Source organism: Paenibacillus sp. FSL H7-0350, from assembly GCF_038593195.1.
GTDB lineage: Bacteria > Bacillota > Bacilli > Paenibacillales > Paenibacillaceae > Paenibacillus_AQ.
This window is the reverse complement of record NZ_CP151972.1, coordinates 1,787,818-1,903,160: the sequence shown is the minus strand read 5'-3', so window position 1 is coordinate 1,903,160 and position 115,343 is coordinate 1,787,818. Positions and strand designations below refer to the sequence as shown.

Annotated in this window: 107 protein-coding genes, 1 pseudogene, 3 riboswitches and 1 other annotated feature (2 of these 112 only partly in view); of the genes and pseudogenes, 89 read left to right on the top strand and 19 right to left on the bottom strand. The window is 53.4% G+C overall.

Annotation, left to right across the window (positions count from 1 at the left end):
- The 4 genes in view from deoB to NYE24_RS08915 are tightly spaced (at most 57 nt apart) and all read left to right on the top strand, a layout consistent with a single transcriptional unit that may run on beyond the window.
- A protein-coding gene (gene deoB, locus NYE24_RS08930; protein ID WP_036698293.1) for a phosphopentomutase crosses the window boundary here: on the top strand, positions 1 to 778 show its 3' portion. 401 nt of this gene lie to the left of the window's left edge; only the last 778 of its 1,179 coding nucleotides appear in the window; its start codon lies off the left edge, out of view; it ends in the stop codon at positions 776 to 778.
- Positions 779 to 797: 19 nt separating this feature from the next.
- Positions 798 to 1,622 carry a purine-nucleoside phosphorylase gene (locus NYE24_RS08925; protein ID WP_342478498.1) on the top strand — a complete coding sequence of 275 codons (825 nt, stop codon included), beginning with the start codon at positions 798 to 800 and terminating at the stop codon, positions 1,620 to 1,622.
- A gap of 57 nt (positions 1,623 to 1,679) precedes the next feature.
- Positions 1,680 to 2,543, top strand: a complete 864-nt coding sequence (locus NYE24_RS08920; RefSeq protein WP_051493867.1) for a purine-nucleoside phosphorylase — start codon at positions 1,680 to 1,682, stop codon at positions 2,541 to 2,543.
- Entirely contained in the window at positions 2,543 to 3,874 is a 1,332-nt protein-coding gene (locus tag NYE24_RS08915) for a pyrimidine-nucleoside phosphorylase (RefSeq protein WP_341025947.1), read from the top strand. Before NYE24_RS08920 ends, NYE24_RS08915 begins: the two co-directional genes overlap by 1 nt.
- A 121-nt stretch (positions 3,875 to 3,995) precedes the next feature.
- Here the strand turns inward: NYE24_RS08915 and NYE24_RS08910 are convergent, their stop codons facing one another.
- Positions 3,996 to 5,045 carry a serine hydrolase domain-containing protein gene (locus NYE24_RS08910; RefSeq protein ID WP_036698288.1) on the bottom strand — a complete coding sequence of 350 codons (1,050 nt, stop codon included), beginning with the start codon at positions 5,043 to 5,045 and terminating at the stop codon, positions 3,996 to 3,998.
- Between the two features lie 244 nt (positions 5,046 to 5,289).
- Between NYE24_RS08910 and NYE24_RS08905 the strand changes: the two genes are divergently transcribed.
- From NYE24_RS08905 to NYE24_RS08820, 18 genes are all read left to right on the top strand, one after another.
- A complete protein-coding gene (locus NYE24_RS08905) occupies positions 5,290 to 6,240 on the top strand; it encodes a DUF1177 domain-containing protein (RefSeq protein ID WP_036698286.1) in 951 nt (316 codons plus the stop codon).
- 112 nt (positions 6,241 to 6,352) lie between these two features.
- On the top strand, positions 6,353 to 7,021 hold the full coding sequence (locus NYE24_RS08900; protein WP_036698285.1) for an AroM family protein: 669 nt from the start codon (positions 6,353 to 6,355) through the stop codon (positions 7,019 to 7,021).
- Between the two features lie 17 nt (positions 7,022 to 7,038).
- The gene (locus NYE24_RS08895) at positions 7,039 to 7,983 is read left to right on the top strand and encodes an aminopeptidase (RefSeq protein ID WP_076154393.1); all 945 of its coding nucleotides are present in this window, start codon (positions 7,039 to 7,041) and stop codon (positions 7,981 to 7,983) included.
- Positions 7,984 to 8,040: 57 nt separating this feature from the next.
- On the top strand, positions 8,041 to 8,712 hold the full coding sequence (locus NYE24_RS08890; RefSeq protein WP_076154392.1) for an aspartate/glutamate racemase family protein: 672 nt from the start codon (positions 8,041 to 8,043) through the stop codon (positions 8,710 to 8,712).
- 1,169 nt (positions 8,713 to 9,881) lie between these two features.
- Positions 9,882 to 11,408 (top strand): PucR family transcriptional regulator ligand-binding domain-containing protein, encoded by a 1,527-nt coding sequence (locus NYE24_RS08885; protein WP_342478497.1) that lies wholly within the window; start codon positions 9,882 to 9,884, stop codon positions 11,406 to 11,408.
- A 253-nt stretch (positions 11,409 to 11,661) separates the two neighbouring features.
- Positions 11,662 to 12,672, top strand: a complete 1,011-nt coding sequence (locus NYE24_RS08880; protein ID WP_342478496.1) for an ABC transporter permease — start codon at positions 11,662 to 11,664, stop codon at positions 12,670 to 12,672.
- 105 nt (positions 12,673 to 12,777) lie between these two features.
- Positions 12,778 to 13,599, top strand: a complete 822-nt coding sequence (locus NYE24_RS08875; protein ID WP_341185258.1) for an ABC transporter permease — start codon at positions 12,778 to 12,780, stop codon at positions 13,597 to 13,599.
- A 146-nt stretch (positions 13,600 to 13,745) separates the two neighbouring features.
- Entirely contained in the window at positions 13,746 to 15,347 is a 1,602-nt protein-coding gene (locus tag NYE24_RS08870; protein ID WP_341184894.1) for an ABC transporter substrate-binding protein, read from the top strand.
- A gap of 107 nt (positions 15,348 to 15,454) precedes the next feature.
- Positions 15,455 to 16,735 (top strand): ArgE/DapE family deacylase, encoded by a 1,281-nt coding sequence (locus NYE24_RS08865; RefSeq protein ID WP_341025936.1) that lies wholly within the window; start codon positions 15,455 to 15,457, stop codon positions 16,733 to 16,735.
- A 39-nt stretch (positions 16,736 to 16,774) separates the two neighbouring features.
- Entirely contained in the window at positions 16,775 to 17,752 is a 978-nt protein-coding gene (locus NYE24_RS08860) for an ABC transporter ATP-binding protein (protein WP_036698274.1), read from the top strand.
- Complete coding sequence (locus tag NYE24_RS08855; protein WP_342478495.1) at positions 17,749 to 18,711, top strand: dipeptide ABC transporter ATP-binding protein; 963 nt, start codon at positions 17,749 to 17,751, stop codon at positions 18,709 to 18,711. Before NYE24_RS08860 ends, NYE24_RS08855 begins: the two co-directional genes overlap by 4 nt.
- Before the next feature lie 585 nt (positions 18,712 to 19,296).
- Positions 19,297 to 20,313 (top strand): acyltransferase family protein, encoded by a 1,017-nt coding sequence (locus NYE24_RS08850; protein WP_342478494.1) that lies wholly within the window; start codon positions 19,297 to 19,299, stop codon positions 20,311 to 20,313.
- Between the two features lie 75 nt (positions 20,314 to 20,388).
- Positions 20,389 to 20,814 carry a hypothetical protein gene (locus tag NYE24_RS08845; protein ID WP_051493866.1) on the top strand — a complete coding sequence of 142 codons (426 nt, stop codon included), beginning with the start codon at positions 20,389 to 20,391 and terminating at the stop codon, positions 20,812 to 20,814.
- A gap of 429 nt (positions 20,815 to 21,243) precedes the next feature.
- On the top strand, positions 21,244 to 22,452 hold the full coding sequence (locus NYE24_RS08840; RefSeq protein ID WP_235218506.1) for a D-alanyl-D-alanine carboxypeptidase family protein: 1,209 nt from the start codon (positions 21,244 to 21,246) through the stop codon (positions 22,450 to 22,452).
- 235 nt (positions 22,453 to 22,687) lie between these two features.
- The gene (gene spoIIAA, locus NYE24_RS08835) at positions 22,688 to 23,041 is read left to right on the top strand and encodes an anti-sigma F factor antagonist (RefSeq protein WP_036698267.1); all 354 of its coding nucleotides are present in this window, start codon (positions 22,688 to 22,690) and stop codon (positions 23,039 to 23,041) included.
- Positions 23,038 to 23,493 carry an anti-sigma F factor gene (gene spoIIAB / locus NYE24_RS08830; RefSeq protein ID WP_036698265.1) on the top strand — a complete coding sequence of 152 codons (456 nt, stop codon included), beginning with the start codon at positions 23,038 to 23,040 and terminating at the stop codon, positions 23,491 to 23,493. The genes spoIIAA and spoIIAB overlap by 4 nt, the downstream gene beginning before the upstream one ends.
- A gap of 11 nt (positions 23,494 to 23,504) precedes the next feature.
- Positions 23,505 to 24,260, top strand: coding sequence for an RNA polymerase sporulation sigma factor SigF (gene sigF / locus NYE24_RS08825; protein WP_036698262.1), 756 nt, complete (start codon positions 23,505 to 23,507; stop codon positions 24,258 to 24,260).
- Positions 24,261 to 24,761: 501 nt separating this feature from the next.
- Positions 24,762 to 25,301 carry an RNA 2'-phosphotransferase gene (locus NYE24_RS08820; protein WP_342478493.1) on the top strand — a complete coding sequence of 180 codons (540 nt, stop codon included), beginning with the start codon at positions 24,762 to 24,764 and terminating at the stop codon, positions 25,299 to 25,301.
- A 102-nt stretch (positions 25,302 to 25,403) separates the two neighbouring features.
- Here NYE24_RS08820 and NYE24_RS08815 read toward each other — a convergent pair whose 3' ends face one another.
- A complete protein-coding gene (locus NYE24_RS08815; RefSeq protein WP_342478492.1) occupies positions 25,404 to 27,743 on the bottom strand; it encodes a YDG domain-containing protein in 2,340 nt (779 codons plus the stop codon).
- A gap of 323 nt (positions 27,744 to 28,066) precedes the next feature.
- On the opposite strand from NYE24_RS08815, the gene NYE24_RS08810 reads away from it, so the two are divergent.
- From NYE24_RS08810 to NYE24_RS08755, 12 genes are all read left to right on the top strand, one after another.
- Positions 28,067 to 29,668 (top strand): sigma-70 family RNA polymerase sigma factor, encoded by a 1,602-nt coding sequence (locus tag NYE24_RS08810; RefSeq protein WP_342478491.1) that lies wholly within the window; start codon positions 28,067 to 28,069, stop codon positions 29,666 to 29,668.
- Positions 29,669 to 29,903: 235 nt separating this feature from the next.
- Complete coding sequence (locus tag NYE24_RS08805) at positions 29,904 to 30,665, top strand: metallophosphoesterase family protein (RefSeq protein WP_342479217.1); 762 nt, start codon at positions 29,904 to 29,906, stop codon at positions 30,663 to 30,665.
- Between the two features lie 85 nt (positions 30,666 to 30,750).
- Complete coding sequence (locus NYE24_RS08800) at positions 30,751 to 31,356, top strand: TetR/AcrR family transcriptional regulator C-terminal domain-containing protein (RefSeq protein ID WP_036698255.1); 606 nt, start codon at positions 30,751 to 30,753, stop codon at positions 31,354 to 31,356.
- A 133-nt stretch (positions 31,357 to 31,489) separates the two neighbouring features.
- Positions 31,490 to 33,184, top strand: a complete 1,695-nt coding sequence (locus NYE24_RS08795; RefSeq protein WP_076154384.1) for an oleate hydratase — start codon at positions 31,490 to 31,492, stop codon at positions 33,182 to 33,184.
- A 73-nt stretch (positions 33,185 to 33,257) separates the two neighbouring features.
- Complete coding sequence (locus NYE24_RS08790) at positions 33,258 to 33,479, top strand: hypothetical protein (RefSeq protein WP_036698252.1); 222 nt, start codon at positions 33,258 to 33,260, stop codon at positions 33,477 to 33,479.
- 95 nt (positions 33,480 to 33,574) lie between these two features.
- Entirely contained in the window at positions 33,575 to 33,886 is a 312-nt protein-coding gene (locus NYE24_RS08785; RefSeq protein WP_342478490.1) for a hypothetical protein, read from the top strand.
- 275 nt (positions 33,887 to 34,161) lie between these two features.
- Positions 34,162 to 35,220 (top strand): iron ABC transporter permease, encoded by a 1,059-nt coding sequence (locus tag NYE24_RS08780; RefSeq protein WP_036698249.1) that lies wholly within the window; start codon positions 34,162 to 34,164, stop codon positions 35,218 to 35,220.
- Positions 35,221 to 35,222: 2 nt separating this feature from the next.
- A complete protein-coding gene (locus NYE24_RS08775) occupies positions 35,223 to 36,257 on the top strand; it encodes an iron ABC transporter permease (RefSeq protein WP_036698247.1) in 1,035 nt (344 codons plus the stop codon).
- A 27-nt stretch (positions 36,258 to 36,284) separates the two neighbouring features.
- Entirely contained in the window at positions 36,285 to 37,325 is a 1,041-nt protein-coding gene (locus tag NYE24_RS08770) for an NAD(P)/FAD-dependent oxidoreductase (protein ID WP_076154382.1), read from the top strand.
- A 179-nt stretch (positions 37,326 to 37,504) separates the two neighbouring features.
- Entirely contained in the window at positions 37,505 to 39,037 is a 1,533-nt protein-coding gene (locus NYE24_RS08765; RefSeq protein WP_051493864.1) for a spore germination protein, read from the top strand.
- The gene (locus NYE24_RS08760; RefSeq protein WP_342478489.1) at positions 39,027 to 40,232 is read left to right on the top strand and encodes a Ger(x)C family spore germination protein; all 1,206 of its coding nucleotides are present in this window, start codon (positions 39,027 to 39,029) and stop codon (positions 40,230 to 40,232) included. The genes NYE24_RS08765 and NYE24_RS08760 overlap by 11 nt, the downstream gene beginning before the upstream one ends.
- A 34-nt stretch (positions 40,233 to 40,266) precedes the next feature.
- A complete protein-coding gene (locus NYE24_RS08755) occupies positions 40,267 to 41,373 on the top strand; it encodes a GerAB/ArcD/ProY family transporter (protein ID WP_342478488.1) in 1,107 nt (368 codons plus the stop codon).
- On the opposite strand, the gene NYE24_RS08750 is transcribed toward NYE24_RS08755, so the two are convergent.
- The 3 genes from NYE24_RS08750 to NYE24_RS08740 form a co-directional block, all read right to left on the bottom strand.
- A complete protein-coding gene (locus NYE24_RS08750; RefSeq protein ID WP_342478487.1) occupies positions 41,370 to 41,603 on the bottom strand; it encodes a hypothetical protein in 234 nt (77 codons plus the stop codon). The two genes, NYE24_RS08755 and NYE24_RS08750, sit on opposite strands and share 4 nt — an antisense overlap.
- Positions 41,604 to 41,746: 143 nt before the next feature.
- Positions 41,747 to 42,766, bottom strand: a complete 1,020-nt coding sequence (locus NYE24_RS08745) for an ABC transporter substrate-binding protein (RefSeq protein ID WP_051493892.1) — start codon at positions 42,764 to 42,766, stop codon at positions 41,747 to 41,749.
- Positions 42,767 to 42,874: 108 nt separating this feature from the next.
- Positions 42,875 to 44,485 carry an AraC family transcriptional regulator gene (locus tag NYE24_RS08740; RefSeq protein ID WP_342478486.1) on the bottom strand — a complete coding sequence of 537 codons (1,611 nt, stop codon included), beginning with the start codon at positions 44,483 to 44,485 and terminating at the stop codon, positions 42,875 to 42,877.
- Positions 44,486 to 44,613: 128 nt separating this feature from the next.
- Between NYE24_RS08740 and NYE24_RS08735 the strand changes: the two genes are divergently transcribed.
- The 4 genes from NYE24_RS08735 to NYE24_RS08720 all read left to right on the top strand — a co-directional run bounded on the left by NYE24_RS08735 (position 44,614) and on the right by NYE24_RS08720 (position 48,679).
- Positions 44,614 to 44,973, top strand: a complete 360-nt coding sequence (locus NYE24_RS08735) for a (2Fe-2S) ferredoxin domain-containing protein (RefSeq protein WP_036727434.1) — start codon at positions 44,614 to 44,616, stop codon at positions 44,971 to 44,973.
- Between the two features lie 109 nt (positions 44,974 to 45,082).
- Complete coding sequence (locus NYE24_RS08730; protein WP_342478485.1) at positions 45,083 to 45,892, top strand: GNAT family N-acetyltransferase; 810 nt, start codon at positions 45,083 to 45,085, stop codon at positions 45,890 to 45,892.
- Positions 45,893 to 46,019: 127 nt separating this feature from the next.
- A complete protein-coding gene (locus NYE24_RS08725; RefSeq protein ID WP_342478484.1) occupies positions 46,020 to 47,177 on the top strand; it encodes an AI-2E family transporter in 1,158 nt (385 codons plus the stop codon).
- Between the two features lie 20 nt (positions 47,178 to 47,197).
- Positions 47,198 to 48,679: a carboxylesterase/lipase family protein gene (locus NYE24_RS08720; protein WP_342479216.1), complete on the top strand. Its 1,482-nt coding sequence runs from the start codon at positions 47,198 to 47,200 to the stop codon at positions 48,677 to 48,679.
- Between the two features lie 649 nt (positions 48,680 to 49,328).
- On the opposite strand, the gene NYE24_RS08715 is transcribed toward NYE24_RS08720, so the two are convergent.
- On the bottom strand, positions 49,329 to 50,507 hold the full coding sequence (locus NYE24_RS08715; protein ID WP_342478483.1) for a substrate-binding domain-containing protein: 1,179 nt from the start codon (positions 50,505 to 50,507) through the stop codon (positions 49,329 to 49,331).
- Positions 50,508 to 50,739: 232 nt separating this feature from the next.
- Positions 50,740 to 50,887, top strand: a riboswitch (FMN riboswitch).
- Between the two features lie 127 nt (positions 50,888 to 51,014).
- Here NYE24_RS08715 and NYE24_RS08710 point away from each other — a divergent pair.
- A complete protein-coding gene (locus NYE24_RS08710) occupies positions 51,015 to 51,977 on the top strand; it encodes a DMT family transporter (RefSeq protein WP_342478482.1) in 963 nt (320 codons plus the stop codon).
- Between the two features lie 147 nt (positions 51,978 to 52,124).
- Here NYE24_RS08710 and NYE24_RS08705 read toward each other — a convergent pair whose 3' ends face one another.
- On the bottom strand, positions 52,125 to 53,282 hold the full coding sequence (locus NYE24_RS08705) for a hypothetical protein (protein ID WP_342478481.1): 1,158 nt from the start codon (positions 53,280 to 53,282) through the stop codon (positions 52,125 to 52,127).
- Positions 53,283 to 53,471: 189 nt separating this feature from the next.
- On the opposite strand from NYE24_RS08705, the gene NYE24_RS08700 reads away from it, so the two are divergent.
- The 5 genes and pseudogenes from NYE24_RS08700 (at position 53,472) to NYE24_RS08680 (ending at position 59,283) form a co-directional block, all read left to right on the top strand.
- On the top strand, positions 53,472 to 54,137 hold the full coding sequence (locus NYE24_RS08700; RefSeq protein WP_036698227.1) for a stage V sporulation protein AA: 666 nt from the start codon (positions 53,472 to 53,474) through the stop codon (positions 54,135 to 54,137).
- Positions 54,134 to 54,559, top strand: a complete 426-nt coding sequence (locus NYE24_RS08695) for a stage V sporulation protein AB (RefSeq protein ID WP_036698225.1) — start codon at positions 54,134 to 54,136, stop codon at positions 54,557 to 54,559. Before NYE24_RS08700 ends, NYE24_RS08695 begins: the two co-directional genes overlap by 4 nt.
- 1,096 nt (positions 54,560 to 55,655) lie before the next feature.
- Positions 55,656 to 57,200: pseudogene (locus tag NYE24_RS08690) on the top strand (spore germination protein); the annotation flags it as partial.
- 192 nt (positions 57,201 to 57,392) lie between these two features.
- Positions 57,393 to 58,727: a diaminopimelate decarboxylase gene (gene lysA, locus NYE24_RS08685; protein WP_036698223.1), complete on the top strand. Its 1,335-nt coding sequence runs from the start codon at positions 57,393 to 57,395 to the stop codon at positions 58,725 to 58,727.
- A 124-nt stretch (positions 58,728 to 58,851) separates the two neighbouring features.
- On the top strand, positions 58,852 to 59,283 hold the full coding sequence (locus NYE24_RS08680) for a peptidylprolyl isomerase (protein ID WP_341025911.1): 432 nt from the start codon (positions 58,852 to 58,854) through the stop codon (positions 59,281 to 59,283).
- Between the two features lie 210 nt (positions 59,284 to 59,493).
- Here NYE24_RS08680 and NYE24_RS08675 read toward each other — a convergent pair whose 3' ends face one another.
- Complete coding sequence (locus NYE24_RS08675; protein WP_036698219.1) at positions 59,494 to 60,255, bottom strand: TIGR02206 family membrane protein; 762 nt, start codon at positions 60,253 to 60,255, stop codon at positions 59,494 to 59,496.
- A 281-nt stretch (positions 60,256 to 60,536) separates the two neighbouring features.
- On the opposite strand from NYE24_RS08675, the gene NYE24_RS08670 reads away from it, so the two are divergent.
- Positions 60,537 to 64,028 carry a collagen binding domain-containing protein gene (locus NYE24_RS08670; RefSeq protein WP_342478480.1) on the top strand — a complete coding sequence of 1,164 codons (3,492 nt, stop codon included), beginning with the start codon at positions 60,537 to 60,539 and terminating at the stop codon, positions 64,026 to 64,028.
- A gap of 294 nt (positions 64,029 to 64,322) precedes the next feature.
- Here NYE24_RS08670 and NYE24_RS08665 read toward each other — a convergent pair whose 3' ends face one another.
- Complete coding sequence (locus NYE24_RS08665) at positions 64,323 to 65,522, bottom strand: IS256 family transposase (protein ID WP_342478479.1); 1,200 nt, start codon at positions 65,520 to 65,522, stop codon at positions 64,323 to 64,325.
- A 733-nt stretch (positions 65,523 to 66,255) separates the two neighbouring features.
- Here NYE24_RS08665 and mscL point away from each other — a divergent pair.
- From mscL to glpK, 21 genes are all read left to right on the top strand, one after another.
- Positions 66,256 to 66,657, top strand: coding sequence for a large conductance mechanosensitive channel protein MscL (gene mscL / locus NYE24_RS08660; protein WP_036698217.1), 402 nt, complete (start codon positions 66,256 to 66,258; stop codon positions 66,655 to 66,657).
- Positions 66,658 to 66,763: 106 nt separating this feature from the next.
- Positions 66,764 to 66,937: riboswitch (FMN riboswitch) on the top strand.
- Between the two features lie 223 nt (positions 66,938 to 67,160).
- Complete coding sequence (ribD, locus tag NYE24_RS08655) at positions 67,161 to 68,267, top strand: bifunctional diaminohydroxyphosphoribosylaminopyrimidine deaminase/5-amino-6-(5-phosphoribosylamino)uracil reductase RibD (RefSeq protein ID WP_076162264.1); 1,107 nt, start codon at positions 67,161 to 67,163, stop codon at positions 68,265 to 68,267.
- A gap of 26 nt (positions 68,268 to 68,293) precedes the next feature.
- Positions 68,294 to 68,962: a riboflavin synthase gene (gene ribE, locus NYE24_RS08650; protein WP_036698214.1), complete on the top strand. Its 669-nt coding sequence runs from the start codon at positions 68,294 to 68,296 to the stop codon at positions 68,960 to 68,962.
- A gap of 63 nt (positions 68,963 to 69,025) precedes the next feature.
- Entirely contained in the window at positions 69,026 to 70,279 is a 1,254-nt protein-coding gene (locus NYE24_RS08645; protein WP_076162262.1) for a bifunctional 3,4-dihydroxy-2-butanone-4-phosphate synthase/GTP cyclohydrolase II, read from the top strand.
- Between the two features lie 42 nt (positions 70,280 to 70,321).
- Positions 70,322 to 70,789, top strand: coding sequence for a 6,7-dimethyl-8-ribityllumazine synthase (ribE, locus tag NYE24_RS08640; protein WP_036698212.1), 468 nt, complete (start codon positions 70,322 to 70,324; stop codon positions 70,787 to 70,789).
- 133 nt (positions 70,790 to 70,922) lie between these two features.
- Positions 70,923 to 71,714, top strand: coding sequence for a segregation/condensation protein A (locus NYE24_RS08635; RefSeq protein WP_036698209.1), 792 nt, complete (start codon positions 70,923 to 70,925; stop codon positions 71,712 to 71,714).
- On the top strand, positions 71,683 to 72,279 hold the full coding sequence (gene scpB / locus NYE24_RS08630) for an SMC-Scp complex subunit ScpB (protein WP_036698207.1): 597 nt from the start codon (positions 71,683 to 71,685) through the stop codon (positions 72,277 to 72,279). Before NYE24_RS08635 ends, scpB begins: the two co-directional genes overlap by 32 nt.
- A gap of 174 nt (positions 72,280 to 72,453) precedes the next feature.
- Positions 72,454 to 73,152 (top strand): DUF2953 domain-containing protein, encoded by a 699-nt coding sequence (locus NYE24_RS08625; RefSeq protein ID WP_342478478.1) that lies wholly within the window; start codon positions 72,454 to 72,456, stop codon positions 73,150 to 73,152.
- A gap of 80 nt (positions 73,153 to 73,232) precedes the next feature.
- Positions 73,233 to 73,727, top strand: coding sequence for a GerW family sporulation protein (ytfJ, locus tag NYE24_RS08620; RefSeq protein ID WP_036698205.1), 495 nt, complete (start codon positions 73,233 to 73,235; stop codon positions 73,725 to 73,727).
- A gap of 204 nt (positions 73,728 to 73,931) precedes the next feature.
- Positions 73,932 to 75,215: a D-alanyl-D-alanine carboxypeptidase family protein gene (locus NYE24_RS08615; RefSeq protein ID WP_342478477.1), complete on the top strand. Its 1,284-nt coding sequence runs from the start codon at positions 73,932 to 73,934 to the stop codon at positions 75,213 to 75,215.
- 54 nt (positions 75,216 to 75,269) lie between these two features.
- Positions 75,270 to 75,941: a nucleoside recognition domain-containing protein gene (locus tag NYE24_RS08610; RefSeq protein WP_342478476.1), complete on the top strand. Its 672-nt coding sequence runs from the start codon at positions 75,270 to 75,272 to the stop codon at positions 75,939 to 75,941.
- A gap of 6 nt (positions 75,942 to 75,947) precedes the next feature.
- Complete coding sequence (locus NYE24_RS08605; RefSeq protein ID WP_036698201.1) at positions 75,948 to 76,481, top strand: spore maturation protein; 534 nt, start codon at positions 75,948 to 75,950, stop codon at positions 76,479 to 76,481.
- 216 nt (positions 76,482 to 76,697) lie between these two features.
- Complete coding sequence (locus tag NYE24_RS08600; protein ID WP_342478475.1) at positions 76,698 to 76,871, top strand: hypothetical protein; 174 nt, start codon at positions 76,698 to 76,700, stop codon at positions 76,869 to 76,871.
- Positions 76,872 to 77,279: 408 nt separating this feature from the next.
- Positions 77,280 to 77,624: an N-acetylmuramoyl-L-alanine amidase gene (locus NYE24_RS08595; RefSeq protein ID WP_341025898.1), complete on the top strand. Its 345-nt coding sequence runs from the start codon at positions 77,280 to 77,282 to the stop codon at positions 77,622 to 77,624.
- A 20-nt stretch (positions 77,625 to 77,644) separates the two neighbouring features.
- On the top strand, positions 77,645 to 78,403 hold the full coding sequence (locus NYE24_RS08590; RefSeq protein WP_076156589.1) for a pseudouridine synthase: 759 nt from the start codon (positions 77,645 to 77,647) through the stop codon (positions 78,401 to 78,403).
- 112 nt (positions 78,404 to 78,515) lie between these two features.
- Positions 78,516 to 79,040, top strand: a complete 525-nt coding sequence (resA, locus tag NYE24_RS08585; protein WP_036698196.1) for a thiol-disulfide oxidoreductase ResA — start codon at positions 78,516 to 78,518, stop codon at positions 79,038 to 79,040.
- On the top strand, positions 79,037 to 80,725 hold the full coding sequence (locus NYE24_RS08580) for a cytochrome c biogenesis protein ResB (protein WP_036698194.1): 1,689 nt from the start codon (positions 79,037 to 79,039) through the stop codon (positions 80,723 to 80,725). The genes resA and NYE24_RS08580 overlap by 4 nt, the downstream gene beginning before the upstream one ends.
- Positions 80,722 to 81,984: a cytochrome c biogenesis protein CcsA gene (ccsA, locus tag NYE24_RS08575; protein ID WP_036698192.1), complete on the top strand. Its 1,263-nt coding sequence runs from the start codon at positions 80,722 to 80,724 to the stop codon at positions 81,982 to 81,984. The genes NYE24_RS08580 and ccsA overlap by 4 nt, the downstream gene beginning before the upstream one ends.
- Before the next feature lie 75 nt (positions 81,985 to 82,059).
- Positions 82,060 to 82,776 (top strand): response regulator transcription factor, encoded by a 717-nt coding sequence (locus tag NYE24_RS08570; protein WP_036698191.1) that lies wholly within the window; start codon positions 82,060 to 82,062, stop codon positions 82,774 to 82,776.
- Positions 82,777 to 84,216, top strand: coding sequence for an ATP-binding protein (locus tag NYE24_RS08565; protein ID WP_036698189.1), 1,440 nt, complete (start codon positions 82,777 to 82,779; stop codon positions 84,214 to 84,216).
- Positions 84,217 to 84,337: 121 nt separating this feature from the next.
- On the top strand, positions 84,338 to 85,843 hold the full coding sequence (gene glpK, locus NYE24_RS08560) for a glycerol kinase GlpK (RefSeq protein ID WP_342478474.1): 1,506 nt from the start codon (positions 84,338 to 84,340) through the stop codon (positions 85,841 to 85,843).
- Positions 85,844 to 85,935: 92 nt separating this feature from the next.
- Here the strand turns inward: glpK and NYE24_RS08555 are convergent, their stop codons facing one another.
- The 7 genes from NYE24_RS08555 to NYE24_RS08525 all read right to left on the bottom strand — a co-directional run bounded on the left by NYE24_RS08555 (position 85,936) and on the right by NYE24_RS08525 (position 92,500).
- On the bottom strand, positions 85,936 to 86,928 hold the full coding sequence (locus tag NYE24_RS08555) for a 3-oxoacyl-[acyl-carrier-protein] synthase III C-terminal domain-containing protein (protein WP_036698183.1): 993 nt from the start codon (positions 86,926 to 86,928) through the stop codon (positions 85,936 to 85,938).
- Positions 86,929 to 86,993: 65 nt separating this feature from the next.
- Entirely contained in the window at positions 86,994 to 87,344 is a 351-nt protein-coding gene (locus tag NYE24_RS08550) for a hypothetical protein (protein ID WP_036698182.1), read from the bottom strand.
- Positions 87,345 to 87,495: 151 nt separating this feature from the next.
- Positions 87,496 to 87,876, bottom strand: coding sequence for a carboxymuconolactone decarboxylase family protein (locus tag NYE24_RS08545; protein ID WP_036698179.1), 381 nt, complete (start codon positions 87,874 to 87,876; stop codon positions 87,496 to 87,498).
- Between the two features lie 49 nt (positions 87,877 to 87,925).
- Complete coding sequence (locus NYE24_RS08540) at positions 87,926 to 89,569, bottom strand: thiamine pyrophosphate-binding protein (protein ID WP_051493859.1); 1,644 nt, start codon at positions 89,567 to 89,569, stop codon at positions 87,926 to 87,928.
- Positions 89,570 to 89,685: 116 nt separating this feature from the next.
- Positions 89,686 to 89,782: riboswitch (cyclic di-GMP riboswitch) on the bottom strand.
- A 501-nt stretch (positions 89,783 to 90,283) separates the two neighbouring features.
- Positions 90,284 to 91,534, bottom strand: a complete 1,251-nt coding sequence (locus NYE24_RS08535; protein WP_036698177.1) for a methyl-accepting chemotaxis protein — start codon at positions 91,532 to 91,534, stop codon at positions 90,284 to 90,286.
- A 73-nt stretch (positions 91,535 to 91,607) separates the two neighbouring features.
- Positions 91,608 to 92,348 (bottom strand): WYL domain-containing protein, encoded by a 741-nt coding sequence (locus NYE24_RS08530; RefSeq protein WP_342478473.1) that lies wholly within the window; start codon positions 92,346 to 92,348, stop codon positions 91,608 to 91,610.
- Positions 92,345 to 92,500 carry an HTH domain-containing protein gene (locus tag NYE24_RS08525; protein WP_342478472.1) on the bottom strand — a complete coding sequence of 52 codons (156 nt, stop codon included), beginning with the start codon at positions 92,498 to 92,500 and terminating at the stop codon, positions 92,345 to 92,347. The genes NYE24_RS08530 and NYE24_RS08525 overlap by 4 nt, the downstream gene beginning before the upstream one ends.
- Before the next feature lie 137 nt (positions 92,501 to 92,637).
- Between NYE24_RS08525 and NYE24_RS08520 the strand changes: the two genes are divergently transcribed.
- Positions 92,638 to 93,480: an SDR family NAD(P)-dependent oxidoreductase gene (locus tag NYE24_RS08520; RefSeq protein WP_342478471.1), complete on the top strand. Its 843-nt coding sequence runs from the start codon at positions 92,638 to 92,640 to the stop codon at positions 93,478 to 93,480.
- 180 nt (positions 93,481 to 93,660) lie between these two features.
- Here the strand turns inward: NYE24_RS08520 and serA are convergent, their stop codons facing one another.
- Entirely contained in the window at positions 93,661 to 95,253 is a 1,593-nt protein-coding gene (gene serA / locus NYE24_RS08515) for a phosphoglycerate dehydrogenase (RefSeq protein WP_036698170.1), read from the bottom strand.
- Positions 95,254 to 95,462: 209 nt separating this feature from the next.
- Positions 95,463 to 95,690 (bottom strand) — a binding site (T-box leader).
- Between the two features lie 113 nt (positions 95,691 to 95,803).
- A complete protein-coding gene (locus NYE24_RS08510) occupies positions 95,804 to 96,709 on the bottom strand; it encodes a hypothetical protein (RefSeq protein WP_036698168.1) in 906 nt (301 codons plus the stop codon).
- A 67-nt stretch (positions 96,710 to 96,776) separates the two neighbouring features.
- Between NYE24_RS08510 and NYE24_RS08505 the strand changes: the two genes are divergently transcribed.
- Genes NYE24_RS08505 through NYE24_RS08495 form a run of 3 tightly spaced genes read left to right on the top strand, consistent with a single transcriptional unit; the run spans position 96,777 to position 98,589 of the window.
- Complete coding sequence (locus NYE24_RS08505; protein ID WP_036698166.1) at positions 96,777 to 97,370, top strand: type II CAAX endopeptidase family protein; 594 nt, start codon at positions 96,777 to 96,779, stop codon at positions 97,368 to 97,370.
- The gene (locus NYE24_RS08500; protein WP_342478470.1) at positions 97,367 to 97,744 is read left to right on the top strand and encodes a hypothetical protein; all 378 of its coding nucleotides are present in this window, start codon (positions 97,367 to 97,369) and stop codon (positions 97,742 to 97,744) included. The genes NYE24_RS08505 and NYE24_RS08500 overlap by 4 nt, the downstream gene beginning before the upstream one ends.
- Positions 97,735 to 98,589 (top strand): metallophosphoesterase, encoded by an 855-nt coding sequence (locus tag NYE24_RS08495; protein ID WP_342478469.1) that lies wholly within the window; start codon positions 97,735 to 97,737, stop codon positions 98,587 to 98,589. Before NYE24_RS08500 ends, NYE24_RS08495 begins: the two co-directional genes overlap by 10 nt.
- Positions 98,590 to 98,672: 83 nt before the next feature.
- On the opposite strand, the gene NYE24_RS08490 is transcribed toward NYE24_RS08495, so the two are convergent.
- On the bottom strand, positions 98,673 to 99,554 hold the full coding sequence (locus NYE24_RS08490) for a polysaccharide deacetylase family protein (protein ID WP_235218504.1): 882 nt from the start codon (positions 99,552 to 99,554) through the stop codon (positions 98,673 to 98,675).
- 85 nt (positions 99,555 to 99,639) lie between these two features.
- Between NYE24_RS08490 and NYE24_RS08485 the strand changes: the two genes are divergently transcribed.
- The 19 genes from NYE24_RS08485 to NYE24_RS08395 form a co-directional block, all read left to right on the top strand.
- The gene (locus NYE24_RS08485) at positions 99,640 to 100,011 is read left to right on the top strand and encodes a hypothetical protein (protein WP_036698162.1); all 372 of its coding nucleotides are present in this window, start codon (positions 99,640 to 99,642) and stop codon (positions 100,009 to 100,011) included.
- Positions 100,012 to 100,242: 231 nt separating this feature from the next.
- Complete coding sequence (locus NYE24_RS08480) at positions 100,243 to 100,857, top strand: genetic competence negative regulator (RefSeq protein ID WP_036698160.1); 615 nt, start codon at positions 100,243 to 100,245, stop codon at positions 100,855 to 100,857.
- A 76-nt stretch (positions 100,858 to 100,933) separates the two neighbouring features.
- Positions 100,934 to 101,629, top strand: coding sequence for a glutamic-type intramembrane protease PrsW (gene prsW / locus NYE24_RS08475; protein WP_036698158.1), 696 nt, complete (start codon positions 100,934 to 100,936; stop codon positions 101,627 to 101,629).
- A 78-nt stretch (positions 101,630 to 101,707) separates the two neighbouring features.
- Positions 101,708 to 101,854: a hypothetical protein gene (locus NYE24_RS08470; RefSeq protein WP_179090427.1), complete on the top strand. Its 147-nt coding sequence runs from the start codon at positions 101,708 to 101,710 to the stop codon at positions 101,852 to 101,854.
- A gap of 87 nt (positions 101,855 to 101,941) precedes the next feature.
- The gene (gene ypeB, locus NYE24_RS08465; RefSeq protein WP_036698156.1) at positions 101,942 to 103,300 is read left to right on the top strand and encodes a germination protein YpeB; all 1,359 of its coding nucleotides are present in this window, start codon (positions 101,942 to 101,944) and stop codon (positions 103,298 to 103,300) included.
- A 297-nt stretch (positions 103,301 to 103,597) separates the two neighbouring features.
- A complete protein-coding gene (locus NYE24_RS08460) occupies positions 103,598 to 104,251 on the top strand; it encodes a flagellar brake domain-containing protein (protein ID WP_179090428.1) in 654 nt (217 codons plus the stop codon).
- Between the two features lie 210 nt (positions 104,252 to 104,461).
- Positions 104,462 to 105,172 (top strand): (d)CMP kinase, encoded by a 711-nt coding sequence (gene cmk / locus NYE24_RS08455; RefSeq protein ID WP_036698153.1) that lies wholly within the window; start codon positions 104,462 to 104,464, stop codon positions 105,170 to 105,172.
- On the top strand, positions 105,169 to 105,756 hold the full coding sequence (locus tag NYE24_RS08450) for a lysophospholipid acyltransferase family protein (RefSeq protein ID WP_036698151.1): 588 nt from the start codon (positions 105,169 to 105,171) through the stop codon (positions 105,754 to 105,756). The genes cmk and NYE24_RS08450 overlap by 4 nt, the downstream gene beginning before the upstream one ends.
- 175 nt (positions 105,757 to 105,931) lie before the next feature.
- Positions 105,932 to 107,260, top strand: coding sequence for a 30S ribosomal protein S1 (gene rpsA / locus NYE24_RS08445; protein WP_143804273.1), 1,329 nt, complete (start codon positions 105,932 to 105,934; stop codon positions 107,258 to 107,260).
- 140 nt (positions 107,261 to 107,400) lie between these two features.
- Complete coding sequence (gene der, locus NYE24_RS08440) at positions 107,401 to 108,726, top strand: ribosome biogenesis GTPase Der (protein ID WP_036698150.1); 1,326 nt, start codon at positions 107,401 to 107,403, stop codon at positions 108,724 to 108,726.
- Between the two features lie 12 nt (positions 108,727 to 108,738).
- Positions 108,739 to 109,356: a glycerol-3-phosphate 1-O-acyltransferase PlsY gene (gene plsY / locus NYE24_RS08435; RefSeq protein WP_036698148.1), complete on the top strand. Its 618-nt coding sequence runs from the start codon at positions 108,739 to 108,741 to the stop codon at positions 109,354 to 109,356.
- Positions 109,349 to 110,389: an NAD(P)H-dependent glycerol-3-phosphate dehydrogenase gene (locus NYE24_RS08430; protein ID WP_036698147.1), complete on the top strand. Its 1,041-nt coding sequence runs from the start codon at positions 109,349 to 109,351 to the stop codon at positions 110,387 to 110,389. Before plsY ends, NYE24_RS08430 begins: the two co-directional genes overlap by 8 nt.
- 67 nt (positions 110,390 to 110,456) lie before the next feature.
- The gene (locus NYE24_RS08425; RefSeq protein WP_036698146.1) at positions 110,457 to 110,732 is read left to right on the top strand and encodes a stage VI sporulation protein F; all 276 of its coding nucleotides are present in this window, start codon (positions 110,457 to 110,459) and stop codon (positions 110,730 to 110,732) included.
- 198 nt (positions 110,733 to 110,930) lie between these two features.
- Positions 110,931 to 111,110, top strand: a complete 180-nt coding sequence (locus NYE24_RS08420; RefSeq protein WP_036698144.1) for a DUF2768 family protein — start codon at positions 110,931 to 110,933, stop codon at positions 111,108 to 111,110.
- 68 nt (positions 111,111 to 111,178) lie between these two features.
- Positions 111,179 to 111,808: a hypothetical protein gene (locus NYE24_RS08415; protein ID WP_342478468.1), complete on the top strand. Its 630-nt coding sequence runs from the start codon at positions 111,179 to 111,181 to the stop codon at positions 111,806 to 111,808.
- Positions 111,809 to 111,832: 24 nt separating this feature from the next.
- Positions 111,833 to 112,201 (top strand): 2Fe-2S iron-sulfur cluster-binding protein, encoded by a 369-nt coding sequence (locus NYE24_RS08410; protein ID WP_235218503.1) that lies wholly within the window; start codon positions 111,833 to 111,835, stop codon positions 112,199 to 112,201.
- Positions 112,202 to 112,254: 53 nt separating this feature from the next.
- Complete coding sequence (locus NYE24_RS08405) at positions 112,255 to 113,010, top strand: DUF3939 domain-containing protein (RefSeq protein ID WP_342478467.1); 756 nt, start codon at positions 112,255 to 112,257, stop codon at positions 113,008 to 113,010.
- A 443-nt stretch (positions 113,011 to 113,453) separates the two neighbouring features.
- On the top strand, positions 113,454 to 114,932 hold the full coding sequence (gene spoIVA, locus NYE24_RS08400) for a stage IV sporulation protein A (protein WP_036698141.1): 1,479 nt from the start codon (positions 113,454 to 113,456) through the stop codon (positions 114,930 to 114,932).
- 355 nt (positions 114,933 to 115,287) lie between these two features.
- A protein-coding gene (locus tag NYE24_RS08395) for an HU family DNA-binding protein (RefSeq protein WP_019909963.1) crosses the window boundary here: on the top strand, positions 115,288 to 115,343 show its start. It continues 217 nt past the right edge of the window; the window shows 56 of its 273 coding nt (coding positions 1–56); the start codon lies at positions 115,288 to 115,290; the stop codon falls past the right edge of the window.

Below are 115,343 nucleotides of genomic sequence, written 5' to 3'. Positions count from 1 at the left end.
GATTCTCGTGGAATACGGCGAGGAGCAGATGAAGACGGGGGCGTGGATTGTCTATACCTCGGCGGACAGCGTGTTCCAGCTTGCGGCGCATGAAGATATTATCCCTCTGGAGGAGCTATACAGCGCCTGCCGGATCGCCCGTGAGCTGACGATGGCTCCCGAGTTCTCCGTAGGCCGCGTGATTGCCCGCCCTTATGTCGGCGAGCCGGGAAATTTCGTGCGTACACCTAACCGTCATGATTATGCGGTGAAGCCGCCGGAGCCAACGGTGATGAACGCGCTGGAGGATATCGGCAAGGATGTGATTGCTGTCGGCAAGATCAATGATATTTTTACCGGCGAAGGGGTAACCGCAACCTATCCGACCAAAAGCAATGAACATGGCATCCAGATTACCATCGACGAGCTGCGCAAGCCGTTTAACGGCTTCCTGTTCACCAATCTGGTGGACTTCGATTCCCTCTACGGCCACCGCCGTGATCCGGAAGGCTACGGCCGTGCGCTGGAGGTATTCGATCAGGCGCTGCCTGAGCTGCTCAGTACTCTTGGTGAGGATGATCTGCTGATCATCTCCGCAGACCATGGTAATGACCCGGTTCACGCCGGAACGGACCACACGCGCGAGTATGTGCCGCTCTTGGTCTACAGCCCGAGATTCAAGACTCCCGGCAGCCTCGGCATCCGCCAGACCTTCTCGGATGTAGCCGCCACAATCGCCGATAACTTCGGAGCGAAGGCTCCGCAGTATGGGACAAGCTTCCTAGCTCAACTAATCTAATTCTGGAGGAAACCAAACCATGACCACCATAACCTCAAGCAAAATTCAAGAAGCAGCTGTATACATCAAAGATAAATGCACCGTCGCCCCCGAAATCGGGCTGATCCTGGGCTCCGGCCTCGGCGTTCTGGCGGATCTGATCACAGATGAAGTGGTTATTCCTTATCATGAGATTCCTCATTTCCCGGTGTCTACAGTAGAAGGACATGAAGGCGAGCTGCTGATCGGCATGATCGAAGGCCGCCGCGTGGTCATGATGAAGGGCCGCTTCCACATGTATGAAGGCTACGGCCCTGAGGTTACAGCCTTCCCGGTACGGGTGATGAAGGAGCTGGGCGTAACCAGCCTGCTGGTCACCAACGCGGCCGGTGGCGTCAACACCGAATACACACCGGGCGATCTCATGCTGATCACGGACCACCTGAACCTGACCGGACGCAATCCGCTGAGCGGACCGAATGACAATGCGCTGGGCGTACGGTTCCCGGATATGTCTTCGGCATACAGCCCGCGTCTGATTGCAGCTGCCAAGGAAGCTGCCGCAGCCCTGAACTTCGAGTTCAAGGAAGGCGTATACGCGGGTCTGCTCGGACCGAACTATGAGACCCCTGCTGAGATCGTCATGCTGCGCCGCCAAGGAGCAGATGCTGTAGGCATGTCGACTGTATCTGAGACCATCGTTGCCCGTCATGCCGGAATTGAAGTACTGGGCATTTCCTGTATCACCAACATGGCGGCCGGTATTCTGCCGCAGCCGCTGAATCATGCAGAGGTGATGGAGACCGCTGAGCGTGTGCGTGAGCAGTTCCTGAAGCTTGTGCTCTCTTTTATTCCCAAAATGTAGGTACTGCTTCACATACGCGTTATTCTATACACAATTCATATCCGGGAGGATCAACCTATGACAACACCAACAACAGTCCCATACGGCACTCAAGTGAAGGAAGCCGCTGCTTATATTCAGTCCAAATTCGGCGGTTATACACCGGCTATCGGCCTTATTCTGGGTTCAGGTCTTGGCGATCTGGGCGATCAGATCGAAGATGCAGTCTACCTGCCTTATGAAGAAATTCCGCATTTCCCCCATTCAACAGTAGAAGGCCATGCCGGACGGTTCGTGATCGGGAAGCTGGAAGGCAAGGATGTAATGATCATGCAGGGCCGTTTTCACTACTATGAAGGTTATGAGATGCGCAAGGTAGTTCTTCCGGTCTATGTAATGGCTAAGCTGGGCATCGGCACTCTTGTCATTACCAACGCTGGCGGCGGGATGAACAGAGCGTTCAAGGCAGGCGACCTGATGCTGATTACCGACCACCTCAATATGACTGGCGACAACCCGCTGATCGGACCGAATGATCCGGAGCTTGGCGTAAGATTCCCTGATATGTCCAGTGCGTATGACCCTGAATATATCGAACTTGCGAAAAAGCTTGCAGGCGGAGTTACAGGTGTGGATGGTGAAGCGCTTGTCCTGCAGGAAGGCGTATATGCCGGCATCAGCGGCCCGACATATGAGACACCGGCTGAGCTGAAAATGCTGGCCTATCTCGGCGGCGATGCCGTGGGAATGTCCACCGTGCCGGAGGTTATCGTTGCCAGCCACAGCAAGCTGCGCGTGCTCGGCATTACCTGTATCACCGACATGGCGATCGGCGATGAGCTAGAGCCGCTCACCCATGAGCAGGTGGTAAAAGTGGCGAACCTGACCAAGCCTAAATTCATCGGATTGGTGCGTGCCTTCGTCCGTGAGGTGCAGGTCTAATGCGTGCCGTTGATCTCATTCAGAAGAAAAGAGACGGCGGTGAGCTGAGCCGTGAAGAAATCGCTTTTCTGATTCAAGGCTACAGCAAGGGGGAGATCCCGGATTACCAGATTTCCGCCTGGGCGATGGCTGTGTATTTCCGCGGTATGAATGCGCGGGAGACCGGCGACCTGACCCTGGAGATGGCGATGTCCGGCGACCAGGTGGATCTTAGCCCGATTGCGGGCATCAAGGTGGACAAGCATTCTACCGGAGGCGTGGGCGATAAGACGACGGTTGTGCTTGCACCATTGGTTGCAGCGGCCGGAGTTCCGGTAGCCAAAATGTCCGGGCGCGGCCTAGGCCATACCGGAGGCACGCTGGATAAGCTGGAGTCGATTACTGGCTTCTCGGTGGAGATGGACCGGGAACGGTTCTTCGCCCAGGTGGGCGAGATCGGCGCGGCTGTGATCGGCCAATCCGGCAACATCACGCCGGCAGACAAGAAGCTGTATGCTCTGCGTGATGTGACAGCCACGGTGGAATCCATTCCGCTCATTGCCAGCTCCGTCATGAGTAAAAAGATTGCCGCAGGTGCGGACGCCATCGTGCTGGATGTGAAGACCGGCAGCGGTGCGTTCATGAAGACGCTTGACGATTCCATTGCGCTCGCCCAGGCGATGGTAGATATCGGCACTCACCTTGGCCGCAACACGGTAGCGGTCATCAGCGACATGGACCAGCCGCTGGGCTTCGGCATCGGTAATGCCCTGGAGATCAAGGAGGGCATCGAGACCTTGAACGGCCACGGGCCGAAGGATCTGCAGGAGGTCTGCCTGATCCTGGGCAGCCAGATGCTCGTACTTGGCGGCAAGGCAAAGGACGAAGAAGAAGCACGTTCCATACTGCTGTCCCATATCGGGGACGGCAGTGCGCTGGATAAGTTCAAGCAGATGGTATCGGCCCAAGGCGGCGATGCCTCACAGATTGATTCTCCTGATACCTTGCCCGCTGCCCGCCGATTCATCGAGGTCAAGGCGGAGGCCGCAGGTTATGTGGAGAGCATCCAGGCTGAAGAGATCGGTGTGGCCGCGATGCTGCTCGGTGCGGGACGCGAGACGAAGGAGTCTGTGATCGATCTGGCGGTCGGCATTCAGCTCTCGCTGAAGGTGGGCGACGCCGTGGCCGCAGGCGATACGCTGGCAGTGCTGCATGTGAACGATGCCAGCGAGGGCAAGGTGAAGGAGGCCGAAGCCAAAGTGCTGGAAGCCTACCGCATCTCTGCCCAGCCGGTTCCGCCGCAGCCGCTGGTTTTTGCGCTGGTGACCAAGGATGGGGTAACGCGTTACTAGCCGGAAACAGAGTAAATACGCTGGAATCCAGTTCATACAAACAAGCCGTACGAATCAGCATATTGCTGGCGTACGGCTTGTTTTATTTGAAGCGATCCGGCTGACCTTGGGGCCCCTCTGTCTACCCCACCGGCAGATAGTCCTCCATAGCAGACATCATCACATAAGCCCCGTTACTTTTGTTACAGAGAGCAGTAACGGTTGTGCCACGTTCGGGATAGAAGGCGGAATGGAAGCTGATCCCGGGATCGTAGCCCATGATATGGTACTTCAGGACCTTTTCGCTGCGGCCGGCCTGTATCCACACGCCATAACCGTAATAGCTATCCTTCTGCTCATGAATATGCGGTGTCAGCAGCAGAGCCGTGTTCTCTGCCCGTAACAGCTTGTGTTCAAGCAAGCCGCTCCACAGCTTATGCATATCCGCCGCCGTAACAAATGCCCCTCCGTCCCCGCCTCCGACTACCGGAATGGAGTAAATGTTGCTGGTCTTGCGCCCGTTGGTGCTGTCAATGTACCCTTGCGCAGTGTGGGCCGGAAGCGCATCAAGCGTGAAATAGCCGGAATCTTTCATCCCGCAAGTCAGAAAAATATGCTGTTCTACATATTCCGTGAACGGCTGTCCGCTGACGGCTTCTACAAGCATTGCAAGCATAATATATCCTGCATTGTTATAGTGAAAACGCCCGCCTGGGGCGAATTTCATAGGAAGCCTAGCGAACAGCGGGAGGAAATCAGCAGGCCGCCTAAGCGTGTACATCGGGGTCTCCTTCCACAGTGCCGCGAAATCCTCCATCTCCTCTTCATCGAAGTAATCCGGTATGCCCGAGCTGTGAGTCAATAGCTGATGCACTGTGACCGCTGGGTCGAACAATGGAAATTCCTGCTTCGGCAGGATGTCCAGTATTTTGGCGTCAAAAGAAAACAAACCCTGCTCTGCGAGCTGGCAGACGGCAATGGCGGTAAATAGCTTGCTGCCGGAAGCGATAGCGAAGCGGGTGTGGACCTGATTGAGCCGTAGATCCCCGATATTAGCCAGTCCAAAAGCTGCCGCTGCAAGGACATGCTCCCGTTCCGCCACTTGTACGACCCCTGAGAATCCCGTCCGCCGGGCCTCTTCACTGATGATTTGGGCCAGCTTGCCCGTATTAATCTGATGTGCAGGCTTCATTGGATGAAGCACCTCCTGTCTGAAATAAGCATCAGTCTCCTGTTACATTTCGCTACTTGGGAGAATTAACCTTTATTTATTGATGGTGAACCGCAAGAGTGTACGCTACACGTAAGGTTTATCTGCAAAGCACAAGAAATGCTGTTCCAGTTTGGCAGGGCGGTACATTGTGGACATTTTGCCGGATGAGATAGTATAAATGCAAACATGACAAACATGAGCATGCATCCGGGGAGGAATTAGAATGGCACTTCATCAAACGATTACAGTCTTGAACGCACTGGACAGCGCTTATGTTAACGGTAAGCAGGTCAAGCAGTTATTCGCAGAATATCCTGCGGTTAAGGTTGAGATTCAGAAGGTGGAAGGGGAAAAGGGCAGCACGGAATTCGTCAAAATCACGATTCCGGGCAGCGAAGGCAAGCTTGGCGGCGGCTCTGCCCCAACGTTCGGCATTGTCGGCAGACTGGGTGGTATCGGGGCGCGCCCGAGCCGGATTGGCCTGGTCTCTGATGCAGACGGTGCGGTAGCGGCGATTGCTTCTGCGCTGAAGCTGGCAGACATGCAGACCAAAGGGGATGTGCTGCTGGGGGATGTGCTGGTGACCACTCATATTTGCCCGGGTGCTCCGACCCTGCCGCACGAGCCGGTGGATTTCATGGATTCCCCTGTGGATATTCTGCAGATGAATGAACATGAAGTGCTGCCGGAGATGGAAGCGGTTCTATCGATTGATACGACCAAAGGCAACCGTGTGATTAACCACAAAGGAATCGCTATCTCGCCGACTGTCAAAGAAGGGTACATTCTGCGGGTCAGTGAAGATTTGCTGCGGATCAAGGAAATGACGACAGGGCAGTATCCGGTTACCTTTCCAGTAACGACTCAGGATATTACCCCTTACGGCAACGGGCTGTATCATATCAATTCCATTCTTCAGCCTGCGGTAGCTACCTCTGCTCCGGTGGTGGGCCTTGCGATTACTGCCCAGTCTATGGTTCCGGGCTGCGGTACTGGTGCCAGCCATGAGGTGGATATTGCTCAAGCGGTGCGTTTTGCTATCGAGACGGCCAAGGAAGTAACGCAGGGCACATGCGCTTTCTACAACGAAGCAGAGTTTGCCAAAATTACTGAGCTGTACGGCTCCATGAGTGTGCTGCAAACGCTTGGTAAACCGGCAGTCATTTCTCACTAACAAGATAACAGATGTACATGTACAGTCAGGCGCTGAGCTTTCTTCAGCGCCTGCTCTGTTAGCACAGGTTAACACAGCTTGGCTGTAACCCATAGCGTCTGGAGGGATAAGGATGAAGAATATCGGGCTGATTACAATTGGGCAAGCTCCCAGGCAGGATGTCGCGCCTATCATTGAGAAATACCTGGAAGGCAAGGCGGGACTGGTACAATCCGGGGTGCTGGACGGGTTCACGGCTGAACAGGTTAAGGAGTACTACAATCCGGCCCCGGGGGAGTATGTGCTGACCACCCGTATGACAGACGGGTCTGCTGCGGTGATCTCCCGGGAGCGGATACAGTCTGTTCTGCAAGGGAAGATTGATGCTATGGAAGCCGCTGGGATTCGGACGATCCTGCTGGCTTGCACAGGAGTTTTTCCGGGGCTGCATACATCTGTTGCCCATCTGATTGAGCCGGATCGGATCATCCCGCCGGTCGTGCAGGCAATGCTGGACGGGCGCCGTCTGGGATTGATTGGCCCTTTGCCCGAGCAGGAGGACGCAATGATTGAGAAATTCGCAGGAGCCGGAGTGCGGCTTCCGTTCGCAGCGGCTTCACCTTATACGGGTACGGAAGCGGATTTTCGCGCCGCAGCAGAGCGTCTGCAGGATCATGCGGACGTGATCGTACTTGACTGTATGGGATATGTGGAGCAGCATAGACAGTGGGCGGCCTCCGCAGGAGTGCCCGCCGTGCTGTCCAATGCCCTGATGGGCAAGCTGGTAGCAGAAATGGTGTAATTCGGGAGGAAATGAAGATGAGTGAAGCAAGAATCGGAATTAGCATGAATGTTCTTAAGGATTGTCTCGGGCTTGCCAGCGGAGAACTGCTGGCTGTAGTAGCCGACGATGATAAGCGTGATCTGGCCGAGTCGGTCTATGAGGCAGGCAAGCGGCTGGGAGCGGAATCGATGCTGCTGGTCATGCAGCCGCGGAGCAGATCGGGGGAGGAGCCACCGGCTCCGGTTGCCGAAGCTATGGCTAAGGCAGATGTGGCCGTATGTATTACGACCCACTCGATGACACATACGGCGGCGCGCAAGCAGGCAGCCGCAGCGGGAACCCGGGTAGCGACCATGCCGGGAATCACCGATGATATGTTCAGCCACGGGGCGATTACTGCGGATTATGGGCAGGTTAAGGCACTGACCGAGCAGGTTGCTGCGCTATTGTCTGCGGGCAGCCGGGTGCGTGTGGAGAAGGAAGGTCTGGTTCTTAGTTTCTCTATTGACGGCCGGGATGGTATTCTCAGTACCGGATTATATCTAAATCCGGGAGAGTCCGGCAATCTGCCCTCCGGTGAAGCTTATATTGCGCCGCTGGAAGGCACTGCTACGGGCCAGATTAAAGTGGATGGCTCGGTTGCAGGGATCGGTGCTTTGGACGGCCCGATGGTGTTGACCGTGGAGCATGGCCGGCTGGTTCATGCCGACGGGGAGCATGGCGGGAAGCTGCTGGACATGCTTGGAGATGGCGATGGCAGGCTGCTTGGCGAATTCGGGATCGGGACCAACAACAAGGCCCGGATCACGGGCGTGGTGCTGGAGGATGAGAAGGTGTACGGGACGATCCATGTGGCTTTTGGCAGCAATAATACGTTCGGCGGAGTTGTGGCGGCTGGCGTACATATTGACGCTGTAGTCATGAAGCCGGATGTGTACATCGACGACAAGCTGATTATGCAGGCTGGGGAATTGCTGTAATTGCTGTTATTGCTACAAGAGGCATTCATGCACTTTACTGGAGTAGGGGGAGACAGGATGCTTGGAATCATACGTGTTATTACATTGCAGGAGAGCTCTGCAATTCAGTTACATGGGGATCTTATTGAGCGGCGGTACGGTCTGCCGGTGATAAGCCGCTGCATCCCGGATCAGCCTCAGGGTGTGTATGATGCGCAGACAGAGGCGGAATCCATTCCGAAGATTATCTCACTTGCGCGGGAACTGGAGCAGCAGGGCTGCACGGCAATCGGCATCAGCTGTGCTGCTGATCCGGCCTTGGCAGAAGCCAGAGAGGCGGTGAATGTTCCTGTGCTGGGAGCAGGCTCCTGCGCGGCCCATATGGCTATGGCGTACAGCAACCGGGTGGGCGTGCTGACGATTCTGGAAGAGGTGCCGCCGCTCATCCGCGGCATTCTCGGCGGGGCTTATATTGGCATGGACCGCCCCGACGGCGTGACGACCACGCTGGATCTGGGCACGCCCGCCGGACGGGCAGGCGCGCTGGCCGGTGCCGCCCGGCTCGTGGAGCGCGGCGCCGAAGTTCTGGTGCTGGCGTGCACCGGCTTCGCCACCATCGGGCTGGCGGCGGAGCTGGAAGAACGGCTGGGCATTCGCGCGTTCGATCCGATTCTTTGCCTCGGTGCGGCTGCCTCAGCGTCAGCTTCTGCTTCAGGAACTTCTGCTGCGGGAGATGTGCGCCGCTCGTAGTTAGCCTTGTGTTGGACGGTTTGTTGAAACTCGCTTTTCCTGTAAGTGTGGGGCAGAGTACGTATGTAGGCAATGTGTGGCAAATAATGCGTGAAAATCAATGTGTGGCAAACTAATAGCTGATCTCTTCAAAGCGTTCCTCCTGGCTCAGGGCAGGGGACGCTTCTTTGTGGTTAGGGGATTAGAGGAGCACAAGTGCCCCTGAATTCGGCGTATGCGGGCAAAAGGAGCGAATGAGAAGCATTAGTGCCCCTGAATTCGGCGTATGCGGGCAAAAGGAGCGAATGAGAAGCATTAAGTGCCCCTGAATTCGGCGTAAGCGGGCAAAGGGAGAGAATGAGAAGCACAAGTGCCCCTGAATTCGGCGTATGCGGGCAAAAGGAGCGAATGAGGAGCACAAGTGCCCCTGAATTCGGCGTATGCGGGCAAAAGGAGCGAATGAGAAGCATTAGTGCCCCTGAATTGGGCAGATTGACTATGAGGGGAGTATTGGCGGGGGAGAGCTTTGGGGAAGCAGGAGAGTGGGGCGGCGTGGATGAGTATCTTTTGAGTAACATTTGGCATTTCATGTGTTCAGTGAATGGGAGGGGAGACAAATTAGGGAACGGTTACTTACAGATCCGTCGAATTGTTGAGCTTAGCTGTGCTGAATAGAACAGCTAGTTAGGAGAGTAACCTAGTGAGTTATAGTTGGTCAGGTACATAGAGAGTATGGACAATAGCTATAGGATGGGAAAGAGCCAGAAGATGTTGAGTAACTAAATGGGTTAGAGCACTTTGCCATAGGTAACATATCTGCATACATCTGCCGTCCGTAACCAAAGGGATAAATCCCTCCGAATCCGGCGAAACGTGCTCCACGCTCGTAATTGGTGGGGGAGGGGGCAGAGACGTAGGGACTATAGGAGCGGCCATTTGGGAGTTGGTGAGAGATAGATCCTTTTGATCCACTCCGCCTCTTGCAATCGCTTCTCATTCTTCCGCCCTCATCCAATTTATTCCTAATGCGTTTTCACACCGAAAATATCGCCAACTGGATATGATTTTCCTGTGGCTCGGCGGGAATCTCTGATAAACTAGCGGGAACGCAAAAAGTGGCTGGCGGCAGAGATGTGGCATATTTCAGGAAAAATCATGAAATACTGAAGACAGCAGAGGGAGGCGGAAGGGTGAATACACGAGGAATTACGCTGCGGGAGCTAATGGAGCTCTCGGTTCTAGGGAAAGCGAAGGTCATCAGCGGGAAGCAGGGGCTGGACCGGGTGGTGCGGTTCGTCGATATTATGGAGGTTCCGGATCTGAAGGGCTGGATCAGCGAAGGGGTGATGCTGCTGACGACAGCCTATTCGATCCGGCATGATCCTTCACTGCTGACCGAGGTGATCTACACGCTCGATAATCTGGGCGCAGCGGCGCTGGCGATCAAGCCGGCCCGCTTCCTGAAGGAGATCCCGCAGGGAGCCATCGAGGCCAGCAATGCCTGCGGTCTGCCTATTGTGGAAATTCCGCCCGAGATTCCCTACACGGATATCACCCAGCCGGTGATGGAGCTGCTGCTGGGGCGGCAGGCGATGCTGCTGCGCCGGGCGGAGGAGGTCTACCGCACGCTGACCACCATGGTGCTGGAGAACAGCGGCATTCAGGCGGTCAGCGATAGTGTGGCGGAGTTCCTTAAGGCCCCGGTGGCACTCGTGGATACGGAGCGGAAGATTATTGTATCCTCACCGGCAGATTATGACTGGACTCAGAGCGCCGCACCGCTGAGCTGGAACATCCATGTGGACCGCCGGACGGTTGCCCGACTGCTCGTCCACAAGGAGCGGCTCGATGATATGGAAGAGGTGGGCATCGAGCAGGCCCGGCTTGTCTTTGCCCTTGAACTGATGCGGCGTAAGGTAGCCGAGGATACGGAATTCCGGCTGCGCGGCAACTTCATCGATGAGCTGCTGACTCCACCGCTGCCGTCGAGACATGAGGTCCAGCGGCGGGCCCGCCAGCTCGGGATGAACCCGGAGCACAAGTGGGAGGTGGCCGTCATTGAAGGGGAGACGGCGCCGAGCGAGGAGACGGTGAACCGGCTGCTGGAGCGGGAGGCGAAGAAGCGCGGGGTCACACCGCACGCAGAGTACCGTTCGAGCCGGGCGGTGCTGTTCCTGCCTACGCAGGAGGGGCGCAGGTTCACGCCGGGCGGTGACGCAGAGGAGCCGTGGGAGAATACGCTGCGCGGCTGGCTGGAGGACAAGACAGAAGGCTTAAGCACCTACCGCTGCGGCATCGGCACCTCGGAATATCTGTGGGACATCCACACCAGCTACAACGAGGCGCGCAAAGCGCTGTCCATCTCCAGAAGGCTGGGGCAAGGTCCCGGCGGGATCACCCGCTATGAAGAGATGGAGGTCTATCATCTGCTGGAGGGGCTTGGCGGTCCCGGATTCGAGCGGCTGTTCGAGCGTAAGCTGGGCAAGCTGCTGCAATACGACCAGGAGCATGACAGCAATATGCTGCTGACCTTCTATCATTATCTGGAATGCCGGGGCAGTCTGATTGAGACAGCGAACAGCCTCTATATCCACCGCAACTCCGTTAAATACCGGCTGGAGCGGATTCGGGATATCACCGGCTTCGATCTGAATGATCCGCGCGAGCAGTTCGTCTGTCATTTGTGCCTGATTTACTACTACCTCCAGGAAAAATAGGCGTCGTTGGAAGAATTCTGGAATGTCATGTGAGTAAATGTAACATTCGTAGTCCTTGATAGTGCACAACCGACAAACGGTTGTGCATTTTTTTAGCTGAACGGGACGTAGAGGGGCTGTGAAATTCTATGTAGAATTAGCTCAACACTTTAATAAGGCAAAGGAAACACGCAGTACCTGACATGAGAGCGGAAGTTGTTCGAAAGCTAAGGCGCAGCATCATTGGCACAGAAGTCGTAAGGGGGTTGATTCATTGTTTGCTTATACATTAAAAAGATTGGTGCAGATGATTCCAGCCTTGCTCGGCATTATCGTCATTACCTTCATCCTGTCGAGAGTCCTGCCGGGCGATCCTGCGATTATGCTGGCCGGAGAGCAGGCTCCAGAGGAGATTGTGAACAAGATCCGCCAGGATATGGGGCTGGACAAGCCGCTGTATATCCAGTTCTTCGCTTACATCGGGCAGCTGCTGCAAGGCGATATCGGCTATGCCTATCACACCGGACATTCGGTCGCAAGTGACCTGACCTCGCGCTTCCCGGCTACGATTGAGCTGACTCTGGCCAGCATCCTGATTGCGGTTCTAATCGCCATTCCGGTAGGCATTGTGGCTGCTACCCGTAAGGAATCCCTGCTGGATCATATCTCGCGTGTGTTCTCCCTGATAGGTGCTTGTGTGCCGATCTTCTGGCTCGGACTGATGTTCATCTATATCTTCTACTCCATTCTGGGCTGGGCACCGGCGCCGATGGGACGGATCAGCGGGGATCTTAACCCGCCGGTGCATATCACCGGGCTGTACGTACTGGACAGTCTGCTCTCCGCAGATACCGCCGCATTCAAAAGCAGTCTCGCGCATCTGCTGCTTCCGGCGATCTGCCTTAGTACCGGCACGATGGCGATCATCGCCCGGATGACCCGCTCCAGCATGCTGGAGGTGGTCGATCAGGATTTCGTCCGCACCGCCCGGGCCAAGGGTCTGCGGGAATCGGCCGTCATCTACAAGCACGCACTGGTCAATGCGCTGATTCCCACGCTAACAGTGCTCGGACTCCAGTTCGGCTTCCTGATGGGCGGCGCGGTCATCACGGAGACGATCTTCTCCTGGCCGGGAATCGGCGGCTATGTCACCGACTCCATACTCGCGGCGGATTACGCGCCGATCCAGGCGTTCACCCTGGTCAGTGCCGTGCTCTACTGCGGAATTAACCTGGCGGTCGACCTGATCTACGGGCTCATCGACCCGAGAATCCGTTATGAATAGAACAGCTTGTGTGAAAGGAGGAGATTGCTTGTGAGCACTGCAGCACATTCAGCACAGGGCAGCCCGGCGAAGCCCGCACAGGCTAAGCCCCGGACCCTATTATCTCTGCTGCTGCACAACCGCTTGGCGGCCATCGGGCTGACCTTCATCCTGATCTGGACTATGGTAGCCATCTTCGCCCCTTGGCTGGCTCCGCATGATCCGTTCGTCACGGATATGGCGAGCAAGCTGCAGCCGCCCTCCGGCAGCCACTGGTTCGGAACCGACAACTTCGGCCGGGATATTCTCAGCCGGGTGCTGTACGGCGCACGGATCAGTATCTGGACCGGCCTGATCGCGGTCTCGATCTCCTTTCTGATCGGGATGCCGCTGGGCGGGATTGCCGCTTACTACGGCGGCCGGACCGGAACCATCATCATGCGGGTGATGGATGTATTGTTGTCCTTCCCGTCACTGGTCTTGTCGATGGCGATTGCCGCCTCGATCGGCGCCGGACTCAGCAGCGCAATGATCGCCGTCGGCATTGTCGGCATTCCCGAATTCGCCCGGCTGATGTTCGGCCAGACGGTCTCGCTGCGGGAGAAGGAGTATATCGAGGCCAGCCGCGCCATTGGAGTGAAGGATAGAGTCATTCTGTACCGCCACATTCTGCCGAATGCCTTGGCTCCGCTAATGGTGCAGGCTACGCTCGGGATGGGCTTCGCCATCCTGACCGCGTCCAGTCTCAGCTTCCTGGGGCTGGGGGTCAGACCCCCGATTGCCGAATGGGGCGCGATGATCTCTGAAGGCCGGGAATATATCATTTCCGGGCAATGGTGGCTGGTTACTTTTCCAGGCCTCGGCATTGCCACCTCTATCTTAGGCTTCAACTTACTCGGAGACGGCTTCCGGGATGTGCTTGACCCGCGGTTGCGTTCGGGGAAATGAGGCGTAGCAGGGGAATCCCCCAAGGCTGCCCCATCCCTGATATAGATAGATAGATTAATGTCAGCTGGAACGCAGGGCGGCAGACAATCATCAGCAGCACAAGTAGTTGTTATGCAGGCAGGATATAGAAAAGGGAGGAATTACCGATGAAAAAAGTTAAACTGTTGTCCACACTCGTCGCTTTTTCAATCATGCTTGCCGGATGCGCCAGCAGCGCCAATCCGCAGACCCCTGCTGCCACTTCGGCGGGAACAGATACGGCAGCAACCGCAGCCCCGGTCAAAAAGAACCTGACGGTGGCCTATTCCGAGGGCGGCACCACGCTCGACCCGGCGGAAGCCAATGATCTGACCTCCGATACGCTTGTGCTGGCCGCTTATGATCAGCTGGTCACCTACGGCATCAAGACCGAGAATGGCGCCAGCATCGCCAATACCGAAGATATCAAGCCCATGCTCGCAGAGAGCTGGGAAGTGAATGCTGACAACACGGTGTATACGTTCAAGCTGAAATCCGGCGTGAGCTTCCAGAGCGGCAATCCGGTGGATGCCGAGGCGGTGGCGTACTCTTTTGAACGTGTGGCGAAGTCCAGCTCCGGCAGCTTCCTCTACGGTATGGCATCCATTAAATCGGTTGCGGTAAAAGACCCTTCGACGGTTGAAGTAACTCTGACCAATGCCAATCATAATTTCCTGCAGATTCTGGCAATGTACACTTTCTCCATCGTGGACCAGAAGACGGTAGAAGCGCAGGGGGCAGACTACCTGAAGACGAATGCGGCCGGCTCCGGCCCGTTCAAGCTTACGAAGTGGGACCCGGCTACCGAAGCTGTTTTCACCGCTAATGATAGCTACTGGCAGGGTGCGCCAAGCCTCGGCAAGGTAACTCTGAAGTTCACCAAGGAAGCCTCGAACCGCGTGCTGCTGCTGGGTAAGGGCGATGTAGACATGGCGATTGAGATTCCTCCGAAGGATGTATCCACGCTCGAGAGCAATTCGGCGCTGACGGTCGCTTCCAATGCGAGTAACCGGATTCTGTTCTTCGCCATGAACAACAAGGTTAAGCCATTCGATAATGTAAAAGTCCGTCAGGCGATCAACTATGCGATTCCTTACGATCAGCTGCTGAGCGGGGTCATGTACGGCCAGGCCAAGCAGATGAAGAGTGCGGTAGCGAGCAACACACCAGGCTTCACTGATGCAGGCTATGTGTATGAGTACAATCTCGACAAGGCCAAGGCGCTGCTGAAGGAAGCAGGCTATGAGAAGGGCTTTGACTTCGACTTCACGCTGGGCTCCGGCTTCGATGACTGGGAAGATGATGCGGTCCTGATCCAGGCCGAGCTGGCCAAAATCGGAGTCAACATGAAGATCAACAAGCTGGCCCGTGCCCAGTTCCTGGAGCAGCAGAAGACCAATAATCTGACCTCTTATATCTCTAAATGGACTTCATTCGTCAATGATCCCGGCTATCACCTCGGCTTCCTGCTGTACGGCAAGGGCTCTTCCAACTATATCAACTACCAGAACGCTGAAGTAGACAAGCTGTGGGAGCAGGCGAACCTGGAGACAGATACGGCGAAGCGCACAGAGCTCTACAAGCAGGCTCAGGAGATCATCACGACAGAAGCACCTTGGGCGTATCTCTACGAATATAACCGCATTGTCGGTATGAGCAACAAGATCAGCGGCTACGCCTTCTACCCGGATGAAGTGATCCGTTTCTATCCGCTGTCGATTACAGAATAAGCAGGTTTGGCTAAAAGAGAGCGGACAAGCCCTGGGCTTCGTCCCTCTTCTTGTCACAAATTCAAGCGGTCCCCTGCGAGGGGAACAAAAAGGAGAATTCGTAACCCATGACGGACTGGAAAAGCAAGGTGCTGGAGGCCATAGATGCCGGGCAGGAGGAGCTGCTGGAGTTGTGCTCTAAGCTGATCCAATTCCCTTCGGAGAATCCGCCGGGCGATTCGCGGGAGATCAGCGCTTATATTATTAGTTATCTGAAGGAAGCCGGGATCGACACTTCGATCTATCCGGCGACTGAAACCATGTTCAATCTGGTGTCCACCCTGGGCGCTGGAGCAGAAGAGCGTACCGGCAAAAAGCTGATCTACTGCGGACATACCGATGTCGTTCCGGCGGGAGACCGCTCGCGCTGGGATTTCGATCCGTTCTGCGGCGATATCGTGGACGGCTATCTGCTGGGCAGAGGCGCTTCGGATATGAAGGCGGGTCTGGCCGGGTTAATCTACGTCACTGCACTGCTGTCGAAGCTGGGCGTTCCGCTGCAAGGGGATCTGTCCCTGCTGATCGTGCCTGATGAAGAGACCGGAGGTCATCTTGGAGTTCCCTGGGTGCTGGAGCGCGGCCTGATTACCGGAACCGCTGCGGTGATTGCCGAGCCTTCCGGCCCGCTGAACCCGACCATCGGGCAAAAGGGCAGCTGCTGGTTCGAATTCACCGTCGAAGGCACACCGGGTCACGGCAGCCTGTCGCCAGTGGTTGGAGACAGCGCCATTGTGAAGGCAGCCAAGGGCATTGAAGCCTTACAGCGGCTATGGGATATCAAAGTGGACATTCCCGAAGAAGTCCGGGAGATTATCCGCATCTCGCAGGAGTATGTGAAAGGCAGCGAAGAAAGAGATTCCCTCGCCTATCAGGTATTCGACCATGTGACGGTGAACATCGGAACGATTCAGGGCGGAACCAAGGTGAACGTAGTAGCAGACCGCTGCAGCATTCAGGTCGATTCCCGTGTACCGTTCGGGGTAGACTACCGGGATGTGCTGGACCGTGCCCGCTCCCTGCTGCTTGAAGCCGGCATTGAATCCGAGGTGAAGGGCTTCGGCTTCCAGGGCAATGCCAACTGGACCCCGAGTGAGGAGCCGGTGGTCAAGGATCTGGTTGAGAGTATCTGTGAGGTGAGCGGGGAAGAAGCCTACGGGGTGCTGCAATGGGCCTCCAGCGATGCGCGCCATTTCCGCACGCATAACATTCCTGTGCTGCAATATGGCCCGGCCGAGCTGTCTACGATTCATAATTTTAACGAGAAGGCTCCCGTCTGGCAGATTATCCAGTGTGCGAAGGTGTATGCTTTGACGGCGCTTAAATATCTGGGTGTGGAAGAAGAGGAATAAGAAGAGGAATAATAAATTGGGGTAGGAGGAGGGGCAATCATGACAGAACTGCTGGAGGTATCAGGGCTATGCACCGAATTCCAGACAGCGGCGGGTACGATCCGTGCGGTGGACGGCATCAGTCTGTCAGTGCGCAAGGGAGAGACGCTGGGCATTGTCGGTGAATCCGGCTGCGGCAAAAGCATCACCTCACTCTCGATCATGCAGCTGCTGCCTAAGCGGATCAGCCGGATTGCTTCCGGCCACATCCGCTTTGAGGGCAAGGATATGCTGGAGATGTCGGTAAAAGAGGTACGGAGCATCCGTGGGAACCGGATTGCGATGATTTTTCAGGAGCCGATGACCTCGCTGAATCCGGTGTTCAAAATCGGGCGCCAGATCTCCGAATCCGCCCGTTATCATCTGAAGCTGAGCAAGAAGGAAGCCGACGCTCGGGCGGTGGAGATGCTGCGCAAGGTGGGAATTCCCCGCCCGGAGAAGATTGCCCAGCAGTATGCCCATCAGCTCTCCGGCGGGATGCGGCAGCGGGTAATGATTGCGATGGCGATGGTCTGTAGTCCCCAATTGCTCATTGCCGATGAGCCGACGACAGCGCTGGATGTGACCATTCAGGCCCAGATCCTTGATCTGATGCGGGACCTGCAAAAGAATGAGGGCATGTCGATCCTGATGATCACACATGATCTGGGAGTCGTTGCCGAGATGTGCGACCGGGTCGTTATCATGTACGCGGGTCAGATTGTCGAGGAGACAGATGTGGCTACTCTGTACAGCCAGCCGCTGCACCCGTATACGCAAGGGCTGCTGGCTTCCCTGCCCCAGCTGGCGGGGGATGAGGACCGTCTCAGCTCGATTCCGGGCCAGGTGCCGAATCCGGCCAGCCTGCCGCCCGGCTGCCGGTTCGCGCCGCGTTGTCCTGTAGCGGTGGACCGCTGCCGGGAGCAGCTCCCGGAGCTGCTTGAGGTGCAGCCAGGCCATACATGCCGCTGTATCCTGCAGCAGGAGGGGGTTCTATGACCACATTACTGGAAGTCCGCAATCTGAAAAAGCATTATCCGATCCGCAAAGGCTTCTTCTCTAAGCAGGTCGGAGCAGTCAAAGCCGTTGACGGCATTACCCTATCCGTTGAGCAGGGAGAGACCCTGGCTGTGGTTGGAGAATCCGGCTGCGGGAAATCGACCACCGGACGGGCTATTCTGCGGCTGATTGAGCCGACAGAAGGCGAGATTGTGTTCGCCGGTACCGATGTGCGCAGCCTGAATACCGAGCAGCTCCGCAAGTTCCGTACCGATATGCAAATGGTGTTCCAGGACCCTTATGCTTCGCTCGACCCCCGCTGGACTGTCCAGCGCATTCTGGAGGAACCGCTCCGTACCCACGGATCGGCTCCCGCCGGCGAGCTGCGAGGCAGGGTTGAGCAGCTGATGGAGGTGGTGGGTCTGTCCCCCTATCAGGCTCACCGTTTTCCCCATGAATTCTCCGGCGGCCAGCGGCAGCGGATCGGGATTGCCCGTGCGCTTGCGCTGAATCCGAAGTTCATTGTCTGCGATGAGCCGGTATCGGCACTGGATGTCTCCATCCAGGCCCAGGTGCTGAATCTGATGCAGGATCTGCAGGAGCAATACGGCCTTACTTATATGTTCATTTCGCATGACCTGTCGGTTGTGAAGTTCATCAGCGACCGGGTGGCGGTCATGTACCTGGGGCGGATTGTCGAGCTTGCGCCGACCAAGGCGCTCTTCGCAAAGCCGCTGCATCCTTATACGCAGGCGCTGATGTCTGCCGTTCCGGTACCGAATCCGGGACTGAAAAAGCAGCGCATCATCCTGACCGGGGATGTTCCGAACCCGGAGACACCGCCCACGGGCTGTGCCTTTCACCCCCGTTGTCCGCATGCGATGGACCGCTGCAAGTCGGAAGCGCCGCTGCTGCGGGAGCTGGATTCAGGCCATCAGGTGGCTTGTCATTTGTATTAAGTAATGTGTGAGGAGGGGCCATCCGGCAGCGGGTGGCCCTTGCGCTGTCTGCCAGGCTACTGATGCCATGTACTGCACGCTACTGATGCCACGCCATTCTAACGCACGAACCACGCAATTCAATTCCGGACTAACCACACTCCGCCAGCTTAACGCTTCCTCCGGCACTAAGTGCTCAGCGCTCCCCACCTTCCAATCAACACTCCTGGTACTCATTAATCAGCATCTCCAGTACCAAATTGAAAAACCGATTACATTCGCTACGGAGGCGCGTGGTCCAAATGTAATCGAAAAACCGATTACATTTGGCATCCCGCCTCCTACTTCTTGCACCCTACCAGCCGTTTTTCCTGCCCGCTAAGTCACCGGCAACACCGCCGGACTTTAGCCCTATTTGTGGGCCCGGAGGGGACATCGTCCCCCGCCTAGGCAGAAGGACTTATTTTTACAGAGTCTGCTCCGTTGTTAAGGGAATATCCTTTCAGAAATAACGCTGAAATATTTCACTGAAGTTTGAAAATAAAAACAAACCCTCTTATAATTACTTTAAATTACAACTTATTTGGGAGGAGATGGGAGTAGACAGTGAACAAACCACGCGAATTATGGATTGATGCCGCCAAGGGATTCAGTATTATATTTGTCGTTATGGGCCACTCGGGCGATGCGGCAGCGAACCATTATTTGTCCTGGTTCCGGATGCCTTTGTTCTTCATGCTTAGCGGGCTGCTGTTTAAGCCGGTCGAACCCGGACGTTATCTGCGCTGGGCAGTGAAGCGGACACGGGGGCTGATGACTCCCTATTTTGCCTACGGACTCCTGATTGCGGCAGTGCTGCTGGTGTTCAACCTGAATCTTAAGGGGTTCGCAGAGAATGTAGCGAGGCTGCTCTACGGGGGATTGTCGCTCACGGGGCCTTACGGGGTGTTCTGGTTCATCACCTGCCTGCTGTTCACCCAGTTGCTGTTCGGATATATCGTCCGTTTTTCCCGCAGTATCCAATTTCTAATAATTGCCTCTGCTTACCTCCTCTCTCATGTGATCTCCCTGACCTCGCTCAAGAACTTCAACCTTCCCTGGAACATTGATGTGTCGCTGCTCGCCATCACTTATTATGCCATTGGCTTCTACGGCAAAAAGTTGATCCCTGCGCTGATCCGCCGCTATTCGGCGCTCCTGGTGCTGCTCCCGTTGTGCGGCCTTGTGCTGCTGCTGGAACGGAGGGGAATTATTCAGTACAGCTTGAATATGAAATACAAGGAATATACGTCACTCGTGCTGGATCTCGCAGTACCGCTGCTGGTCTCGTTGACCATTTGCGCCGGGGTGTACCGGCTGGTGCAGCTTGTTCCGCTGGATTGGATGGGCAGCCTGGGGCGCAACTCTATTGCGATCATGTACCTGCATCTGCCACTGAATTACAGCCTGAAATATCTGCTCGGCGCGGATTACGGGTTGATCCCCTTTACGCTGATCGGTGTGGGCGTGCCGCTGCTAGTGGCCATGTGGGCTGTACGCTCTCCGGTACTCTCCAGACTCTATCTCGGGCATGGGCATAAGGGCGGGAGGCGTCCGGCAGTAAACTCTAGCAACGCACGTTAACGCGCGGACAGGTGCACAAGCTCTTTTTCATATTTTACATATACTTTAGTAGAATATGAAAAGGAGTGATACACTTTGGCCAAAATACTGTTAGATTATAACGCCTCTGTAGTTACACCTATTACTAACGGGGTTTCCATACCCGTCCCTATTTCTCCGGCAGGTATACAGATTGCAGGAACGTCGGTTCATATCGATCCGGCAGTTCCAGGACATTTTCCCAATAAGGTTGAACTGAAAGCCACCATCGGCGTGGATGTTACTCTGGATACTCCTAATGTGCTGGTCCGCATCTGGCGGGCAGGCACCGAAATATTCTATGCTCGGGTAGAGCTTGAAGAGAACTTCAATGACGACGGTATTATTTCGCTGCATATGGTAGATATCAACGTCCCGTCCGGTGTGCAGAACTATCAGCTGATTGTAGAGAACCAGGATGCGGACTCCATTGCTACAGTGGTGGGACCTGTTATATTCAGCGCTCTGGCTATCGGCGGATAGGCCATTCTTAGCACCACTTAAAGAGGCTTTCTCAAGTATCTTTGAAGATACCTGGGAAAGCCTTTTTTTGAAATCTATATATTGAACTAATGTTTTTTATGTTTTGGAATAAAACTTGACTCCAGAGAAGTTTTGGGCTTCCGGCCGCTGTTGTTTACAGATTTCATGATTTTATACCGTTTTGAACGGTTGAAATCCGTAGACAAAGGCGGTCGCTAGCGCTCCTACAGTTCCAAAATTCCCCTCCGCCACTTTTCCTTAGCTAAAATTATTAGTTCAATCTATATAGTTTGAATTACAGTATGTATCTGTTTCACTAGATAGCTAATCCTTCTATTTCTCGCTGAACTGGAATAATTTCCTGCCATTCTGACGAAACTGGAACACAGTACCTGTGAAATGAAGGTTAAGTTCAGGAGGGGAACCATTGTGAGGAAAATTCGTTATGTAACGCTTGTGCTGTGCATTGCTGTGTCGGTTCTGGGAGGCGCTACAGGTGCCTGGGCCGAGGAAAAAGCCAAAGGCACCGCAAATTCCGGCAATGCCGGAGGGGCGGCTGCGGAGCTGGCGCCGGGGGCGCGTTCTGCCATTCTTATGGATGCAAGCACGGGCACGGTCATCTATGAGAAGAACAGCCATGATAAACTTCCGCCGGCCAGTATTACCAAGATTATGACCATGCTGCTGACCGTGGAGGCGCTGGACGAGGGCAAACTGCAGCTGACCGACAAGGTGCGGACCAGCGAGTATGCGGCATCGATGGGCGGTTCGCAGATTTTCTTAGAGCCGGGTGAGGAAATGACGGTGGACGATATGCTGAAGGGCATCGCGATGGCCTCCGGCAATGATGCTTCCGTAGCTATGGCGGAGAAAATCGCCGGCTCGGAGAGCGCCTTCGTCGATCTCATGAACCAGAGGGCGCAGAACCTGGGCCTGAAGGATACTCATTTCGCCAACTGCAACGGCCTGCCGGCTGCGAATCATTATTCCTCCGCGCATGATATTGCCGTCATTAGCCGGGAGCTGCTGAAGCATGAGCAGATTATCAAATACACCGGCTCTTATCAGGATTACCTGCGCAAAGATTCCACCAAGCCGTTCTGGCTGGTCAACACCAACAAGCTGGTGCGGTTCTACACAGGGGCTGACGGACTGAAGACGGGATATACGTCCGAAGCGAAGTTCTGTCTGTCGGCGACGGCGGCCAGAGACGGCCTGCGTGCTGTAGCGGTAGTGCTGGGCGAGCCGAACACCAAGACCCGTAACAGCGAGGTCTCAGCGATGTTCGACTACCTCTTTTCCCAATATAAATTGCATACGATTCACAAGGCAGGCGACACCATCGGCACGGTAAGGATTGAGAAGGGCGTGAAGTCGCAGCTGCCGCTGGTGGCGAAGGAAGACTATAGTGTGCTGCTCCGTAAAGGAGTGACTCAGGAGGGCATCCGCCACGAGCTGGTGCTGAATGAGCAGGTGAAGGCTCCGGTGGCTGAAGGCCAGACGGTCGGCAAGCTGGTGGTCTATCAGGGGAACGATGTGTTGAAGGAATATGAGCTGAAGGCAGGCGAAACGATCCCGAAGGCGGGCTGGTGGAAGCTGTTCAAGCGGGCCACGGGCGCTATGTTCACGAAGGATTAGAGGCTGCCGATCCATTTGATCTGCCAACCGCCGCACATGCTCCAGTATTTCACCTGTTCGTGATTTGTTCCTTTTTGTAGATTGAACTAGGGGCTTTGTGTAAGTTCTTAGGAGTTTTCTTCTAGTTTTGTCGTGAGGCAGGAATCCTCAATTGCGGTGTAGAAACCTTGTCCTTGTAGGGGAAAGAAATGGTTACAGGGCGGTTGTCCAAGCAACGAAGAGGAGAGTGGCAAGCATGAATTCTCATGTGGAGATGGAGCATCACCGGGGTGTGCTGATTGTCCGGTTGTCCGGGGAACTGGATCATCACGCAGCCGATTATGTACGTATGGATATGGATGAAGCAATTATGCGGGGCCAGGTGGAGCATCTGATCCTGAGTCTGAAGGAGCTGCAGTTCATGGACAGCTCGGGTCTCGGAGTGATTCTGGGACGGTACAAGCTGATCCGCAGTAAGGGCGGCAAAATGGCAGTCTGCGATGCCACAGCGCCTGTGAAGCGCCTGCTGGAAATGTCGGGCCTGTTCAAAATCATGCCCCTATATGACGACGAGAGCTCTGCACTCTCGGATTTGGAGGTCGCGTTATGACTAGTAGCGAAGCCCGTAACTTCATGAGTGTCCAATTTGCTGCGCTGTCTGAGAATGAATCTTTCGCGCGTGTCGTAGTGGCGGCCTTTGTCTCCCGGCTCGATCCGACGATGGAGGAGCTGAATGACCTGAAGACGGTAGTCTCGGAGGCTGTCACCAATTGTATTATTCACGGTTATGACAGTGATCCCGCTGGCGTTGTCAGTATATCCGCTTCGCTCGACAATGAGACCGTGCACCTGACGATTGAGGATAAGGGCCGGGGCATTGAGGATCTGGAGCTGGCCCAGCAGCCGCTGTATACCTCGAAGCCGGAGCTGGAGCGGTCAGGTATGGGCTTCACCATTATGGAGAATTTCATGGATGAATTCGAGGTTATCAGCGAACCGGGACGCGGAACCTCAATCTCCATGAAGAAAACCATTGTCTCGAAAAAAGCTTTATACAATTAGGGGTTGGAGCCATGGAAGCAGAATCAAAAAAAGCTCCGCCGACCTATTTGGACGATGCGGAGGTCAAACGTCTAATCGCGCTCAGTCAAGCAGGGGACCATACGGCCCGCGACACGCTGGTCAACTGCAATATCCGCCTCGTCTGGTCGGTGGTGCAGCGGTTTATGAACCGTGGATACGAACCGGATGATTTGTTCCAGATCGGCTGTATCGGACTGCTGAAGTCCGTTGATAAATTCGACCTCAGCTATGAGGTCAAGTTCTCCACCTATGCGGTGCCGATGATTATCGGCGAGATCCAGCGGTTCCTCCGCGATGACGGCACGCTTAAGGTCAGCCGCTCGCTGAAGGAGATGGCCAACAAGGTGCGCAAGATGAAGGATGAGATGTCCAAAACGCTCGACCGCCTCCCGACCATCGGTGAAGTGGCCGAAGCGCTGGGCGTCACGCCCGAAGAAATCGTCTTCGCCCAGGAAGCCAACAAGCCGCCGACTTCGATCCACGAGACCGTCTTCGAGAACGACGGCGATCCGATCACGCTGATCGACCAGATCGCCGACGAGTCGCAGGAGCGCTGGTTCGACAAGCTGGCCTTGAACGAGGCCATCGGCGCTCTAAGCGAGCGCGAGCGTCTGATCGTGTATCTGCGCTATTACCGCGATCAGACCCAGTCCGAAGTCGCCAGCCGCCTCGGTATCTCGCAGGTGCAGGTGTCGAGGCTGGAGAAGAAGATCCTCGCGAACATCCGCGAGCAGATTGCGCAGTAAGGGTGGAAGTTACAGCGCGTCTCGGCTGATACGCCCGTTGATAAGCAGCAGCGGGTGGCGTATACCGTAGAGTGGCATCGGTTGCAACGGGTATGTTGAAACATTAGGTAGAGGCAACAGTTCAGTACGTCCGATACAGCAGTCGGGTTAACTGTAGTGCTTAGCAAGAGTTAAGTATGTGATGTACAGTGACGGGTGCAAGGCGGGCCGCCCCTTAGAGGGGCGGCTTTTTGCGTGCGCTCACAGTGAGACTAAGTACCACCACGATCATTGTGCTACCCGGACTCAGATTCCCTTATTCGGCCCAAATGTCTCTTTTTAGAGCTGAAACGGACTCAGTGGAGCTTATCTTGTCTATCCAGCTCCTAATCAAGCGAACTGCAGCCACATAGCGGCATCTGAGTCCGCGCATTTCATATATCCGCCGGATTAGGCTAAACTCGTAACAATCGATGATTTTGACAACTTACAAGACAAAATAACTATGGAGGACTAAAGCCAATGGATTATGCGAAGCTCAGCAAAGAGGTTTCCTACGCCCTGCGTCACGCGCCGTGGGAATATGAACTGGAATTGGATGAACAGGGGTGGGTGGATATTGAACAGCTGCTTCACTCGCTGCATCAGGACAAGAAGTGGGAAGCAGTCGGTGCAGAGGATCTGGACAAAATGATCGCAGCATCGGATAAGCAGCGGCATGAGCTTGCGGAGGGTAGAATAAGGGCGCTGTATGGTCACTCGGTCCCGCGAAAAATAATCAAGCAGGCTGAAACGCCGCCCCCTATTCTGTACCATGGAACAGCCAGGCAATGGGTAGAGACGATTCTGCACGAAGGACTGAAACCAATGAAGAGGCAGTATGTTCATTTCTCGGTGGATACGGATACAGCCAAGCTGGTGGGAGGTCGCAAGGATTCAAGTCCTGTAATCTTAACCATAGATGCCGGGCGGGCCGCACAGGAAGGAATTAAGTTCTACCACGGAAATCATAATATCTGGCTGGCGGACCCTATTCCACCTCAATTTATTGCTGGTTTGTAACCTGCTCTAAGCAATCAATGCACTACAATAAAAGCGCCCCAGCCAGCCAGTTCACGGCTCGCGGGACGCTTTTATTAATACCATGTGATCACAGATCTCTGCTTAAGGCGCTACAATCGCACCTGTTGAAATCATATAATTACCGGGTGTCAAATAGTTGCCGGCATCTTCGCCGGATAAGGTGTAGACAACAGTGATGAGTTTGCCGCTGCCGACAGCAGCATCGCTGTATGTTGCTGTTGCACTGACTGTGACATCATCGCCAGGAATGACTCCGATCAGGGTGCCGGGGGTGAACTGGACCGATGTATTTCCATCATAGATCTTGGATTCTGTAATCACTGGTGTTGTAATGTTGAGCTGTAAAGCAGTGATAATACCTGTATTAATGGTGTAGCTAACTGGTGGAATATAGTTACCCGCATCTGCTCCTGTTAAGGTGTAGGAGATGGTGATGATTTTGTTCACTCCCACGTTAGGAGTGTCATAGGTACCGGCGGCATGCACGGTCACATCATCCCCTTCAATAATATCGGTTACAGCACCGACAATCACTGCCGCTGTTGTAGTTCCGTCATAGACTCTGGAGCGTGTGATCTGATCCCGGTCAATCTCGCCATTGGTAACGATGTAGCTCACAGGTGCAATATAATTGCCTGCATCTGCTCCGCTAAGCGTATAGACTACAGTTATGGTCTTGCCCGTCCCAATGGCAGATGTATCATAGTTGGCAACGGCGCTCACAGTGACATCTTCCCCGGGAACTACCCCTAGAAGCTGTCCGGGAGTCACCGCTGCTGCTGTTGTTCCGTCCTTGAACTTCGCCAAGGTCAAATTCGTAGCTTTGATGGTTAACGGATGGAGTGCGATGCTGCCCGTATTCACGATATAGGGAGCGGGTGCAAGATAGCTGGCTGCTTGCGCTCCGCTTAATGTGTAGGTAACGGTTATAGTCTTGTTCACCCCAAGCGCTGCGCTGTTGTAGGCAGCAGAGGCCTGCACATTAACATCGTCACCGCTCAGCACACCGGTCAGCGAATTTGCGGTTACTGCTGCTGAGGCAGTGCCGTCATAGGTTTTGGACTCCGTCAAGGAGGCGGGAAGCCCTATGGTCAGCTCAATCACTCTAACCTCAATCGTGCTGGAAGGGGCCGAGATATTGCCGGAGCCATCTACAGCATACACAACATAATGACCGGCAGGCAGACCTTGCGTATTCAGCGGGGAATAGACGGAGGCGGTTACCGCCAGCTTTTTACCCAGAGCAGCATGAACAGAATCATCCAGACCGGTTGCAGTTCCGGCCACTGTGGAGGGGACCAGATACAAGTAACCCGCTTCGTTGCTTGTTCCGTATACATTATCTCCTACAGTAACCGCTCCAAGGGTCACACTGGTAAGTAAAGGGGCTGACGTATCGCCTGGATTAGGAGTAGGTGCTGGTGTAGGAATTGGCGTAGGAACTGGTGTAGGAACTGGTGTAGGAACTGGTGTAGGAACTGGTGTAGGGACTGGTGTAGGAACTGGTGTGGGAACTGGTGTGGGAACTGGTGTAGGAACTGGTGTGGGTTCTGGTGTAGGAACTGGTGTAGGAATTGGTGTGGGTTCTGGTGTAGGAATTGGTGTAGGGACTGGTGTAGGTATTACTGTAGGTGTAGGTGTCGCTACTGGTGTAGCTGTAGGCGCAGCCGTTGGATCGGAAGGGACATAGGTGCTCCGAACCGGCGTAGGTGTAGCAGTTGGTGTGGCTGTTGGACTAGCTGCCGGTGAGGTGGTTGCTGAAGGTGTGTCTCCACCATTTCCAGGAGTACTGGCTGGAGCCTCCTCAATAACTTTGGTGCGTGTTAAGGACACTACGGCTTCCGCACGGGTAATATCCCTGCCGGGTCTGAAGCTGTTATCTTCCGAGTAACCCTTCATGACTCCTGACGCAGCCACGGCATTGACAGAATCCAGTGCCCAGGCGGCAATATCCTTGGAATCGCTGAAAAGAGCACCGGTCTTAGCGGCATCCAGCTTCAACAACCGGTTGATGATCACTGCGGCTTCCTGTCTGCTGATCGTCTTGCCGGTACCGATGGTACCATCTGAATATCCGCTGATATATCCGGCTTTCACCGCTTTGGCAACCTCGGTGTAGGCCCAGTTGCTTGCAGAGAGATCCTTATAGGCCACAGGTGCCGTCTCGGTGAATCCGAAGGCGCGGTTGATGAGCGCCATGAATTCTGATCTTTTCAGACTATTGTCCGGTTTGAAGCTGCCGTCGGCATATCCCTGAATGAAGCCTTTTTCAACCCAATCTGTAACCTCGCCTTGTGCCCAGTGGCCTGTGATGCCTGTTAAAGAAGGTGCCGAAGCACCTAGAGCTGTCTCCAGGGGAGTAAATAGTGTGGTTGCTATCATTAGTGTGGAAAGAAGAAGCATGCCGGGTCTATGGTTCAATGTGACGCCTCCTGAAAGTGTATTATCTTCGCTAACATAGGCCAGGGGGTATTGCTAGACATCCTCCGGTGCAACAGTTTTGGCCTTCATGATGGGTTAAATGAAATAATAGTAACATATATTATTAAAAATTAATTAAAATAAATATAATCTTTGGAAATTTAATTTTTCAAAATTTAAACCTAACATTGGTCAATTAATTCAGGCTATGAAATAGGTGGATTTGTTCCTTTCTGGAGCCTTATTTGTAACCTTTCTCCCCCTTAATGGCACTTAGTAGTGTAACGTGATCAAGACATACAGAAATGAGGTTCGGTAGACAGATGCAACAGTGGATTGAACGAGTGCAGCAGGGCGATGCCGAAGCCTTCCGGGAGCTTAGCGGGCATGTGCGGGGGATGGCTTACGTAGTGGCCTACGATATGCTCAGCGATGTACAGCTCGCGGAAGACGCGGTGCAGGAAGCCTTGCTGGAGGCGTATATGAATCTTGGCAGCCTTCAGGAGCCGGCCGCGTTCCCGGGATGGTTCAAAACGATCGTGGTCAGGCAATGCCACCGGCTGCTGCGGCGTAAGACAGAGACAACCCTGCCTCTGGAGGCAGCGGAGCAAGTGCCCGGGTCATCCCCCGGTGCAGCGGAGATTGTTGAATACCGGGAATGGACACAGGTGCTGCACAATTCAGTGTCGGAATTGTCCGCCAAGCTGCGGGTACCGCTGCAATTGTTCTACTTCTACGGGTACTCGCTTCAGGAGATTTCCGTGTATCTGGGTCTTCCCGTCGCTACGCTGAAGAAAAGGCTGTATGACGGCAGACGCAAGCTGAAGGGCGCTTTACCTGTTGCCGATCTGGCTGCTGCATTTCATCTGTTACATGAAGGGGGAGCACGTATGCTGCATATTGTGAATGGTGACACGGTGGGAGATAAGCTGAAACGGGGAATTGTCCAGGGAGAGGTGCTGGTGTGGAGAGAGATCTATTCGGCAGGGCCGATCTTCACCGATCCGGCGGCAGAGAAGAATCGGCTGCTGCGGGCTGAGGTACTACAGGGCACGATGGGTATTCCGGCGGCTGAATATCTGGCGGGCTGTGCGGAGCAGGAGCGCAGAATTAGCGGATTCCGCCAGTATGATGAGGTGGTGCTGTGGTTTGAGCATGATCTCTTCGACCAGAGTATGTTGGCCTACCTATTACACTGGTTCAATGGGCAAAATCTGGGCAATACGAAGCTGAGCCTGCTCTGCATCGGAGAATTCCCCGGGATTGAGCTGTTCCATGGTCTGGGACAGCTGACGGAAGCCCAGCTTAGCACCCTGCCGGGAACCTGGCGGAAAATTGGCCGCAAGGAGCTGCAACTGGGGAGCCTGCTGTGGGAGGCATACGCGGCTGCCGATCCAAGCGAGCTGGCTGATCTGCTTGCAGCGAAGCGGGAGGAGCTGGCGGGGGGCACGCTTGTTTTTGCCTATGATGCCTTCATGGCCCATCTCTCCCGCCTGCCTTCCGTAGAGAATGGACTCGGCATTGTCGAACAGACCACTCTCCAAGCTGTAGCTGGCGGTATGGATACGCCGCTTAAGCTGTTCCGTCAGGTTACGGATCAGCTCCACCGGCTTGGCATGGGCGATACGGAATACTGGAAGATCCTGCGCACACTTACAGCCGGAAAACAGCCGCTGCTTGAAATCGAGGGTGCGTCAGAGCTAACAGATTACAGGGAAGTACCGGAATTCCTGCACCGCAGCGTTACGCTGACTGGATGGGGGGAGCAACTGTTGGCCGGAGCAGCCGACCGCTTACAGCTGCAAAGTATCGATGAATGGTTCGGCGGCCTGCATCTGAAGGGTCATGACGTCTCTTGGCGCTGGGACCGCGCTGCGGGACAGCCTGTAAGCACCCGTCATCCGCACGGACGGAATAGAATGTAATCAGGAGGTTTCCCTGCTAAGCTGAACGCTTGGCGGGTGAACCTCTTTTTGTTTTTTTAGAAAATTATTAATTCAGTTTGTTGTGGAGCAGGAGTGTTAAAACCAATGTATGTCAAAAACCGAATACAATCGGTCAGTGTGAGGCGCGTGGGCCAAATGTTCACCGCAGCGCCGACCATGCTGCAAGTTCAGCTCTGGAGTGCGCCTGATGCTCTATATAGTATAATAGTTTCAACTGAAAAAGGAGGAGAGCGGCATCAGAACATTAGTAATCAGTGACATCCACGGCTGTATAGAGGAATTCAACCTGCTGCTCCGCCGGGCGGAGTATAACCCCTCCAGGGATCAATTGATCCTGCTGGGCGATTATGTGGACAGAGGACCGGACAGTAGGGCGGTCGTGGAACAGGTGAAGCGGCTTGCCGAGGCAGAGGGGGTTATTGTGCTGCGGGGCAACCATGATCAGATGGCCTGCGATGCGTTGGCGGGAGAGGATGATAAGCGGGATACCCACTGGATTACGAATGGGGGATTCCACACCCTGCTAAGCTATTGCGGAGGCCGGGATTCGGTCCTGCTGCACCCGGATTCAGGCTGGAGGGACTATACAGAGATGAAGCGGTTCATGCGTACGGAGTATAAGGAGCACCTGGATTTCTTGGGTTCGCTGCCCTATTACTATGAGACGCAGACCCATCTGTTCGTTCATGCGGGCATTGATCCTTCCCTTGCCGACTGGCGGACCCAGCGGGAGTATGATTTTATCTGGATTCGGGAGCCTTTCTACAATCATCCTGTTACTTCTACGGAGAAGACGGTCGTATTCGGTCATACCTCTACGGTAGATCTGCAGGACGGGGCAGGAGTCTGGTTCAGTCTGCTGGGTGACAAAATAGGCATCGACGGCGGCTGTGTGTACGGGGAGCAATTGAATTGTCTGGAGATTAGTGAAGAAGGATATAAGACCTATGCGGTCAGGCTTGGCGAGCGCGAGTAATAAGGGCTGCGAAGCAGACGGGGTGAAAACAAACTCATAAATGGTTATAATTGGAATATCAAATCCGAATGTTTAGGAGGAAGAAATGTCCAATTCACTTTTAACGAAGAACGCGTTAGCCCGGTCCCTGAAGAAGCTTATGCTCACAAGGCCGCTGAATAAAATAACGATCCAGCAGCTCACAGCGGATTGCGGGGTGACCCGCCATACGTTCTATAATCATTTTCAGGATATCTATGAGCTGCTCGGCTGGATCTACAAGTCAGAAGTAATTGAAGGACTGGATCAATACTGCTGCTGGGCGGGCTGGAAGCAAGGGTTCTTAAGCGTCCTGCGCTATACCGTAAATAACAAAACCATCTGTCTGAATACCTTCCATTCGCTGGGACGCGAGCATCTGGAGCAATTCCTGTACGGAGTGATTTACCGCGTCATGATCAGCGTAGTGGAGGAGCTGGACAGGCAGGCGTGGCCTGGACAGGAGCAGATCCCAGAACCTGTAAGAGTACAGGCCAGACTCGATATAGCCGATTTCTACACGCTGGCCATCCTTGAACAGGTGATCCACTGGCTCAGAGCAGGAGCGAATACAGATCCGGCCGGAGTGGTGGACAAGGTATCGCGGATTATGGACGGATGCATTGCCCGGGGGCTTGAGCATTATCAGTCTGCGGTGCACCCGGCGAAGTAATGACACAATGTCCGGCGGATGTGTAATCCCTAGACAGTAGCGTCCGGCTGTCCATAGAATCCCTGATTCACGGCGGGTATAGTGAAGGCAGTTAGCAGGCACTTATCCCCTGATCAAGGAAGGAAGAGGACACATGGGTACATATCAAAGAATTCATCCGCAGGTACAGGAAGGCATCGCTTCACGCAAGGCTTATCTCGTCGGAGGAGGAATCGGCTCCCTGTCGGCGGCGGCATTCCTGATCCGTGACGGGCAGATGCCCGGCCGGAATATTCATATTCTGGAGCAATCATCTATATACGGCGGTTCCATGGACGGGGCGGGCAATGCCAAGGACGGCTACAGCGCCCGGGGCGGACGCGAGATTGAAGAGCACTTCGAATGCTTCATGGAGCTGTTCGGCTTCATCCCTTCCTTGAGCAATCCGGACCGGACGGTGCTGGATGCATTCCGGGAGCTGAACCTGGCAGAACCGATTGAATCGCATTGCCGTCTGGTTGAAAAGCAAGGCACCCCCGCCGACTTCTCCTCGCTTGGACTTTCAACCGCACATGCGCTGCAGTTAGGCAAGCTGACGCTGGCTACCGAAGAGAGACTGGGCGCGGTGACGATTGAGCAGTTTTTTGATCCGAGCTTCCTGGAGACGAATTTCTGGTATTTCTGGCGCTCCATGTTCGCCTTCGAGAACTGGCATAGTGTGGTTGAGGTCAAGCGTTATATGGAACGGTTCATGCACCTGATCTCCGGGATGAACCAGCTGAAGGGGATTCTGCACACCGAATACAACCAGTTCGACTCGCTGATCCTGCCGCTGATGAAGTGGCTGGAGCGTGAGGGCGTTCAGTTTGACAAAGGGCACCAGGTCACGGATCTGGAGCTTGATATCAAGGGGGATGAGAAGGTTGTAACCGCGATTCAGGTGCTGGTGAACGGTTCGCCGAAGACGATTCCGGTGACACGCGGGGATCTGGTCATGGTCACGAACGGCTCAATGACAGAGAATTCTACCGTTGGCGATCTGGACCATCCGGCGGTGCTGAACCGCTCCGTTACAGAACGCGGCTGCTGGAGCCTCTGGGGCAAGCTTGCTGCTAAGTCCCCGGATTTCGGCCGTCCCGAGGTGTTCTGCGGGGATATCGACAAGTCCAAATGGCTGTCATTCACGATGACTTTTACCGATGATGAGATTGTATTCCCTTATCTGCTGGAACTGACGGGAGATGCTCCCGGCATGGGTGGGGTGGTGACGATCAAAGACTCCAGCTGGATGATGTCCTGGACCGCACCCAAGCAGCCGCATTTCATCAACCAGCCGGACAATGTGAAGGTGCTGTGGGCGTATGGCCTGTTCCCGGATGCCGAGGGCGACTATATTAAGAAAAAAATGAGCGACTGCACCGGACGTGAGCTGCTGGAGGAACTGTGCTACCATATGGGGCTTGCGGACCGCATTCCCGAGATTCTGGAGCATACCACGAATGTCATCCCATGTATGATGCCTTATATCACTGCCCAGTTCATGCCGCGTGTTCTTGGCGACCGTCCGCAGGTCGTGCCGCAGGGGAGTGTGAATCTGGCCTTCCTCGGCCAGTTCGCCGAAGTCCCGGATGACTGTGTGTTCACGGTGGAGTATTCGGTCCGCTCCGCGATGATGGCTGTATATGAGCTTTTGAAGCTGGAAAAAGAAGTGATTCCCGTCCATCCGAGTAAATATGATGTCCGTGTGCTGCTGACCGCGCTCCGCACCTGTCTGGGCAACAAGCCGCTGCCGCTCGATAAGACGCTCGGTGAGCTGCTGGCGGGAACGGTACTCTCGAAATTGATCTAGCTTCCAGGATTCGACAGGATTCGTACGCAGATTATGATACATTTAGATTAAAACTTTCTGCGGAGGAACCCTGATGAAGAGAATTTTGAGCCGGATCGCACTTGTACTGCTGCTTATGACCTTTGCAGCCATTGTATTGTGCTTCTATTTCAACCAGTTTACCTATGCCTATGGTCTGATTGTAGTGCTGCTGTTGATCTTTGGTGCCATGGGCCAGCTCTATAAGCTGAAGAATGATGAATATATGTACTCCAAGCTGAACAAGAGAGACGTATACGAGGATTACACGAGGTAGCTGATTCCGCTGTACAGGCATGCGAGGGGACCGGCAGACATAGGATGGTAATAAGCAAGCGCTTAACCATTCAGTCACTGCAGGAGGAGAATCGAGTGAACGAGAGACTGGCGGCTGTTATTCTGCGGATTGATGGAATTGCTACGGATATTCTTGTACCGCTGCGCCGTAAGACCATTAATGAAGCGGCTGTGCTTCAGCTCTATGAGGCGCTGGATGAGACGTATGCTCTGATGGAGCATGAGCGGCAGATTGACCGGGAACTCGCTGCCATCCTCTTCCAGCTCTATTCACAGCTGGTAACCCAATCTAATTACGTATATGACAAAAGCCTCTTCGTGCCGCATATCGGCAAGCTGCAAGGGTACATCCGCAAAATATTTGGCGGTACGCTTCAGAATGTATAGAAATCAAATAACAGCCAATCTGACAGCCTATGCTCCAGCTACATCTCTAACAGGATGGAACCGGGAGGATAGGCTGTTTTAAAAATATAAGCGTATTTATATGTTTCACATGATAAATTATCCATCTATTTCTCGCTGAAACGGTACCGTCCTTTAAAAGGACGGTAAAGCGTTTCCACTTGTTTATTTTTTTTGTCCATTGCCAAACCTTGACCTGTTCCTTTACAATATTATAATGATAATGAGAATCAATTTCAAAGAAACAGGTGACATTCATGAATCATCAGGAAGTGTCCGGGAGCGGGCTGGATCAGAAGGCAGAGCGGCTGAAGCTGCGGTCCCGTCCCTGGGCGGCAACACTAATTCTTATTGGCGGCTTGATTGCGTTGGCGCTTGGTATTGCTATATCCGTATCGTTCGGGGCCGCAGATATTAAGCTGTCGGTCGTATGGACCGCAGTCTTTCATTTCAATCCCGATATTACCGACCATCAGATCATCCGCGAGCTTAGGCTGCCGCGTGTGCTGGGCGGTGTAATGGTGGGAGCCGGCCTCGCTGTGGCAGGAGCTATTATGCAAGGGATGACCCGCAATCCGCTGGCGGATTCGGGATTGATGGGCATTAACTCTGGAGCGGGCTTTGCGCTGGCGGTCTGCTTTGCATTTTTTCCGGGATTGCCGTTCATGTATCTCATTCTTTATTCCTTCGTTGGCGCCGGAGCGGGAGCGGGAATTGTCTATGGAGTAGGCTCACTGGCGAAGGGAGGGCTAACCCCGGCCAGGCTCGTATTGGCAGGTGCTGCCCTCAGTGCGCTGCTCTCGGCGCTAAGTGAAGGCATCGCTCTGTATTTCCGGATCGGACAAGATCTCGCTTTCTGGTACGCCGGCGGTCTGGCCGGAACGAAGTGGTTCCAGCTGCAGATCATGTCTCCATGGGTCATAGCGGCTATCCTCGGAGCCATTGTGCTGTCCCGTTCGATTACAATGCTCAGCCTGGGTGAGGATATTGCCAAGGGGCTTGGGCAGCGTACAGGGCTGGTGAAATTGGCAGGAACGCTGATTGTCCTGATTCTGGCCGGAGCCTCTGTAGCTGTAGTAGGAGCTGTAGGGTTCGTCGGCCTGATCATCCCCCATCTGACCCGCTATCTGGTCGGTGTGGATTACCGCTGGATTATTCCCTGCTCTGCGGTGCTGGGTGCGCTGCTGGTGGTCGGGGGCGATCTCACCGCCCGGATGATCAATCCGCCGCATGAAACGCCGGTGGGTGCGATTATAGCGCTGATTGGGGTACCGTTCTTCCTGTATCTGGCCCGAAAAGAAAGAAGGGAGCTGTAAAGATGCAGAGCCATAAGATAATTTCTTCAGAAGATGCAAGGCGTAAGCATGGCCTCAGGGTGATCGGCGTGCTGGCTGTTCTGATTGTGATCATGTTCATTATAAGTGTGAATACAGGATACATAAGACTTACTCCGCTTGAACTGCTGGATACGCTGGTCGGCAAGGGAACGGAGAAGCAGGAGCTGATTCTGTTCCAGTTCCGCCTGCCGCGGATTGTCATTTCTCTGTTAATTGGTACCGCACTTGCCGTATCCGGCGCGGTGATGCAGGGGGTCTTCCGCAATGATCTGGCCGATCCGGGCATTCTCGGCATTAATGCCGGGGCCGGACTGATGGTCATGCTGCTGATTTCCTTCTACCCGACGACCTCGGCGGCACCGGTCTATCTGCTGCCCGTGGTGGCCTTTGCCGGGGCGGCCTGTACTGCCGCTCTGATCTACAGTCTTGCCTACAAGCGGCATCAGGGCATCTCGCCGATCCGGCTGCTGCTTACAGGGGTCGCTGTGGCGGCGGGCATGAGTGCGGCGATGATTGTGCTGACGCTTCGCCTTGACCCGGACAAGTATCAGTTCGTTGCCACCTGGCTGGCGGGCAGCATCTGGGGCACAAGCTGGAAGTTTGTCTTGTCCCTGCTGCCCTGGATTGTGATTCTGCTGCCTTATGTCATCTACAAGGCACGGGTGATGAATGTACTTAATCTGGGCGAGCAGACAGCGACAGGACTCGGTGCTAATGTGACCAGAGAGCAGTTCCGACTGCTGGCAGCGGCGGTCGGACTTGCGGCCTCCAGCGTAGCGGTCAGCGGCGGCATCGGCTTCGTCGGGCTGGTCGGTCCGCATCTGGCACGGCGGCTGGTCGGACCGAAGCATCAGCTGATGCTGCCCGCCTCAGCGCTGATCGGCGCGCTGCTTGTTATTGCGGCGGATACGATCGGGCGGCGAATACTGCAGCCGTCCGAGATTCCTACCGGCATTGTGGTAGCTGTCATCGGCGCTCCATACTTTCTGTATCTTCTGGCCCGTACCAAATCTTAAATACAACCAGACTTTGGAGGGATATCAATGAATGAATCAATGGAATTATACGATGTGACGATTATTGGCGGCGGCCCCGCAGGCATGTATACAGCGTTCTATAGCGGAATGAGGGATTTGAAGACCAAGCTGATTGAAGCGAAGGATGAGCTGGGCGGCAGAATGCTGATCTATCCCGAGAAGATGATCTGGGATGTCGGAGGAGTAACACCTATTCTCTGCCGCCAGTTAATTGACCAGCTGGCAGAGCAGGCACGCACCTTCGATCCTACCATTGTATTTGGACAGCAGATTGTTCACCAGGCCCGCCAGGAGGACGGAACGTATATCCTGACCTCAGCCACAGGCGAGCAGCACTGGACCCGTACCGTTATTCTCACCATCGGATACGGTATTCTGCAGATGGCGAAGCTGGAGATTGAAGGCGCGGACCGCTATGAGGTGACGAACCTGCACTACACGGTACAGGAGCTGGAGCCCTTCCGCGGCAAACGGGTGCTGATCTCGGGCGGCGGGGATTCCGCAGTGGACTGGGCGAATGAGCTGGAAGGGATTGCCGCCAGTGTAACCGTGGTACACCGCCGGGAGCAGTTCGGCGGGCATGAGAAGAATATTGCCCGGATGAAGGCCTCCTCGGTGGATGTGCGTGTGCCTTGTGCGGTAAGCCAGCTGCACAGCAGTGACGGAGAGCAGATCGATCAGGTGACCGTCTGCCATATTCAGACCGGGGAGCATGAGCAGCTTGCGGTCGATGCCGTCATTGTCAACCACGGGCTGAGAAGCGACTTCGGTCCGCTGAAGGACTGGGGGCTGGATATGGGAGAGTGGTGTGCGAACGTCAGCGGGAAGCTGGAGACGAATCTCCCGGGTATCTTCGCTGCCGGAGATTTCGTGGATCATGAGAGCAAGGTAAGGCTCATTGCCGGAACGTTCACCGATGCGGTGCTTGCCCTGAACAGCGCGAAGCTGTACATGGACCCTACCGCTGAGAAGGTAGCCTACGTCTCCTCCCATAATGACCGGTTCAAGGAGAAGAACAAGGCACTTGGCGTAGCAGATAACCACTAGCATTCCTCCATCAGAGATAACAGCCGGTGTATCGGCGTTATATCATAAGCTATATTTGTACAAGCTGTCCCTAATACGGATTATTCCGTACCGGGGACAGCTTGTTCTGCTTTTACATATTCCATATGCTGTATAAAAAAAGGATAGCGGGCGAATAGTAAGAGCCAGGAGGTGCGGATATGGAGAATATAAATTCGCCGGTCTCCCCTAAGCTGGAAGACAACATCAGTACCATTCAAGCAAGGCTCGGGAACAGCCCCGATTTGGTTATACGCACCTATGAATTAATTAATAGAACAGCCCATGTGGCTGCAGTATATATCGCTGGCATAACAGACAGAGTGATGGTCGATGACTATATCTCGCATGTCATGTCCTTTCAAGCTCTGAATGACCGTGCGCGGCTTGCGGTAACTCCAGAAGAAGTCTACAGCTATATTAAAGAGAATGCCCTTAGTATCGGCAAGGAGAAGCTGGTTACAGATATTAACGGGCTGCTGGAGGCGCTGCTCTCGGGTGATACAGTTATTCTGGTGAACGGAGTGGGGGGAGGCATTAGTGGAAGTACCTGCGGCGGGGAATCCCGCGCGGTTACGGAGGCAGGCACCCAGGTCGCTATCCGCGGCTCCAAAGAAAGCTTCACGGAGACCATCAGCACGAATATTGCCCTGGTCCGCAAAATCATCAAGAACCCGGACCTCTGGACTGAAACGATGAAGCTGGGTGATGTCACCCACACTGATATCACGATTATGTATATCCGCGGCATTGCTGATGAAGAGACGATTCAAGCGTTCAAGGACAAGCTTCAGGAGATTAAGGTCGATATGATTCTGGAGTCGGGATATATCGAACAGATCATAGAGGACAATAAATATTCCCCGTTCCCCACCATATTCAATACGGAGCGCCCGGATAGTGTGGCAGCCAATCTGCTGGATGGACGGATAGCTATCTTCGTGGACGGTACCCCGTTTGTCCTGATTGCCCCTACCACCTTCTTCATGTTCTTTCATACGGTGGAGGATTACTACCAGCGGTATGATATCTCCTCGCTGATCCGGATGCTCCGGTTTGTGTGTCTGGTCATTTCGATGTATGGTCCGGCGATCTTCGTCGCTGCGCTGAACTTCCATCAGGAGATGATTCCAACCCCGCTGCTGATCAATCTGGCATCACAGCGGGAGGGGGTGCCGTTCCCTGCCTTTGTTGAAGCGGTTCTCATGGAGGTAACCTTCGAGATTATCCGGGAAGCAGGGATCCGTATGCCTTCGCCGATCGGCCAGACTGTGTCCATCATCGGCGGTCTCGTGCTCGGGACAGCAGCGGTTCAAGCAGGGATCGTCTCGCCGGCGATGGTAATTGTGGTCTCTCTCACAGGAATTTCCAGCTTTGCTACACCTGCCTTCAACATGGCGCTCTCCATCCGCATGCTGCGGTTTTTTATCATGGCAATCGCCGCATTTATGGGGCTGTATGGCATTGCCATATTCACTATTATGCTGATTGCCCATCTGTGCAGTCTGCGCTCGCTCGGGGTTCCTTACATGACTCCTATCGGTCCCTTCGTTCCGGGGAATCTGAAGGATACCTTCATCCGCTCCCCACAGAGCTTCACGAGGCTCAGAAAGCGGCTGGTCAACAATAGCAGCCGTTCTTCAGCCTCTCCCGCAGGGAAAGAGGCCGCCGGGAGGGAATCTGATGAAGGGTAAGGGGCTGCTGCGCCTGATTGCCGTAGCGGTGCTGATCCTGCCGCTTGGCGGCTGCTGGAACAGCCGGGAATTGAATGAGCTGGCCATCGTAAGCGGCATAGGGATGGATCTTGTCCCGGAGACAGATGAATACCGGGTCACCTTTCAATTGGTCAATCCGTCTTCAACATCTACAAGTAACTCTCCCGGAAGCGGCAAGCCTGCTGTAGTGGTGGTGTCGGCAACCGACAAAACGATGTTCGGCGCATTGCGGCGGGCGTCGAAGCATGTGACCCGCCAGCTTTTTTTTGCCCACACCCAGCTTATTGTGCTTGGAGAGTCCCTGGCGCGGGATGGGATTAACGATATCTTCGACATCTTCGAGCGGTCCCATGAGCTGCGGCTCAATTCAGAAATACTGGTCGCCCGCGGCAGCGATGCCGCGTCCGTCCTGAAGCTGCTGACCCCTGTAGAGAGTCTCCCGGCTCTGGGGCTGGTCAAAAAAGCGCAGAATACCTCCAGAGTCTGGGGGGAGAACCGGCCGATCAGCGTATTCGATGTCATTCACGGCATTACAGGAGAAGGCGATCTGACGATCAATGCGGTGAAGATCAAGGGGGACGCTGAGGAAGGGAAGAAGAAAAGTAATCTGGAAGGGTCTGAGACCCTGACCGAGACGGTGATGAACGGGCTAGGGGTGTTTAGGCAGGGGAAGCTGCTTTATTGGATGAAGGACTCAGAAGCACGGGGAACCGAGTGGCTGCTTAACCAGATAGAAGAAACAGTGATCAATATTGATGCGGATGATAAAAAAGAGTCCGTAGCCGTCAATATCATCTATTCCAGAACGGAAGTAAAGATCACGATGGAGGGGGGGCTTCCGGTCTTTCATGTGACAATTGCGGAGGAGGGGAGCGTCAATGAAACGGACAGCTACGTGGATCTTAGCAAGCGGGAAGAAATCATGAAGCTTGAACGGGGGCTGGAGAAGAAGACGAGGATCGACGTCACGCAGGCTTTTCAGAAGGGGCAGCAGCTTGAGAGTGATATTTTCAATTTCGGCAATGAGCTGAAAAGGACGAATCCGCAGGAATGGGCGGCACTGGACGGGGACTGGGGCCCAATCTTTGCTAAAGGAAGGCTGGACCTTAAGATCATGGCTTACATCCGCAGTACCGGCATGAGTCTGAAACCCTATATTCCCGAAGGTAAATAATTGGCTTAACCGCAGAAACCAGGTGATTTATGTTATGAAAAAAGAATTGATCGGCCCCAATCAGCTGCTTGCATTGATCATTTTGTTTGAGCTGGGGACTGCCGTGCTTGTCCCCATCGGCTTAGAGAGCGGCCATTCAGTCTGGCTCGCTATTCTGTTTGCCCTTCCCGGAGGCATCCTGCTGTATCTGGTGTTCGCACATCTCTATCTTCAGTTCCCGAACCAGATTATAAGCGGTTATATACGCACCATTCTAGGGCCATGGCTGGGCTGGCCGGTAAGTCTGCTGTTCCTGCCGGTGATTCTCTATAACGGATCGAGAAACCTGCGGGAGGCGGGGGATCTGCTGATCTCGGCGTCCTATGACAAAACCCCGATTCTGATTATTAATTCCATCATGATTATTGCTGTGATGTATATTCTGAGAAAAGGGATAGAAGTGTTCGCCAGGACCGCCGAAATTGTCCTGTGGATCGTGATCATAATGGGGTGCATCTGTATTTCCGCTGTAATCTCAGCCGGGCTGGTGGAGTACAGAAATCTGTTTCCGCTTCATATGGGCGATTATAAGCAAGCCTTGAAATCAGCCTATCCCAGCATCCTGATCTTTCCGTTCGGCGAGCTAATGTGCTTCACCACCATTCTGCCCCACTTCAACAAATCCCGGAAAATCAAGAAAACAGGTATCGCAGCGATTATTGTCAGCGCCTGCCTGCTGAGCTTCACCCATGCCATTGAGATGGCAGTGCTGGGAGAGAACCTCTACAGCCGGACCGCCTTTCCCATGTTTACGACCATTACCCTTGTGAATTTGGCCAATTTCATCCAGCGGCTGGATGCCCTTGTCGTCCTTACACTGATTATCGGGGCATTCTTCAAGCTGACCGTCTACTGTTATGCTGCTGTCGCGATAGCAAATGATCTGTTCAAGGTGAACGATACAAGCAGGCTGGTTATTCCGGCAGCCGTGATTATGCTGTTCAGCTCTTTTGTCAGCGCACAGAATTATCCCGAGCATATGAATGACGGGAAGACCTTTCTGATGACGATTCTGCCGGTATTCTGTGCGGTGATTCCCATCCTGCTGCTGCTGATTCATCGAGTCCGGCGTAAGTTCGGCTTGTACCGTCAGCAGAATTAAGACGATTTGCGGCGGGAGTGACGGTCCTTAGTGGCATGGACGGCGACCTGGATGAACGGGAGGAGCAGGAAGATCGTGATACATATCCCTTCCTGCAGTGTAGTTGTGGCAAAGACGGTCGCGAGCGAATGAATGGAGGCAGGCAGGCTGATACCGGACATCACATCAATGATGACTATTAACGTAAGTGTAAGAACAGCGAACAGGACATAGATGCTGATAATCTTCATGGCGGGTCTCCTTATGCACCGCAAAATGATTTGCCGGTTCCGGCGAGGCGGGCTACAGATATTATCTCCGAGTAATGGATAGGGTAAACGCCAAAAGCTGCCGGAAGCCATTCAAGGCTCCAGGCAGCTTGATCATTACTCTATTATTGTGGTGTCGAGGTCAGCCAATCGGCCAGCTCCTCCGTCTGGGCCAGAACGGCAATCGGATCATAATACCAGGAGCGCTCTTCTTTCCATACATAGATCTTCCCGTTCTTGACCGCCGGCAGACTGCCCCAGATCGGGTCTGCCTGGAAGTCTTGAGCAGTCCAGGTATTGTCGGTGATGACCAGATAATCACCCGCATACTTGCTCAGAGTCTCGGCGGATAATTCAGCCCACTGCTTCTCCATAATTTCAGCAGCCACTCCAGCCGGCGGCTTGCGCCCCAGCGCCTGATAGATGGGTTGGCCTCCGCGTCCGAAGTTGTCCCCATAGACCCAGGTGGATTTGTCTGCATGCTCGAGAATGCTGAAGGTGGCCCCGGCAGGAACGGCTGCATCTACACGGGCCTTGGCGTCAGCAATCCGCTTATCGTAATCAGCCAGCCATGCTGCTGCCTCCTGCTCCTTGCCCAGTAGCTTGCCGAAATAGGTCAGCTCTTCATGTGCATTCTTCAAATCACCGTACGGCACAATAACCGTTGGGGCAATCTGGCTGAGTGCGGCATAGCTGTCTGCATTGCCTGAGATAATTAAGTCGGGATTCAGCGCGAGGATATTCTCCGGTGACATTTTACCGTATGTGCCGGTATCGGCGACTCCTGTCAGGAATTCCTTGAAGTACACATTCTCCAGTGTAAGCCCCGGAGCACCGACCGGAATCGTATCCAGTGCAATCAAGCTGCCCAGATATTCCTCGGCCACAATCCGCTGCGGTGCTGCCGGCACCTCAATATCTCCATTCACAGTTGTCACAGTATGGAAAGCCGGAGCTGTGGTGGCAGCAGCCTTCTCCGGCTGAGGAGTGGAGTCGGGTGCTCCAGTAGCATTAGCTGAAGCAGCACCACTGCTGGTAGTAGAGGTGTTGTTTCCACAAGCCGAGGCCATAAGAGTCAATGCCAGAAGCAGAGTTACTACGATCCAATGCTTCAGGTGGATGTTGCGTGAACGTAAATACGGGATCTTCAAGAGGTTGCCTCCTTAATGTAGAACGATTATCATTCTCAATAACACTTTACAGAGTTTGCCCGGATTAGACTATGGCTGAATGTGATGTCCGGCTATGTAAATTTATGATGTCAGCGCCTGCACCAGGACCTTCAATTGCGCTTCGGAGGAGAGGGGGTCGAAGCCGTAGAACATGCAGGGCTGATTCAGGAAATAGATTCTTCCGCCTGGAGAATCATCGGTATGATGTTGGTGTACAGGGTGAAGTAAGCTCTGCAGCGGCTCCAGCGCTTCAGCAGCCTCCCTGCTTGAGGTAATGAAGATATGGTCAGCGGGGTAGCGGGCAATGTTATGGAAGGCGATCTCCAGGTAGCCCTTCTCCAGCAGTCCCTCGGCAACGAGGCCAAGCGGCGGGCGGAAGCCAAGATCATGATACAGAATCTGTGCTCCGCGGCCGTAACTGCTGCTGAAGCAGTAGGCCGCCTCTGTGCCAAGCTCCAGGACTATGGCGGTCCCCCGGTCACCGATCCGCCGGTCCAGCATCTGGTTAGCCTGGTGACAATGCCAGTCATAGAGGCTTAGCCAGGCCTCTGCCTGCGGCTGGCGTCCGGTCACCTCGGCAATCAGGCGGAATTGCTCCCGCCAGTCCATTTGCATGAAGGGAATCTCAATCACCGGTGCGACGGACAGGAGCTGCTTGCTCTTGTCAGGCAAGGAGTAGCTGATAATGACATCCGGCCGGGCGGACGATAGACGTTCATAAAGACCTGAGGAGCTGATTCCTTCATCCAGCAGTTTCTTCCTGGAAGGAACGGGCTGCAGGCTCTCCATCCAGGCCGAATAGACTCCCAGCCTGGGAACGACTTCGAGCGCATGGAGACTGGCCGTATGATTGAAGTTCAGCGAGACTACGGATTTGCTCTTACGGTGATAGGATGATGGCGAAATTCCTACGACCTGCTTGAATTTGCGGCTTAAATAGGTACCTTCGCTGTACCCTACCTCAAGCGCCAGCGTACTCAGATTCGGGGCTCCTGTAAGGATACGCTGCTGGGCCTTGCGGATGCGCAACAGCGTTATGTATTGGTTGAAGGTCTGTCCGGTGAACTTGCGGAAGCTCCGGGAGAAATGCTCCGGAGTGATTCCGGCAAGCCCGGCAGCCTGTTCTCTCGTCAAATCTTCATTATAATGGGATTCTATATATTGCAGGATACGGTCAATCCACTGAGAGGGCGGCTCTGCGTACTCCGCAGAACTGTCATATAGCTCACTGAGCAGCTCCGTGAACAGAGCTTGCAAGGCAAACGGCTTGCGCTGCTCCGGCTGGTTCCAGTCGCTAAGAAGCTGCACAGCAAGCGTGCTTACGTGGGACGGACAGCTTCGGACCGGCTGACGATGGTTCAGCGGGCTGAACGTCCGGATGTTGCCGGAGATCGCCGCATATTCAATCCATACACCCTGCAGCTTATGGCTGCGGGGCAGCGTGATATCCACCGAACTGTCACTGTACAGAATATGACCGCCGGATAGACGGATGCGTTCGCCATCCAGCTCGATGACTTCGCTTCCTCTGGTGATCACCACCAGGAATGAGGTGAAGGGCTGAGTGGGATTGTCCCCGTTAAAGGAGGCTTGATCCAGTGCCATTACACGTACCGGAATATAAAAGCTGTGAGGATTAGGCAATGAACGGCCGGCATTTCGCGTCTGCATATTTTGAGTCACTCTTTTCATGGGTGATAATCATTCTCAATGATAGTATAACAGCCTTTCCTTCTATTGACGATCCCCGAAAAGGGGGTTAGAGTTTAGGGTTATAGGGCAAGCAGGGTATTGTTGTAATTGAAGGGGGCGGAACTGTCATGACAACCTGGAATCTGCAAGGAACGGTCAGCCATCTGCTGATTTGTAACGGAAGTGACTGCAAGAAGCACAAGGGCGAAGAGGTAGCGGAAGCGATTGAGGATGAGATTACGAAACAAGGGGCAGACGCGCTGATACATACAACAGTAACCCGCTGCAACGGAAGATGCTCGGATGCCTGTGTGGTGATCTCCTACCCCGAAGGCGTATGGTACAGGGATGTCACCCCTAAGTCTGCCAAAAGCCTGGTGCGCAAGGTGCTGAAGGGAGAACAGCTCGAAGAGAATCTGCTCTATACCTATGAAGAAGGCTTCAAGGCCGCTACCCCCAAGGGTGCCAAAGGTAAGAAGAAGAAATGACATAAGAGGCTTAGTACAGCCCGCTGCCGGAATTCTCCGGCTCCGGGCTGTTTATTTTTTCCAAGAGGAGCATTACAATAGATAGAAAAGTCTAAGAGGGGGATGTTAAATGTTTGTGAGCTTCGGTCCGGAGGATGAGGTGCTGCACAACAATCCGTTCATGCAGGAAGAGGTGGAATATAACCTGATTCATCAGATCGCGGGGGATCAGGAAGCGATGCGGCTAAAGACGGAGGAGAATGATCTGATCTTCGCCCATAACGGCGGGTACAACTCGTGGTTATGGTTATCGCCGGAGCTGGATGAAGAGAGGCGCTGTTCCCTTGTCCGGCAGCTGGCGGAAATGCTGGAGGACCGCGGATTACCGGGGGTTAACGGAACGCCGGAGACAGGGAAGCTGTTCGCCGATGCGTACGGCGAGCTTACAGGAAAGACCTACCAGGTACGGATGATGATGGAAGCCTATCACTGCCCGCAGGTGCAGCTGCCGCATGGTGTCAGCGGGAAGCTGCATCAGGCGGAGCCAGGCGATATTCCGCTCATCGCCGGGTATTTAGCCGGATTCGTGCAGGATTGCTTCGGTATGGAGAGTGCACCGGAGGATCATCTGGACTATGCCGGGGCGGTCACGGAGTCCGGCAAGCTCCGTCTGTGGATCGACAAGGACCAGCCGGTGTCCATGGTTAATCTGGCTCATCAGTCTGCCAGACATGCACGGATTAATGAGGTGTACACTCCGCATGAATTCCGCAAGCACGGGTATGCCAGTGCGGCCGTAGCTGCCCTGTGTGCTGAGCTGCTCAGCAGGGACATAACGCCCATGCTCTATGCCGATGCGGCGAATCCCGATTCCAATAAGGTCTATCAGTCGGTGGGCTTCAAGAGGACCGGAAGTATTGTTGATTTGCGCTTTCAGTAAGCTGTCCCGGTTCGCTGTAAAAGAAGGCCTCCCTGATTTGACTTGCAGCCACAGGGTTACTATGCTTATACATAGTGCAAATAATCACACTTAACAGGTAAGAGTTGCAGCTAGGGGGCGGCAGGATATGGATAAACGGCAGGTATGGCCGGATAAATTCAAGAAGTTTTTTCTGAACAACAAGTTTGTGGTAGGTCTGCTGATTGCGCTGCTGGTGGGCTTAACGATACTCGTATTCTCAAAGATTCCGTTTGTGTTCAAGCCGCTGTCTGTGCTTCTGCATACGGTGGCAGCGCCGCTGCTGCTCTCAGGGATCGCCTATTATCTGCTGAATCCGCTGGTGGACCGTCTGGAGAAGAGAAGCCGGGTGAAGCGGGCGTACGGCATTGTCATTCTGTATCTGATTATTATCGGGATCATTACGCTGGTGCTGCTTATGGTCATCCCGATCATCCGCACCCAGCTCATGGGCCTGATTGACAACTTCCCCGTCTACAGTGATCAGATTCAGGAGGAGTTCGTCCAGCTTACCGGCAGTGAATTGTTCAATAAGATTCAGTCGAGTGTAGGTACGGACCTTAGTGATATCACCAGCAAGGTGACGACCTGGGCCACCACCTTCCTGAATAATGCCGTCAGCGGTGTGGGAAGCTTCGTTGGGACACTGACCGAAATTGTGCTGGCTGTAGTGACTACACCGTTCATTCTCTTCTATCTCCTTCGCGACGGCAAAAGATTGCCCGACTATCTCATGAGACTCATCCCTACCGCATTGCGGCCGCAGTCCCGGATGGTTATGCAGGAAATGAACAATCAGATCGCATCGTATATCCGCGGCCAGATTATTGTCAGCTGTTGTATCGGAGCGCTGCTCTATATCGGCTATCTGATTATAGGGCTGGAGTATTCGCTGGTTCTGGCGATCGTTGCCGCTTGTACGGCTGTAGTTCCTTATCTGGGGCCGGCTATTGCGATTACCCCTGCGCTGATTGTGGCGATGGTTACCTCACCGTTCATGCTGCTGAAGATGGTCATTGTCTGGACAGCGGTCCAGTTGATCGAAGGGAAGTTCATCTCGCCGCAGATTATGGGGAAATCGCTGAAGATTCACCCGATTACAATTATTTTTGTGATTATTTTTGCCGGAAAAATGTTCGGTGTGCTCGGTATCATTCTGGCGGTTCCGGGCTATGCCGTGCTTAAGGTGGTAGTGACCCATATCTTCCAGTGGTTCCGCTTCCGCTCCGGGCTCTACAGAGTCATTGAAGAAAAGACTGAGGAATAAAGCGAAAAGGAATGAGTGCAATGACAGGACAACTGGTGAATACAGCTTATGGGCAACTGCAGGGAGAAGCGGGAAACGGCATGAACGTATGGCGCGGCATCCCGTTCGCTGCTCCGCCGCTTGGAGAGCTGCGCTTCCGGGCACCGCAGCCGCCGCAGTCCTGGAGCGGCGTGCGGGAGGCTGTCAAGTTCGGACCGGTCAGCCTGCAGCCGGTCAGCACCAGCGGGACGCGGTTCGGAGGCACCACCCCTATCTATGATGAAGACTGTCTATATCTGAATGTCTGGTCCCCGGCAGTTGCGGAGGAGACCGAAGCGCTGCCGGTGATGGTGTGGATTCACGGCGGTACCTTCGTTACCGGCGCAGGCAGCCAGCCCATGTTCGAAGGCAGCAAGCTGGCCGTCTCCGGGAATGTCGTGGTGGTTACTGTGAATTACCGGCTGGGTCCGCTCGGCTTCCTGCATCTGTCTCCGCTGGGCAGAGGGCTGGGCAGTAATCTGGGCCTCCTGGATCAGATTGCTGCGCTGGAATGGGTGCAGCAGAATATCGCTGCCTTCGGCGGTGATCCGGGGCGCGTCACGGTCTTCGGGGAATCGGCAGGGAGCATGAGTATTGCCGCGCTGCTGGCGATGCCTGCGGCGAAGGGGCTATTCGCCCGGGCCATTATGGAGAGCGGGGCGGCGCAGACGCTGAATGAAGAGCTGGGCGGCCAGATTGCCGCCGCATTCCTGGCAGAGCTGGGCCTTCAGCCCGGCGGGGATACACAGCTTCTGCATACGCTGTCAGCCGGAGAGATCATGGAAGCCGCAGGCCGGATGGCGTACAAGCTGTCCGGAGACTCGATGAATATGTTTTTCCAGCCGGTTGTTGAGCCGGGCACCTTGCCGGTTGAGCCGGTACAGGCCATAGCAGCGGGAGCTGCCAGCGGCATTCCCGTGCTGATCGGAACGAATCTGCATGAAGGGAATCTGTTCTTCCGCGAGGGGCAGAAGACGGATAACTTCGAGCAATCGCTCAAAGCGCTGGAGCAGCTGATGGGCGTGGACGACCTCTCCGAGCTGACCTCGGATTACAGCCATACCTGGGAAGGACAGGCGGAGGTGCTGACTGACCTGTTCTTCTGGGCCAGCTCGATTTCGTTCGCGGAGAAGCAGCAGGGACATGCCCCCGTCTGGATGTACCGCTTCGACTGGACGGTGCCCGGGCATCCGCTGCTGGAGAAGGCCATTCACGGGGCGGAGATTCTGTATGTTTTCAACAACCTCCCGCTGCTGAAGCAGTATGGCCTGAACGTGACGCCGGAGATGGAGGCAGTGGCCGAGGCGATGCAGACCGCCTGGACTGCCTTCGCCCATAGTGGGGATCCGGCAGCGCCTGGACTGGATTGGCCGCAGTACACGCCGAAGACGCGGGCAACGATGATATTTGACCAATCCTCGCTTGTGGTGAATGACCCGGACGGGGAGAAGCGCAGACGGATTTTCGAACATTATAAGGGATAAGTTCAAAAATGCAGCCCTCGCCGGAGGAAGAACTCCGGGAGGGCTGCTGTCTGTATGCGGGCCGAATATATTCGAAAAAGCGAATACAATGGGCGGGTACAGTGGTTTGCGGGCGAATGTATGCGGGCGAATGTATGCGAAAAAGCAAATACAATGGGTGCTGCGATAAGGGAAGGGTCCATTGCTCCACAGCCAGTAACATTAATTGAGAAATCCTGCACGAATTGCAGCAATACTGTTCGATAGGAACGGTTTATGTTGAAATCTTGCATGAATTGCAACAAATCCAGCGCTAACTGACTCTAAACACCATAATTCCTGCAAATGATGCAACAATGTACCCCAGCCAGTAACAGTAATAGAGAAGTCCTGCAAAAAGTGCAACAATGCTGCCCTATACAAGCGGTGGGTGTGAGATAAAACTCTTAAATTGGCCAGACTTAGGCGGAGCGCCGGCTGAGAGGGAGAACACTTCAGAACGTATGCGGAAAACCGCACACATTGGGCAATGGCGGTGGTGTGTGGACCGAATGTATGTGGAAAACCGATTACAATGGGCAGGCGCGGGGTGTGTTGGCTGTATGTTATGCCATCAGAAAGCGATGAGGCACCAGCATCCTCTTATCTCTTTAGGATGCTGGTGTTCTGCCTATTTCACTGGAGTGTAGCCGGTCTTCTCAACCAGCTCCTGGCCCTCGGCGGACAGAATCCAGTCCAGGAACGGCTCGATGTTTGGGTTCGTGCTGCCGGCCGTTACGGCGTAGAACTCAGTCGTGAACGGATATTCTCCACTGCGGATGCTCTCCTTGGACGGTGGCACATCATCGATGGCCAGCAGCTTAATCTCATCACTGGCATTCATCTGTGAGGCGTAAAACAGGAAGCTGAAGCCCAGCGCATTCTTGTAATTGCGGTAGCTGGCGGTCAGGCTGATAATGCCGCTCATGACGTCTGCCACATTCTCCTTCGGCGGAGCCATAAGCTGGCGGTCCTCCATGATTTTTTGCAGCTTGGTCTGGCTGCCGCTGTCCTCTGACCGCTGGAATGCCCGGATCGGGTCATCCTTACCGCCGACCTGCTCCCAGTTGGTCAGGGTGCCGGAATAGATATCCTTAATCTGCTCCGTAGTCATGCTGTTGACCGGATTGCGCTTGTTGACGAAGAAGACGAACGCTTCGCGCCCGATCGGGGTAAGCTTCAGCTGGGCGCCTGCAAGCTTCGCCTGCTTTGTCTGGGCCAGCGAAGGCGCCGCAGCGAAGATGATATCGGCCTCTCCCGTAATCAACCGTTTGTAAGCCTCGGAGGTGCTGGTGCACACCACGAAATCTGTCCCTTCCTTCTGGACGAAGGGGGAATAATTATCCTGCGGGTAGACCGCTTGGGCAAAAGCCGAATACAGCGGGTACAGCGCTGTTGCTCCATCCAAGCGTGGCAGGTTCTCCGTGAGCTGGTAGGAAGCCTTACGGTTCAGGGATGCGGCTTTGGTATTTGCTGCAAAAGGGGCATACTGATTCAGATTAACCTCCTGCTCGCTAACCTCGGTCAAGCTGTTGATATAAGCTTGTCTAATCTCATGGCCTGCGGCTGCCAGCACACAGATTCCGGCAAAAGCGGCCAGGATCACCCGGCGTACCTTGCTGCTGAACAGGCCAAAGATGCTGAGCACGGAGAGTATAGCAAGCCCTGAAGCGACGACGAGGGCCAGCGGACCATAGAAGAGCATCCCTCCTGTAAAAGCGGCGATAACATAAGCCATGAAGCCGATGATGGCAAGGCCGGCCAGAGCTAGGATGGAATACAGCAGATTGGTCGGAAAACTTCTTTTCATAATAACCTCCAAATAGATCTCTATATTAGGGATGATAAATGTTCATACTATAGTGTAGCGCACACTGCCGTTTCTGCCAAATGAACCAGAACCTGGATGCGGCACGCAGATTGCGTTAGCAGAATGATGGTTTGAATGAATACTTAATGAAATATAATGATTATTTTCATAAAAAGCTGGACGAAATCAAAAATCAGAGGTATTCTGAGATTGTGAAAATAATAACAGAATACAAGATTCTCGGGGTAAGGTGAAATTCCTGACCGGCGGTGATGTTCGTGAGAACTAAGCCCGCGACTCGTTACTCTATCACAAGAGGAAGCGACTGATCTGGTGACAATCCAGAGCCGACGGTAAAGTCCGGATGGGAGAGGATCATAAGATAAAGGCGGCGGGTCTATTCCGTATGTCTTTATTGATAACAACCCCCGATGTTTGTCCTGTTTACAGGAGACACGGGGGTTTTTGGTCTCTATCGAGGGTTTGTATCGACAAGGAGAATGAAAGATGAGTAATGTATCTGCTTCATCCCAAGGCTTGCGTACCGCACCGGTGCGCAGCGGATTCTGGCTGGTGGTTATGGGGGCGGCCTTATGGGGCGTTGACCCGCTGTTCCGCATTATCCTGCTGAAATCCCTGACTTCGTCCCAGATTGTACTGCTTGAGCATGTTGTGCTCTTCCTGGTTGCCACTCCGGTAATGTGGCGTAACCGCGCAGAGCTGAAGGGTGTACGTCTGCGTCAGGCCGCAGCACTGCTAGTGGTATCGTGGGGCGGCTCAGCCGTAGCGACCATTCTGTTCACCAAAGCCTTATCCAACGGAGACTTCAATGCCGTGCTGCTGCTCCAGAAGCTTCAGCCCTTGTTCGCCATTGGTCTTGCCGCTGTTATTCTAAAAGAACGCTTGCCGCGCCATTTCGCACCGCTGCTTATCGTTGCCCTGGCCGGGACGTACCTGCTGACCTTCGGCTGGACGATTCCCTTCGGCCATGTGAACAGCTTCATGGGTGTAGGAAGCCTGATGGCGTTGGGCGCTGCAGCTTTGTGGGGCGGATCTACAGTTATGGGCCGCTATCTGCTGGGCTCAATGAAATATGAGACGGTAACCTCACTGCGCTTCATTCTGGCGCTCCCGTTGCTGTTCGTAATTACAAGTATGGAAGGCGCCCCGTGGCAGTTGAGCGGCGGAGTCAGCGGCTCGGCGGCAGTTGCCGTTAACCTGCTGCTGCAGGCGCTGCTGCCCGGACTGCTCAGCATGCTGCTCTACTACAAGGGACTGAATACGACCAAAGCTTCGGTAGCAACCCTGGCCGAACTCAGCTTCCCGATGACCGGTATTCTGATTAACTGGGTGGTCTATCAGCAGCTTGTAACCCTGCCGCAGATTGTCGGCTTCGCGCTGATCTGGACGGCGCTCTTCTTCATCTCCAGTCAGCAGCGGGATCAGCTGCAGCCGGCCAAACAGAATTAACTTCATAGCGCTACAGTCTGAGGGGACATACCCCAGGACCCAGCGCATCATAGTCAAAGAGGATGTTCCTACACGGCCGCGCCGTCCGGGAACATCCTCTTTGTTGTACTGCAGACGCAAGGCAAGAGTGCCGCCGCTGGAGTAATTTTATTTCAGATATGGAGTGACTTTGACACTCTTGTACTCAAGCTCCTTGATCTGTGCTGGTGCGATATACAGCCGGCTTGCCGAATTGAAGCTGTTAACAGGTGTAAGAACCGTGTGATTGCTACCATTTGTGATTTTATAGATATAGGCCGCGGAAGGGTCGCCTGTTGCGCTAATGTTCATGACTTCGATCTTCCAGCCGAGTGCCGCAGCAAGCGGCTTCACCGGTATCCACTCTTGTCCGCCCTTAGTGAATACGGTGGGTACATCGACACTTTTTCCGTCCAGATTCACATTGTATTCGTAGGCTAAGGTGATAGGCATGTCAGCGGCAGGCAGGTCTTTCAGCACCATATTCTTAGGGAAATTGACTTCCGGTCTGGAGGATGGAGGAGCAGGGAACAAGGCTTCAAGCTCGCGGTTGTCCTTGACCAGCCGTGATGATCCGTCCTTCAGATTATAGATCCATGGGAGGCGTTTGGGCTCGTTTTTGACATATTGCAGCAAACCCTTCGACAGGTTCAAGTTGTTCAAGGTCCCTTTCAGCAGCTCCTGCCGCTTCCCGGTGGACGGATCGAACGTACTGATCACATTCTGCCTGGCAGCCTCATTATATCCGCTTTCAAGCAGCGTATGCTGGTTGATCCACCGTGCATTGTAGTACCGCTGAGTAGAATAATAGACGGATACCTTGCCGGTCGCCGAGTTTCTCAGATACTGATCACCAAATTTCGCGACATAGCCCTCCGGCTGCCGTTCATAGCGGGAACGCTCCAGAACACCCCAGCTGCCGTCAGGGGAGAGGGTGTATTCGCTTTTGCGCACAATGGACTGGCTCTGCGTATCGTATACATAGGCTTGCTCCGGATCATCCATCCCCGTCAACTGTAAGTTCCCGCTGTCATACTTCCAGAAATGTTGAAAAGCCTCCGGCCATTTGGCATAAGTCCCGTCCGGCTGCCGGGCAATGACGGCATTGATGAACTGGTTCCCGTCCAATTGGCTCACAGAATATAGCTGTACGTTGCTGCTTTTGCTGGTATAGGAATCGTATACCTCGATCTTCTCGGCTGCATGTGCTGTGAGGGGTGCAGCGAATGCCAGAAGCATTGATGCAGACAGAGCCATCCGTAACGATTGGTGCAATGCTTTTTTCATATGAACTTCCTTCCTTTCTGTGTAAATAACTGTAACTATAGACGGCCCTGAGGCAGGAAAAGTTTCGGTGGTCCTGCGTAAGTCCCGATGAATTGCGGAGGGGAAGAGTAAAAATAAGCCTTTTTTCCCATACTACCCTTATTCTTGCCGTAGGACGGCATCACACCTGAGCTTAAGGAGGCCCCGCAGATGAACACTGATTCCCCGGCTACAGCCGTATATATCCAGCTTAAGAACCGGGTGACGGTGCCCAAGGGCAAGGGGGTGCTGCTGCGCGATGTCGCTTATCTGATCACTGAGCCAGCGTGGCGGGAGGCACTGTATACCCTGCTTGTGCTTCAGCCGAAGGAGAGTGACGGCAATCTGATCCTGGTTGATCTGCTGACCGTCATTCCCCGGATTCAGGAAGTGTACCCTGATGCGGAGATTCAGCCGATTGGCGAAGGCCGTACCATTGTACAGATTGAAGGTCCGTCTACGGCTGCTAAACCTTCTATAGCCCTGTTCGTGCTGGTCTGGCTGCTGCTGTTCTTCGGCTCTGCGCTGACGATTATGAATTTCCATGCCGATGTCAGCATGCTGGAGGTACAGATCCGGATTGTGGAGATGCTGACCGGCCGCAGGGACGAGCATCCTTATCTGTTTCAGATTGCCTATTCGCTGGGCATCGGGCTTGGGATGGTCATTTTTTTCAATCATTTGTTCAAAAAGAAATGGAATGAGGAGCCGACTCCCCTTGAGGTGGAAATGTTCCTGTATCAGAAGAATATCGATCAATATGTAATCAACGAGGAGTACCGCAAAATGAAACGCCGCAGTGACGAAGCACCCGGCAGCCGGGAGGGGGGCGCATGACGGCACCACTGTCGCTTGGACTTCATCTGCTGCTCGGGATTGCCGGGGGAATCGCGGTAGGCGGCGGGGTGATTGCGCTATTCGTAGTGCTGGACATCATCCCCCGGCTGGCGCAGCTCACCTCTTCCTATGACAAGGTTCACTGGTATGAGGGAGCGATGGTTGGCGGTTCCCTGCTGGGGACGGTGAGCGACTTCTGGAACTGGAAAATGGCGGCGGGCCCGCTGATTGAGCTGGGGGTCGGCCTGTTCAACGGCATATTCATCGGGATGCTGGCGGCGGCTCTGACCGAGGTGCTGAATGTACTGCCGATCCTGGCCAAACGTCTGCATATGACCCATCTGCTGCTTGGTCTCTTAATGGCGATGGTATGCGGCAAGGTGGCAGGCTCGTTGTTCGACTGGTTAGTATATCAACAGTAAAGGGGGCTAGGGCGTGAGGTACATTCACAGCGGTGATCAGGTAGAGACGGATAAAAAGAAAGACCGTTCTGCGCAGCAGAGCAGTGAGCAAAAATCACCGGAGCAAGCAGAGCAACCGGCTGCGTCCCAGAGCGGCAAGGGTCAGGAGCTGGAGGCGTCGGCGGAGTTGGGTGCGGTGACACGCCCGATTGAGGGCGGGCAGGAGAGCCCATCGGGCTTGGATACTCCGTCAGATACCGGTGGGGAGGATAGCGGCGGGAAGAATGCTGCAGCTGGAGAAGGTGCGGATGACGGCGGTCAGAGTGCTGTGTCTGGGGATGATGAAGCAAGCGGTGATGAGAACGCTGCACCTGGAGACACTGGGGCTGTTAGCGGGAAAGATGCTGCGTCTGGAGAAAGTGTGGCTGACGGCGCTCAGAGTGCTGCGGCTACAGATGATGAGACCAGCACCGAGGATGATCCCGCATCCGATAACGGAGACGATCAGGAATCGTCCGGCGGAGGGATCAAAGGGTTCTTCAGCAGTCTGTTTGGCGACGATGCCGGGCCGGAGGAGCAGGGCGGGGACGGCTCCGGTAATACGGATGGATCCAATCAGGAGATGGAAGCTGCGGATGAGCTGGGCAAGTCTGGTCAGCCGGAGGAAGCGTCTGCGGAATCCGGGAGCGGAGACCAGACAAAGGACCATTCGCAGCAGGGCGCGCATTTTGCAGGAGATTCTGCCTCCGCCGGTTTTGCTGGCCCGGAATCAGCAGATTCCGAAGGTGCGGGTACACCGGAGCAGACCGGAGCAGCACAGACAGTGACAAATAATTCAGGAACGGATAATTCCACTGCGGAGTCCGGCGTGGGACAAGGAACTCATGAGGACGGCAGAGACAAGTCACAGGACCTGGAAACCTCGGACGAGCTGGGGGCGCAGACGCAGGATAAGGGCCATAAAGGCTTTTTTGCCCGATTATTTGGAGATGATGAAGAGTCTGAGGATCAGGAGAACGGTCAGGAAGCTGATCAGCCACAGCAGCCGAAGCAGTCCGCCCCCAAGAAGGCCAAAGCCGGTCAGGGAGCGGATTCTGCAAGCAAACCCAAGGACCCCCTGCAGCAAAAAAGGGACAATGAACGCTCTGACTCCCTGGAGCAGTCGATTACGTATTGGCAAGGCAATGACAAGATTCCACAATCGCTTGCGGATGCCAAGAATACACTGACCGAAGTGCTTGGGCTGGGCTCATCCTTCGATATCGTGTTCAGGGAAATGTCCTTCGGCGGAAAACGCGCGGCCCTGCTCTGCATTAGCGGCTTCGCCAAGGATACGATTATCGATGAAATTCTGAAGCGCCTGACGTATCTGACCCCGGAAAATGTATCGACCGATGTGGTCGCCAGCTTCATGAGTGAGTATATTCCCCATGTTCAGGTGGAGAAAGGCGAGCTGTTCAGCGAGAGCATCAACAAAGTGTTAGCTGGCATGAGCGCGTTCTTCATTGAAGGGGAATCGCAGGTTATCATCATGGATACCCGTTCGTACCCTTCCCGCAGCCCGGATGAGCCGTCTATTGAGCGGGTGGTCCGCGGATCGAGGGACGGCTTCACAGAGACGCTGCTAAGCAACGTGGCTCTGGTTAGAAGACGTATCCGCGACCCCGGGCTGAAGCTGGAGATGCATCAGATTGGACGGCGGACCCGGACAGATGTCTGCTTAGCTTACATCGATGATATCGTGGATAAGACCCAGGTTCAGGCCGTTACGGACAAGCTGAAAAGCGTCAATCTCGACGGCATTCCCCTGGCGGACAAGCAGCTGGAGGAAGCGATTGTCGGCGGCGGCTGGAACCCTTATCCGCTGGTCCGTTATTCGGAACGGCCGGATATTGTCGCTTCCCATCTGCTGGAGGGCCGGGTGGTTGTGTTTGTCGATACTTCCCCGAGTGTCATGGTGCTGCCGACGACGTTTTTTGATTTGTGCCAGCATGCGGAAGAGAACCGCCAGACGCCTTTTATGGGGACTTATCTCCGCTGGGTCCGCTTCATCGGGATCTTTGCATCGATGTTCCTGCTTCCGCTGTGGATGCTGATGGTGCTCCATCCGGAGCTGAAGCCCGGCATGCTTGATTTCATCGGTCCGCAAAAATCAGCCAATCTCCCGCTCATTGCCCAGTTCCTGATCGTTGAGCTGGGGGTGGACCTGCTGCGGATGGCTGCGGTGCATACACCGACTCCGCTCGGCTCCGCGATGGGGCTGATCGCTGCCATTCTGGTCGGTGATATCGCCGTACAGACCGGGCTTTTTGTCAATGAAGTGGTGCTCTATATGGCGGTGGCCTCCATCGGGATGTTCGCGACGCCGAGCTACGAGCTGGGGCTGGCCAACCGGATTGTCCGGCTTGCGCTTCTGCTGGCGGTGGCTGCTTATGGCATCCCCGGCTTCATGATCGGGACGACGCTGCTGGTGGTGCTGCTGACCACACACCGTTCGTATAACTCTCCATACATGTGGCCGTTTATACCATTTAATGCAAAAGCTATGGCGGAGATCCTTCTGCGTCAGCCGGTGCTCAGCTCCAAAACAAGGCCATCCTTCAACAAAACAAGAGATAACACCCGGATGCCTGAGAATAAGGACGCCCCGCGCAAGTCGTAGGAAAATACAAATCAACTGCAAAAAAGTCCATTCAACGGTGTTCCCTCTGTCTGTTATACTGAGTATACTGAATAGCCCCGCAATAAGCCGGATTTGTATTCTGAGCATCTTTTACAGGAACGCATCGGGGCCCCAAATCATATACTAGACAGGGTGGATCGGATGATTCCACAGAAATTGGAGGACTGCGCAATGTTTTTACACGGGACGAGCCGAATCAATGATGCAGGGCATTTGGAGATCGGCGGATGTGATGTAACCGAATTGAAGGCGGAATATGGAACACCGCTATATATAGTGGACGAGCAATTGGTCCGCCGCCGCTGCCGTGAGTACATGGAGGCATTCACAGCTTCCGGTCTCGGGTTCCAGGTGGCTTATGCCAGCAAGGCGTTCTCGACGATGGCGATGTGCCGGCTTGCGGATGAGGAAGGACTGTCGCTGGATGTGGTCTCCGATGGAGAGCTGTATACTGCGCTGCAAGCCGGTTTCCCGGCGGAACGCATTCATTTCCACGGCAATAATAAGACACCGGATGAGATTGAGATGGCGATTGATGCTGGGATTGGCTGCTTTGTTGCCGATAATTTAGTAGAGCTTCGTCTGCTTCAGGCTATTGCTTCACGCAGAGAAGTGACCGTTAATATTCTGCTGCGCGTTACGCCTGGGGTAGAAGCCCATGCCCATCATGCCTACGCTTCTACAGGACAGACCGACTCCAAATTCGGCTTCGATATCGGCAACGGCTCGGCCCGTGAAGCGGTCAGCCTTGCTGACAGCCTGACGAATCTGAACCTGCTCGGCGTACATTCGCATATCGGGTCGCAGATTTTTGAGACCGAAGGCTTCCAACTTGCAGTTGAACGGATTGCCGAGTTCACCCGTACTATTAAGGAAGAGCTGGGAATCAGCTTCCCTGTAGTCAACCTGGGCGGAGGCTTCGGAATCCGTTATGTGGACGGCGATACGCCGCTGCAGGTCTCCGAATATGTCGCAGCCATCACAGATGCAGTGAAGACCCACTTCACCGGCATTAACGATTCGCTGCCGCAGATCTGGGTGGAACCGGGCCGCAGCATCGTAGGAGATGCCGGTACGACCCTATACACGGTTGGAACCAGCAAGGAAATTCCGGGTGTGCGCAAATATGTAGCTGTTGATGGCGGCATGACAGACAATCCGCGTCCGGCCCTGTATGAATCCAAGTACGAAGCGCTGCTGGCAAGCCGTGCGACTGAGCCTAACGTGGAGAAGGTATCCATCGCCGGCAAATGCTGCGAGAGCGGCGATATGCTGATCTGGGATGTTGAGCTGCCTAAGGTGGAGAGCGGCGATTTGCTGGCTGTGGCCTGCACAGGTGCCTACAATTACTCCATGGCCAGCAACTACAACCGTATCCGCCGTCCGGCAGTAGTATTCGTGCAGAACGGGCAGAGTGATCTGGTCGTACGCCGTGAGTCCCATCAGGACATTGTTGCCAATGATATCGTGCCTGCAAGGATTGCCAAACAGGCCGTTACGAAATAAGACCATAAGGCTGTACTATAGCAGCAGGCGGGAGGACTTCCCGCTTGCTTTGCTTTGTGCCACGTTTCATAGTAAACTAATAAAAGTGTTCTATATTTGTCATTTCGAAAGGGGTCATTTACATATGACTAAGCAAGCGAAAGTTACACTCGAAAACGGCGGCGTCGTGCTGATCGACTTGTTCGACCAGGATGCGCCTAATACAGTAGCTAACTTTGAGAAGCTGGCAAAAGAAGGCTTCTACAACGGATTGTTGTTCCACCGCGTGATTCCAGGCTTCGTAGCACAAGGCGGCTGCCCGAATGGAACAGGCACCGGCGGTCCTGGATACACCATCAACTGCGAGATCAACCCGAACAAGCACGAGCGCGGCTCCCTGGCTATGGCCCATGCCGGCAAGAACACAGGCGGAAGCCAGTTCTATATCGCTTACGCTCCACAACCGCACCTGGACGGAGTACACACTGTATTCGGTAAAGTGGTTGAAGGCATGGACCTGGTTGACGCTTTCAAAGGCCGCGACAAGATGACGACCGTTGAAATTGTAGAAGCTTAATACAAGCATTCCATAGACGCTATAGGGCGAGGTTCCTCTTTCTATGGCATCGCCGAAGCACCCGGCTGGGTTATCCAGCCGGGTGCTTTTTGCCGTGCGGGGAATTATACAATCGCAGTTGGATTCTCCACTTACTCATGAGCGGAGGCAGCCTTTTCAGGCAACAGGTGGAAAAATAGCACAAGTGCCCCTCATTTTCCTCCCCTGAATTTACCTGCCAAGTTTCCGGCTGGCTGCGGCGCGGCGGGCCATGTACAGCTCCGGCAGCTTGAAGAAGAGCAGGAACATCAGGAGGAAGATGACGAAGGCGAAGGCTTCTTCAACCAGCAGATAGTAGGGATAAGGGCCGAAATAGTCCAGTACCGAGAACGTGCTGGGCTTGCGCATCAGGAACATATAGTTGGAGTCCAGCAGTACATTGGCGGCGTACACGCATGCTGCGACAAGGTTCAGGCAGAGCATGGTGAAGAATAGGGAGCGCCAGGTGGGCTTATATCCTTCGACCCAGGTCATGTAGAGAGACGCGAGTATGATCGATCCGTGGGCGATGAAGAACAGCAGGAAGCGGAAATGCGGAAACGGATAGACCAGATTAGGAGTAAGCAGGGCGATGAATGCACCGCCGATCCCGGCAAAATAAAGAAAGCTGTACAGCAGCCTGCTGCGCGTGAGCAGCATCACGATGGACAGGAGCAGGGAAATTCCGCATAGTTCCAGCGGCAGGGAAGAGCTGCGGCTCCAGCTGTCATGGGACAGATACCAGACATGCAGGCCGCCCTCGGAAGCAGCCAGCAGCAGGATCAGCAGCAGGCGTATGCCTAACCGCAGGCCAGAGCGGCTGCGCAGGGCGAAGCGGGCCCCAAAGAGCGCCAGGCAGCATAGGGCGATGACAGACAGAGTAACGAGATGGGAGGCGGAGAGCATGACGAGATCGCTGTCGCGGGCACGGTCCCAGAATAAAGTTCGGTTCACTTGAAATCTCTCCTTGAATCCTGAAATATGAGTAACATAATAATTTCTTTAATTTTAACCATTTCTGATTCTAAAGTTCTACTCTTAGGTGATATAAGTATATATCGTCTGTTGTGGGCAGAAAAGTCAGGTTTACAAGTTTATTTACATAAGATGGACTCTTAGCCCGTATACATAACGAAACTTCAGGTGGAGTGTGTCCTTACCGGTGCGTTCAGCAGCCATCTTTTTAGCAGGTATGCTTCAAATCATTCAATCGGAAGAACGGGGGCTTATGGGAAATGGTGAAAAAAAGAACAAGCCTGGCAGTGATCCTCGCCATGTTATTTGTGCAATTGGTCTCAGGGCTGGGCTTCACCCAGCAGGCTACAGCGGCGGCCATTGAGCAGGACCAGGACATTATTACCAGCGTATCCATGGCGGTATATGGTCCGGATGGACAGACGGTGACAGGCAGTGTGTATGATGTGGACTCCACCGTGAAGCTGGAATATACCTGGTCGCTTCCTAACGGCCACGGCTATAGTCAGGGAGACAGCTTTACTTTCCAGCTTCCCGAGCAATTCCAGCTCTTCAATGACATTCAAGGCGGACTGGAATCGGACGATGGAACGGTAGGCACATTCACAGTCAGCCAGGCTACCCATCAGGTAGTGATGACGTTTGGCGATTATATCGAGAGTCATGCCAATGTGCAGGGGACCCTACGTATTAATACCCAATTTGACAAAAAAGTGATCAGCGGCAGCACCGTCCAGCAGATTCTGTTCCCGGTGAACGGCGGAGTCCAGACGATTACGGTATCGTTCAAGCCTACTGTAGGCTCGACGATTACCAAGAAGGGAATCTCTAGCGGCTTCAACGCGGATCATATTGACTGGACCGTTGATGTGAACAAAAAACTGGAGCCGGTAAGCGGCGCTGCTGTGACCGACCCGATTCCTGCCGGGCTCGCACTGGACAGCACGGTTACACTTGCCGTATATCAGCTGAATGTTCAGCTTGACGGCACAGTCACGCAAGGGCAGCTGGTAGACAGCAGCAAATATACAGCCGGCGTCTCCGGCGGGACACTGAAGCTTCAGTTCACGGACCCAGTGATTACAGGGGCATACCGTATCGCGTATACAACGCAGGTAGTAAGCGACAACTTGTCCAGCTTCACCAACACGGCAACCTTCACAGGGGACGGCCGTGACCCGGTAAGCGCTTCGGATACAGTGGTCATTGAACGCGGAGGCAGCCTTAACAAAAAAGCCGTCCGTTATGACTGGGGCACCCAGACCATCAACTGGGCTATCGAATACAACTACAATAACCGGACGATCTCCCCGGAGAACGCGGTGTTGACGGATGTGTTCAACAGCTCCCAGGTGCTCTTGGAGAACTCGGTGAGGATCTATCCGGTTACCCTGAATGCAGCCGGAGAAGCTACGAAGGGCACGGCTCTTAATGCAGGCAGTGATTACACAGTAACACCAGTCAGCAACGAATCCGGCAACGGATTCAGACTGGAGTTCAAGAATACAGTGAAATCGGCTTATCTGATCGAATATACGACCAAAGCCGCAGATCGTGTGTTCAAAGATACGAAGATTACCAACACTGTCTCTGACAGTACCTATAGCAGCAACGCTACTCAACTGATTCGGCCCATTATTATCTATAAGAATCTGTCCGGGGTGGATTACAACAAGCATACGACCGACTGGAAAATCACGTTCAATGGTGACAATTACCCAATGAACGAAGTGGTAGTTACAGACAGCTTCCCGCAGGGAGGACAGAAATACATCTCAGGTTCTCTGGTGGTCCGTACACTATCCGGCACAGTGATCCCTTCATCGGCTTATACCCTGATTGTGAATTCACCGGCTCAGCCGAATGAAGGCTTCAAGGTGAAATTCAACTCACCTGTTACAGGTACTTATACCATTAGTTATCACACGGAATTCAGCAATGACTGGCTTACCGGCAATACGGATGATTTCATCAACGTGGCCCGGATTGACTGGAAGGACAGCCAGAACAAGGCACAGTGGACGGAAGCCAGCGGTAAGTTTATTCCTAATTTTGAGGTGAAGACCAACGGGTTCAAATCCGGGGCATATGATGCTTCGGCCAAAGAACTGACCTGGACCGTAGGCGTCAATTACAACAGCAAATTCATTGCCGATCCTGTAGTGACGGATGTACTGAGTGACGGACAGTCTCTGGTACCCGGCTCACTGAAGGTATACAAGATGAATATTGCCAAGGATGGAAAACATAGCTTTGGCGCTGAGGTTGCCGGCAATGAGTTCAGCTATAGCGTGGGCAGCGGCAATGAGTTGAAGGTTGATTTTGTCACAGCCATTAATTCGCCCTATTATATCGTGTTCAAAACGAGTCTGTCTGGAAAGCTGATTGGAACCAAGGTTCTCAATACAGCCAAGCTGCTGGATGGCATGATGAAGGTCTCCAAGGATTTGAATGCCAGGGTAGATATCCCGCATGGGGACGAATATGTGTTCAAAGACGGTGCGCAGAATGGAGATAAGCTGAACTGGACCATTGCGATCAACCGCACCCAGTCCCATGTAAAAGATGCCGTGATCACCGATGTGCCAAGCACGAATCAGATCCTGCTGCCGGACAGCTTCCAGCTCTACCGTACGGTTACGGCTGTGAACGGCGAAGTCACGAAGAGCGGCACGCCGCTTGTGAAGGATACCGATTACACCTTAACGATCAGCGCCGATGCACAGGGCAGACAGTCCTTCGTTTTAAGCTTCCTTGGTGACATCCATTCCGCCTATGTGCTGGAATATCAGTCGTTGATCGTTGCGAATACTGGCGATAAGCTCGTCAATTCGGTAAGGTTCAGCGGCAATAACGTCAAACTTATCACCAAGGAGACGACTAAGGAGATTATCGTTGGGGTCTCCAGCGGTTCGGGAACAGGCAGCGGCGTCAGAGGGACGCTTAATGTCTTCAAGCTGGAAGCAGGCAATGGTGCCAAACCGCTGGCGGGAGCTACCTATGAGCTATACCGCCTGAACGGAAGTGACCGGGTGCTGGTGAATACCCGCACCACAGATGCAGCAGGCATCGCGGCGTTTAACAATCTGTGGCTGGGCAGCTATGTCCTGATTGAAACGGTTGCACCGCAAGGCTATGTGCTTGATTCCACGGAGCATCCGGTGACAATCGGCTCATCGGCCGTGCTGAATCTTACCCTGTATAATAAGCTGGCGGAGCAGCCAACGCCGACAGTAACACCAACGCCGACTGTAACTCCGGTGCCAACTGAGACACCTGTAGAGACTACAGTTCCGACTACAGTTCCATCGCCGGTGCCTACAGATTCTACGGGGCCAGAGGCTACACCTGTTCCGACATCGCCTGGTGGAGGACCGGTATTTACTCCGGTGCCAACACCAGCTGGCACCTTCGAACCGGGAGTGATTATCGATGATTCGCAGATTCCTGCAGGCCCAGGATTACCTGGAACCCCGCAGCCATCTGCACCGACATCAACCGCTACTCCGGGACCGGCAGCGCCTGAAGTGGTGACGCCGATCGACGATAATATCCCGCTGGGCAATCCGGAAGTAGATGTTGAAGACGATGCGGTACCGCAGGGAACGGTCTCCAGTACGAATGACGGCAACGGCAGACTGCCGCAGACCGGAGAGAACAGCCCGCTGCCGATCTACTTGACGGGTGCCGGCCTCATTCTGGGCGGCTTTATCCTCAGCCGGGTATTCCGCAGAACACGCAAGCAGGATTAGGCTGAATTAGAGCAGCAGGATAGGGCTACAGCAGGGGCTGTACCAAAAGTAAATATTCCATAGGTGGCAACAAAACCTATATCTTCTTCGAAGCTGAATATGAAAAAAGGAGCGTTTCTCCCTTATTGGAGAAACGCTCCTTTGTGCTTCTGGTTATACACTACATTTGCTCGTTTTGGTAGCGTCAAGAAGTTTGTGTAAATGAGTAGAAGTACCTCCCCGGGGTTACGGGTTGGGGGTGTAGTGTTTCTGGGGGGAGGGGGAACCCTGACTCCCAGAAACTGGATTCATTAGTTACTCTTCTTCAGCTGTCGGCAACGAAGGGTAGCGGGCTTCATAGAGCTGGCTGAGCTTCTTTTTCACCGTGTCCACCCCAAAGCCAGGTGTGACTCGCTGCCCAAACCTTTCGTTGTAGCCCAACATTTCCAGATATACGATTTTTTCTGCCGCATCCATGTTGGTCAGACTGTTCATCGGCTTCAGACGTTTGCGGATTTCCTTGTTCATTCGCTCAATTGGATTGGACGTGTAAATCGCTTTACGCATCGGTTCCGGGTACTTGTAGAACGTCAGTAACGTCGAAAGCTGCTCTTCCCAAGACCGCATTTCCTTCGGGTATAACGCATTCCACTTTGCTTTCACCGTGTCAAAGTTCGCCCGGGCCACGACCTCATCCGGTGCATCATACACGGTCTTCAGGGCTTTAATCACATCGGTTTTGTGCTCCACCCGGATTTTGGGTAACGTAGCTCGTACTTTGTGCACCACACACACACAATGCTGCACATCCGCCTGCGGGTAGGTTTCTTTAAAAGCCGCATCTAGCCCAGGCAGTCCGTCAAATACACCTAACAGCACTTCCTGGGCCCCGCGCGCGTACAGATCTTTGAGCACCTCCCGCCAGCCATTCGAGCTCTCTTGACCCCCCACGTAAAACCCCAGGATTTGACGCTGACCTTCTTCGTCGATTCCCATGGCAAAATAGACGACTTCGCCCCGGACCGTGCCCCGTTTGAGCTTCACGTATAACCCATCCAGGTAAATCACAGAGTAGCGCTTGCTCAGCGGACGTTTCTGCCACTGGTGGATATCCTCCAGCACCGTAGCGGTGATGTTACTGATGGTGGTGGGCGAGTAATGGCTGCCGAACATGCTTTCAATAAATCGGGCCACATCCCGGGTGCCCATGCCGCTTTTGTACATCTGGATTACCGCTTCCTCCAGCCAGCCCTCCCGCCGCTGGTAGGGTTCAAACATCTGAGTTTGAAAGAGACCCTGGCGGTCCCGGGGAACCTGAAGATCCTCGATATGGCCGTATCTCGTATGCAGATCCCGTGTATAGTATCCGTTACGGCTATTGCTGGCACCGGCTTCTTCACTCGCCATAAATCCTTGGATTTCGGCACGCAGGAGCGATTCCATATTCTCTTTCATGAAGTCTTTAACAAGTTTTTCAAATAGATTATTTAGCATATGTTCGGGTACAATAGTCATCGAGTAGGGCTCCTTCTTGGTGTTGTGGTAAACCCGAGGATACCCTACTTTTTTGGTGCCTGGCTAGGCTCCAAATTGTGGTACACAACTTACTTTACGCCATCCTCGTTTTGGTAGCTTCTGATGAATTCAGGTGTACTTATGCACTTCATTCGCTCGTTTTGCTCATTGCTGATGAATTCAAGTGTACTTTTGCACTTCATTCGCTCGTTTTGCTCAATTCGTGGGAATTCAAGTGTATTAATGCACTACATTCGCTCCTTTTGCTCCCTTCTGATAAATTTAAGTGTACTTATGCACTTCATTCGCTCATTTGGGCTGCATTCCGTAGATTCAGAGTCAATTGGTCCATGCTAAAATTGAGCGTACTAAGCTCACTCTTTTGAGATGAATGGGTTTTGAGCTAGTTAGAATATTAGGTATTTCGTACCCCGCTTAAACAGCGGAGCGGACGGAACGACCCGCGGAAAAGCGGCAGCGTTCACCTGAAAGCTTTCCACAGGAAAGCTCGCTTCGGAAGCATCAGCGGTCTCCGGATTTTCACCGCTCAGGGGAATGAAAAAAATTCTTACGACCACAGCGATTGGAATAACGGTCCGTTTGCGGAGCGTTATTCCAAGGGCACACGTTAATCCTACTCCACTTATATATTTTTCTGCTTACAGGTTGCTATACGTGTTGATATAAATGCTATAATAATTTCAAATTCAAAGTTTCGGAGGGATGGTTCGTCATGTGGAAGGAATTCAAAAGCTTCGCCATGAAAGGCAATGTACTTGATCTGGCGGTTGCCGTAATCATTGGAGCGGCATTCGGCAAAATTGTTACCTCGCTGGTGGGAGACATTATTATGCCGCTTATCGGTCTGATCAGCGGAGGTATTGATCTGAAGGAACTAAGCTTCGGAACCGGAGAAGCTGAGGTGAAATACGGTATGTTTCTCCAGACCGTAGTCGACTTCTTCATTATTTCCTTCTCCATCTTCCTGGTGGTGAAGCTGAGCAGCCGGTTCAGACGCAAGGAGACCGTTAAGGTTGAGGTGGTTGAGACACCCGCCCCGGCACCGGATGTGGTCCTGCTGACGGAAATCCGCGATCTGCTGAGAACGGACAAGCATCGCGAGAAGGGTGTATAAGGGAATTAAGTTACATAAATATAGTAAATTTCTGAAGCACACTTGCTTTTCCCGCAGTGAAGTGATAATTTTGTTGTAGGCGTAACTTAGTATTGAACTGAATAGATCAATCCTTCAGGGCAGGGTGTGATTCCCTACCGGCGGTGATGCTGACGGATCTGGCTGAATATAGCTGGTTCCGGCGCTTAGTCCGCTACCCGCTTCGTATGATATTGCTACGGACGGTGGACCCGGTGTAATTCCGGGACCGACAGTATAGTCTGGATGGAAGAAGGAGAGATTCACGTGCCGTGCTTGCAGCAGGCGGCCGAGCAGCAATGTTTTCGGATATTATGTGCGAACTTTCACAATGGTGGAGGTCCGGCGTTTATTTACGCATATATTCTTTGCTGTGATCACCTCTCGTATATCCCGTCTTGAACTCCTCCTGGAGATTGAGACGGGTTTTTCTGTTTAGGGTTGGGTACACATGAAGACTATAGCCTTGGGATAGGAGACAAGACATGGATAAGATGAACGATGAGTTTTACATGTCCCTTGCGCTGGATATGGCGGAGCGGGCACAGGGCCAGACCGGAATTAATCCTGTGGTTGGCTGCGTAGTCGTGAAGGACGGTGCCATGATCGGGATTGGAACTCATCTGCAGCGCGGGACCGGACACGCCGAGGTGCATGCGCTCAATATGGCAGCAGGCAAAGCACAAGGCAGTACGGCCTATGTTACGCTGGAGCCTTGCAGCCATTATGGCATTACGCCTCCATGCAGTCAGCGTCTGATCGACGAAGGGGTGGCCAGAGTGGTCGTCGCCTGTGAGGACCCCAATCCTCAGGTGGCAGGCCGGGGAATTGCGATGCTGCGCGAGCAGGGAATTGATGTTGAAGTAGGTCTGCTGCGGGGCCGGGCGCTGCGGCTGAACGAGAAGTTCATCAAGTATATTTTGACGAAGCAGCCGTTCGTAACCCTCAAGAGCGCCAGCACATTGGACGGCAAAATCGCCACCCGGACCGGAGACAGCAAGTGGATCTCGAATGCTGAGGCACGGGAGATTGTACATACCCTGCGTCACCGCCATCAGGGAATTATGGTCGGGGTGAATACGGTGATTGCCGATAACCCTTCGCTGACGACCAGACTGAATGTGCCCGGGCGGAATCCGCTGCGGATTATCATTGACTCCTCGCTGCGGCTTCCGCCAGGCAGCGCGGTGGTCAAGGATGGACTCGCGCCTACGGTGGTCGTAACGACAGAAGCAGCCGATCCTGACCGCAGAGCAGCGCTGCTGGCTGCAGGGGTAGAGGTCATTGCTGCGGGCAGCGGTCCGCGTGTGGATCTGCAGGCGGCTATGGCTGCGCTCGGTGCAATGGAGATTGGGTCTATTCTGCTGGAAGGCGGCGGGACGCTGAATGGGGCGATGCTTGCGGAGGGACTGGTTGACCGTGTGGTCCTCTTCTTCGCTCCCAAGATTGTCGGCGGCGGCGCGGAAGCAGCGGGGACCTTCGACTTCGGGGGTGTGGAGCTGATGCGTGATGCCATCCAGCTTGAAGGATTGGAAGTGGAAGTGCTCGGGGATAATGTGTGTATCAGCGGAACCCCGGTTCCTCAGCATTAACCGACTATTCAGGAAGGAGGGATGGTATGTTTACCGGCTTGATTGAAGAGGTGGGAGTTCTGCGTAGCGTCACCAGCGGCGGGGAGATGATGGTGCTGAATATCGGCGCATCGCTCATTATGGGAGATCTCAAGATCGGCGACAGTGTGGCGGTCAATGGGGTCTGTCTCACGGCAACCTCACTCGGAGACCATCATTTCACGGTTGACGTTATGCCCGAGACCTACCGCAACAGTACGCTCAAGGAGCTGCGCACCGGGTCCGCAATGAATCTGGAACGCGCTATGGCTGCCGGCGGACGCTTCGGAGGGCATATTGTCCAAGGGCATGTGGATGGAACCGGTGAGATCCGCAGCGTCAGGCGCGATCAGAATGCAGTGGTGTTCGAGATTGCACCGGACCGCAAATCCCTGTTCAAATTCATCATTCCCAAAGGCTCCATTACCATAGACGGCATTAGCCTTACGGTTGTGAGGACGGAAGCCGCAACCTTCACCGTGTCGATTATCCCGCACACGCTGGGAGAGACGGTACTGGCCCACAAGCGGGCGGGAGACCGGGTGAATATCGAATGTGATGTGCTCGGTAAATACGTGGACCATCTGCTCCATTACGGTTCGCGCGCGGGCAATGAAGAGGATGGAGGAAGCTCGAAGATCAGCCATGATTTTTTGGCGGCCAACGGGTTCGTATAATCTATTGATCAGGCATACGGCAAGCCGTCAGGTAAGCGTATAGCTATTTAGGAGGACAGTAGTATGAGCCAGCAAGCTGATAAAGACAGTGTTCTAGACCCGATTGAAGATGCGATTTATGACTTAATGCGCGGTAAGGTCGTTATCGTTGTAGATGATGAGGACCGTGAGAATGAAGGAGACTTCGTTGCTCTGGCGGAACGGGCTACCCCGGAAGTGATTAACTTCATGATTACCGAAGGACGCGGCCTGGTCTGCGTACCGATCACAGCGGAGCGTGCAGAGGAGCTAGACCTGCACCCGATGGTATCCCAGAATACCGATAACCATGGTACGGCGTTCACGGTATCGATTGACCACGCGGATACGACGACCGGGATCTCAGCCGGCGAACGCTCCCAGACGATTAAGGCCATGCTGGACCCCAAGGCCAAGCCGGCCGACTTCCGCAGACCGGGGCATATGTTCCCGCTGATCGCCAAGAAGGGCGGAGTCCTGCGGCGTTCCGGGCATACGGAGGCTGCTGTCGATCTGGCCCGCATGTGCGGGGCTTACCCGGCAGGTGTCATCTGTGAAGTCGTGAAGGTGGACGGTACCATGGCCCGCCTGCCTGACCTGATTGAAATCTCCAAGAAGCATGATCTTAAGCTGATCAGTATCAAGGACCTTATTCACTACCGTAACGAGAAGGAGCATCTGGTCACCCGTGAGGTAGCGGTGAATCTGCCGACGGATTTCGGTGATTTTCAGACCATTGCCTATACGAACGAGGTGGACGACAAGGAGCATGTTGCCCTGGTTAAAGGTGATATCTCCGGGGATGAGCCGGTGCTCGTGCGTGTGCATTCAGAGTGCCTGACCGGCGATGTGTTCCATTCGCACCGCTGCGACTGCGGTCCGCAGTTCGAAGCGGCGCTGCGCCAGATTGAAGAAGCAGGCAGGGGTGTACTCCTCTATATGCGCCAGGAGGGCCGTGGAATTGGCCTGATTAACAAGCTGCGCGCTTATAAGCTGCAGGAAGAAGGGCTGGATACTGTGGATGCCAACCTGAAGCTGGGCTTCGCGGCAGATCTGCGGGATTATGGCATCGGGGCTCAGATTCTTAAGGATCTCGGCATCCGCCAGATCCGGCTGCTGACCAACAATCCTCGCAAGATCAAGGGGCTGGAAGGCTACGGCCTTGAGGTGGTGGAGCGCGTAGCGATCCAGATGCCGGAGAACAAGGACAATAGCAATTATCTGCATACGAAGCAGGCCAAGCTTGGCCATCTGCTGAAGTTTGACGACATCGAACAGAATGAGGATTCCAAAATTTAATCATAGATTACCTATCCTATACACGAAGGGTTGATGAGTAGCATGCCGAATTATTTTGAAGGACACTTAGTATCTGAGGGTTTGAAATATGGGGTGGTCGTAGGACGTTTCAATGAGTTCATTACCAGCAAGCTGCTCTCCGGGGCACTCGATGCCTTCAAGCGCCATGGCGCCGCCGATGATGAAGTGGATGTTGCCTGGGTACCGGGCGTATTCGAAATTCCGCTGATCGCCCAGAAAATGGCCGAAAGCGGCAAATATGACGCCGTTATCACACTGGGCACAGTCATTCGCGGATCTACAACACACTATGATTATGTGTGCAACGAGGTGGCCAAGGGCGTGGCGGCGATTAACCTTAAGACCGGTGTTCCGACTATTTTCGGTGTGGTTACGACGGAGAATATTGAACAGGCCATTGAGCGCTCGGGGACCAAAGCCGGCAATAAGGGCTGGGATGCAGCGACGGCTGCTATTGAAATGGCTAACCTGAATAAGCTGTTCAAATAATACGCCTCTTGACGAAAGACCGTAAGTCGTGCTTATTTATAAGTATGAGAAGAAAGCATGAACATAGATCTTTCTACTTGTGTAGCGTCCTTGCGGCGCTGCACTTTACTTTTTTTGGGCTGGAGGAAACCGCGTGACTGTATTGTACAAGCTGGAGACGTTCGAAGGTCCGCTCGATCTGCTCTTGCATCTGATTGACAAGGCGGAAATCGACATCCAGGACATTCCGGTCAGCGAGATCACCGAGCAGTATATGGAATTCCTACAGGGAATGAAGGAGCTGGAGCTGGATATTACCAGTGAATTTCTGGTGATGGCTGCCACTCTCCTGTCGATTAAGAGCAAAATGCTGCTGCCGAAGCCGCCCGTCATTGAAATCGAGGACTTCGATTATTATGAGGATGACGGCTATGATCCGCGCGCAGAGCTGGTGCAGCGCCTGATTGAATACCGTAAGTTCAAGAGCATCGCGGTGCATCTGCTGGATATGGAGAGCGAGCGCAGCCTGATTTTTACGAAGGAGCCTGAGGATCTGGGCCCCTTCGTTCCTGCGCAGACGGACAATACACTGAAGGGCCTGCATACCGCCGACCTGATCGCTGCGTTCCGCAAGGCGCTAAGCAAGGCTGCCCGGCGCACCTCGTACCAGCGGATCACCCGGGATGAGATCTCGGTCAAGGACCGGATTCGTGAGGTGTCTGAAGCCTTGCAGCGCAAAGGGACCGGCGGCAGAATGCGGTTCTCGTCCCTGCTGCATGAGGAGATGGACCGGCAGGAGATCGTCGCCACCTTCCTGGCTATTCTGGAGCTGATGAAGATGAAGGCCATTTACTGCTACCAGGAGAAATTATTTGAGGATATTGTTATGGAGTGGAGAGGGGGAGAGGATGCCAGTGGACTACAACACGCTGAAATCAATTATTGAAGGCCTGCTGTTTCTCTCAGGGGATGAAGGGCTGTCGGTCCGGCAGATTGCCGAGATTACCGAGCAGCGGCCCGATCTGGCGACAAGAGCGCTGGATGATTTAAAAGAGGACTACCACTCGCAGAGCCGGGGTCTTCAGGTGGTCCAGATTGCCGGGAATTACCGGCTGGCGACACTCCCGGAGCATGCGCAGTATTTCGAGCGATTGGCTTATTCGCCCTCCAGATCCTCCCTGTCCCAGGCGGCGCTGGAGACACTCGCGATTGTGGCTTACCGCCAGCCGATCACGAGAGTGGAGATCGAGGAGATCCGGGGTGTCAAATCCGAACGGGCCATCCACACGCTGGGCAACAAGGATCTGATCCACGAGGTGGGCCGGGCGGAGGCTGTCGGGCGTCCAATTCTGTACGGCACCACCAAGTCCTTCCTGGACAGCTTCGGGCTGGCCAGCCTGAAGGAGCTGCCGGAGCCGTCGAGCTTCGATACCTCCGAGGGTCTGGAAGAGGAGACCCAGCTGCTGTTCAGTAAGCTGGACAGCCAGATGACCTTCGATGAGGTCGAATAACTGCAGCGTACCACTGCTGTGATAGAGATGCCGTTGTCCCTTCGGGGGCAGCGGCATTTTTTCGTGGAAAATGGAGAAGTTTGCGAAATCACCGAATGTTATCCAGCCGTAATTGCCATACTAATCCAGAGGCTCCATGTTTATTATTCTAAAGTCTGCTTGGAGGTTAACCGTGTGACGTTATGGCTGGCAATACCCTTAATCCTGCTGCTGCTCGTTGTTCTGCTGTTCCTGCTGGTTCTGGCGTCATCGATTCATTTTCACTTTCGTGTGCGCAGACTGGGTAAGGATGACCGCATCGAATTCGACATCAAAGCTGTATATGGCCTCGTTAAAATTCATTATGAGGTGCCTGCGCTAGTCTTCCAGAGCCTCGAACAGGGAATTAAGCTCAAAGTGGAGAAGAGCGGAATCGCACCAGTGAAGCTGGATAGCGACAAGGAAGGGCAGGTCGATAAGGAATCTGTGACGCAATGGCTAAAGAATGTACGTACTGCGTTACATGCCACCCGCGGGCTGAAAAAATGGCTGAATGACACCCTGTCTCATATTCAGATCACCAAGCTGGACTGGTCCACAGACTTCTCGCTGGGGGAGGCTGCAACGACCGCCACGGCGGTAGGGGCCTTATGGGGACTGAAGTGGACGATGATCGGCGTGCTCTCCCGCATGGTCAGACTGGTGCATAAGCCGGGAATATTTGTGGCTCCTGTCTTCCGGGATCAGCCGTCTTTTGCAACAGAAGCCGTCTGTAGCGGCAAGTTGTCCGCCGGATATGCGCTCTATGCAGGGCTTCTGCTGCTGCGCCGAGTGTCGAAGGTGGAAGGCGGTCTGGGCCGGTGGAAGAAATTGCTCAGACGTGAACGCTCCTAAATAATCTACATACTCCAATCTATAGTGGGCAAGATAAATACTGCAGGTACATTTATATACACTCGAGGAGGAGACAAACAATGTCAGATCATCCGATTCAGGGTCTCATGCAGACCGCAATGGAGAATATTAAAGGCATGGTTGATGTAAATACAATTGTTGGAGATCCGGTTGAAACGCCCGATGGCACCGTCATTCTGCCAATTAGCAAGGTGACGTTCGGTTTCGCAGCAGGCGGCAGTGACTTCAGGGTGGAGGATGACGGTCCGGGCGTGAACAGCAGCGGGTCCGGCGTCAAAATGCTTCCCTTCGGGGGCGGCAGCGGGGGCGGCGTGTCTATTCGTCCGATTGCTTTTCTAGTCGTTGGCAGGGAAGGGGTACATATTGTGCCGCTGGATAATCAGACTCATCTGTTCGAGAAAATTATTGATGCCACGCCTACCCTGCTCGACAAAATTCAGAATATGTTCCAGCCCGGCATGGTTCCCGAAGCTTCGGACATTCCCGGCTCTAAGGTAACCAAAACCGTTGTAGAGACCGGGTCCGGCTCGTCTGACCATTCGTCAACACATTAGGGTACGTCAACGCATTAGAATACGTCAACACATTAGGATACAAGGAAATAACAAATTAGCCCCGGGATATCACCTTAGAAGGTGATATCCCTTTTTTGCCGGATGATGGAGGATAGGACATACCTGCCCTATGCCCCGCATACACTTGTACAACCAGGCAAGACTGATGAACCGTTGCGTAAGGAACGGATAAGAAGCCGGAGGATGAACATGAAGACATTAACCCGAAAATCTATGCTGTCCTTACTGTTGTGTGCACTGCTGCTTGCGCTGGTGCCGGTGTCTGCCGTTAGTGCAGAGAACCGTTCGATCACTACCCATGCCAGGGCGGCGGCGCTGATTGATGTGACATCCGGAAGAATACTGTACAGCAGCCGCGGGGATGAACCGATGCTGATTGCCAGTCTGACCAAAATTATGACCGCCCTTGTGGCGATAGAGAACAGCGATATCATGTCGAAGGTCAAGGTCGGCAAAAATGCTTTTGCCAAAGAGGGTTCCTCCCTGTACCTGAAGCTGGGCGAGGAAATGACGCTGAAGGATATGCTGTACGGGCTGATGCTGCGCTCCGGTAATGATGCGGCAACGGCAATCGCCGAGCATGTCGGCGGCTCGGAGCAAGGGTTTGTCTACCTGATGAACGCGAAGGCGCAGGAGCTGAATTTGAAAAATACGCATTTTGCCAATCCGCATGGATTAGATGCAGAAGGCCACTTTTCCAGCGCGAATGATCTGGCTGTATTGACCGCATATGCGATGCATAATCCGGTGTTCAAGGAGATCGTAGCCACCAAAGAGAAGGCAGCGGACAATCCTTATGAGAAATGGGACTATAAATGGAGCAACAAGAATAAGATGCTGCGCCTCTACGAAGGAGCGGATGGGGTCAAGACGGGGTATACCAAAAAAGCGCTGCGCTGCCTGGTAAGCTCCGCTACAAGGGACGGGCAGCAGCTCGTGGCTGTTACGCTGAACGACGGAAATGACTGGAACGACCATGCCTCGCTGCTGGACTTCGGCTTCAACCATTATCCTCTGAAGACGCTGGTCGAGCGGGGCGAGGCCGTCAAAGGCTACAGTCTGGTGACCGGCAAGGCCTTCGCCTATCCGCTTGGTCAGGGGGAGGAAGCTAGGCTCGTCAACAAGCTGGTGCTTAGTGCAGATCCGCAGACTTCTGCGAATGGCAATGCTGCGGGTACGGGGAGTGCAAGTGCTGGTTCCAGTGTAAGTACGGGTGCGGGCAGGGCAGGTGTAAATGCCAGCGGGAGTGAGGGCGATGTTAACTTCGGGCTCAGAGGTGTGATTATTTTACGGCTGGGAGATCAGGAGATCGGGCGGGTTCCGGTGTACACGCCTGGCCAGCTCCCGCCGGAGACCTCGCCGTATGTGAAAAAATATACCGCTGCGCGTGCCTCCGCCTACCCGGCGGGCAACTGGCTGCAGGCCTTCGGCAGTGCGCTGCGGGCGCTGTTTCACACGGGGGAATAGCGAAACCATTCTGTAAGATAGAGTATAAAAAATGAAGCGGGGGAGGGGATACCCATGTTAAATGGAATCTGGCTGGGGATGATTCTGATCGGGTTTGGCTTTGCGGCAGTTAACGGAAGGATGAACGAGTTCACCGCCGCCGTATTCGATGGTGCGAAGAGCGGGGTGACCGTCAGCTTCGGGCTGATCAGTGTGCTGGTGTTCTGGCTGGGCATAATGCGGATTGCGGAGGATGCCGACCTGCTGAAGAAAATCTCCAGAGTGCTGGGTCCGGTAGTCTCCTTTCTGTTCCCGGATGTGCCCAAAGGGCACCCCGCCATCGGCTACATTCTCTCCAATATGAGCGCCAACCTGCTGGGTCTGGGGAATGCGGCCACTCCGATGGGCATTAAGGCGATGCAGGAGCTGCAGACACTGAACCCGGATAAGGAGACCGCAACGCCGGCCATGTGTACCCTGCTTGCGCTGAATACCGCCAGCATCACCCTGATTCCGGCGACCCTGATTGCGATCCGGCTGAATTACGGATCGGCGGACCCGGCGGCCATTGTCGGAACCACTCTGGCGGCGACGGCGGTGGCGACCCTGGCGGCGATTGCTGCGGACAGGCTGTTCCGCCGCCTGACTCTGCTCCGCAGGCCGCCCGGACCGCCGCCGGTCCTCAACACCGGGACAGGCCCGGCGAACGGGAGCGGGGTGCTCCCACAATCTTCGGTGAAGGGGTGAGCGTCCGTGTTACAACTGATCAGTCTGATCTCTGCCTGGGCGATCCCGGTCATGGTTACCTTTATTCCGCTGTATGCCTTCACGCGTAAGGTTCCGGTCTATGAATCTTTCGTGGAGGGTGCGAAAGACGGGTTCGGCACCGCCATTGCGATTATCCCCCATCTGGTGGGCATGCTGGTGGCCATCAGTGTGTTCCGCGCGTCTGGCGCGCTGGACTTCCTCATGGGCTTTGTAAGCCCTCTGCTGAAGGGGCTGGGTATTCCGTCAGAGGTGCTTCCGCTCGGTCTCCTGCGCCCGCTGACGGGCACTGGATCACTTGCCTATACTACAGACCTGATCCGCGTCCACGGCCCGGACTCCCTCATCGGTATGATTGCTTCTACTATACAGGGGAGCACAGACACCACGTTGTATGTGCTGACTGTGTATTTCGGCGCCGTAGGCATCCGCAACGGCCGCTATGCACTAAAGGTGGGCCTGTTCTCGGACATCGTCGGCTTTATTGCTGCGATTGCTGTTTGTCTGCTGGTGTTCGGGTAATCAGCAGGTTGATAGATGGATTTCCTCCACTTGTTGCTAGACGGATGAACGTTGTGGAGACAATAGTTGGAAAAATGCTGCTAGTTATACTCATTCTCGCCAACATGGTGAAATCAAACCAATTAAACGCCCTTTTTCCACCTGCTTCAGCCAATTTCCCCGAAACTCATAAATTAAGATACGTTTATCTAACAGCTTGCCTTCAGGAGAGAGCAAATGAAGGGTATTAATGCACCTGATTTCAGCAATAGTCGGCTGGATAAGCGAATGAAGGGTATTAATGCACCTGATTTCAGGAAAAGTTGGCTGTATGAGCGAATGAGGGGTATTAATGCACCTTATCACTTCCCTGGCAATCTGCCGCCGGTGGTGGTGGTCCCCAAGCGCTGACCCGCAGCCGCTTGCCGCTTGTCCTACAGTCCTCACCCCCTTCCGGGAGGTGAGGACTGTTTGTTATTAGGTTTGCCCGTGCGTAGAAGGAGTAACGGAGAGGAATTTTGGAACTGTAGGAGCGCCAGCGTCCGCCTGAAAGCTTTCCTAGGGAAAGCTCGCATCGTAAGCATAAGCTGTGTTGGAATTCTACTGCCGCATGGCAGTCTAATCAAGGAAATCCAACTTTAACAGCGGCCGGAAGTCCAAACATTCCTAGGAGTTACGAATAGTCAACGCCTTTACCCTCTCTGGCCCCGCTCAAGCCCTGCTCTCACATCGCTCCCCAAACATTCTAACAAACATTCCTCACCGCCCGCCCCCCCACTTCATATGCTATTTCAGCAATACGGAGGGAGGACGACAAGGGTGGAGTACAAAGGCTTTATTCTGCATCATTCCCGCTGTCCGTCTATTAACGGCAAAGGCTTTGACTTCTGGGTCGGGCTGAACGGCTCAGTCTATGCGGCGCCGCTGCTGACAGACCCGGAGCATATTCATATATGCCTTGAGGGCAACTATGGGGAGGCGGAACAATTGCCCCAGTTGCCGGAGCGCCAGCAGCAGCTGTTCGCGGCGGGGAAGCTTATACTGGAGCTGTCCGGGCGCTATGAAATATCGCCGCTTACGGTGGAATCGCATAGCGAGACTTGCCCCGGCGCATTTTTTCCGTGGAATGATCTTGTGATTTATGCCTCTGATGGTTATCATTAACCTGAGGTGAGTAGTCGAAAATGGAAAGATTACAGAAAATATTGGCGCAAGCAGGTGTTGCGTCCAGACGCAAATGTGAAGAAATGATTTTGGCCGGTAAAGTGGAAGTCAACGGGGAACTCGTAACTACGCTTGGCACGAAGGTGGACCCCGCAACTGATATTATTAAAGTCTCGGGCAGACTGATCCGGGGCGAGAATAAAATCTATATTATGTTCAACAAGCCCAAAGGTGTAATTACAAGCGCCTCGGATGACAAGGGCCGCAAGGTAGTAACGGATTACCTGAAAGGAATTACAGAGCGTGTATACCCTGTAGGCCGCTTGGACTACGATACCGAAGGGCTGCTGCTGCTGACGAATGACGGTGAGTTTGCCAACCTGCTCACGCATCCGAAGCATCATGTGCCGAAGACGTATCTGGCCACGGTCAAGGGTGTGCCGCACGGCACAGCGCTGGACAAGCTGAAGGCCGGCATTAAGCTGGAGGACGGCATGACCGCTCCGGCGGAAGTCGAATACAAGGATATCGATGAAGCCAATAAGGAAGCGGTAATCAGCATCACCATCCATGAAGGCCGCAACCGCCAAGTCCGGCGGATGTTCGAGGCTGTGTCACATCCGGTTATCCGTCTGAAGCGCATTTCTTTCGGGGATATCATGCTCCAGAATCTCAAGCGCGGCTCTTACCGCCATTTGACCAAGGATGAGATCAATCATCTGCAGCAAATTGCCAAAGCGGGAATGCTTCGGGATAATCAGACACGCAAAGACACATAAAGTTCACAATTCCCCCTCCTAAAACTGTGACAATATTCGTTATAATGTTCATAGGATGTTCACACCTTACAACTAAAGTAATGAGTTGCGTCACAGAAGGGGGTACCCCTGTATGGGCAAAGCCAGGAAGCCAATCCAAATCGTGATACTATTACTAATCGTTCTGCTTGGGGCTTATGCCATCAGCTCCTCTGTGTTCGGGGGAGACGGCAAGCCTCAAGAAGGCGGGAAAGCGCCTAATTTTGAATTGCTTGGGCTGGACGGTGCGACCCATACGCTGGAGGAATTCAGAGGGAAGTCGGTTGTACTGAACTTTTGGGGCTCCTGGTGCGCACCATGCGTGAAGGAAATGCCTGCCCTCCAGGCGCAGTGGGAGAAATGGAAGGACCAGGGTGTTGTAGTTTTAGGCGTGAATGTGGGCGAGGATCAGATGACGGTGGACAATTTCGTGAAGCTCGTGGATATTGATTTTCCGGTTGTGATGGATAAGGGACGTGATGCGGTCCGCAGCTATGGGGTCTCCCCGCTGCCTACCACCTTCTTCATTAATACAAAGGGCAGGGTGGACAGCATTCATATCGGCCAGCTGGATCTGAGCTCGCTTGACGAGCAAATCGGGAAGCTGGTGGAACCATGAGTAAGCATGAGCCGCTGATCAGCAACACCAAATGCGAATGCGGTCATCAGAATCCGGTAGGAACGGTTCTCTGTGAAGCCTGCGGCAAGCCGCAGGATGAGAAGGAAGAGAACGCCTCGGGGAATCTGGAGATGCGCTACGATGGGGTGGCCCGCCGTTCGGAGCGGGTAAGTCCGGGAGTGATCGATAAGGTCTGGAACTTTTTTTCCTCAGTCAAAATCGCCATCTACCTGATTGTATTGACGCTGCTGGGTGCGATGCTCGGTACGATTTTTCCGCAAGAAAGCACCTTTCTGAATATTGATGCTTCAACCTATTATGAACAAACGTATGGAACAGCCGGGAATATATATTATAGACTCGGCCTTTCGCATACCTATGAATCCTGGTGGTTCGTGACGCTGCTGGTCATGATCGGAGCTTCTCTGGTTATCTGCAGCCTGGACCGCGTGCTTCCGCTCTACAAGGCGCTAACCCGGCAGAAGATCCGCAAGCACCGCCAATTCCTTACCCGTCAAAAGCTTACGCTGAATACAGAGGTGGAAGGGGAGCCGGAGGAATGGGTGGCACGGATCGTTCAGCCGCTTCAGAAGAAAGGATACCGCGTGCGGACGGAGGGCGGCGCATTACTGGCCGAGAAACACCGTTTCAGCCGCTGGGGTCCTTATGTAATACATATCGGCCTGATTATATTTTTACTTGCTGTGCTTGCCAGGGGACTTCCGGGTCTGAATATGGATCAGCATCTTGCCTTCCCGCAGGGAGAGGCAGTACGGATACCGGACACCAGCATGTACCTGAAGAATGAGAAGTTCACAGTAGAATTCTATAGTGAAGAAGAGATGCCCGAGGAATTCCGGGGCAAGAAGGTTCTCCCTAAGCTTTATGAGACTAAGGCGGTTCTTTATGAATGTACGGCGGACTGCAGCGATCCCTCCAAGGAGCCTCAGCTTGCGGAAGTTGCCCGGCACGACATTCAGGTAAATTCTCCGCTGAGCTACCAAGGAATGAAAGCGTATCAGTTTGACTATGATCTTACGCCTGTGCTGCGTTCCGTGCAGCCTGATCTCGTCAATGCTTCAACCGGTGAGAGCTACGGCAAGTTCAGACTGGATATGAAGAATCCGCAGCGCAGCTTCAAGGCGGGACCCTACACCCTTGAGCTGAAGGAGAAGTATATGGATTTCGGATTGAATGAGGAAGGCCGTCCGGTCTCTACCTCCCCTTATCCGAACGCTCCGGCGTTTCTCTTCCTGATCCGTGGTCCGGATCTGCCGGCAGAGGGGCAGCAATATTTCTATTTCCCGAAGCAGGTGGACAAGGAGCGCTTCCAGCAGGCGGCCATCAACGATAAGCTTGGAGGCGGCACACGGTTTCTGGAACTTGAGGTGGGGAGTATGACGGATGTGGATTTCTCGGAATCCACCACCTATCTTAATATCCGTGTGGACCGGGCAATGCCGTTCGTCTGGGTGGGTGCGGGTATTGTCATGCTGGGGCTGATACTCGGCTTCTATTGGCAGCATAGACGCATCTGGCTGATCGTTGAGGGCGGACAGCTGGTGCTTGGAGGCCATACGAACAAGAACTGGTTCGGCTTCCGCCGTGAGCTCGTTTCTATTCTGGAGCAGATAGACATGACAGTCGATGACAAATCATTGGACAACGGAGGAGGCATGGCATGAGCTTGCTCGATTTCAGCAGTGACGTCTTTATAGCCGCATTCTTCTTATACAGCGGTGCCTTCATGTTGTTCACCATTGCCATTATGGGCCGCAAATGGTCAGGCAGGAAGCCGGAGGAGCATACGGCACGGTGGGGCAGGGTTGCTTTTATCACCTCTTCACTCGGGCTGCTCTGCCATCTGGCCTACTTCATTACCCGCTGGATGGGGGCCGGTCATATTCCGGTCAGCAATATGTATGAGTTCATGACCTTCCTATCGATGATGGTGATGGTTGCCTTTACGGTGATCTTCGCCATCTACCGCAAGATCATTCTCGGGGTATTTGCGGTTCCGATCTCCATTGTTGTGATGGCCTATGCAGCGGTATTTCCGCAGGAAGTACAGCCGCTCATTCCTTCGCTGAAATCGATCTATCTGAATATTCATGTCACACTTGCTGCGCTTGGGGAGTCCTTCTTCGCGGTAGGCTTTGCCGCCGGGCTGATGTATCTGCTGCGGACAGTGAAATTTGACAGCAAGGAACGGAGTGACCGTAAGCAACAGCGGCTGATCGAATTTACTCTGTTCTCGATCATTGTTATAATTGGGTTTCTTGGATCTGTATTTGCCTTCCGCGGTGCGGGCTATGAATCTGTTTTTGTCCGTTCGAACGTTACGATTGACAGCCCCGGGCAGGAAGATAGTACAATAGAGAAAGTGAGTTATAAAATGCCGCCGATTGTGGCACCGTACCATAGCGAAATTGAGAGCTTCCAGCCGTTTCTTGGGCTTCAGAAGCCTTTGTTTCAAGCACCTTCCTGGATGAATGGCGTCAATGCAGGACGCAAGTTCAACACCGTGATCTGGTCACTGCTGTCCGGACTGCTCTTGTATGGACTTCTTCGGCTGGCCGTGCGTAAGCCGCTTGGGAAGGCCCTACATCCGGTGCTTGATGGAATCGACGAGAATGATCTGGATGAGATTACCTACAGGGCAATCGCCATCGGGTTCCCGATTTTCACACTGGGGGCTTTGATTTTTGCAATGATATGGGCCGAGGTGGCATGGGGCAGATTCTGGGGATGGGACCCCAAGGAAGTCTGGGCACTCGTCACCTGGCTGTTCTACAGTGCTTATCTCCATTTGCGGCTGGCCCGCGGATGGCAGGGACGCAAATCCGCTTGGCTCGCTGTACTCGGCTTTCTAATCGTAATGTTTACCCTGGTCGGCGTTAACCTGGTTATTGCCGGACTTCATTCATACGCGGGAACAGACTGATAAGTTCGGGTTTCTCCGGGCGCGTATGATCCAAGGTGACGTTCTACTGTAATTGATGAAGGGGTTGTTGTGTAAATGGCTGATCACTTGAATAGAATTCTGGTGGTGGATGACGAAGAACGCATCCGCCGCCTGCTCAAAATGTATCTTGAAAAAGAAGGCTATGAGATTGATGAGGCAGAGGACGGGGAAATTGCCCTGCGCAAAGCAACCGCTAATGACTACGGCCTGATCCTGCTGGATGTGATGTTGCCGGGAATCGACGGCATTGAAGTGCTGACCAGACTCAGAGGAGTGAAGTCCACACCGGTCTTAATGCTTACCGCTAAGGGTGAGGAGATCAACCGGGTGCAGGGCTTTGAGATGGGGGCAGACGATTATGTCGTCAAGCCATTCAGTCCGCGCGAAGTAATCTACCGGGTCAAGGCGATTATGCGCCGTTCCTCTGCGACAGCATTTCTGTCTAAAGAGAGCAATTCGAGCAACAATATCGTGTTCCCGTTCCTGATTATTGAGCATGATGCACACCGTGTAAGCGCAGGCGGCCAAGAGGTAAGTCTGACACCCAAGGAATACGAGTTGCTGCATTATCTGGCGATCTCACCGGACAAGGTATTCTCGCGTGAGGAGCTGCTGAAGGATGTATGGAATTACGAGTTCTTCGGGGATCTGCGCACCGTGGATACCCATGTCAAGCGTCTGCGTGAAAAACTGAATAAGGTATCCCCGGAATCGGCAGCGATGATTACAACGGTATGGGGAGTAGGCTATAAGCTTGAGGTGCCTAAATAAGTGAACTTCTGGAGAAGTCTTGTCGGTAAGCTGTGGATCACGATCATCTTTCTGGTTGCTGTCGTGCTCATTACACTCGGGCTGTTCCTGCTGCCTTACATCGACAGTAATTTCACCAATTCCGGGGCAATCAAGCGCTTGTTCATGTATACGTGCATGATCGGATTCTCTCTGACCACATTCTTTGCCCTATTCCTGTTCACGAAGATCACTCAGCCGATGCAGCAGGTTATTGAAGCAGCGAATGATATCCGCCGCGGCGAATATGGAACAAGACTGACCCTGGTCACGAGCGATGAGATCGGCCAGCTTGCCACATCGTTTAACCACATGGCGGAAGAGCTGGAAGAGAATATACGCAGTCTGAATAATGAAAAAGGGCATTTATCCAGCGTCCTGCGCAGCATGAGCGATGCGGTGATCACCTTCGATATCGAAGGCCGGATCATCCTCACCAATCCGCATGGGCAGACCCTCCTCGAAACCTGGAGTGATCTTACCTGGGAGGAAGAAGAGGATAACGGACTTGTTCCGAAGGCCTCTTCTTCCAATGAAGTGCCGCCGCCGCTGCGTCCACTATTCTTCAGCACCCTTGAGGACGGGGGCGATCAGCGCTCCAATGTTCATGTCCGGCAGGGGGTATGGTCGGTGCACATGGCACCGCTATATTCCGAAGATCATCTGCGCGGAGCCGTTGCCGTTCTGCGTGATGTGACGGAGGAGGTGCGTCTGGAGAAGATGCGGCGAGATTTCGTAGCCAATGTATCTCATGAGATCCGCACCCCGCTCTCGATGATGCAGGGCTACAGTGAGGCTTTGCTGGACGGAATGGCCTCCTCACCGGAGGAGAGCAGCGAGCTGGTTCAGGTTATTCATGATGAATCCTTGCGTATGGGCCGTCTGGTGAAGGATCTGCTGGACCTGGCACGCATGGAAGCTGGGCATACGGATATGCTTAAGGCTCAGGTCGATGTGGGAGAATTGCTGGAGCGGGTATACCGCAAATTCTCCGTCAGAGCCAAGGAACGAGATATTATGCTTGAACTGAAGCGGCCCGAGCAAGAGCTGCTGCTGGGGGCTGCCGATGAAGATAAGCTGGAGCAGGTACTGACCAATCTGCTGGATAATGCCTTCCGCCACACTCCGGCTGACCGGAGAATCTCCATTCTGGCAGGCACGGTAGTGCTGGAAGGCAGAAGTCTGGTGGAGATCGCGATCAGAGACCAGGGGGCCGGAATCAATCCCGAGGATCTGCCGTTTATCTTCGAACGCTTCTACAAAGCGGATAAAGCCCGCCTGCGTGGAGAATCGGGCGGTACGGGACTAGGGCTGGCGATCGTGAAGAATATCGTCGAATCGCATCACGGCAGCATTTATGCCTCCAGCAAGCTAGGAGAAGGCACCACATTTACCCTGCGGCTTCCTGTCGAAAAACAGTAAACTAAGAGCATGCATGACAGCGCCTCTGAGAGCAGAGGTGCTTTTTGTTGAAATCACCACATTAATATTGTTCATCGTGAAACATATATTTCAAGCTAAGGCTTGCAGGAGGCTGGGCATTATGATCTTATCCTTGGACCAAGGTACTACCAGCTCACGGGCAATTCTCTTTGATGCAGAAGCGGAAGTGATCTCGCAGGGGCAATATGAGATCAAGCAATCCTTTCCCCGCCCAGGCTGGGTTGAGCATGACCCGGAGCAGATTTGGGAGAGCCAGCTTGCAGCAGCCAGAGATGCCATTGCAGCGAGCTCCGTTCCAGCTGATCACATAACGGCTATCGGTATTACCAACCAGCGTGAGACTGCACTGATATGGGATAAAATTACAGGTAAGCCGATCTATCCGGCAATTGTCTGGCAGGACCGGCGGACAGCAGACCAATGTGAGGAGCTGAAGGCATGCGGGATGGCCGGAGTCATTGCGGACAAGACGGGGCTTGTCATCGACGCGTATTTCTCTGCGACCAAGCTGGCGTGGATTCTGGATCATGTGCCGGGAGCAAGAGACCGGGCAGCCAAGGGAGAGCTCCTGGCGGGGACGATAGACACCTGGCTGATCTGGAAGCTTACCGGGGGCGCTATACACGCTACAGACGTTACCAATGCTTCAAGAACGATGATGTATAACCTGCATGAGCGCCAATGGGACGAAGAACTGATGGACACGCTGTGTATTCCGCCGTCCATTCTGCCAGAGGTAAGGATGTCGGGCGGAGACTTCGGTGTCTGTGACCAGCAGTGGTTCGGTCTCATGATTCCCATCCGGTCGGTGCTGGGGGACCAGCAGGCAGCACTCTTTGGGCATACCTGCCTGGAAGCAGGTAGTGCCAAGAATACCTATGGCACGGGCTGCTTCATTCTCATGAATACAGGTACTGAAGCTGTGGCATCCAGTCACGGTCTGTTGACCACGGTAGCCTGGGGTATGGGCGATGAGCTCTATTATGCGCTGGAGGGCAGTGTGTTTGTGGCTGGAGCGGCTGTGCAGTGGCTGCAGGAGGGACTGGGGCTGATTGTCGCGCCCGCTGACTCGGAAGAGAAGGCCAGTGAAGTGGATGAGAGTGAAGGAGTTGTGGTTGTGCCAGCATTTACCGGACTGGGTGCGCCTTACTGGGATATGTATGCGCGGGGCGCTATATTCGGCTTGACGCGGGGCACCACCTCCGCACATCTGGTACGGGCGACGCTGGAATCCCTGGCCTTCCAGTCCCGTGATGTCATCGACGCGATGCAGAAGGATGCCGGCATGCCGCTTATCGGCCTCAGAGTGGACGGCGGTGCGGTGCGTAACAATCTGCTGATGCAGTTCCAAGCCGATATTCTGGGTAGCGAAGTGACACGAACAACCTATGCGGAGACTACGGCACTTGGTGCCGCGCTGCTCGCCGGGCTCACCTCTGGGGTATGGACCCGTGAGCAGCTGGAGAGCTTCAACACCGCCGAGAAGGTCTTCTCGCCGCAGATGGAGCCAGAGGAGCGGGAACGCAGATATGGCGTCTGGCAGGATGCTGTGTCGCGCACGATGGGCTGGGAGAAGCATGAGGGCAAGCACGAAGGCAGACTTTAGAGCAGGATATAGGTAGAAGAACAGAAACGGCCCGCAGTCAGAAACTCTGCTGCGGGCCGTTTGTTTACTATAGAACAGAATGAACGTTATGATTAGTACTCCATTACAAATGCGACATTCTGCCATCCGGCGCCAACGGTCCAGAACAGGACTTTGTCGCCGCGTTCAAGCTGCCCGGTAGTGACGGCTTTGTGAAGGGCGATGAACGGGCTGCTGGTCGAGGTATAGCCGAACTCATCGCCTATGTAGACTGCGGCCTCAGGGGCAATGCCGATCTTGCCGGAGACGGCCTGGATGTTCGGAAGGGACAGCTGTGAGAAGCAGGCGGCCTTGATTGACTGAGGATCAATACCGTTGTTGCTCAGCAGGGTGTTGATCGATTCGGAAGCGGCGTCCACACAGATGGAATCATCGAACGGTATGAATTTCACATTGAACTCTCCTGCGGCAACACCGGTGCGCCCGAGCTTAGCCAGACCTTCTGCAGGGAACAGTGAGTTGCCGTACACACAGGTGTCTGTCTGGTAGATAGAGTCAATGAAGCCGACCGAATGCTCGTCGCGCTCCAGAATGACAGCGGCAGCGGCATCACCGAAGTTCGCGTAATACACCGGATCATTCTTGTCCGCATGCGGCGCCACATAATCGGAGCCGATCACCAGGGCGCGGCGGATTCTCGGGTTCGCCATCATCTGGCGGCTGACCTGCTCAACCGAAGCCGTCATTCCGGCACAGTTGGCATTGCTGTCAATACAGATGGTATGCGAAGCCCCGTTAATCAGGCGGTGAATCATCAGTGAGTTCGTAGGAAATATATATTCAGGGGTCTGGCTTGCATAAGCAATCAGGTCAATGTCAGGACCGGTAAGACCGGTCTTCTCCAGAACATTACTTGCGGCTTCATAAGCCATTGTCAGGGAGTTCTCATCCGGGCTGTCGATGCTGTAGCGGTTTTCACGGCCCAGAGTAGCCAGCAGTCCGCGGATATCAATACCTTTGTCATCAAAATGCTGAATGAAAAATTCATTGCCGATTCTTTTGTCTGGATGGTAGATATCAATGTCCTTAATGCGAATCCCCGCCATAGTGCAGACCTCCTAAAAGTTGTCTTAGTTGTACTTCTCACTTCTCACGAATCTGCTCCGGTTCATTAAGCTTGTACGGTTGAAGTAATCTCCAGATTCTCAAGTCCGGCTTTGCGGCCCAGGCGTGCCAGCTGCATTTTGAGGATCGGGTTATTTTCCAGAGTAAGACTCACTTTCTGGAAGCCATCAGCCTTGAACATGATGAAGCAGTTTTCAAGCAGCGGCACGACATCAGGAGCTGTTACATTCAGCTTGCGGCAGTCGATATCCAGGGCATATTCAGCAGGGCTAATGGGGTTGATGGTCTGCTGGTAAGCCTGTATGGATTTGAGTCCGTCCTCGTTAGAGAAGGTTCCCTCCAGCTCGATATTGATTACTTTCTTCGCAGTGTCTGTCTTCAAAATAAATTGTCCCATGTTGATCTCTCCCTAAGTGTAATTTGAAATACCCCCAAAACATGATATTTGTGACTATATTCGACAAATTGCATTCGAATTTGGGATATTTTGCCTTCATTATAACCGGAGCATGCTGAAATGCGCAATCGAAAAGTCGAAATTTGTAGATTTATGAAGATTTTTCTTTGATTTCCTCCAGGGTATCCAGCAGCACATTAAAGGCCGAAATTACCCGGGGAGCACCGACGCAAGGGACCAGATGAAGCAGCACGCCCTTGATCTGCTCAACAGTCATGCCAACACGGAGCGCCATTACATAATGAACACCTAACTGCTCATACTGCCCCATCGTAATCAGAGACGAGATCACCGCGATCTCTTTCCAGTCAGAGCCAATCGTGGTCCGTTGAAAAATATCGCCATAAGCATTGCCCATGATATATTCGGCTAGTTCCGGAAAATGCTCTTTGATCGGAGCTAGGGCCTTGGCCCCATAATCTCCAGAGAGATTAGTGAAATGATCGAGTCCGCTGTTCGTGTTCTTGTTCACGCTATGGCCTCCTGATAGTAGGTTAGAAACGGTGTGCAATAAGGCTTGCTTACGTAAGATCCAGCGTGCGGTGAGCCGTAGGTGGCATTTCATCGCGGTCAGTCAGCAATTCAATGACAGCTGGCTTGTTAAGCGCTACAGCTTCGCGGATGGCAGCGGCGAACTCCTCCTGCGTCTCACAGCGGAAGCCGGCTGCACCCAGAGATTCAGCGAATTTCACGGCATTCATTGGAACCTCGAAGATCGTACCGTCAATCCGGCCGGTGGTCTTCTCCATCCCCTTAAGCGCCATATCCAGCTGCATATTATTCACCACGATGAAAATCACCGGAATGTCCTTGCAAACAGCTGTGTTTATTTCAGTTCCGAGCATCATAAAACAGCCGTCCCCGGTAATGCAGAAGACCGTCTCACCGGGAGAGGCCGTCTTGGCGCCGATCGCCATGCCAATTGAATTGCCCATGCAGGCAAAGTAGGCATCGAATATGAAGCTGCCGGGCCTGCGCACATTGAACCATTTCACAGCATTGAATCCATGGCTGCCGTCATCTACAAACACGCTGCTGTTGTAAGGAATCAATTCGCTCATCGTGCTCATTACCGAAGCCAGAGAGAGCCCCGCCAGTACGGGAAGCTCATCATTGTAATCATTCGAGACTGTGATTTCATGCTTGGTAACCGCTGAGAAGTCCAGCTTCTGGAGATACAGAGCCAGGTTGTCCCTTAAGTCTCCGCCGACAGCAATAGTAGATGAGGTGAGTATTTTACCGACAAAGGTCGGGTCTACATCGAACTGGATCAGCTGCCGCGGATGATTCTCCGGCTTCAGGTTGCAGATGGTCATATCGCTGAGGCGGGACCCCAGAACGATGAAGAGGTCGCTGTTGTTCATCAGTTCATCTCCATGCGAGGAGCCGCCGACGCCTATTGGACCATGGTAGAGCGGATGATCGTAAGCTATAGCGCCTTTGCCGCCTGGAGAGGTGACCACAGGTATGTTAAAGGTCTCGGCCAGCTGGACCAGTTCCTGATGTGCTCCTGAGCGGTTGACGCCCTTACCGGCAATGATCAGGGGTCTAGCGGATTCATTGATCGCCGAGCTGACCCGTTCATAGTTCTGATAGCTGACCAGCCCTTCACGTTCCGGCAGAACAATCCGGCATTCCGCAAGCCGCTCTGTCTGCACATCAAACGGAATGCAGAGATGAACCGGACCTTTTTGGTCACCGAGGGCGATGGATAGGGCATGATTGAAAATGGTGCTGAAATGATCCCCGCGTTCAACGAGCTTGCTGAAGAGGGTGGCCGGCCGGAACATATCCGCCAAATCAGCCAGATAGGAAGTGGAATCCTGACATTGGGGAATGCCCAGCTCCTTGATGGACTGGTGGCCGGTGATGAAGAGGACGGGAAGATTATTGGCCTTGGCATGCGCTGCTGCGGTGAGCAGATTCGTTCCGCCCGGACCGGAAGTGCCGAAGGCTACTCCGAGGCTGCCGGTCTTCAGAGCATAACCGCCGGCAGCGAAGCCGGAGCTAGACTCGTGCCGGCCGGGGATGAACTCAATACCATAGTCAACCAGTTTCAAAGCGATGGGGCAAATAGATTTGCCTATGATTCCAAAAGAATGTGTGACTCCCAAATTGCGTAATGCTTCCGCCATATAATCTGCAACTGTCTTCAGAACATCCACCCCGCAAGTTGTTATTTGTATTAGTCAGCAATAGAAAACCTGTACTCAACATAGGAGCACAGGTCTGTTGCACGAATCACCATAATCAAACGCATAACCTAAGGCGTTTACAGTTTTTCAGCAACCTGGCTGTCATGATCCCACTTCATAAATGAGACTGTAGATCCATGGCTTTGCGTCATTCCCTTTCGGTGAATTTTGCCGGTATGCGATTATAAATGAATCTGTGAAGAATTTTCCTTTACAATATATTCCTCACTCCTCTTTTGTCAATAACCCCGATGAGAAGAAACTCGGAATTTGACGAATATTCAGGAGTGAAAATGGATGAATATTTGGATTTTCAAACTTTTGAAAATGGTTCCCTTTGGAAGGCTAAAGTCTTAAAATGCAAATGGATATTTAGGGCTATTATTATGAGGAGTAAGCATAAAGCCTCATTACATTCCTGATCTACTGTAAAATGTTAAGAATTCACTAGATATACAGCAATGTAAAATCCACTTATAGGACTTAAGTAGTGTATGTGTGCGGTGATGCCTTATAGACAAGCTATGCCTATAGAACGACTATAGTAAAGAAGTGCAAAGCGGATTTTTTACCCTTATGCACAATTTCAACAATTTGTGAATATTACATAACAATCTTAGTTTTGCACAGAAAAAGAGACACCATCTGCAGGAAATCCCGCAGATGTGTCTCTTTTGGCTAAGGTTAGAATTTGAAAATATGAATTGTTTTTTGCAGGTTAAAGACAGCGGAAGTCATCTTCTCTGTCTCCTCAGCTACGGATTGCAGAGCGTGAATCTGTTCGTTCATCGCTGCGGATACCTCTTCGGTCCCTGCGGCGGTCTCCTGGGTGATGGCTGAGATATTCTCGATCGCCCCGGAGATCTTAAGCGCGCTCTCCAGCATAAGGTCACTCTCTGCGGAGAAGGAGGCGATCTGCTCGGTTATGTATTGGACACTATGTACGATCTGAGCAAAAATATTGGCCGTCTCTGTAATCATCTTATTCTGTACCTGGACTACCTCTTCGTTGATGGCGATATTATCAATGGCCTGCTTGATATCTGATTCAATGCTGCGTACCAGCCCGAATACCTCTTTGGTTGAAGCGGTGGATTCCTCAGCCAGCTTGCGGACCTCCTGGGCAACGACAGCGAAGCCACGGCCATGCTCGCCTGCACGCGCTGCTTCAATAGAGGCATTGAGCGACAGCAGATTGGTCTGTTCGGCAATTTCGGTAATCGTCTTGGTAATCATCGTAATGCCGCGCGCGTTCTGTGACAGGGCTTCAATGGTATCCGCCACCTTCTGGGTCGCCTGGATGTTCTTGCGCATGCCTTCGGCCTGGGTATCCACCGATTGCCGTCCCTGTTCAACCAATTCCAGCGTATGTACAGATCGTCTATTCATTTCCTTGGTGGAATTCGTATAATTGGAGACTTTGATTTCGATATCCTTGATCGATTCGGTCATATCAGCAATATCCACTGAGATTTCGTTAGCGCCGAGAGCCAGTTCATTGGAGGAGGAGGCCACCTGCGCCATGACAAATTTCAGATTCTGATTCTTGTCTTCAATCCCGCGGCTGGCGTCCATAACCTGCCGGGTAATCTGTGAGGCATCGGTGAGGATTTTTTTGAGCTTGTCAATCATGGTGTTGAAGGACCGGCTAATGTCACCCATAGAGCCGCTCTCGTCGGCACGGCTGGTGAAGTCTCCTTTGGCAATGGTGTGCGTCACATTGGAGATATCCTCAAATGAAGATGTAAGCGTTCTCTCAATGAAGCGCGCAAGCGGGTAAGTCAGCGCTGCCAGAACGGCGACAAGAATAATGCCGATGAGCAGCCTGTCCATAAGGATTAGTGTGATTAAAACAGGGACAGCGAATAAAGCGGCAACCAGGTAACATCCGGTGACGATTTTTTGTTTCAACGGCAGCTTGTTCATCCAGTCCATAATGTAGAGTCCCCCTATAAATAATAATGTGTATTGTAATATTATAGGGGATACTAGTGCATTTGGTCTATTATTAAAAATCGTATAATGCTGCCGCTTCACGCAGAGCTGAAGCAACAGTATCTACAAGCTCAGGCGGTGCGGTCACCTTGATGCCCTGACCCAGGGAGAGGATGATCCGGCGTGCAGACTCCGGCGTGTTGAATTCGGCCTCGGCCCTGATCCAGCCAGGGGCCTCAGAAGGCTCCTGGTGCAACAGGGCGACGTATCGTTCCCTCTGGAGCTCCTTCATCGTGTGATTCCTGACAAGCAGGCTGGCGGGGTACCGGGGCAAGGCAGACTTGAACGCTGCGGTGGAGGTCTCCCAGTACTCAGACAGGACGAAATCCTCCGGCTGCTCAAAAGACTCAGCTGTGACTTTGGCCTCAGTAATTCTGGAGACCCTGTAGGTCCGCATCTCGCCGTCATGCCCCGCGACCAAGTACCAGACGCCGCGCTTGACTACCAGCCCCAGCGGTGCAACCAGCCGCTCGGTAGTATCCTCCCCGCGCAGATAGGTGATGCTCACCTTGCGGTTCTCCCATAAGGCTCCCTGTAAAGCGGCTAGGCAGGGATAGGTCTCCCCGGAGGGATGCCATCCGGCTCCATCGATGTGAATCCGCTGGCTGAGGAAGCTGAAAGCAGAGACGGGCTGCCTGGTAGCGGCAGCCTGCAGCTTACGGGCGGCCGAGGAGAACTCCTCCTGAATGCCCAGAGCGTGCAGAATCGCCGGATCAGCGGGCACCAGCAGCGCGGCAATCTCCTTGGTGTTCATTCCGCTGAGGGAATTCCGGAGAAGCTGAGTGCCTCCATATCCCGGAAGATTGTACGTTCGGATACCTCCAGCGTTTGCGCCAGCTCCTTGGAGCTGATTTTGCCGCGGCTCTGTAAAAGTTGAACGATAGTGATCAGACGGTCTGCTCTCATTCGGATGCCTCCCTAACTTTATTATTAAATTATATATGTCAGTGGTTGTCATGTATAAGGTATATATTAGACAAGAGTACGGATTAGCGCAAATGATCTTCTAATCCGGGCATGATAGATGTAAGGGAGCGGATCAAATGACAAATCTGCAAGGGAAAGTGGCATTGGTAACAGGAGGGAGCAGGGGAGCGGGCAGAGGCATTGCGCTGGAGCTGGCGAAGGCAGGCGCCTATGTATACATTACGGGCAGGAATGCTGGTACACCGCAGGAGCAACATGCAAGGACGCTTGAAGGTGTGCTGGCTGAGATTCGCCGGTCAGGCGGGGAAGGAGCTGTAATCCGCTGTGATCATACCAGTGACAGTGAGACAGAAGCTGTAATCCGGCAGATTAGCGCAGAGCAGGGCAGACTGGATATTCTGGTCAATAACGTCTGGGGAGGCAATAGTCTCTTTATCGGGAATGAACCGTTCTGGGAGCAGCCGGTGGAGCATTGGGATCATATGTTCACTGCCGGGGTCCGGGCGCAGCTCAAGACTAATTATTATGCCATACCACTGATGCGCAGCGAAGGAGCTGGGGCGGGTAAATTAATCGTCCATACGACCTTCTGGGATGAGTATAAATACACCGGAAACTTCTATTATGATTTGTCCAAAAATGCGCTGGTGCGCATGGCCTACGGATTATCCCTTGAACTGGCTGTGGATGGCATCGCGGTGATCCCCGTCTCTCCCGGCTGGATGCGGACCGAGCTGGTCCTGGACAGCTTCGGCACAGATGAGGAGCACTGGCAGGAGGAGGAGGGGCTAAGGACGACCGAGTCAACAGCCTATGTCGGACGCGCAGTTGCAGCGCTTGCTGCTGATCCAGAAGTGATATCCATGACTGGTACTCCCCAGAAGGTAGGGGACCTGGCACGGAAATACGGCTTTACGGACACCGACGGCAGGCAGGTGCCGGCCTACCGGATTTCATAGAAATATAAGAATTTATAGGTTGCACACGATATATTATCCTTCTATTTCTCGCTGAAACGGTACCGTCCTTTCAAAGGACGGCAATGCCGTTTCCACTTGTTAAATGCAAAAACACTCTTTGGAAGTGCGCAGCCTGGGGCCTGCACTCCCGAAGAGTGTTTTATTGTGGAGAAATAAGAATTAGTTCAGAGTGATCTCCTCAGCGGTGTTGATCTCCGGCAGTCCGGCCAGCTTCACCAGGACCTCCTTCGGCACAGCCTTATCAACGGTCAGGAGCATTATGGCGGCTCCACCGATGATGGTACGGCCAACCTGCATGGATGCGATATTGACGCCATTCTCGCCGAGCAGGGTGCCGACGAGTCCGATGATACCCGGCTTATCGTTATGCGAGATTACAAGCTGATGGCCTTCCGGAGCAATATCGACTGGGAACTTGTTGACTTTAACGATACGTTCGCCGTAGCCCTGCAGCAGGGTACCGGCAACCAGACGCTCTTCGTCATGCTCAGCCTTGAGTGTTACTGTGATGAGGTTGGTGAAGCCTTTGGTTTTGGAAGCCTTGGTCACCACTACGTTCACATCACGGGTCTTCGCCAGATGCATTGAGTTGACGATGTTCACATCTCCCGCGAAGTGGCGGGTGAGCACGCCTTTGACCACATAGCGGGTAAGCGGCTGGGTATCCACATCCGAGAGATCACCGGCATACTCCACATGGATCTCGCGGATCGCGCCGTCCGTAATCTGAGTTGCGAAGCTGCCCAGCTTCTCGCCGAGGGTGAAGTAAGGCTGCAGCTTGTTCATAACGCTAGGCGCAACCGGCGGAATGTTCACCGCGTTGATGAACGGTTCGTTACGCAGGATATGGAGGACCTGCTCCGATACATCGATGGCCACGTTCTCCTGGGCTTCAATCGTCGAAGCACCCAGATGCGGAGTCACGATAATCTTCGGATGTGTAAGGAACGGGTGGTCTGCCTCAGGCGGCTCCTTCTCGAAGACGTCGAACGCAGCGCCGGCCACAATGCCGCTGTCAATTGCTTCTACGAGCGCCATTTCATCGATGACACCGCCGCGTGCACAGTTGATGATACGCATGCCTTTTTTCATGACTTCGAATTGCGGACGGGAGATCATGTGGCGGGTCTCCGGGGTGAGTGGTGTGTGAACCGTGATGAAGTCTGCACCGCGCACAATGTCGTCTACCGAAGCCAGCTTCACTTCCATTTTCTCTGCACGGTCAGCCGTCAGGAACGGGTCATAGGCCAGGATGCTCATGCCAAAGGCTTTGGCGCGCTTGGCCACCTCGCTGCCGATCCGGCCCATGCCGAGTACGCCCAGTGTCTTGCCGCGCAGCTCTACGCCGAGGAAGGTCTTTCTGTCCCATACGCCAGAAATCGTCTTCGCATAGGCTTGAGGAATATGACGGGCCAAGGCCATCATCATGGCAAAAGCATGTTCACAGGTCGTAATGGTGTTGCCGTCCGGAGCGTTGATAACTACTACACCGCGCTGCGTGGCTGACTCCAGCTTGATGTTGTCCACGCCGACTCCGGCCCGGCCGATAACCTTGAGATTAGTACCGGCTGCGATAATTTTGTCTGTCACGGTAGTCTGGCTGCGAACGAGTAAGCCGTCATATTCGCCAATGATTGCAACTAGCTCATCTTCACTTAGTCCTGTTTTCTTGTCTACAGTCACATCGCTTGCGTCCATCAATTGCTGAATGCCCAAATCGCTGATCGGGTCCGATACTAATACTTTAAACATGGTCTCTTGTCCTCCTTCAAATGGGAAAGCTATTATATATGCCAAGGATCACCGGGTAAGGCAATCCGCAGTACCAGAACTTACAAGAGCATAACGAGCAGCTTGACACCGGGGTAACGCGCTGTCGCACAAAAGAGACAGTGTGCAGAGGCACCAGATTCATAGGGATATGGCAATAAAAAAACTCCCAACCCCATACTACTGCCGTAGTAAGGGACGAGAGTTGTCGTGGTACCACCCTAATTCACTGCAACGGTTAAGAAGCAGCCTCATTGGCCTGCAAAGGCCACACTGGTAACGGAGTGATCCGATTGTATCTACTCTTGTGTTCAATACAATATCTCAGGAGCGCTAAAGATTAATGTCTGCCACCGGTTTCCACCACCCACCGGCTCTCTGAAGGCTGCAAGTAATCTTTGTTCCATCATCGGTTTTGCTTGATTAATTTTTCATAATGTAACATGGTGATGCCAAGTGTGTCAATAGGATTCTTCTGCACGGGTCCGCCTTGAAGTGGACCGTATTTTTCGTTATGATGCAATAACTGGTCCTACTCATAGAAGAAAGGGAGCTGCGGCATGATCTCCTTGCCGTAATATTGTTCGCGCCACTTGATGAAGTCCTGCTCCTGCACCGCACCGGTGGAGATGAGCAGGGTCACGGAGGACTGAATATTATTCAGCTTCAGCGAGCTGGCGGTCCCAGAATAGATCATATCGTCAATCTTGGCGGTGATATCCTGCGGATCATAGCCGGCATAGATGCCGCGGTTCAGCATCATATCGGCTATGGAAGCATTCTTGAGTAAGAGCGGCATTTTTTTCCACTGAATGAAAGAGATTGTCTTCAGCTCACCGGACTGCTGCGGAATGGACGAATGGGTCTTCGACCCCCATTTCAGCATGGAATCATAGAAGTTCTTCTGGGCCAGCAGCCCGAATCTTACGGCACTGGTTGTGAAGTTGTCACTTCTCAGCACTTTGGCGGCTTCGGCGCCGGAAGCACCCGCAGTCACCTTGCCGGAGGCTTGGGAGAAGAGTGTGAGACTCTTAAGAATATTGAGCTGAGATTCATAGAGCATCGGTGAATTAGTGAAGAGCGAATCCTGGGTAACCTTATCATACTGCTTGTCCGCCAGAATACTCAGATTCTTCAGCGTTGCCGCGTTCTGGCGAGCATCCGTGCTGCGGGCAAGACCGTCCAGCTGTTCGTTCCAATTGCGCTTGAATTCCCGGTAGGGCAAAAATACGTTATGATAAAAGGTGACAAGATCCTGCTGCTGGTAGGAGCCGGAGAATTCCTGGGCGCTTGGGTGGTCCTTCAGCTGTGAATACTTGGCCTCTGTCTTGTCAGCTCCAACCTTGACTCCCGTGAAAAATGAAGCGAATGCGGATATTAGAAAAAACAAAAAACCTAGTGTGTACATCATTTGAGTGCGGGAGGTACGGCTGTTCATGATTAGGTGCTCCTTCGTATAGGTGAATTAACTTATGTAAAAACATTTATAGAACAGGCAGGTTATAATGAAAAAATTCAAATTGGGTGACATCAAAATTAAAAAGGCCGATCCACAGCAGTTAACAGACAAGCTGTTACTCATTAATCTGTATATTACTCAGGGCCTTACCTTATTTATCGGTTTGATATGGATATTATTGCAGAAAAGAAATCCTATTCACATATTAAATTTTCCGGATAGTGTACATTTCGTGTACTGGGGCCTTGGCCTAGCAGTCATTATGCTTGCTGTTGACTTCCTGCTGACCCATATTGTTCCTGAAGACAGCATGGATGACGGGGGGATCAACGAGCTACTGTTCGGCAAACGGCCGCTGTGGCATATTGTGGTTATTTCAGCGGTGGTTGCGGTGTGTGAGGAGCTGTTGTTCCGCGGAGCGATCCAGCATTCTCTTGGGCCGTATTGGACGAGTATACTATTTGCCGTTATTCATGTCCGTTATCTGCGGCACTGGATTCCTACGGGCTGGGTCTTCCTCAGCAGCTATGGTCTTGGGCTTATCTACATCCATTCGGGCAGTCTGTGGGCACCTATATTGTGCCATTTCCTTATAGATTTGTTCTCCGGTATGGTTATTCGTTACAGGAGGGTATCATGACAGAACAATTAAGCCGGGTAAGGTCCCGCCAGAAACAGCAGAAGAGAGAACAACAGTCTCCGGTCAGAGCGGGCAAGCATCAGCCGTCTTCCGGGGCAGCAGAAGAGAGTGCGGGAAGTCCGGTGCCGGTAGCAGGGACCCTGTCCAGAAAGGAACGCTTATCGGGGCGCAGGGCCGCCGGAAGGCCGGAACGTGATGCGGCACAGGAGGAAGGGGCGCAGACTCCGTCGCGTGCAGAGAGTTATCCGTCAGAACGAATCCGGTTCAGCAAAATGTTCATCAATTCGCTGATTGTCTTATTTCTGATGCTGCTGGGCTTCCTGCTGTGGTGGGGAATAAACGGGGCACCGGATCTGGATAGCCTATGGAGTTGACTACGGTGCTCCTGAGTCTGCTTGTTGTGTGTCTTGGGGGAGCAGGGGTCATAGGCCTTCTGATGGTTGTTGCTGCCTTCAAGAAACGGTTGAATAATCAAGATATTGTACTGGAGCGGCTTCCTGCCGTGTTCGACCACTACCGGATACTGCTCATTACGGATATTCACCGCCGCCGTCTGCCGGAGGCGATGCTGACCCCGCTGCGGGGGAAGGTGGACGCTGTCTTCCTAGGCGGTGATATGACGGAGAAGGGCGCTTCTATAGAACGTCTGCTGGAGAATATGACACTGGTAACCTCCATTGCGCCTGTGTATGCCGTTCACGGTAATCATGATTACCGGGCGAACATCACGCTGGTGGATAATATCATCCGGGGAAGCGGAGCCAGTCTGCTGGTGGATGAGAACTGCGTCATTGAACGGGACGGTGAGCAGTTTATTCTGACCGGGGTGGATTTCCCGAGGAAAGGCGGCAAAAAGGCCTACGGACCTCTGCCCGCCGTGGATGAAGCGGATACGGAAGCCTTCCGGATCATCCTCGTGCATGATCCGCTCTGGCTGTCCCGGCAGCAGGAAGTTCCGGCTGACTTGATTCTGGCCGGGCATACCCATGGCGGCCAGGTTGTGCTGCCCTTGATCGGGAACCGGCATACCGATGAGTTCTACCGCCAATATAATGCGGGGATGTATGAGATTCCCCGGAGCTATAAAGCGGGTCTCCCGCCGCTGAAGATGCTGATCAGCCGGGGGTTCGGTACTGCGCATCTGCCGCTGCGCTGGCGCAGTCCGGCTGAGATGCATGTACTGACCCTGCGCTGCGGAGGGCAGCATTCAGGTTTTTAGGGAGTAATGAGATAGATACTTAACACGACAAAAAAACGGTTGCCTACATTTGTGGGACAACCGCTTTTTGATGTATTCAGAGTTCAGCGCATCTTCAGCTCAATGCTGCGCGGATCTACAAAGCTGTAGCCCTTGCCCTCAAGCGTAGTGAGCAGAGTGTCAAGTGCCTCTACCGTCCAAGGCAGCTCATGCATCAGGATATTGCTACCGGAATGCAGCTGACCAGTGACATTGCTGATCAGCTTGCTGGTCTTATCCGTATCCTTGGCCTTCATCTCCCAATCGAGGGAGCCATTGGACCAGGTCATATAGAGCATGCCGTTTGCAGCAGCGATTTTTTTGCCTACGTCACCTCCGGCACCGTGCGGCGGACGGAAAAAGTGAGGGGTCTCACCTGTGATATCCTTGACGATCTTCTGAACATCTTCAATCTGCTTCTTCACTTCGGCTTCCGGCTTGTCCTTCAGTACAATATGATCCCAGCTATGATTGCCGAGCACGCCGCCCCGTTTGTGGATCAGCTCCAGCAGCTCGGGATGCTCCTTCACCCGGTAACCGTTGACGAAGAAGATCGCTTTGGCCTTGTGCTTGTCCAGCGTATCCATTAGCGGATTGATTAATTCCGCTTCCTTTGGCCCATCGTCGAAGGTCAGCAGGACTACCTTCTTGTTCGTCGCCGGATCATTAGGGACAATGTCATAATTCTTGTTCATATGGTACAGCAGCGGCACCTGCGCATCGCTGGCTGCCGCAGGCGTGGCCTCCGGTGATGCAGTTGCCTCAGGTGCAGCTGATGCTGTTACCTCAGGTGTAGGAGATGCGGCTGTCTCCGCCGCGGCTGTTGCTGCCGCAGACTGCGGCGTCTTCTCCGCTGCCTGACTGCCTGTATTTCCGCCGCTAGTGCAAGCTGACAGCAGACAAGCCGCCAGGAGTAGCGTTATTGTTGCTTTACCCACTTTTTTCATCTCGCTTTCTTGTTGTTTGGCTGTATGAGCGGCTACCTTTCCGCGAACACTAAGCATGATTTTACCATACAAGGAGGTTGGAGATATGAATACTTCGTCATTTCTGTGCGGGGTGCTGATTGGTGCAGCCGCCAGTATGATTATGTCCAAAAAACGCAGTGCCATGATGTCTGCCTTAATGCATTCGAATGGTTCTTCCTACAATGCGGGTGACAAGGCCAAGGACAAAATTATGGGGATGGCCATGACCGGCTTCGGCAGCACGGCAGCGGGCAGCAGCCATGAACACTCAGGCTCTCATGTATCCGGTGGTGGCGATCATAAAGAGGACTCCCCGTTAAAGTCCAAAGAATCAAATTTGAACATGCTGAAGGATTTCATCCGCAGCAACCCTGATGTGAAACATGAAGTCGAGCAGATTCTCAAAGATACTCATACCGCCATACCGGGTTTGTAACCGGATCTAACCGCTGCAGAATCATTTTGGCGATGCCGGCATCGCTGAAGTGATTCTTTTTTAATATGGCTTTACATATAATGGGCAGCAAATTGGGCTGAATCTATATTTATTTACGTGCATTTGTAGCTTCAAAATGATAACATACGTATATAGTAACCATTTTTGGCTCATTACTCGGGACTCATCATACATTAATATTAAATGAGCTTGCAAAAGGAGGATCCTGTCATGAGAATAGAGCGATTAAGTCAAGATAAGATACGGATTTTCCTCACTTTTGACGACCTGAGCGAGCGGGGCATCCAGAAGGAAGATATGTGGCAGGAGGTTCCCAAGGTACACGACCTCTTTACGGAAATGATGGATCAGGCATACAGCGAGCTTGGTTTTGATGCTACGGGTCCGCTTGCCGTGGAAGTGTTCGCATTGCCCGCGCAAGGCATGGTCGTTATTGTGACCCGGGGGAAATATGATCACCATCAGTACGGTGGGGCCGGGGAAGATGAATTGCCTGAAGAGATTTATGAAATGGAAGTTACTCTTGAACAAAGCGACTCCATTGTATATGCGTTCCGCGATTTCGAGGTTCTGGTGGAAGCGGCTCATGTGCTCATCGGCAATATTACTTCTCAAGGACAACTGTATTCTTATAATGATAAATGGTACCTCTACTTCGATCCAAAGGAGTTTGAAGAGGCTGCACTGTCAGGGTTGGTAGGTGTGCTCGCTGAATTCGGAGATTCCTCTCCGGTAACTCAGGCTGTTCTGGCTGAATACGGCAAGACAGTTATGGCGGAGAATGCGATTCAGACGCTGTGCAATCATTTTAAACGCCAGGAATAAGAGAGTATGGTAAGGTACGGTTCCTTTTATAACATCTTCAGCAGGGATTAGGTTTAAGCGCAAGGGAGGCTATTCGGTGCTATTGTTATCGGTCATTTCGTCAGCAGTTGCACCGGGACTTGCGCTGCTGACTTTTTTCTATCTGAAAGACAAGTATGATCAGGAACCGCTCCATATGGTGCTTAAGGTGTTCCTGCTTGGCCTGTTGATCGTGCTGCCGGTGATGATTATCCAGAGGGGGCTTGTGCTGGGGCTGGGCGGTGGTCCTTATGTGGATTCCTTTCTGATCTCAGCCGGGGTGGAAGAGGCCCTGAAGTGGTTTGTGCTGTACCATATGATTTACAATCATACCGAATTTGACGAGCCCTATGATGGAATACTATACGCCGTAGCGATTTCGCTCGGCTTCGCAACAATAGAGAATGTAATGTATGCGTGGTACAGCAATGCTTCATTCGGCACCATGATTCTAAGGGCACTGCTTCCAGTCTCCGGACATGCCATGTTCGGCGTAATTATGGGCTACCATATGGGCAGAGCCAAGTTCTCCGGCGGGATCAAGACCCGGAAGATTCTACTGATTTCATTGCTCCTGCCCTGGCTGTGGCATGGAATCTATGATTTTCTGATCGCCACGACAGCTAACTATTGGATCTGGTTTATCGTGCCCCTGATGGCAGTATTATGGTATAGAGGCATGGGGAAGGTAGCGCGGGCCAACAGCCGGTCCCCGTTTCGCTTTTTGAAGCGTGAGGAAGAGGTTAACCTATAATCGAGATGGACACACTTAATCCTACAGGGCAGTTCCTTAAGGCAAGGAATTCCAGAAAGGAGAGAGAGGTGTCTTTTTTTGCGAGTAAAAGTTCGGATTGTCTGCAAGCAGTGCGGCGAAACCTACATATTAAGAGGGAACAAGGAGCAGGGGGTTGTCCAGACCGGCTTCAAGCAATGTCTGTGCAGCTGTGTAAGCGGCTTTGAGATTGAGGAACGGGCCTGAAGACCGGATTCTTGAAATAGTGCATAAGACTTCTCAGTTATTGTCAAACTAACGGCAATAAGCTACTGAAAGGAGCTATGCGGACCTATGTACAAAAGATTAAGTGCCATAATGTTCCCGCTTACCGCACTCTTGCTGCTTGGAGCGCTCGTCTGGGGGTATCAGGAGAATCAGGAGAAGAATTCGATTCTGATCAAGGCGGAGAATCAGTATCAGCGCGCGTTCCATGATCTGTCCTTCCATGTGGAGCGGCTTCATGGTGAGCTGGGCAATACGCTTGCCGTGAACACCACCTCTAACGGAATGCACCGCAAGGGGCTGGTTAATGTATGGCGGATTACCAGCGAGGCGCAGAACGAGATTAATCAGCTGCCGCTGATGCTGCTGCCGTTCAGTGAGACGGAGGAGTTCCTCTCCAAGATCGCCAATTTCTCCTACAAGGCTGCGGTGCGTGACTTCACCAAGAAGCCGCTAACAGAGGGGGAGATGGCGAATCTGAAGACGCTCTACCAGAATTCGTCTGAAATCTCCAGGGACCTGCAAAAGGTTCAGGACAAGGTCATCGGCAAAAAGCTGCGCTGGATGGATGTAGAGACTGCACTGGCTACAGAACAGAAGGCCGAAGACAACACAATCATCGACGGGTTCAAAACCGTGGATAAACGCGTAGCGGCATACCCGGAGCTGGACTACGGCCCTTCGGTTGCAAGCATCTATGATAAGCGGTCGGTGAAAAAGCTGGGCGGCAAGCCGGTTACCGCTGACCAGATCAAAGGCAAGGCGATGCAGTTCGCCGGGCTGGGCGGGAAGGCACAGGTGAAGATTCAGGAGAACGGGAAGGGAACCGAGTGGGCCTCTTATACAGCCACTGTGACTTCCGCAGAGCATAAAGAGCCGGTCTCGATGGACTTCACGGCGGAAGGCGGACTGCTGATCTCTTACAATGATAACCGCGAGGTTGGACCGGCCAAAGTATCCATGAAGCAGGCTGTGGAGAAGGCGGGCAAGTTCCTGGAGAAGAAGGGATATCCCGGCATGACTGCAGTGAGTGCGGACCGGTATGATAATCTGGGCAATCTGACCTTCGTCAGCAGCCAGGACGGCGTGCTCATCTATCCTGAGAAAATGACGGTTCGTGTCGGGCTGGATACGGGGGAAGCTGTAGGGTTTCAGGCAAGCGACTATGTGAATGAGCATAAGGAGAAGCGCGTGCTGCCGAAACCGAAGCTGTCCCTGGATGAAGTCAGAGCGATGCTTAACCCGGAGTTCAAGGAGCTGTATAACCGGCTGGCCTGGATTGAGAATGAAGATGCAGTGGAGCTGCTGACATACGAATTCGGCGGCAAAATCAACGGCTCACAGTTCAGAATTTATCTGAATGCCGCAGACGGCAATGAGGAAGCGGTGGAACAGATCCGCACCTCCTCGGGAGCACAGGATAAATAGCCGGACTTCCTAATTTGGGACGGATAGGATAAGCCCTGCTATAATATAGAGAAGACGCATTTCCGGAAACGGAGGGCGTCTTTTTTTTGAAATATAAGAATTTATATGTTTCACACGATAACTTATCCTTCTATTTCTCGTTGAAACGGTACCGTCCTATAAAAGGACGGCATAGCCGTTTCTACTTAGCAATGAAATGTAGTTATGCTAATGCCTAATAATATTTCTGACCGGCTATGAAGGGGCGTGCTATAATCGGTTTAGCATTTATTACTAACTCAAGCGGCGGTGACATGTTTGTATCCCAAAATCAATGAATATCTATACCTCCAGGTAGCATCCAGCGATGCGGCAGAGTCTGAGATCCAGTATCGGGCAAGGATTGCTGATATGGAGGACGAGAGCATACTGATAGAAATACCCATGCAGGAGAGCAACGGCCGGCTTAAGAAGCTGTTCGTCGGTGACGAGCTGTCGGTCTATTTTCTCACAGAGGGCGGCATCAAAAATTACTTCAATACTCATGTGCTCGGATTCAAAGAAGATGTCATCCGGATGGTTCGGCTGCGCAAGCCTGATGCAGAATCCATCTTCAAAATTCAGCGCCGCAGCTTCTTCCGCGTCAATGCAGAGCTGGAGCTGGCTGTTAAGGATGCCTTGGGCAGCCGTTTTCTGGTGCGCACCGAGGATATCGGCGGCGGCGGGACGTCATTCTTAAGCGATGCCAAGATTACATTGGGGGTGGCCGACAAGCTGGCCTGCTGGCTGCTCGTATCCTACCGCAACGGAAGCACGGAGCATGTTAATTTCGAAGGCGAGATTGTACGGATCAAAGTGCTGGAGACCGGGCGGAATCTGGTCATGGTTAAATTCTCGGCCATTTCCGATGCGGAACGGCAAAAAATTATCCGGTACTGCTTTGAACGCCAATTCGATTTCCGCAACCGCTGATTCCCTGCCAGGAATCTTCAAACGGGCCCTAAATTGGCTTTTTTCTCCCTAAAAAACCTCAATGTCATTTTGCACTGGGGTTCAAACTGTGGTATAATTTTATAAGTCGCAGGCAATGCCTGCTTTTTTCTTGAGAATATCAGCAAGTTCCTAGAGAGATATGTCGATAGGCATATTTCTGCGGAAGAGTGTTTGAGGAGGAATGCCCCGTTGGACAGGCAGGGTACACATACTAACGACCGAATTAACGTCGCCATCGACGGACCTGCCGGGGCAGGCAAGAGCACTGTAGCCCGATTGGTCGCACGGGAGCTGTCTTACATTTATGTGGACACGGGTGCCATGTACCGGGCAATCACCTGGTATATGCTTCGTGAAGGCATAGCTGCAGAGGAGCATGAGCTGGTGGACCAGAAGGTCCAGAATATGGCGATTGAGCTTCTGCCGGAGAAAGATGTGCAGAAAGTGCTGATTAATGGGGAAGACATGACCCCGCATATCCGCAGTCTTCAGGTCAGCGGCCAGGTGTCGCAGTATTCGAAGATTGAGGGTGTTAGATCCAGACTCAGCCACTTGCAGCGTCAGATGGCGCTCCGCAAGGGAGTCGTAATGGATGGCCGGGATATCGGTACAACCGTACTGCCGGATGCCGAAGTGAAGATTTTCATGACGGCAAGTGTGGAGGAGCGTGCTCTCCGTCGTTACAAGGAACTGAAGGATACGGAAACAGTGACTCTCCAGCAGCTTGAATATGATATTGCAGCGCGGGACCGGCTTGATGAAGGCCGGGAGATTTCACCGCTGCGGCGTGCCGAGGATGCTATTCTTCTCGATACGACGCATATGGATATCCTTCAGGCCGTGGAAGCCATCGTCTCCCACTGCAGAACCTATGTTAACGGGGAGAGAAATCATCTATGATTTATGCATTTTGCGTGGCCTTGCTTCGTATGATTTATGCCATACTGTTCCCGCTCAAGATTGTGGGAAGAGAGAATGTGCCGAAGGAGGGTGGAGTCCTGCTCTGCGCGAATCACATCAGCCTGCTTGATCCCATGACGATCGGCATTAAGCTGAAGCGACAGGTTAGGTATATGGCCAAGGCGGAATTATTCAATGTTCCGGTGCTGGGCTGGCTCATTAAGCAATTGGGCGCATTTCCTGTCAAACGTGGCGGCGTAAGCAAAGAATCCATTAAGACGTCCCTCAATACGCTCCGCAGCGGACATGTGATGGGCATCTTCCCGGAAGGGACGCGGAACTCCGATTCCGGTTCAGCCAAGAAGGGTGCGGCAAGCTTCGCGCTCCGCAGCGGCGCAGCCGTTGTACCGGCAGCTATTATCGGGTCCTACAAGCCGTTCCGCCGGATGACTGTTGTCTATGGGGCACCCATAGATCTCAGCGCATTTGAAGGTGCGGGAAGTGATTCTCTGGAAGCTGTAACCGATGTTATTATGGGACGCATCCATGAAATGATCAGTACCGGCAAGCCCAGTTCGCGGTAAGTCCGGGAGTCAAATCTCCTGCTTCCGTGAATAGCTTATAAATTACAGCATAACCGCTATTTTTTGGAACATACTAATCAACAAAGAGAAATGGTTTAACGATGTAATGATTGTTTTGAACTCTGCTCTACGCGGGTTTAAATAAATGGGGTTTTGAATCGAGGAGGGTAATCACATGTCTGAAGAAATTAAGAATCAAGAAGCTGCGGATAACGTTGAGAATAACGAGACCGTAGAAGGGGCAGAAGCTGTGGAATCCGCTGTAACCGAATCTGCAGAAGTTGTTGCCAGCAATGAAGAAGAAGTGACAAGCCAGGAAGGTCTGGAAATCATTTCTCTGAAAAAAGGCGATACCGTGAAAGGAACAATCGTCAAAATCGAAGATAACCAAGCTTATGTAAGCATTGGATATAAATACGACGGCGTTATTCCTATTCGCGAATTGTCTTCCGTACAGCTCGACAATGCCGCAGCAGCGGTAGAAGTTGGCCAAGAAGTGGAATGCAAGGTTGTCAGCATCAACGACAACAAGGAAAGCCTGGTGCTTTCCAAGCGTGCCATCGACAGCGAAAAATCATGGGAAGATCTGGAGAAGTATTTCGCTTCCCAGGAATCCTTCGAAGTTACTGTAGCTGATGTTGTCAAAGGCGGCCTTGTGGCTGACGTTGGCGCACGCGGCTTCATCCCGGCTTCCATGGTTGAGCGTCACTTCGTTGAAGATTTCAGCGACTACAAGGGCCGCACACTGCGTGTCAAAGTGAAAGAGCTTGACCGTGAGAACAGCAAGGTAATTCTCTCTGCCAAAGAAGTTCTGGAGGAAGAATTCGAAGCTAACAAGCTGAAGATTATGGCTGAGCTGTCCGAAGGTCAAATCATCGAAGGTACTGTTCAACGCCTGACTCAATTCGGCGCATTCGTTGATGTTGGCGGCGTAGACGGACTGGTTCACGTATCCGAGATCGCTTGGAACCACGTGGAGAAGCCATCCGATGTAGTATCCGAAGGCGACAAGGTTCGCGTTAAAGTACTTAAGGTTGATCCTGAAAAGGGTAAAATCAGCCTCAGCATCAAAGCAGCTGCTCCGGGTCCTTGGGATTCCGCAGCAGGTCAGATCAACATCGGCGATGTGGTTACAGGCGAAGTTAAGCGCCTTGTAAACTTCGGCGCATTCGTTGAACTGCTGCCAGGCGTTGAAGGCCTTGTGCATATCTCCCAGATCTCCCACAAGCACATTGGTACTCCGCACGAAGTACTCAAGGAAGGACAGGAAGTACAAGTGAAAGTACTTGACTTCAACCCATCCGAGAAGCGCGTCAGCCTGAGCATCAAGGAAACGGAAGAAGCTCCGGCTCCTTCGGCCAGACCAGAACGCAGCAACAGCAGAGACAGAGCGCCTAAAGAAGTGCTGAACAATCCTAACGTATCGCTCAGCAACGAAGGCCTCAGCTTCACACTGGCTGAACGTTTCGGCGACAAGCTGGACAAATTCAAGGGTAACAATTAATCCCTTTGTTATCTCATCATAACGGGTAAAGTAATCGGCGAGCCCTCGATCAGAGGGTTCGCCGATTGTCTTTTCACGGTTAGCCAATTGGAATGTTTTTTGCTATGATGAGTAACGTAAGGAAGACAGGAGGAATGAAAATGGCAAGACCCGTAGTGGCCATTGTCGGCAGGCCTAACGTCGGAAAGTCGACGATCTTTAACCGGCTGATTGGCGATAGACTGGCCATCGTAGAAGATAAACCGGGGATTACACGTGACCGGATTTATGGAGTCTCCGACTGGAACGGCAAATCTTTCAGTGTCATTGATACTGGAGGGATTGAGATTGACGGAGAAGACGCTATTCTAAAATCCATCCGCGTTCAGGCGGAGTTGGCGATTGAGGAAGCGGATGTGATCGTCTTCATGTGCGAGGCGAAGAGCGGACTCACAAGTTCGGATGAGGAAGTGGCGCAGATTCTGTTCCGCTCCGGCAAGCCGATCGTTCTAGCTATCAATAAAGTGGATAACATGAAGCGTACCGAAGATATTTATGAATTTTACACCCTTGGAATTGGTGATCCGATCGGAATTTCAGGAAGTCACGGAACCGGAATCGGCGATCTGCTGGATGCGGTTGTTGAGCGTCTGCCAGACAAGGTTGACGAGGAATATGATGAAGATGTCATCCGTGTGGCCTTGATCGGACGTCCGAATGTGGGTAAATCCTCACTGGTCAATGCGATTCTGGGCGAAGAACGCGTTATTGTCAGTGATGTTGCGGGGACTACACGCGATGCGATTGATACGCCGTTCGAACGGGATGGACAGCGTTATGTGCTGATCGATACAGCGGGCATGCGCAAACGCGGCAAGGTCTATGAGAACACAGAAAAATACAGTGTAATGAGAGCTATGAAGGCGATTGAGCGCGCTGATGTTGTACTCGTTGTAATCAACGGCGAAGAAGGCATCATCGACCAGGACAAGCATATTGCCGGGTATGCCCATGATGCGGGCAAGGCTTCGGTCTTTGTCGTCAACAAATGGGATGCCATTGAGAAAGACGACAAGACGATGCAGAACTTCGAACGCAACATCCGCGATCACTTCCTGTTCATGAGCTATGCTCCGGTGGTATTCCTGTCTGCGCTTACGAAACAGCGTCTGCAGAAGCTGCTGCCTGTCGTACAGCATGTGGCCCAACAGCATGCCCTGCGGATTACCACCCATCTTGTGAATGATGTGGTTTCTGATGCCGTGGCAATTAATCCTCCGCCTACGGACAAAGGCCGTCGTCTGCGCATTAACTATGTCACCCAGGTGGCAACGAAGCCGCCGACCATCGTGGTATTTGTCAATGATCCTTCGCTGATGCACTTCTCCTATGAACGTTACCTGGAGAACAAGCTGCGTGCAGCGTTCAATTTCGAGGGGACACCGATCCGCCTCTTTACACGGCGCAAATCCGAGAACGAAGGTTAGGGGAGAAGAGTAGTGGCGTTTGAACTTCTGGTTATCGTTATAAGCTATCTGCTTGGCTCCATCAGCTTCAGTGTATTGCTCGCCCGGCTGCTTAAGGGGATTGATATCCGCCAATATGGAAGCGGCAATGCGGGAGCGACCAATACACTGCGTGTGATGGGGAAGGGACCGGCCATACTGGTGCTGTTTCTGGACGTACTGAAGGGAATTGCCGCAGTCTGGCTTGGCACATGGGCCGGTGGATGGGGAAGCTGGGTCGCAGTGGTCTGCGGACTCGCTGCCATCATCGGGCATAACTGGCCGGTCTATTTTCACTTTCGCGGGGGGAAAGGGATCGCAACGACGATTGGCGTGATGGCTACACTGGTATTCTGGCCTGCAGTGATTGCCGGGGCGATTGCCATTCTTGCTATTGTTCTTACACGGTATGTCTCGCTGGGCTCGCTGATCTTTGTGGCTCTGACTCCAGTGTGTCTGCTCTTCACGGAGCATACGACCCCGGAGCTATGGGGAAGCCTGATCATTGTAGTGTTCGCCTTCTGGCGTCACCGCAGCAATATCGTGAAGATCTCGCAGGGCCGTGAGAACAAAATCGGCTCCAAAGCCAAGGAGGGGAATCGCGTTGTCTGATAAAGTAACCGTGCTGGTCGCGGGCAGTTGGGGAACTGCGCTGGCTACTGTGCTGGCGGCTAACCACTCGGAGGTTTATCTGTGGACGCGAAAGCCTGAGCAGGCTGCCGAGATTAACGAAGCACATACGAATCATCATTTCCTGCCGGGGATCAAGCTCCCCGGGAATATTATTGCCACCACGAACATGGAGACTGCCGTCTCCGGTTCGAAGGCGGTAGTCATTGTGGCGCCTTCTTCCGGAATGCGCCAGGTGGCGCATAGCCTTAAGCCGTTCTGGAAGGAAGATATGCTCTGCATTCATGCCACGAAGGGCTTCGAGACCGAGACCATGAAGCGGATGTCCACAGTGATCTCCGAAGAGCTGGGCTGCGGTGAAGGAGATATTGTGGTGCTCTCCGGACCGAGTCACGCTGAAGAAGTGGTGCGGCTCTGTCCGACCACGGTCGTAGTGGCTTCGCCGGATGAGGGCCGTGCCAAGGCGGCACAGGGGCTGTTCATTAACAATGACTTCCGTGTGTATACCAACAGGGATCAGCTAGGGGTAGAGCTGGCTGGTGCACTGAAGAATATTATCGCGCTGGGTGCCGGGCTATCTGACGGGCTGGGCTTCGGGGACAACGCGAAGGCAGCATTGCTTACCCGCGGCCTGGCCGAGATCTCCCGGGTCGGTGTGGAAATGGGAGCGAATCCCTTAACCTTCTCCGGCCTTGCCGGACTCGGTGACCTGGTCGTAACGGCAACGAGCCAGCATAGCCGGAACTGGCGTGCGGGCTCCATGCTGGGCCAGGGCCAGCCGCTGAATGAGGTGCTGGACTCGATGGGGATGGTTGTCGAAGGCATCCGGACGACTGAGGTTGCTTATGCGATCTCGCTGAAGCTGGGCGTACAGATGCCGATTACCGACCAGATCTATCATGTGCTATTCAAGGGCAGAACACCGCGTAATGCTGTGGAAGCTCTTATGGGCCGTGACCGCAAGACGGAAATGGAGGCCATTTCCCAGGAGACCTGGGAGCAGTGGCATTCCTGATCACGTTCACCTTTTGCCGGAATATCTCATATGTTGTTAATGGGGATTGACGGAGGAGGGATGAACAGTGAGCAGAGATTTTTCCAAGGATGCTTTGAACGCCATCAACAAGAAGACGGGCAAAAACATTTCAGAAGGTGCCATCAAAAAGCTGGCCGGTACGGTTAAGCCGGGCACCACACAGAATGAAGCCCAGCTCCGCCAGTTAATTAAACAGGTATCCGCTATGGCTAAAGTGCCGGTCAGCGAGGCTACCGTGCAGGAGATCGTCAATGCTGTTAAAAAAGGCGGCGCCGGTTCCGGTACGATGGAGTCTTTAATGAAAATGATGCTGAAAAAATAGAATATCCTTGAAGTAAGCCATTCCTGCCGGGATGGCTCCTTTTCAGACTGGGCATAACTCCGGAAGGTAAGCTGATTCCGCGGTTGATGCCCTTTTTTAATCCACGGGGTCTAATCTGTAAATTAATACTTAAAAAATGCCGCGTTTCACGCTATAATAATCGCAATCCGGATAAAGTGAATGGGAGGCGCATGACCTATGGACCCGATGACAAAAATGTGGCTATCACTGATTGCGGTACTGATTATGGGCTTATCCGTTTTTTTGATTACTTTTGCACGCAGTAAGACGAAGGGGCTGCTTAGAGCTGTTTTATCGGTCATTGCTTTTGTCATCCTGCTGATCGGAGTTCTTGGCGGGGCCGCTTCAATTATGTAAGCATTTACATTATACTCAGGCAGACGTATTTCTGACAGAATCATTAACTGATTTTACAGGGATGGGGCGTGTGTAAATCGATGGCCGGTTCAGGAATTCCCTATGTGGTTGAGACGGCACTTGGCAGAATAGCGGAAGAACTAGATAGTATGGGGTCTGGCAAGCCGCCGGTGTGGCTGCTGGGGGGGAGCTGCGGCCTGCTGCTGCACGGGGTTCAGCTCAGTGCTGCTCCGCGCGATATTGACCTCTATTGTGATCTGGAGGATACCGCGAAGCTTCATCAGGCACTGCTGAGGTACACTGTCTGCGCACCGGAAGAGGATCATAGCGGAGGCTGTTACTCCCTGCGCGGACTCTACTTCATCGGGGAGGTGAAGGTTGAGCTGGTGGGCGGATTCAGGATCGGCGGCGGCTCCGGGCAATATTCAGTGGATATCAGGACGTTGCAGCCCAATGCCCCGAAATGTACGTACGAAGGGGTTGGCAGGCTGGCCTTGATGCCGCTTGTCCATGAGCTGATCTTCAATCTCCTGCGCGGCAGGGACGAACGCTGCCATGCTATTGCGGAGCTGATCAAACGGGATGCAGCAGGCCATCTGCCGCTCCTGGAGCAGCTCATTGAGGAGAACCATCTGAAGGCCGGTCTGCAGCCGAGGCTGGACGAGCTGCTGGGGATATCTGAATCACTGCGTATATAACCTGAATCCAAGGAAGGAGGCTGTATGATGAATGCTAAATCACGAATAACGGTCACTTTCCTTCCGGAACAACGCACAGCTTCCGTCAAGCCTGGGATTTCGTTGCTGGAGGCTGTGCGCAAAGCCGGAATCGTTCTGCCTACCCGCTGCGGGGGCAAGGCAGGGTGCATGATGTGCAAAGTGTCCGTAGAGAATGCGGATGGAGCACTTAGACCTCCTGCAGAGGCAGAGAAACGCAAGCTTGGCAGCCTGCTGGATGAAGGTGTCCGCTTGGCCTGTCAGGCCGCTGTATGGAGCGATGTCCGGGTGCATATTCCCGAGGACCCTCTGAAGGCGGCCGTCCGCCGCAGACTGGAAGCGGCGCGCCGTGGAGAAGCGGAGGAGCTATGGTAGCTGAGACCCCTGGTGCATATGCGCACAGAAGTGAACAGAGAGGAGCCCTGCGGATGGACTCGATGCACACGGTGAAGCTCCGGCAGGGGCGGAAGAGGGTGTCAATGCTGCTGCTGCTTGTCCTGCTGGTCTTATCTCTAGGCGGCTGCATGTATCCCAAGGAACAGCAGCATCCCGGCAGCGGGTACCGCGAGAGTGTGAAGCGGGTGCAGGCGGCGGTAGATGATTATCAGAAGCAGAAAGGGCTTCTGCCGATCTTGACCAGTGATCAGGCCACGCCCAGATACGAGAAATTTGTGATTGACCTGCATAAGCTCCAGCAGGAAGGATACCTGGATGAGATCCCGGCGGCGGCGTTCGAGAAGGGCGGGAGCGCCCATTTTCTGGTGCTGGATGAGGAGACCGACCCTCAGGTCAAATTGATGGATCTGGTGACTGTGCAGAAGGTTAACGATATCCAGCGTAAGGTGAACCTCTATAAGTCTGCACACGGCGGGAAGCTTCCGGCGGGGGAGGAGCTGTATCCGGGCCTTGCATCCATTGACGGCAAACAGGCAGGGACCGGAACGATCAAGCTAATTAGCGTATATTCGGGCCAGCCGCTAGAATTCCTGATGGATAGCAGCGGGACGGTCTACGTGGATTACGGCGCGGATATCTCCTCGGCTATCGATAAGAACGGCAGTGTGCCTAAGGCAGAGCGCGATCTGCGTCTGGAGCTGGAGCAAGCCTCCTACTATGTCCCCGTCAAGTCTCTGCCTTATCTGTGGGCCCAGGGCCGTCCTGTCCCCCAGGCTCCGCAGGAATAGCGGTACACTATTATAAACTTAAAGCAGCAATTCTCCGAGGGCGGGGATTGCTGCTTTTTTGCTATTTTTTAGTATGCGGGGTCTCAGAAAGGATAGTAGTTCTAGGCTGCGGGCCGCTCTCATAGACTTGATGAGAAGACTTCCGGGCGTCTTGACGCGTTGGTGAGCTAGATAGGATATACGAAATTTCAGATGCAAAAATGCGCGGACGCTTGTCATAAATCCGTTAAGGATACATATGATGATACTAGTCCAAATGCATGTCCGAGCATTCGGAGTTTAGCGCGGGGCAACCTTGCTTCGCCTCAGGCAAGTAAGCTAGGCTTCGGGCGGGCAAAGCTTAGTCCGGTGGTTGTCCTGCAAGGGTCAGTTTGCCGGCGGAACGCGAAGTCGATGCTCTTCAGGCATTTTTTCTTCGGAGTAATATGAGGAGGGGATCTCTTTTGGAAAAAGTGGATATTTTCAAGGACATTGCCGAGCGTACCGGCGGAGACATTTATCTTGGCGTCGTCGGCGCGGTTCGCACGGGGAAATCGACATTCATCAAACGCTTCATGGAAACGATTGTTCTGCCGAACATCACCAGTGAAGCAGACCGGGTAAGAGCGGTTGATGAGCTGCCGCAAAGTGCGGCAGGCAAAACTATTATGACTACCGAGCCTAAATTCGTACCCAACAATGCGGTGCAGATTAAGGTGGCCGAAGGACTGGAGGTTAACGTCCGGCTGGTCGATTGTGTAGGCTATGCAGTGGAAGGCGCAAAAGGATATGAGGATGAGAATGGTCCGCGGATGATCTCGACCCCATGGTTTGAGGAACCGATTCCTTTCCAGGAAGCGGCTGAAATCGGGACACGCAAGGTAATTCAGGAGCACTCTACTCTGGGTGTGGTAGTCACTACCGATGGTACGATTGCCGAGATTCCGCGGAACTCTTATGTAGATTCAGAAGAGCGCGTGATCGCCGAGTTGAAGGAGGTCGGCAAGCCGTTCGTGCTGGTTATCAACTCCACCCGGCCGCGCAGCGAGGAAGCCCAGCAGCTCCGCAGTGAGCTTGCCCTCAAATATGATATTCCGGTGATGACGCTCAGCGCTGCCAATATGACCGAGGATGATGTGACTGGTGTACTGCGTGAAGTGCTGTATGAATTCCCTGTACATGAAGTTAATGTTAATCTGCCGAGCTGGGTGATGGTGCTGGGCGAGAATCACTGGCTGCGCAGCAGCTATGAGAACTCTGTCCGTGATACCGTGAAAGATATCCGCCGTCTGCGCGATGTGGACCGCCTGGTCTCCCAGTTTACTGAATATGATTTCATCGACCGGGCAGGCCTCAGCGGGATGAACATGGGCCAGGGGGTAGCCGAGATCGACCTCTACGCTCCCGAAGAGCTGTATGATCAGGTGCTGATGGAGGTAGTCGGGGTCGAGATTCGCGGCAAGGATCACCTGCTTCAGCTGATGCAGGACTTCTCCCACGCCAAGCGTGAATATGACCGCTTCTCAGAAGCGCTGGAAATGGTCAAAACCACGGGGTATGGTATCGCCGCACCTTCTCTGGCTGAGATGGCGCTGGATGAGCCTGAGCTGATCCGTCAAGGCTCCCGCTTCGGAGTCCGGCTGAAGGCTACGGCACCGTCGATCCATATGATCCGGGTGGATGTCGAGTCGGAGTTCTCGCCGATCATCGGTACGGAGAAACAGAGTGAAGAGCTGGTGCGCTATCTGATGCAGGACTTTGAGAATGACCCGATCAAAATCTGGGAATCCGATATCTTCGGCCGGTCCCTGCATTCCATAGTCCGTGAGGGTATTCAGGGCAAGATCGCGATGATGCCGGATAATGCCCGCTACAAGCTGCAGGAAACGCTGGGCCGGATTATCAACGAGGGCTCGGGCGGACTGATCGCCATCATCCTTTAAATGAAATGAGCTTGTCCTTTGGAGCGGGAGTATTTCCCGCTCTTTTGCTATTTCCGGGCCCTTTCGCTGCTAGCGAGAAAAAAGGGGGGATTTCCCTGGAAAGCTTCCGCTTTTACGGCATAACTGGTAGTAATAGACTGCGCAATTGCAGCGGAATGAAGGGGAACCTGCTACTTTCTGCTCCTTTTTTGAGGAACGCCTTGATATTATGGTTGGGCTGTATTACTATAAGTTTGTTGCGCTTCTAGAAGAGAGGTGCCAGTATCTAGTATTAAACGGGATTATCACGTATATTTTACGTTGAAACGGAAACAGTGTATGATACCGGAACTTTTAACCAGGGAGGTGAGAAGACATGAATAAATCAGATTTGATCAACGTAGTTACAGAAGCAACTGAACTTCCCAAAAA

Excerpts from the sequence above, each read along its gene's own strand:
- NYE24_RS08925 (WP_342478498.1), top strand. The coding sequence starts at position 798 with ATGACCACCATAACCTCAAGCAAAATTCAAGAAGCAGCTGTATACATC.
- NYE24_RS08670 (WP_342478480.1), top strand. The coding sequence starts at position 60,537 with ATGGTGAAAAAAAGAACAAGCCTGGCAGTGATCCTCGCCATGTTATTT.
- NYE24_RS08680 (WP_341025911.1), top strand. The coding sequence starts at position 58,852 with ATGACTAAGCAAGCGAAAGTTACACTCGAAAACGGCGGCGTCGTGCTG.
- NYE24_RS08820 (WP_342478493.1), top strand. The coding sequence starts at position 24,762 with ATGGATTATGCGAAGCTCAGCAAAGAGGTTTCCTACGCCCTGCGTCAC.
- serA (WP_036698170.1), bottom strand. The coding sequence starts at position 95,253 with ATGTTTAAAGTATTAGTATCGGACCCGATCAGCGATTTGGGCATTCAG.
- NYE24_RS08735 (WP_036727434.1), top strand. The coding sequence starts at position 44,614 with ATGACAACCTGGAATCTGCAAGGAACGGTCAGCCATCTGCTGATTTGT.
- NYE24_RS08770 (WP_076154382.1), top strand. The coding sequence starts at position 36,285 with ATGAATGAATCAATGGAATTATACGATGTGACGATTATTGGCGGCGGC.
- NYE24_RS08780 (WP_036698249.1), top strand. The coding sequence starts at position 34,162 with ATGAATCATCAGGAAGTGTCCGGGAGCGGGCTGGATCAGAAGGCAGAG.
- NYE24_RS08645 (WP_076162262.1), top strand. The coding sequence starts at position 69,026 with ATGAGCCAGCAAGCTGATAAAGACAGTGTTCTAGACCCGATTGAAGAT.
- NYE24_RS08920 (WP_051493867.1), top strand. The coding sequence starts at position 1,680 with ATGACAACACCAACAACAGTCCCATACGGCACTCAAGTGAAGGAAGCC.
- NYE24_RS08765 (WP_051493864.1), top strand. The coding sequence starts at position 37,505 with ATGGAGAATATAAATTCGCCGGTCTCCCCTAAGCTGGAAGACAACATC.
- NYE24_RS08800 (WP_036698255.1), top strand. The coding sequence starts at position 30,751 with ATGTCCAATTCACTTTTAACGAAGAACGCGTTAGCCCGGTCCCTGAAG.
- NYE24_RS08610 (WP_342478476.1), top strand. The coding sequence starts at position 75,270 with ATGTTAAATGGAATCTGGCTGGGGATGATTCTGATCGGGTTTGGCTTT.
- NYE24_RS08715 (WP_342478483.1), bottom strand. The coding sequence starts at position 50,507 with ATGAAAAGAAGTTTTCCGACCAATCTGCTGTATTCCATCCTAGCTCTG.
- NYE24_RS08450 (WP_036698151.1), top strand. The coding sequence starts at position 105,169 with ATGATTTATGCATTTTGCGTGGCCTTGCTTCGTATGATTTATGCCATA.
- spoIIAB (WP_036698265.1), top strand. The coding sequence starts at position 23,038 with ATGACTAGTAGCGAAGCCCGTAACTTCATGAGTGTCCAATTTGCTGCG.
- NYE24_RS08570 (WP_036698191.1), top strand. The coding sequence starts at position 82,060 with ATGGCTGATCACTTGAATAGAATTCTGGTGGTGGATGACGAAGAACGC.
- NYE24_RS08700 (WP_036698227.1), top strand. The coding sequence starts at position 53,472 with ATGAACACTGATTCCCCGGCTACAGCCGTATATATCCAGCTTAAGAAC.
- NYE24_RS08740 (WP_342478486.1), bottom strand. The coding sequence starts at position 44,485 with ATGAAAAGAGTGACTCAAAATATGCAGACGCGAAATGCCGGCCGTTCA.
- lysA (WP_036698223.1), top strand. The coding sequence starts at position 57,393 with ATGTTTTTACACGGGACGAGCCGAATCAATGATGCAGGGCATTTGGAG.
- NYE24_RS08555 (WP_036698183.1), bottom strand. The coding sequence starts at position 86,928 with ATGGCGGGGATTCGCATTAAGGACATTGATATCTACCATCCAGACAAA.
- ccsA (WP_036698192.1), top strand. The coding sequence starts at position 80,722 with ATGAGCTTGCTCGATTTCAGCAGTGACGTCTTTATAGCCGCATTCTTC.
- glpK (WP_342478474.1), top strand. The coding sequence starts at position 84,338 with ATGATCTTATCCTTGGACCAAGGTACTACCAGCTCACGGGCAATTCTC.
- NYE24_RS08525 (WP_342478472.1), bottom strand. The coding sequence starts at position 92,500 with ATGAGAGCAGACCGTCTGATCACTATCGTTCAACTTTTACAGAGCCGC.
- NYE24_RS08695 (WP_036698225.1), top strand. The coding sequence starts at position 54,134 with ATGACGGCACCACTGTCGCTTGGACTTCATCTGCTGCTCGGGATTGCC.
- spoIIAA (WP_036698267.1), top strand. The coding sequence starts at position 22,688 with ATGAATTCTCATGTGGAGATGGAGCATCACCGGGGTGTGCTGATTGTC.
- NYE24_RS08510 (WP_036698168.1), bottom strand. The coding sequence starts at position 96,709 with ATGAACAGCCGTACCTCCCGCACTCAAATGATGTACACACTAGGTTTT.
- resA (WP_036698196.1), top strand. The coding sequence starts at position 78,516 with ATGGGCAAAGCCAGGAAGCCAATCCAAATCGTGATACTATTACTAATC.
- NYE24_RS08860 (WP_036698274.1), top strand. The coding sequence starts at position 16,775 with ATGACAGAACTGCTGGAGGTATCAGGGCTATGCACCGAATTCCAGACA.
- NYE24_RS08410 (WP_235218503.1), top strand. The coding sequence starts at position 111,833 with ATGATGAATGCTAAATCACGAATAACGGTCACTTTCCTTCCGGAACAA.
- NYE24_RS08600 (WP_342478475.1), top strand. The coding sequence starts at position 76,698 with ATGAAGGGTATTAATGCACCTGATTTCAGCAATAGTCGGCTGGATAAG.
- NYE24_RS08865 (WP_341025936.1), top strand. The coding sequence starts at position 15,455 with ATGACGGACTGGAAAAGCAAGGTGCTGGAGGCCATAGATGCCGGGCAG.
- NYE24_RS08775 (WP_036698247.1), top strand. The coding sequence starts at position 35,223 with ATGCAGAGCCATAAGATAATTTCTTCAGAAGATGCAAGGCGTAAGCAT.
- NYE24_RS08480 (WP_036698160.1), top strand. The coding sequence starts at position 100,243 with ATGAGAATAGAGCGATTAAGTCAAGATAAGATACGGATTTTCCTCACT.
- NYE24_RS08710 (WP_342478482.1), top strand. The coding sequence starts at position 51,015 with ATGAGTAATGTATCTGCTTCATCCCAAGGCTTGCGTACCGCACCGGTG.
- NYE24_RS08505 (WP_036698166.1), top strand. The coding sequence starts at position 96,777 with ATGAAAAAATTCAAATTGGGTGACATCAAAATTAAAAAGGCCGATCCA.
- NYE24_RS08705 (WP_342478481.1), bottom strand. The coding sequence starts at position 53,282 with ATGAAAAAAGCATTGCACCAATCGTTACGGATGGCTCTGTCTGCATCA.
- NYE24_RS08485 (WP_036698162.1), top strand. The coding sequence starts at position 99,640 with ATGAATACTTCGTCATTTCTGTGCGGGGTGCTGATTGGTGCAGCCGCC.
- ribE (WP_036698214.1), top strand. The coding sequence starts at position 68,294 with ATGTTTACCGGCTTGATTGAAGAGGTGGGAGTTCTGCGTAGCGTCACC.
- NYE24_RS08870 (WP_341184894.1), top strand. The coding sequence starts at position 13,746 with ATGAAAAAAGTTAAACTGTTGTCCACACTCGTCGCTTTTTCAATCATG.
- NYE24_RS08760 (WP_342478489.1), top strand. The coding sequence starts at position 39,027 with ATGAAGGGTAAGGGGCTGCTGCGCCTGATTGCCGTAGCGGTGCTGATC.
- NYE24_RS08520 (WP_342478471.1), top strand. The coding sequence starts at position 92,638 with ATGACAAATCTGCAAGGGAAAGTGGCATTGGTAACAGGAGGGAGCAGG.
- mscL (WP_036698217.1), top strand. The coding sequence starts at position 66,256 with ATGTGGAAGGAATTCAAAAGCTTCGCCATGAAAGGCAATGTACTTGAT.
- NYE24_RS08550 (WP_036698182.1), bottom strand. The coding sequence starts at position 87,344 with ATGGGACAATTTATTTTGAAGACAGACACTGCGAAGAAAGTAATCAAT.
- NYE24_RS08420 (WP_036698144.1), top strand. The coding sequence starts at position 110,931 with ATGGACCCGATGACAAAAATGTGGCTATCACTGATTGCGGTACTGATT.
- NYE24_RS08795 (WP_076154384.1), top strand. The coding sequence starts at position 31,490 with ATGGGTACATATCAAAGAATTCATCCGCAGGTACAGGAAGGCATCGCT.
- NYE24_RS08895 (WP_076154393.1), top strand. The coding sequence starts at position 7,039 with ATGAGTGAAGCAAGAATCGGAATTAGCATGAATGTTCTTAAGGATTGT.
- NYE24_RS08900 (WP_036698285.1), top strand. The coding sequence starts at position 6,353 with ATGAAGAATATCGGGCTGATTACAATTGGGCAAGCTCCCAGGCAGGAT.
- NYE24_RS08405 (WP_342478467.1), top strand. The coding sequence starts at position 112,255 with ATGGACTCGATGCACACGGTGAAGCTCCGGCAGGGGCGGAAGAGGGTG.
- NYE24_RS08855 (WP_342478495.1), top strand. The coding sequence starts at position 17,749 with ATGACCACATTACTGGAAGTCCGCAATCTGAAAAAGCATTATCCGATC.
- NYE24_RS08615 (WP_342478477.1), top strand. The coding sequence starts at position 73,932 with ATGAACATGAAGACATTAACCCGAAAATCTATGCTGTCCTTACTGTTG.
- ribD (WP_076162264.1), top strand. The coding sequence starts at position 67,161 with ATGGATAAGATGAACGATGAGTTTTACATGTCCCTTGCGCTGGATATG.
- NYE24_RS08590 (WP_076156589.1), top strand. The coding sequence starts at position 77,645 with ATGGAAAGATTACAGAAAATATTGGCGCAAGCAGGTGTTGCGTCCAGA.
- sigF (WP_036698262.1), top strand. The coding sequence starts at position 23,505 with ATGGAAGCAGAATCAAAAAAAGCTCCGCCGACCTATTTGGACGATGCG.
- ytfJ (WP_036698205.1), top strand. The coding sequence starts at position 73,233 with ATGTCAGATCATCCGATTCAGGGTCTCATGCAGACCGCAATGGAGAAT.
- NYE24_RS08750 (WP_342478487.1), bottom strand. The coding sequence starts at position 41,603 with ATGAAGATTATCAGCATCTATGTCCTGTTCGCTGTTCTTACACTTACG.
- NYE24_RS08905 (WP_036698286.1), top strand. The coding sequence starts at position 5,290 with ATGGCACTTCATCAAACGATTACAGTCTTGAACGCACTGGACAGCGCT.
- NYE24_RS08730 (WP_342478485.1), top strand. The coding sequence starts at position 45,083 with ATGTTTGTGAGCTTCGGTCCGGAGGATGAGGTGCTGCACAACAATCCG.
- NYE24_RS08915 (WP_341025947.1), top strand. The coding sequence starts at position 2,543 with ATGCGTGCCGTTGATCTCATTCAGAAGAAAAGAGACGGCGGTGAGCTG.
- der (WP_036698150.1), top strand. The coding sequence starts at position 107,401 with ATGGCAAGACCCGTAGTGGCCATTGTCGGCAGGCCTAACGTCGGAAAG.
- NYE24_RS08910 (WP_036698288.1), bottom strand. The coding sequence starts at position 5,045 with ATGAAGCCTGCACATCAGATTAATACGGGCAAGCTGGCCCAAATCATC.
- NYE24_RS08500 (WP_342478470.1), top strand. The coding sequence starts at position 97,367 with ATGACAGAACAATTAAGCCGGGTAAGGTCCCGCCAGAAACAGCAGAAG.
- NYE24_RS08535 (WP_036698177.1), bottom strand. The coding sequence starts at position 91,534 with ATGGACTGGATGAACAAGCTGCCGTTGAAACAAAAAATCGTCACCGGA.
- NYE24_RS08665 (WP_342478479.1), bottom strand. The coding sequence starts at position 65,522 with ATGACTATTGTACCCGAACATATGCTAAATAATCTATTTGAAAAACTT.
- NYE24_RS08810 (WP_342478491.1), top strand. The coding sequence starts at position 28,067 with ATGCAACAGTGGATTGAACGAGTGCAGCAGGGCGATGCCGAAGCCTTC.
- NYE24_RS08720 (WP_342479216.1), top strand. The coding sequence starts at position 47,198 with ATGACAGGACAACTGGTGAATACAGCTTATGGGCAACTGCAGGGAGAA.
- ypeB (WP_036698156.1), top strand. The coding sequence starts at position 101,942 with ATGTACAAAAGATTAAGTGCCATAATGTTCCCGCTTACCGCACTCTTG.
- NYE24_RS08725 (WP_342478484.1), top strand. The coding sequence starts at position 46,020 with ATGGATAAACGGCAGGTATGGCCGGATAAATTCAAGAAGTTTTTTCTG.
- rpsA (WP_143804273.1), top strand. The coding sequence starts at position 105,932 with ATGTCTGAAGAAATTAAGAATCAAGAAGCTGCGGATAACGTTGAGAAT.
- ribE (WP_036698212.1), top strand. The coding sequence starts at position 70,322 with ATGCCGAATTATTTTGAAGGACACTTAGTATCTGAGGGTTTGAAATAT.
- NYE24_RS08580 (WP_036698194.1), top strand. The coding sequence starts at position 79,037 with ATGAGTAAGCATGAGCCGCTGATCAGCAACACCAAATGCGAATGCGGT.
- NYE24_RS08890 (WP_076154392.1), top strand. The coding sequence starts at position 8,041 with ATGCTTGGAATCATACGTGTTATTACATTGCAGGAGAGCTCTGCAATT.
- NYE24_RS08790 (WP_036698252.1), top strand. The coding sequence starts at position 33,258 with ATGAAGAGAATTTTGAGCCGGATCGCACTTGTACTGCTGCTTATGACC.
- NYE24_RS08755 (WP_342478488.1), top strand. The coding sequence starts at position 40,267 with ATGAAAAAAGAATTGATCGGCCCCAATCAGCTGCTTGCATTGATCATT.
- NYE24_RS08495 (WP_342478469.1), top strand. The coding sequence starts at position 97,735 with ATGGAGTTGACTACGGTGCTCCTGAGTCTGCTTGTTGTGTGTCTTGGG.
- NYE24_RS08490 (WP_235218504.1), bottom strand. The coding sequence starts at position 99,554 with ATGAAAAAAGTGGGTAAAGCAACAATAACGCTACTCCTGGCGGCTTGT.
- NYE24_RS08530 (WP_342478473.1), bottom strand. The coding sequence starts at position 92,348 with ATGAACACCAAGGAGATTGCCGCGCTGCTGGTGCCCGCTGATCCGGCG.